The sequence below is a fragment of the Nocardia sp. MDA0666 genome, from assembly GCF_003023875.1.
Lineage (GTDB): Bacteria > Actinomycetota > Actinomycetes > Mycobacteriales > Mycobacteriaceae > Nocardia > Nocardia aobensis.
Genome location: NZ_PYHT01000001.1, coordinates 1 through 114899, shown reverse-complemented (window position 1 = coordinate 114899; position 114899 = coordinate 1). Strand labels below are relative to the sequence as shown.

The window sequence follows — 114899 nt, the reverse complement described above, 5'->3', positions numbered from 1 at the left end:
CGGGACGGGCGGAATTCGGTACCGAGTTTTCACGGTCGGCACCTAGGATATGCCCCATGGCCCTGCGATCCCCGGGTCGGGAGAGTGATCAGACGGGATAACCGGATTCCGGTGGGCGCGAGGTATTTTCGGGTTCCCGTGGTCCCTGGTCCAGCCGGAACGGCGGGTACTCGTCGCGCATCAGCGACACGTAGGCCCGGACCCGCAGCGTCCACCGGTTCATGCCGAGCACGAAGGCGAACAGGCCGTGCGGATACCGGCCGGTGAACAGCAGCGCGATCGCCGCGATGAAGACGAGGATGCCGAGCAGCGGAATCCAGATGACGGCGGTCCCTTCGTCGTCTCCGCCCCAGTACCGCGAGCTGCCCACGAACGCCCAGACGATCAGATACTGCGGGATCGCCAGCAACCACCATTTGATCAGGACCAGACCCCGGTGCAGCCGCTCGGGATAGTCGACGTCGAGGTCGGCCGGATAGCTCTCGTCGGATCGGAGGCTGAACGGGGGATATCGGTCGGTGCCCAGTGCCGAGAGCGCGTAGAACCGCACGCGCCACGACCAGCGCAGCACACCGACGTTGAAATCGAACAGCCCGCGCGGATAGCGGCCCGTGATCAGAATGGCGAAGAACGCGATGACCGTCACCACCGCATACGCGATATGCAGGAAGAACAGCACGATGTAGTGCGGGATCGCCAGAATCCATTTGACGATCCACTGCCAGCGCGACAGCGCGGGGTCCAGGTCGCCGCGCACGCGGACCGGGTAGGGAGATGCCTCGGGTTGCATGTCACGCTCCTCTCGGCGGTCGCGGCCCAGCCGAGCCGCGTCGGATATGCACGATTGTTTCGCATTCAGGCTGCGCGCAGGGGCAATTCGAGGCCGTGCGCGTCACCCCGGCCGGACATCCGCAGAGCCGGGGAATACACGGATGCGATGACGAGGTTCGGCCTCGTATGAAGATCGGAGTCAACACCTTCCTGACCGATGAGGGCATCGGTCCCCGGGTTCTCGGACCGGCGCTCGAGGAGCGCGGATTCGAATCGCTGTTCCTCGCCGAACATTCCCATATTCCGGCGAGCCGGGAAACGCCGTATCCGGGCGGCGGTGAGCTCCCGCGCGTGTACTACCGCACCTTCGATCCGTTCGTGGCGCTCGCCGCGGTGGCGGTCGTGACCGAACGCCTGGTGCTCGGCACCGGGGTCACGCTGCTGATCCAGCGCGATCCGATCCACACCGCCAAGGAGGTGGCCACCCTCGACCACCTCTCCGGCGGGCGGGTGGTCTTCGGCGTCGGCGTCGGCTGGAACCGTGAGGAGATGGCCGACCACGGCACCGACCCGCGGACACGCGGCGCCCTGCTGGACGAGCAGCTGGCCGCGATCCGGGCGATCTGGACCCAGGATCTCGCCGAATACCACGGCCGGTTCGTCGATTTCGATCCGATCTTCGCCTGGCCCAAGCCGGTGCAGCGTCCGCATCCGCCGATCTTCGTCGGCGGCGGCGAGGTCGCGGCGCGGCGTGCGGTGCGCCTCGGCATCGGGTGGGTGCCCAACGGCGTGGCCGATCCTTCGGAGGTGCCGGCTCAACTGGCCGCCGTCGGCGACAGCGATATCCCGATCGCGATCACGCCGGTCGCGCCCGATCCCGCACTGCTCGATGCCTACGCCGAGGCCGGTGTCGAGCGGGCGACGCTGGCGCTGCCGACCCTGCCGGAATCGGAATCGCTGCGCGCCCTCGATGAATTCGCGGCCGTCGCCGAGCGTTACCGCGACTGAGATGCGTTGCCGGGCAGCGTCGTGGCGGCAGAGTCACGGCGCTGCCCGCACTGCTGTGGTTGCGGGCCGAACCGACCGCGGCGGACGTGCAGCGCGTCACCGAGTTCTGTCTTCGCGCGGCCCGGCCGGGTCACTGAGATGCGCGAGCGCGGCGAGTAACCGGTGTGGTGCGAGGGTGCCCGGTCGATCGCTGACCTGCCCGTCGCCGACCTCGGCATCCGGTCCGGGGTGTCGGGGTGCGGGCCGGCCAGCCGGCAGCTGCCGTCGACCCACCAGGTGCGCACCTCCTCGGCGGCGAGGGCCTCGTAGCGGCGCAGCACGAAGCCGCCGGTCAGGTCGGGCCCGCGGAGCTCGCACAGACGCTGTGCGACCCGCCAGGCCGCCTCGGTGTCGGCGAGGTCCGGGATGTACATCGCCTCGTGCCAGTGGTGCTTCATCGATTTGGTGTAGTCGCGCACGACGGCGGGGCCGGATCCCAGATGGCTTCGTGCGCGGTCGAATTCGTCGCGTCCGACACCCCGGGTCCAGCTCGATTCGGGAGTGTGCCGGGCGAAGACGTCGTACCAGCCGGGAAATTCGTGGGCGCGCCGGTAGTGCCGGGCGTCGGTGCGCAATGTGATGCCTCGCGCGCGCAGTGCGTCGTCGAAGGCGGCGTACTGTTGGCTGCGCATCATCCAGCCCCGGCAGATCGCGGGCCCTTCACCACGCACCCGCCGCACCGCCGCGGCCGCATCGTCGCGAATGAGGGCGTCGTGATCGACCAGGTCCACCTGCATTCCGCTCGCCCGCGCGGCCTCGGCATCGGCGGCGAAGTGGGCGTCGGCCCGGCCGGGACGCAGAACGTCTGCGGGAACCAACACGATCATCGGGTCATCCTCGCGTGACAGCACACGCTCGGCCGAAAGTGGCGGCCGCGGGGACGCTCCCGTCCTGCGTGCCCATGGCGGCGGACAGCCCGCGGTCTTCCGCCACCCGGTGCTCAGACCCTCGTCTCGGCCATATCCACCTGGCGGGCGGCGTTGGCCAGCGCGGTGACGACGCAGGTGCCGATCCGGCCGGTCCGGTCGTAGAGGGTGGCGGTGCCGACCGCGATGCCGTCGGCCGACATATGGTCCTGCGCATGCAATCCCAGCTCCCGCCCGTGGGGGAGCCTGGTCAGGGTGAGGGTCACGTCGCTGTTGATGTAGCCGACGCCCTCGGTGCCCCAGTTGCAGACCAGATTCGTGGTATCGGCCAGGAACGCCGCGCGCTGGAACGGCGTGATCGGCTCGCCCTCGACCAGCGGCGGCAGATTCTGCCAGACCGATTTGCGTTCCTCGTTCTGCGCCGCGGCGAAGTCGCCGGACCAGTCGCCGTCACCGCATTTGAACAGCGGTGGCTGGCCGGTCGGCGCGTCCAGCCGCCGCTCGGGCACCGGCAGGGTCTGCTCAGCCTGCCAGATCCGGCCCGGAGGTTGCTGCGCGACGGCCAGATACATCACCGACGCCCGCACCCGCACCTCGCCCTGCTGGGTGATCCACGCATCGGCGACGCGCACCCGGGCACCGGAGCGCACCACCGCGCTGTGCACCGTGATCGGTTCGTTCCGTACCGGGCGGAACAGGTCGGCGGTGAGGCGCGCGGGTACGAAACCGGCGCCCGGGCAATGTGTTTCCAGTTCCCGCGCCAGCAGCCCGCAGATGGCGGGTCCGGCCACGTGATCGGGCGACCATTTGCTCACCGCGAAGTCGCCCGCGACGAATCCTCGTTCGTCGCGGCTGAAGAATGCCATCATCGCCTCGGCCCTTTCGTTCCCGGCCCACTCGAATTAGAACACGTTATAGGACAGCATCCGGAGGATGGCCACCGGTTCGCGCGTTGCCGCCGGTAGCCGAATGTCAGCAACTGTCGTCACCTAGGATCGGATCATGAGTCGATGGGAACCCAATGCGCGCGGTCGGCTGTCCGAGGCGGCCCTCGAGCTGTACTCCGAGCGCGGGTTCGACGAGACCACGGTGGCCGAGATCGCGGAGCGAGCGGGCCTCACCGAACGCACCTTCTTCCGGCACTTCGCCGATAAGCGGGAGGTGCTCTTCGGCGGTCAGGACCTGCTGAGCAGCGCGATCGCCGAAGCGGTGGCCGACGCTCCCGCGGATGCGGACCCGATGGCGACGGCGATCGCCGCGGTCCGGGCGGCCGGTGCGCAGATTCCCGATCTGCGGCAGTGGCAGCGGCAGCGGCGGGCCGTGATCGCGGCCAACGCCGGACTTCAGGAGCGTGAACTCCGGAAAATGGCCGTCCTGGGCGGCGAACTCGCCGACGCGCTGCGGACCGCAGGCGCCCCGGAGGCCGTCGCGACCCTCTGTGCCCGGGTCGCGGTGACCGTCTTCGGCATCGCCTTCGACCGGTGGCTCGACGGTTCCTCCACGCGCGAATTGTCACACGTTACAGCCGAGGTATACGCCGAGCTCAGGGCCGCCGTCAGCGCCGGACACGCGGTCTCGGGCGGGTGACCCGGGGTGACGGGCGGCACAGAATGTGCATAAGGTGACGGGGAACGACACGTCCAGCCCGACCGATGGAGAACGACGTTGAAGACCAGACTGGGCTGCCCCTGCGGTGAACAGATCGTCGGCACCGACGAAGACGACCTCGTCGAGAAGACGCAGAAGCATCTGGCCGAGAACCACCCCGGCCACGACTACTCGCGCGACGAAATTCTCTTCCTCGCCTACTGATCCTCCGTATCGGCGGCCGGATAGCGCATCGGCGCGTAGTTCGCCCAGCCGGTCTCCGGCCAGTTGAACCAGCCCGCCGAGGCGCCGGTCCCGCCGTCGGGATGCAGGGTCGTTCCCGTCAGATAGGCCGACAACGCCGAGGCGAGGAACACCACGCACCCCGAGACATCGCCGACCGCACCGGGCCGGCCCAGCGGAACGGCGACCCGCACGCCGCGCGGATCGGTCATCGCAGCGTCCTTGTGCGGCATCCGGCGCAGATTCGGGGTCGGCACGTAATCCGGCGCCGCATCGTCGACGCGAACGCCGTCGGGTGAGCCGAACCGCAGGCGGCGGTACCGGATGCCGGCGTTCCGATCTCGCTGGCCGCCTACAAGCGGGCCTTCGAGGCCAAGTTGCGCTGGAGGCCGGTCGCCACCCGGGCCGCGACGAGCTGGATTTCCCGCCGCGCTACCGCCTCGACGAGGACGGGCGCCTGAGCACCGACTACACGCGGGTTCCCTTGCCGCGCACCGGAACCGTGTACACCGAGGTGACGGTCCACGTGCCGGTGCCAGGGCTGCGGTCACCGTCTTCGCTGGTGATCCTCGAACTCGACGAGGTGGACGTGCGGGCACTGGTGAAGGTCACCGGAACCGACCCCGGCACGGTCCGTATCGGCGACCGCGGGCGCATGGTGCTGCGGCGGGTCGCGGTGCGCTCGGGGGTGCCGGGCTACGGGTACGCAACGCATTCGAGCCGGACTCGGAGGCGGCACCTTCGGCGCCCTCGGGCACGCGGTGGCCCTGGCACGGCGGCCGCTGTGGGACACCTGTCCGAACTATAGTTTCGTTTCGGGTGTGAGAAGGAGATCGCGATGGACCTGTCTCTCGTAGCGCCGGAACTGCGCGGACCCGCGCGCTGGTTGCCGCCGCTGACGATCGGCCGCCGCTGGGCATTACGCCTGGTGCGCCTGGCCGCCGCCCACCGGCCCGCCCGGCGAGTCGCGGGCGTGCGCATCGAGCGCCTCGCGGCCGGCCGCGTACCGTTGCGCGTTTATCGCCCCACCGGTGCCCATTCGCCGGTCGCGGTGTTATGGATACACGGCGGCGGCTACGTTCTCGGCAGCCCGGTCCAGGACGACACCTTCTGTTCGCTCACCGCCCGCGAACTCGGCGTCACGATCATCTCCGTCGACTACCGCCTCGCACCCGAACATCCCTTCCCGGCTCCCCTGCAGGACTGCTGGATCGCGTGGACGTGGTTGCAGCGCAACGCCTCCCGATTCGGAATCGACCCCACCCGGGTCGTGCTCGGCGGACAGAGCGCCGGCGGCGGCCTGGCCGCCTGCCTGTGCCAGCGCCTCGTCGCCGACAACGGCTCCCGCCCCGCCGCCCTCTGGTTGAGCGCGCCGATGCTCGACGACCGCACCGCCGCCCGCCGCGACCTGGACGCCCTGCGGCATCTCGGCTGGACCAACGACAACAACCTCTACGGCTGGAGCAGCTACCTCGCCACCCCACCCGGCGCCACCGACGTGCCCGAATTCTCCGTAGCCGCCCGCCGCGACGACCTCACCGGCACCCCGCCCACCTGGATCGGCGTCGGCACCATCGACCTGTTCCACGACGAGGACGTGGCCTACGCGGAGCGTCTTCGCGCGGCAGGCGTGGAGGTGGAGCTCGATATCGTGCCGGGCGCGCCGCACGGTTTCGACAGCTGGGCGCCGGGGGCGGGGCTTGCGCGCGAATTCCACGCACGGGCCCGCCGGTGGCTGGCTACGACGATGGGGTTGACGGTTCACGAGCGCGCGTATCCCTGATCGTCGTCTCTTCGAGTAGCTCGAGTGACGATGCTCGGCCGGGTGAACAAATCATGCAAACCTCCGCGATTTTTGCGGGATTCCGGCATTTGTGTGGAGGTTTGCACGATCAGTTCAGCCACTGGCATCCACGGCAGCGCGCGGCAGCGGCGTACCGTCCTGGGCGGCGATCTCGCATCGCAACCGGCCGCGACCTGCCGACCAGCATCCATGCCGCCGTCGTCGACTATGTTCCGGCGCAGCGGTTGTCGTGGTGAGGAGGTAGGAAGTGCCGATGGCGGACGACGACTGGGACGAAGACGAGTACGTCGAACTGCTGGCGCAGGAACGTCGGCGCTATGCATGGGTGATGGAACGATACGGCGGCCGCACGGCGGCCGAAGCCGACGCCGAAGCCTCGAGGTTCGATGCGGCACCTGTACGACCTGCACTGGATTGCGCACCCCGAGTTGACCGATCCGCCCGCCGAGTATCGAGCGGTCGACTGACACTCGAGGTTCGGTCTTGCCGCCAGGTCATTATTCCCAACCAGACGGAGCCCGGACAGGCGTGCCGAGCCGCGACGTCGGTCACAACGCAGGTGCTGTTCCATCGGGCTCCGAACCAACTCCGTGGTGTAGTTCACGAAGCTGCATTCGACAGAATCGAATACATTGCGACCCAGCACCTTTCGTGCCATCAGCTTCGGGTGTTCTTGCGGTGGGTGGCATTGAAGCGTGCTTTCTTCTGGCGGTTACCGCAGGTGTTCATATCGCACCATTTGCGGGTGCGGCTCTGGCTGGTGTCGAAGAAGGCGGCTCGGCAGGTCGGCGAAGCGCACAGGGCCAATTTTCCGTCTCGTTCGCCGGAGATGATGTCGATCGCGTCGGCGGCGATGACGCCCAGGGCGTCTTCTACGCAGGAGGGCGCGTTGAGTCGCCATCGACGTGTCCCGTCGGGTGTCAGGATTGCTGCGGCCCGGCCCTGAATGCTGCGGTCGTTGATGATTCGGACGGCCGACGCGGGGAGCGCGTCGCCGAGTGCGGCCGCTGTCGCGGCGGCGTGAATTGCTTCCCTCAGTTTCCGGGCAAGGTCGAGCTGGGCGGGGGTGCAGGAATCCACGGCCAGGCCGTTCACCTCCAGCCAATCGACGAGTCGCTGCGGTGTGGGAATGCGTTCCACAGGCTCGCCGTGCCGCTCCGACAGGGTCCCCGTGAAGCTGGTCGCCAGCACGGCGCCGAGGCGGAAATCAGGAAACCCAGCAGGCATGGAACCACCTTAGCTGGTTGCGGCCTGTCCCACGGTCGTGTTAGAACCGTCTTAGCCGGTTCACGACAGGCGGTAGCCGGTTCCGCGATGACCAGGAGGTCTCATGTCCGCACTCGGCCACCTCGATCCGATGTCCACGTCCGATTCCATCGACGTACAACCGTTCGAAGCCCGCGCAACCGACGCCGACCTCGACGACCTGCGAGCACGATTGGCCGCCGCTCGGCTACCGGAGGCCGAGACGGTCTCCGGCGCCGCGCCCGGCCCTCAGCGATGGGCACAGGGCGTTCCTCTCGCCGACCTTGTGGATGCCGTGAACTACTGGCGCACCGAGTACGACTGGCGGTCGTTCGAAGAGCGCCTCGATCGAATCGGCCAGTACCGCACCACAATCGATGGCCTGGGAATCCACTTCCTGCATCGGCGATCCGCACGGGCGGATGCCACTCCTCTGATCCTGACGCACGGCTGGCCGGGCAGCATCGCCGAATTCATCGATGTAGTAGACGAATTGGCGGATCCGAAAGACGCGGCCGCGCCGGCGTTCCACGTCGTGGTCCCGTCGCTACCGGGCTTCGGGTACAGCGATAAACCGGCCACCACCGGGTGGGGCACCGAAAAGATCGCGGCCGCATGGGTGGAACTGATGGAAAGGCTCGGCTACCGGAAGTTCCTGGCCCACGGCGGCGATTGGGGAGGCAATATCACCACGGTTCTCGGCGGCAGATTCCCGGAACACGTCCTCGGCATCCACTCGCTGTTCGCGGAAGCGCCGCCCGGGATGCCGACGGACGGTCTGACCGCGACCGAACGCCAGTGGGCCGAGGAAACCCGTCATTTCTGGCGCCACCGCGCCGCATACGCGAAACAGCAGGCCACCCGGCCGCAGACCATCGGCTACTCGCTCGTCGACTCACCGGTCGGACTCCTCGCCTGGATCCTCGACAAATTCGCCGAATGGAGCGACACCGAAGACAGCCCGTTCGAAACGATCTCCAGAGACCGCATTCTCGACGACGTCACCCTGTACTGGCTGACGCGCACCGGTGCATCCGCAGCCCGCATCTACTACGAAAGCCACAACTCGCTCGCCCCCGACCTTCGAGTCGACGTCCCCTCGGCAATCACCATGTACCCCCACGACATCGAAAAGTCCCCGCGCCCTTGGGCGGAAAAGCGGTACCGCCAGATCGTCCGATGGAACGCACCCGAATTCGGAGGACATTTCCCCTCGCTGGAAGTTCCCGAATATTTCGTCGACGACCTGCGAGAAGGTCTCGCCGCAGTACTGGCCGCCCAGCGGTGAACGTGCCCGGGCAAGACGTCGCGGCCTGCTGGGTACAGTCGGGGAGTGGGGAGTGAATGTCTGATTTGTAATAAGCACCGTGGTGTCGGCCGCCTGGTCGGTCCGGTGATCTATGCCGGCGATCTGGTGGTCGTGACACACCGTCCGCTGTCCGAGGGTGCACCGATGCCCGGGTACCTGTTCGTCGAAACCAGGCGTCACGTACCAACTTTGGCCGATATGACCGACGATGAAGGTGCCGCTGTCGGGTGGGCGGTCCGTCGGTCCGCCTACGCGCTGCGGACCGAGCTTGCTCCTGAGTTCGTATTCTCTGCGATCACCGGCCGTAGTGTCGCGCACTTTCATCAGCGTGTATTCGTTCGCCCTGAAGGTACGCCCGATGTCGTGAACTGGTTCGACAGCGACTCGTGGGACGGCGGCCCGCGCATCGGGCAATCCGCCCTGACCGTGCTGTGCGAGCGTCTTTCCGCACATTTCGTGCGGGGGGACGAGCAGAAGTAGTCTTCCGGCCCGGTGAATCAATCCTGGTGACACTGAGAGAAATCACTGCGATGGGGTCGTCCGAAAGTGTGGCCGGCTCCGCTCTCGAACCAGTACGCCGGCAATCCGGCAGCACCCGCATAGGTGCCGGTACCGTTCTCGATCGGCACTGATGAGCCACAACACCGCAGACTGGTCGGGGCGGGCCAGAGGCTGAACCCTTGACACGATGTCGGGCGTGGCGTTTGACTGGTGCGCTACCTTGTGTTACCTCGCACGATGATTCGGAGAGGTTGACGTATGCACCGCATCGGGTTGGCTTGTCTCGGGCGTCGGCGGGGATCGAGCTGCAGTGGAATCAGCGTGATGGTGGTGCTGCTCGGGCTCTGCATCGTTTCGCTGGGGGTGGCTCAGACGGCGACGGGCGAACCGGTGGCAACCGCTGCCGACACCGGGTTCGCCGCTCCCTTCTCCGGTGCCCCGGGATATGAGCAGGTGGCGCCGACGCAGATGGTGAGTGCGGATCAGTTGAATCAGCCGCTCGGGGAGGCGGCGGCGGATCGGGTCGCCGCGCAGATCGGGCTGGAACGCGCGGATGCGTTGACCGATCAGCAGTATCAGGACCTCAGCTCCGGTGGGGGAGTCGGCGGTGATCGTGACGCGGCGAATGTGATCAATGCGTGTGTCGACATTCTCGCCAATACGGTCGGCCGCCCGATCTACTCCGATGTCGCGGGGCAACGCACGCCCTCGACTCTGGGCAGTTACGGGCTGTATGTGAATCCGAGCGGCATGTTGGAGAGCCCGGCCAACGCGGATGCCCCGACGCGGCAGGTGAACACCCTGATCGCGCCCGGCGGATATGTGGGTAACTGGTTGCGGGACAACGGTGCGACTCGGAGTCTGGTCGCGCTGTATCGGTCGGCCTATACGGTGGAGGCTGCCTACGGATTTGTGGCGCAACAGATTTCGGGTGCGGCGCAGCTGGTCACGAACATCAAGGGAAATGTGAGCACCGTGGTCGGCATGTCGATGGCCCCGCCGCTGTGGATCGTGAACTTCGCGTTGATCTACATTTTGAAGCCCTCGCTGGCGGCCGCGATGCCCGCCTACTGGGCACCCATCCCCGGACCCGTGGTCGACGCTGTCAAGGCGAGTCCCACCGGGCAGGTACCGTTCGCGGAATACGCCTCCTATTTCCGGTGATTCGCGAACGCGGTTCGGCACCTGGCGATTCCCCGCGGTCCAGCCATCCCGGCCGCGGTTAGAGTCGGGGCATGAGTAGCGAACCGCTTGCACTGCCCGCGGCCGGGTGGCCGGACTGGCTCGGCGATTACGTCCGCGACCGGCTGCGGACGGCGGCGGACACGGTCGAGCAGTTGAAGGCCGCTACCCCGGGCGACACCGCGGATGTGCTCGGATTGTGGAACGACGCGGATATCGCGCTGCGCGGGGCCGATTCGGCCGCGCACCTGTTCGCCGAAGTCCACCCCGATTCCGAGGTGCGCCGGCTGGCCGAGGGACTCGTCCAAGAGGTAGACCGAGCCAGGACCGACCGAGATCTCGACCGCGACCTCTACGACATCGTCGCCGCCACCGACCCCTCGCGCCTGGACGAGGTGTCGGCGCGCATGCGCGAGCATGTGCTGCGCGACTTCCGGCGCAGCGGTGTGGACCGCGACGAGGGAACCCGGGGGCGGCTGCGGGAGATCTCCGAGCGGCTCACCGTGCTCGAACAGGAATTCGGCCGGGCCATCCGTGAAGACGTCCGCTCGATCCGGGTCGCACCCGGCACACTCGATGGACTGCCCGCGGATTTCATCACCGCCCATCCGCCCGCGGCGGACGGGCTCGTCACGGTCACCACCGACTATCCGGACTATCTGCCGCTGCGCACCTACGCCCGCGATTCCGATGCCCGCCGCGCGCTCACGGCGGAGTTCGAAAGCCGTGGGTGGCCCGCCAACGACGCTGTGCTGCACGAGATTCTGGATCTTCGGGCCGAGAAGGCCCGGCTGCTCGGCTTCGACAGCTGGCCCGATTACGACGCCGACGTGAAGATGATCGGCAGCGGCCACGCCATCGCCGAATTCATCGAGCGCATCGCGAGCGCCGCCGACGCCGCGGGCCGGCGCGACCTCGAGACGCTGCTCGCCCGCCGCCGCGAGGACGAGCCCACCGCCACCTCCATCGACCGCTCCGAAGTCGGCTACTACACCGAACTCGTGCGCCGCGAACAGTACGACGTCGACGCCCGGGAGGTGCGCCGCTACTTCGATTTCCCGCGTGTGCGGGCGGGTCTGCTCGAGGTCACCGGCCGCCTGTTCGGATTGGAGTACCGGCCCGTCGACGTACCGCGCTGGCACGAGGACGTCGCCGTCTACGACGTCTACGCCGATGGTGAACGACGCGGACGGATCTATCTGGACCTGCATCCCCGCGAGGGCAAATACAAGCACGCCGCGCAATTCGACCTCGTCGGCGGTGTCGCCGGGAAACTCCTGCCCGAGGGCGTGCTGGTATGCAACTTCTCTCGCGGACTGATGGAACACCAGCACGTCGTCACGCTGTTCCACGAATTCGGGCATCTGATCCACCACGTCGTGGGCGGGCATCAGGACTGGGCGCGCTTCTCCGGTGTCGCCACGGAATGGGACTTCGTCGAGGCCCCGTCGCAGATGCTGGAGGAATGGGCATGGGACGCAACCATTCTCGCCACCTTCGCCGTCGACGAGACCGGTGCGCCCATCCCGGCCGAACTGGTGGAGCGCATGCGGGCCGCGAAGGAATTCGGTAAGGGCATCTCGGTCCTCACACAGGTCGGCTACACCGAGATCTCCTATCTGCTGCACCAGGATCGGCCGGCCGACCACGACCCGGTGGTTATCGATGCCGTGACGCGGCACAGCGGGATAGCCGCGGTGCCGCAGACCCATTTCCAAGCGTCGTTCGGCCATCTGGCCGGCTATACCTCGGCGTATTACACCTACCTGTGGAGCCTGGTGATCGCGAAGGATCTGTTCTCCGCGTTCGACGCCGGTGATCTGTTCGAACCCGTTGTGGCGCAACGGTATCGCGACCGTATCCTCGCGCCGGGTGGTTCCCGCGACGCGGCCGATTCGGTGGCGGACTTCCTCGGCCGCCCGTTCACCTTCGACGCGTTCGCGGCCTGGCTGGATCGTGCGCCCACGCCTCATACCCCGGCGTAACCGACCGTCCAGCAAGCGCCCGGCCGCCCGACATCGGTGGCTCGGCGGCGGTCCGCCCTACTTGTGCGTCCAATCGGGTTGCAGTAGATCCGCCACCCGGGTTTCGCGGCCGAGAAGCACGACATCGCGGAATTGCAGCAGGATGGCGCCGGTCGGTGCGTGGATCGTCATCGAGTCGCCGATCCTGAGCTGCAGCAGCCGGGAGCCGTCCGGCCGGTCGACCCAGTGTGGCACGTCGTCGGCCGCGAGCCGGTCGAGCCGCACGAAATGCACGGCATGCACTTCGTCGTCGTTGGGGTAGAGAGCGCCGGGATCGTCGAGCGCGACGACGATGGGGGTGATCGCGAAACCGGACGCTGCCGGGAAGTCGTCGAGCCTGCCCAGGACACTGGTGGGCGGGGCGACCAGGCCGATTTCCTCGTGCAGTTCGCGTAATCCCGCCGCGACCGCGGTCTCGTCACCGTCGACGCGGCCCCCGGGCAACGCCCACTGTCCCGCATTGCGGCCGCGATAGGCGCGTTTGATCACGACCACGCACGGCCGGCCGTCGTGTTCCAATACACACAGCACAACGCTCGCGCGTCGCATTCCGGGCACGTCCGCGACCGTTCGAAACTCGAACTCGCGCAAGCGGGCCGCGGCGAGTTCCCGGAATTCCTGCACACTCATACCTCGATGGTGTCAGTACCGGCCCCGGCGTGATCCGCCCGCCCCGCGCGGACGGCAACCGATGCGCGCGGACTACCCGCCCGCCGACCGCGTGCCCGCACCGGAAACCGTGGTCGCCGGCGCGCGCGGTGAGGGCCGGACCGGGGCCAGGGTGACCGCACGACCCGGCGTGCCCGGCTTCGGGTTTCGGATCAGCACTGGGTGGCGGCCGATCGGGTGCTGAACCGTGGTTCGGATCGCAGCTCCACCGCGCGAGTCTGGGAACCGTTCGACGTCGAGACGACTCTCCGGACATTTCGGGCGTGGTTTGCCGGACTCACCGGCGGTCAACACTATGTTTCGGTCTTGTCGGCCTGGTTCCGGCGGGGCCGTCATTGCTGTCTGCCATCGGAACGACCTGCGCCGCACCGGCGCAGAAGGAGGATACGTGCGCATCATCACCACCGGGATCGCCACCGCGGCACTGACCGTCGCAGCCGTGGCGGGAGCCGGCGCCGCTCAGGCCGACGACGACCCGGGGTTCAACCCGCCCAAGGAGATCGTCACCGTCGACATCAATCTGCTCGGATGCTCGATCGGCGCCGGACTCGGCGCCCAATTGGTTCCCACCCTGAGCGCCGGCGGATTCGGCGGCCCGGTGGGTATCGACGCGGGATTGGCCTCGCGGCTGCGTAGCGCGGGCTGCCTGCCCTGGCGCTGACGGCGCGAATTATTCGGTTGCGCTGTCGATTTCGGTGATCGCGTGCACCGGGCAGTCCAGCAGTGCCCGGTGCCCCGCCGTAACCCCGGTCGTCGAGGGAGAAGTACTTCGAGGATGTCGCGGTGGCGGTGGCCGGGCCGCCCGAGCCGAGATGACCGCGATCCTGCGCCCGGCGCAGATCACGGCCGGGCGAAGCGCCGGCATCACGCTGGTCACGGACACGCCGGCCCGGGCGATCGGAGACAGGCGTTCCGGGCATTTCGGGCGCTGAAGGTGGAGGATGACCACCACGATGTGGCGCCGGACGGCGGCCTGTGATGAACTCGTGCCCGTATTCACAGGTTGAGCACGGTCCGGGCTGACATAGTCTGAGCAGGCGAGTTCTGTTCAGGGCAGTTTCGGCGCCGGTCGCTGTCCGGGCGATCGACGGCGAGAACGAACGGAACCGCAGTCGGCAGGGGCAGTCGAGGAGGTCGGCCGTGCACACAGCGGTGACGACGGCAATCACACGGCGTGAGTTGATGCGGCTCACGGGAATCACAGCGCATTCGGTGAGCCGGCGCGGCGGCCGATCGCTCAATGCCGACGCGGTGTCGGGATATATCGACTCCGCGGTCGGGCGCAGCGCCTTCGCCGTCGCCGACGGCATCGGCGATCATCTGCTGGCCGCGCGGGCGGCGCGCAGCGTGGCGCAGGTCGCGGCGCGGGTGGCCGTCGGTGGCAGCGCGGCCGCCGGAATCCTTGCCGCACAACAACAATTGCTGCGCGAATTCCCCGAACCCTCCGCCGACAGCGTGGTGGTCGTGGCCGTGTGCCCGACACCGGACCGCATCGACGGACCCTGTGATATCGCCTGGGTCGGCGACTGCCGGGCCTACCACTGGAACGGGCGAGTGCTGCATCAGATCACCAGCGACCACACCGTCGCCGAGATGATGAACGCCCGAGGCGTCACCGTCGCGCCCCGGATGCACCACATGGTCACGACCTCGGCGCGCACCGTGCGGCCGGATGCGGTGGGCCACGGCATCACCGGTACGGGCAACGGCCGCTGGCTGCTCAGCACGGACGGGGTGCACAAGACCCTGGCCATGACCGAGATCAAGCAGATCCTCGCCGACGCCGACTCCCCGTCGAGCGCCGCGGACGCCCTGGTCGAGGCGGCGATCACGGCCGGTGCCACCGACAACACCACCGCACTGGTCTTCGATCACGGCTGACCGGCGCGCACACCGGTCGCCGCCGTGACCAGGACCCGGCGCAGCGGCCACGGCAACTCGCGAAACAGCGCGGTCATCGCGGCGGCGGTGCCGCGCGGATCGGTGCGCCCGGACAGGTAGGCGCGCTGCAGGTCCGGTGGCAGGGCGAAGAAAGCGTCGAAGAACGCCGGAAGTTCGTGTGGCGGCAGCGCCAGCAGCGCCCGCAGTCCGGCCCTGCGCATGGCGAACACCAGCCGTGCCGAGACCGGCCAGAGACTGCGACCGGTGGCGACGGCGTCGGCCGCGGCGAGTGCGGCGCCGACGCTGTAACCGGTCGCCGGATGCAGCAGTCCGCCCGCCGCCCCGAAGACGCCGTCGCGGGCCCGGCCCCCCTCGACCGGGAAGCGCACCCGTTCGACCGGGGCGTCCGCACCGAATTCGACTCCCCGGCAGCGCAATCGGTGTTCCAGCCGGCGCCGCAACTCGTCGAGGCCGATCGCCGGCCGCCCGGCCAGGCAGGTCTCCTCGAACAGCACTCGGTCCCCGCCCAGCGGGATCGTGTACAGGAACGACGCCGGTTCGGCGGCGCCGGCACCGTTGTCGCGGGACCAGTCCATGAAGACGGCCGGTTCGCGATCACGGTGCAGCACAATGCCGTACGCGGTCTGCTCGGCTCGCCGCGCGTCGCGCGCCAGTCCGCGCGCGTCGACCACACGGCGCGCGGTCAGGATCCGGCCCGAGGCCAGCCGCACCCGCTCGCCTCGGTCGATATCCAGCACCCGGTCGGCGATCACCCGAACCCCGGACAGGTCCAGAGCGTCCTGCAGCGCGGCGGTGCCGAAAACCTGGTAGGCGCGGGCGATGTCGACCTCCCGCGTACCCCGGGCGAGCGGTCGCTCGACCGTCGCGGCCACGACCCGGGCCGGTAACCAGTCCGGCAATTCGTCGGCCCAGGTGGCGTAGGTCGCGGGCCAGCGGCGCCACGGATGCGGATCGATCGCGGTCACGGCGAGTCCGTGGACGGCCGCGCGATGCGCCAGCGCCCGCCCCGCCGGGCCGAGCCCGCAGACGATGAGATCGGCACTCATGCCGCCATTGCAGCAGATCGACCGGTCGCGGTGTGCCCGCCCGTCGCATCACGGCGGGTGTGTCGGGTCCGGTAGGGTCGACCCACGATGCCCGGGGGGAGACCACGACCGCGGAGGGCGCTGCCCCGGGACGCGGAAGGTGGCAGCAGATGACGTATCCCCCCGGACCCGGGCCGTACGGTTACGGCCCGCAACAACCCCACGAAGCGGGGTGGGGGCGCGACCCGAACCAGCCCGGATCCGGCTGGGACGGGGCGCCCGGCGGGTGGGAGACATCGGGATGGGGTCAGCAGATGCCCGCCCCGAACTGGGGGCAACCCGCTCCCGGCGGCTACCCGACACCGCCTCCGCCGAAGAACAACACCGGGCTCATCGTCGGCATCGTCTTCGGCGTCATCGCGCTGCTGGTGATCGCGGGCGGCATCGTCGTGGTCGTGACGCGCGACTCCGGCAGCGACAACCAGGCCGCCGGAACCAGCACTCCCGCGCTCGTTCCCGCCACCACCGACGCCCGGACCACCACCGCCGCACCCACCACCAGCGCGAGTCCCGGGACCTCCGGCCAGCTGAGCTATCAGGAATACGGGCACGACTGGAACTTCAAGGCCGGCGATGTGGAACTGCACGCCGACTGGGTGGAGGGGCGTGATCATCCCAGCTGCGCCGATATCGAGGTCGGCGGCAAACTCACCTCGCTGGGCTGCCAGTACGCGGCGGAGATGGTGTACAAGGCCGAGGGCGGTTCGCTGATGCTGACCCAGTTCATCGTCGGCATGTCGAGCAGTGAGAAGGCCGCGGCCGCGCCGGACGCGTACACCGACGACGACCTGAAACTGCGGCCCGGCACCTACATCTCGAACTTCGCGACCGGCAAATGGAAGGACGACGCCGAAAAGCAGTTCCTCGTCATCACGTTCGCCACCGCGACCAGCTCGGTGGACGAGAACACCGTGAAGAAGTACCTGAAGTACCGGCACGACGACATCCTCGGCGCCCTCGCCTTCCGCTGACGGGGTGTGCGGCCGCCCGGCTCAGATACCGCCGGTCGCGAGCAGGCCGCCGTCGACCCGCACCACCTCGCCGGTGATCCACGCGGCCTGATCGGAGACCAGGAATCCGACCAGCGCGGCCACATCCTCGGGCGTGCCCAGGCGCCGCAGCGGATAGGTCGCGGCCACGGCCTCCTCGTTGTCGGTGACCAACGCGTCGGCGAATTTCGTCTTGACCACGCCCGGCGCGACGGCGTTGACCCGGATCGACGGACCCAGCTGCCAGGCCAGTTCCTCGGTGAGCCGGATGAGGGCCGCCTTGGACGCGCCGTACGCGGCGATCACACCCGTCGAGCGGATGCCGGCCACACTCGCGAGGTTCACCACCGCGCCGCCGTGCTCACCCATCCACGCCCGGTAGGCCTGCTGCACATAGCCGAGCGCCGCGACCACGTTGACGTCGAAGATCTTGCGCACCGCCCCGAGGTCGGCCTCCATCAGCGATCCGTAGACCGGGTTGATGCCGGTGTTGTTGATCAGGATGTCCAGCGATCCGAATTCGGCGACCGCGGTGTCCACCTGCTCGGCGCGCGCCGCCTCGTCACCCGAATTGCCCGCCAGCGCGACGACCGTGCCCGGATGGCCCAGCGCCCGCAGCCGGTCGGCCGCCTCGGCCAGCGGTTCCGGTTTGCGGGCGGTGATCAGCACATTCGCCCCGCGCCGCAGCAGTTCCGCCGCCACCGCGTACCCGATGCCGCGACTCGCGCCGCTGACCAGCGCACCCTTACCCAACAGATCCTCACTCATGGGGCGCGACCTTACGTCAGGTTCGCGTGGGCGGCGCCGCGGACCCGGGGCTGGGTGCTGCGCAGCACCTGGAAGCCGGCGCCGGAGACCATGACCGGAATGCGCCGCGCGGCCTGCAGGTAGCGGATCCGCGCGGAGTGGGGGAGCTCCGGCCACGGCAGCGGTTCGGCGTCGTCGGGATCGGGGTGTTCGGATCCGCCGAGCAGGTCGCGCCGATCCGCGATCCGGCGTTCGTAGTCGAGCCGCGCCAGCAGCCCGATCTCGTCGTCGTCGAAGGTGACCGCGAAGGCCGGATCGAAGGCGGGCACCATGAAGCAGCCGATCGCGGCCAGATCCTCGCCGATCCCGCGGGCCTGCAGCCGATAGGTCCGGCGAGCCTGGTCGCTGAGCTCGTTCCAGTGACGCAGGGCGGCGGCGTCGGCCGGCGCCTCACCGGTGGTCATGACGGTGTGGGCGCGGGCCTGATGGTCGACCCGTTCGCTGGTTTCGTGCAGGGCCCTGCCGAGTTGTTCGCTGACCCGGTCGGTGACGTATCCGGTGAGGCTGTCGATGACGCGGTCCTGTGCGGTCAGCCGGGCCTTCATCCGCCGGCATTCGTGCAGCACCGCTTGGGCGTCGAGGAAGGTCTGCTCGGAACGGCGGTCACCGGTGCGCCCGAGCACGTCCTGCCCGACCATGATCACGATCATGAACACCAGCTGGGCGAGCGTGGACAGAAACGCCATGAAGGCGAACGGGTACGGGTCCACGCGCTGAATTCCCGCCTGCGCCAGCACAACCCACAGAATCTGCGAACCGAGCGCGAGGTAGAAGCCCCAGACGCTGCCCAGCCGCTCGGTCAGCCACACCGCGATCCGGTCGTTGGTGCTGACCGCCTGGTCGGCGGCCTGCGGCGGCGGCTGCACCCGGTGGCGTTCGATCCACGGGTGCGGTGTCGATTCGAGCAGGCTCAGGCCCCGGCTGAGCGCGCGGTCGTGGTGGTCCAGATGCGCCTGCAGATCCGCGACCTGGGCGAAGATCGCCTCGGTGTTCTCGTAGGTCTGTACCGACCGGCGGTCGGCGGCGGCGCTGAGCACCCGCTGGCCCACCAGGATCACCAGACACAGAATCAGCTGGGCGACGTTGTCGACGAACAGCAGGAACGGGAACGGATACGGGTCCACCGGGCGCAACGGCCCCCAGGTCGCCAGCGCCATCCAGGTGCTGAACCCGATGAGCACCAGATACAGCGCGGGCATCGACCCGATCCAGCGGGTGAGGGCGGCGGCCACGGCATCGTTGACACCGAGGCGTTCGTCGGCCATCGTCACCGCGCCGGTGCGCGTGTCCGGTTCGGCGCCGCCGCGCATCTCGTCGCCCCGGCTGTCGCTGCTCACCTCTACGGCCCCCTCGCCTGCGCTCGTCCGCTACCGCGCACTGTACGTGCCCGATATGGCGAGCGCGTATCCGATACGCGGGGGAGCAGGACATCCGGCGGTGAAACCTTCAGCGGTGCAAGGGTTTCGGCCGTCTGCTTCCTCAGTTCGCTCGCGCCGGCGTGTGCGACAGCAGCGTGGCGACCAGTTCGTGTGCGTAGTCCGTGGTCACCGGGCCCGCTCCGAAGAGCACGCGAATGTACATGGGCGCCAACAGATGATCGAGTACGTCGAGGGCGCTGGGCGCGCGTTCACCGCGGGCGTGGGCCCGATCGAGCATGCTCTGGATCTGGCGGCCGCGTTCGGTGAGGAACGCGTCGCGGGCGCGCAGGCCCGCATCGCCCGCACTCGACAGCGCGATCATCAGGCGCAGCACCGCGACTCCGCCGGGGCCGCTGATGTCGCGGGCCACGCCGGCGGCGTAGGCGCGCAGGTCCTCGGTGAGGTTGCCGGTGTCCGGAATCGGTGAGGTGCTGGTCAGCCAGCCGAGGGCGACCTCGGCGGTGAGCTGTTCGAGCGTGCCCCAGCGGCGGTAGATGCTCGTGTCCGCGACGCCGGCGCGCGTGGCGACCTCGGCGACGGTGAAGGCGCCGTAGCCGCGTTCGGCCACGAGTTCCATCACCGACCGGTGCACCGCCGCCGCCACGCGCGCACTGCGCCCGCCCGGACGCCGTGCCTTACCGATGTCTGCCATGCGGCGATCTTAACGCAGCGCGCACTTGCGTTTAGAATCCAGCGTGCTTATATTTTCTAACGCAGCAGTTAGCTGCGTTAGCACTTCGGCGTCGCGCCGCACGAATCCGCATGGAGTCGCCATGACCACTCCCATCGACCACATCGACGCCGCCTTGGACGCGACCGCGCGGATCGTCGCCGGTCTGCGGGACGATCTGCTCGCGAGGCCGTCGTTGTGCCCCGGCTGGGATCTGCGCTTCGAACTCAATCACCTGGTCGGCGGGATGCGCATCTTCGCCGCGGAACTCGCGGGAACCGAGGCCGAACAGGATCATCACGACGAGTGGCTCGGCCGTGATCCGCACGCGGCCTTCGCTACCGCCGCCGAACTCGATCGCGCGGCCTGGCATCGGCCGGATGCCCTGTCCGCGACGGTGCGGCTGGGATTCGGCGCGGTACCCGCGCCCCTGGCCGCACAGATCCATCGCACCGAAATCCTCGTCCACGGAATAGATCTCGCCGTCGTCGCCGGCCTGTCGGACCGCATCGACGAACGGCAGAGCGCCGAACTGCTGGCCACCATGCGGGCGATGGACTTCGACATGTTCCGCCGGCCCGGGATGTTCGCGGCGGCGGTCCCGGCCCGCGCGGACGCGCCGCCGCATCGGCAACTGCTGGCCTTCCTCGGCCGCGACGTGCCCGACGTGTCGCTCAGCGTCGCAGGAGATCGGTGATCACCTCGACCACCGTGTCCGGCGCCTCCTCGGCCATGAAATGCCCGAGCGCGAGAGTGTGATGGTCGAGATCGGTCGCCCACTCGTGCCAGACCGCGGGCGCGTCGTAACCGAGTGCGGCGCCCCAATCCTGCTGAACCACGGTGACCGGCATGGTGAGTCGCCGTCCGGCGGCGCGGTCGGCACGATCGTGGTCGAGATCGACGGTGGCCGAGGCGCGGTAGTCGGCGACGATCGAATCGACCGCGCCGGCACACGCCCGGAGATACTCCGCGCGGACGTCATCGGGAATCGCCCCGGGGTGCAGGCACCAGGCGTCGAGGAAGTGGCCGAAGAAGTCGTCGGCGCTCGCGCGGATCATGCGCTCGGGCAGCCCGGGCGGTTGGGCCATCAGATACAGGTGGAAGGCCACCGCGGCGGTGTGGCCGTGCAGGACCTCCCACATGTCCGGCGTCGGCAGCACATCCAGCACCGCGAGATGGGAGATCCGATCGGGATGGTCGAGTCCGGCGCGAACCGCGACCAGTGCGCCGCGGTCGTGCCCGGCCAGCGCGAACCTATCGAATCCGAAGTGGTCGGCCAGTGCGATCACATCCGAGGCCATCGCGCGTTTGGCATAGGTGTCCGGGCCGGCGGCAACCGGTTTGCCGCTGTCGCCGTAGCCGCGCAGATCCGGGCACAACACCGTGTGCTCGCGGGCCAGCGCCGGGGCGACGTGGCGCCACATCAGATGCGTCTGCGGGAAGCCGTGCAACAGCACGATCGGAGTTCCGGAGCCGGCGTGCGCCACTGACAACGCGACTTCCTCGGCGACCGGAACACGGTCGTAGTCGAAACCGGTGATGGTGGGTGCGGACATGCGGTGACGATCCCTTCTCTAGGCTGGTTCGGTGCGCGATCGATACTCGGCGGCGGGAATGAGCAACCGATGAGTGCGCAGCTCACCGACCCCGATGCGGCACCCTCGGCCGGAGTCCTGGGCCCGGTGCGGGCCGTCGCCGCCGACGGGACGCCGCTGCCGCTGCACGGCCCCCGCCACGCCGAGGTGCTGGCCCGCCTGATCGCCGCCGGGGGACGGGTGGTGCCGGTGCCGGCAGTGGTGGCAGACCTGTGGGAGCAGCCGCCGCCGGGAGCGGTCGCCGCCGTGCGCACGTTCGTCGCCGCACTGCGGCGCGCGCTGGAACCCGGTCGCGCACCACGCACCCCTTCCCGTGTGATCGTCACCGAGGGCACCGGATACCGGCTGATGTTGCCCCGCGACCACGTCGACGCCTGGTCCTTCGACGATCTGGTCCGCGCGGCGGCGAATCAGGCCGGGCCTCCGCGGATAGAGACGCTGGAGACGGCCCTCGCGCTCTGGCGCGGAGACGCCTACGGCGACTACCGGTGGGCGCGCGGAGAGGCCGCGAAACTCGGCGAATTGCGTTCGGCCGCAGTAGAAATGCTCGCGGAGGCGTGGATCCGGTCCGGGCGGCCGGAACAGGCCGTCGCCGAACTCGAGACGCATCTGCACGCCCATCCCGCACGCGAACGGGCCTGGCTGTTGCAGGCGCGCGGGCTGTGGCAGGCCGGGCGGCGGGAGGACGCGCTGGCGGCACTGCGGCGGGCCCGCACCCGGCTCGGCGCGGAGGCCGGATTGGATCCCAGTGCCGAACTGACCGCTCTCGAGCGCGAAATCCTCACCGCGGATACGGAATTCGGCGAGCACCGATTGTGGCGGGAGACCGTCGCCGCCTCCGGTGCCCTCGGCCCCCGCAGCCGCCTCACCTCCTCCGCCGACCTGTTGCGCGGCCTGGCCCTCACCGACGCGACCGGTCTGACGACCGCCCAGGACCGCCGGGCGCGCGCGATCGACGACCTGTCCGCGATCGACGATCCCGAACTCACGGCCACCGCGCTGACCCGCATGGAGGTCCCCGGGGTCTGGTCGGTACTCGACGACCCGGCCCGGTCGGCGCGCGTGGCCGAGGCCGCCCGCACCACCCTCGAACGCTTGGACGTCGAGGCCGCGCCCGCGCTGCGCGCCCGGCTGCTCGCGCTGTTCGCCGTCGAAACTCGCGGCCGCCGTGGCACTTCCGGTGCCGAGGCGGCGCGCGCCGCCGAACGGATCGCCCGCGACCTGGGCGATCCGTCCGTCCTCGTGCTCGCTCTCGACGCCCGATTCCTGCAGTCCTTCCACACCCCGGGCCGGTGGCCGATGCGGGCGCGGCTCGCACATGAGCTCATCACCGTGTCGAGCCGGCACGACCTGTCGACCTACCTGATCCTGGGACATCTCGTCGCGATGCAGGCCGCGGCCGCACTGGGCGACGTGGCCGCCGCCGACGAGCACGCCGCCACGGCCGACCGGCTCGCGGTGCGCTACGAGCGCGACCTGGTCGGCGTGTTCACCACCTGGTACCGCGCGCTGCGCACCGTGCTCACCGACCGGCCCGAGCCGGAGGTGGCAGATGCCTACGAACGCGCACTCGCCACCCTGCCGGGCTGCGGAATGCCCGGTGTGGCAGCCGGTCTCGCGCCGCTGACCCGCCTGTGCCTCGCGCTGCGGGCCGGCCGCGACCCGGCCGAATTCGCCGCGGTCGACTTCGGGCCGAACACCCCCTACGTCGCCGCGCTGGTCCGACCCCGGGACGCTCACGAACTGCTGCGTGCGGCGCCGGCCCCGCCGCCGGACCACCTGGCCGAATTGCGTTGGGCGCTACTCGGAATCGCCGCCGGCCGGTTCGCGGACCGGGAGACCGCGCGCCAGGTGCACCGCGCGCTGAGCCCGGCGCGGGGCGAACTGCTGGGGGCGGGAACCGGCATGCTGAGCCTCGGTCCGGCCGACGCGCTCCTGGATCGTCCGGCGCCGTAACGAAACATCCGGGGGTGCGATCCCTCGGATGTGAGTATCAACGGCCTCTCGGCCGCCCAGCAGCGCGCCGCGTTGCGCCGCCTCGTGGTGGCCTTCGGTGAACTGAACACCATCGTCGAACTCGCCGCGGCCGAGGCCTCTCCGGATCTGCGCGAACATGCCGAAATCGCGCGGGACATGCTCGGCGCCCTGGTCACGGAGGTGGCGCAGCCCTCTCGCGATCGCCGGTGCTATCTGCCATTGACAAATGGCACATAGGTAGATGATGCTCGGTAGATGGAGACGAGAAGGTCAACGGAGACCTCGCCGTCGGCCACCGCACCGGTCCCGTCGTCACCGTCGCCGCGTGCGCGGCCGGCGCTGACCGGGGGACGGTACGGGGTACGGCCGATCAACTACCTGCTGCCGGCGAATCCGCTCGGCATCGCCGCCACCCGTGGACCGGTCGCGTCGATCATGGCGCTCTGCGGACCGGTGTTGCCGGGAACCCGTGTGACACAGGTCCGTTCGGGTTCGCTGCGCGGGGAATGGGTGCACGCGGCCGCCTTCATCACCGGTCTACCCACGCGATCCCGTGCGGCACAACCGGTATCGAGTGTCCGAGAGGCGGGATAGCGATGTGGATCGTGGATGCGATGGCCGGGGCGAATGCGGCGCTGCGGTCGGTGATCGGCGGTGGTGACCGTACCTACGGAGCGAAGGCCGTCGTCACCGGCGCCGGCAGCGGCATCGGACGTGCCTTCGCGCTGGAGCTGGCCGGGCGCGGGGGAGAGGTGATCTGTGCCGATATCGACCTCGGCCGCGCCGAGGAGACGGTCGCGCTCATCGATCGGACGCACGGCCGCCGCGCGCACGCCGTCCGCTGCGATGTGGCACAGCGCGCGGAGGTGGAATCGCTGGCGCGCCACAGTGCCTCGCTTTTCCACGGGCCGCCGACACTGGTGATCAACAACGCCGGTGTCGGCATCGGCGGAAAGCCGGTGGGCGACATCGGCTTCGAGGACTGGCAGTGGGCGCTGGGCATCAACCTGTGGGGTGTGGTGCACGGATGCGAGCTGTTCGTGCCGCAGCTGCGCCGCGCCGGCCGCGGTGGCATCATCAATGTGGCCTCGGCGGCCGGATTTGCCGCCGCACCCGCGATGGCCCCCTACAACGTCTCCAAAGCGGGCGTGGTGTCGCTGTCGGAAACCCTCGCCGCCGAACTGTCGGGTACCGGCGTGGCCGTGACGGTGCTGTGCCCGACCTTCGTGCGCACCAACGTCGCCCGCGACGGACGCATCACCGCCGGATCGGCCCGGCTGGCCACCGAACTGATGCGCTGGACCGGCTTCTCGCCCGACCACGTCGCGCGCATCACCCTCGACGCCCACGAGCGCGGCCGCCTGCATGTGCTGCCGCAGCTGGACGCGGTGGTCGTCTGGCATCTCAAACGACATTTCCCGGCCACCTACACCCGGGCCCTCGGCGTGCTGAACCGGATTCTGCCGCACGACGATTCGGCTCCGGCACCGGCCCGCAGCGAGAAGACAGGAGTCTGACATGTCCTTCGACTTCGACGATATGCTGGCCAAGATCAAGTCCCGGCAGTGGGCGCTGGCCGATATCGACTGGGACGCACCGGGTGCGGAACTGATCGACCCCGACCTGCACGCCAAGCTGACGCCGTTCATGGCGGATCTGATGTGGATCGAGAACGTCGGCGCGCGCGGCTTCGCGGCGATGGCGAAGAAGGCCCCGACGCAGACGCTGCGCGAGATCTACCGGTACTTCCACGCCGAGGAGCAACGCCACGCCAACGCCGAACTGGCCCTGATGCGGCGCTGGGGCATGCTCGACGGCGACGAGATCCCCGAACCGAATATCAACGTCAAGCTGGTCATCGACTTTCTCGACAAATACGCCGACGGCATGTCGCTGTCGTTTCTGGGCACGGTGATTCCGATGCTGGAGGTGGCCCTCGACGGCGCGCTGATCAAATTCGTCACCGACGAGATCGCCGACCCGGTCGCCCAGGAGGTGTTCCGCAAGATCAACTCCGACGAATCCCGGCATCTGGCCACCGATTACGCGGTGATGGAACTGCTCGGGCACTCCACCGCCCGCAAACTGGCGATCGACCTGGTCGGCGGCTGGGCGAAGCCGTCGCTGATGATCGGTGTGCTCAGCTATGTGCCGTTGCTGAACAAGATGCGCGACAACATCGTCGCGATGGGAGTCGACGAGGACAAACTGTATGCCGCGATGCGCCGGTTCAAGGCGGTCGGGGAGCGCACGCCCGTGGTGAACCGGGTACCGATGTACCGGATCGTCAAGCTGCACAGCGACTGGGTGGTCAACCGCGACCACCCCTACCACCTGCTGGCCGACATGCTGGTGAAGGTGACCGCCCGCATCCCCGACCGGGTGCTGCCCGCGCAGCCGACCTGGTCGAAGGAACTGACCTACGAGCCGGTCGCATGACCACGGGCCGATACACCGTGTTGGACGTCGCGATCGTCGGAGCCGGATTCGCCGGGATCGGGGCGGCGATCCGGTTGCGGCAGTGCGGAATCACGAATTTCGCGCTCTTCGAACGGGACCGGCGCGTGGGCGGCACCTGGCGCGACAACACCTATCCGGGCGCGGCCTGCGACATTCCGTCGCGCCTGTACTCCTACAGTTTCGCGCCCAATCCGGATTGGTCGCAGACCTATTCCGGCAGTGCGGAAATCCTCGGCTACATCGATGCGATGGTCGAGAAGTTCGCGCTCGGCGATTCGATTCGCTTCGGGCACACCGTAACCGGACTGACCTACGACGAGGCGGCGGGGGAATGGGAGATCGTCTTCGACGCCGGCCGCGCACCGGTGCGGGCCCGCTCGGTGGTGGTCGCGTCCGGACCGCTGGCCAACGCGAGCCTGCCGGACATCCCGGGTCGCGACAGCTACGAGGGTCATATGATCCACTCCGCCCGCTGGGATCACGACTACGACTTCACCGGCAAGAAGGTAGCCGTGGTCGGCACCGGCGCCAGTGCGGTGCAGATCGTCCCGGAACTGGTCGAACGGGCCGGGTCGGTGAAGGTCTTCCAGCGCACCCCGGGCTGGGTCCTGCCGCGGATCAACCGGCACACCACCAGCCTGACCCGGCAGCTGTACCGGCACCTGCCGCTCACCGAGCGGCTCGCCCGGCAGGCCTGGTTCTGGGGGCACGAATCGGTGGCGCTGGGCGTGGTGTGGAATACGCCGCTGACCCGGATCGTGGAATCGGTGGCGCTGGCCCATCTGCACAGCCAGGTCCGTGATCCGTGGTTGCGACGGCAGCTGACGCCCGACTTCCGGGCCGGATGCAAGCGGCTGCTGATGAGCAGCGACTACTACCCGGCGTTGCAGCGCGACAACTGCACGCTGGTCACCTGGCCGATCGCGGGAATGTCGCCGGCGGGAATCCGCACCGCCGAGGGAATCGAGCACCGGTTCGACTGCATCGTGTTCGCCACCGGTTTCGAGGTGTCCAAGGCGGCTGCGCCGATCCCGATCACCGGCCGGGGCGGGCGCATGCTCGACGACGAATGGCGCAGGGGCGCATACGCGTACAAGAGTGTGACCGTCGCCGGTTATCCGAATCTGTTCTTCACCTTCGGGCCCAATTCCGGCCCCGGGCACAATTCGGCGCTGGTGTACATGGAGGCACAGATCGACTATCTGGCCGCGGCGATCGGCATGCTGCTCGAGCGGAATCTGCATTCGCTCGAGGTGCGCCGCGACCGGCAGGACCGCTACAACCACCGCCTGCAGCGCAGGCTGCGGGCGACCACCTGGAATTCCGGATGCCGCAGCTGGTATCTGACCGAGGACGGGTTCAACGCGACCATGTTCCCGGGCTTCGGCAGTCAGTTCACCGGTCAGCTCGCCACCCTCGATCCGCGCGACTATGTCCTGATCCCCGGGCGCGGTGGCGGGCGCGCGCCCGTCGCCGATCGGGCGGTGATCTCGTTGGGCTAATGTCGACACGATGCGTCGCGCCCGGGCTGCTCACAGGGCCGGGGGCGGGTGCGACGCGGGTCGGCGTCCGGCACGAGGAAAGGGTGGGCGAGAACGGGATGGCGGAGTACCGCATCGATGAACTCGCCCGCGCCGCAGGCACAACCAGCCGCAATGTGCGCGCCTACCAGGAACGTGGCCTGCTGCCCCCGCCGGTGCGCCGGATCGGGCGTGCGCTGATCTACGACGACTCCCATCTGGAGCGGTTGAAGATCATCGACGTGCTGTTGCAGCGCGGGTTCACCACCGCCCATATCGCCGATTTCATCACCGGCTGGGAAACGGGTAAGGACCTCACCGAGATCCTGGGACTGCAGCACGCGGTCACCGCCGCCTGGGGGCAACCGGACGAGACGCTTCAGGTGCCCCGCGAATTGATAGACACCTTCCTCGGTGAGGAGGCGGCCGATCCGGAGATCCTGGCACGTCTCGCCGAACTCGGGCTGGCCCGGATCGGCACGGAGACAGTCGAATTCACCGATCCGCAGCTGCTGGAGAATTTTGCCGAACTGCACGGTTACGGGTTCCGGCTGGGCCGGCTGGCCGATCTGCAGGCGGCCGTCAGCGGCCGCCTCGACGAGATCGCCCACGACATGATGGCGGCCGCCAAGGAACATATCGTCGACACGCACGGCCCCGGCTGGCTGCCCGACACCGACGACGAAATCGCCGAAACCGCCAAGATGCTCACTCATTTGCGCGGTCTCGCCGTCACGGCGGTGAACAACACCCTGGCACGGTCGCTGGACCGCGTGCTGCGGGAGGAATTGGGCGACTACCTCGCCGAGGCCGTGGATCGCCGCGCCAGGGAGAACTGACCGGCGCCTGCGCGGTCAGGACCGGCCGGGACGACGCCCGGGCACCGCCGGAACACCCGCGCCGTGCCGGATTTCCAGCCGCCGTTCCAGTCCCTCGATGATCAGGGTGAGATCGAATTCGAACTGCTCACCGACGCGCCCATCGGTTTCGCGAGCGGCGGCGACCGCACGCAGCAGCGGAAATCCCGACTCGTTGCCCAGCGTGCGCCGCACCGCGGCCGCCTGCGGGTCGATCGGCCCGCCGCCGGCGTCGAGCGCCTCGCGCGCGGCCGAATAGGCCATCGCCGCAACGAGTTTCAGCGTGCGCCCGGCTTCGCTCGCGTCCAGTCCGGCGCGGACCAGCGCGGCCATGATCCGCTCGACCAGTTCCAGCGCCGACAGGCCCGCCTTGCCGTCGAACCGGACGTAGACGATGAGCGCACCCACCTGCACCAAGGCGTCGACCACCGCGTGGCCGAACAATCGCAGCAACTCGCGCCAGTCCGCCCGCTCGGGCAGATCGACCCGGCCGAAGCCGGTGTCGAACGCGTCGAACGCGACCAGTTCGAGCAGGCCCTGGCGATCGCTGACGTGATAGTTGAGTGATTTGCGATGCACGCCGAGCGCATCGGCCACCGCCTGCATGGTCAGATTCTCCGGCTCCAGATCGCGTGCGGCGGCGAGGATGCGGCGGCGGTTCAGCCGGGGCGGGCGCCCGCGGCGACGCCCCGCAGCGATCACGGCCTCACCGGAATCTGCCATGGGTGGCCTCGACGTGGCCGCTTTTTCCCGGCCGGTGAAAATAATGTGGGAACTTTTCCGGGTCTCGGTGAGGCCGTGCGCCGGGCTAGGATCGACGATCGGTCCTCGGGCGAAGACCAGGCAGGAGTATGTGATGGCGTCGAAAGCCGCCGGGCAGCGTCGCCGGCCCACGCAGGAGCGGGCCAAGGCGACCCGGGAGCACATCCTCGACACCGCCGCCCGGCTGTTCGGCGAGCGCGGCATCGCCAATACCTCGACCAACCGGATCGCCGCCGAGGCCGGTATGAGCATCGGCACCGTGTACCGCTACTTCTCCGATCGCACCGTCATCGTCGAGGAGCTGCTCGCGCGCCTGCTCGAGAACATCGAAAAGCGCGCCACCGACAGCATTTTCGACCGCTCGGACGCCACCATGCACGAGATGACCTCGCGCCTGCTGAACTCGATCGCCGAGGAGTTGGTGGCCAACGCGCTGCTGGTCCGCGCGCTGGTCGCCGGGGTGCAGTTCTACAGCAGCGGCATTCCGGAGTTCGAGCCGCGGCTGCGCCTGCTGATCAAGGTGCTGCTGATCCAGGTGCTCGGCCCCGGTGACGATCACGAATACGACGTGATGACCTTCGTGGTGATCAACACCGGCTTCTCCGCTGTACTGCGGGCCTCGGCCATCGAATTCGACGAGCAGCAGCGCCGCGAGGCCATCGACATGACCGCGCACATGATCGGCGACTGGATCGAAGCCGAGGCCGCGCGGCGCAGCGGGGCCGGGGCCCCGGCGCCACGCCTCAGATGACGGTGCCGATATCGGTGGCGACGATGCGGTCGAGCGCGCGTTCGGCGACCGCGGCGATGGTCATCGACGGATTGCAGGCCGCGGTACTGCCAGGAATCAGGGCGCCGTCGAGCACGTAGAGACCGCGCGTGCCGTGCACCCGGCCCTCCAGGTCGCAGACCGTGCCCATCGGCGCGCCACCGAGCGGATGCCAGGTGCTCGGGGCCGCGGCATTGGTGTCGAGCACCGTGCTGCCGGGTCCCGCGATGGCATGGACGCGCGCGGCGATGCGCTGCTGCAGTGCGGCGTCGGCGTCGGCGGGCCAGTACAGTCTCGCGTCGTCGGTGGCCGCGTCGTAGGCGAGATGTCCACGGCCGTCGGTGATTCCGAAGCCGACCAGCATGGTCGAATGCGCGTCCACACCGGCCGGCGGAATCGACGCCTGGATCACGGTATTGGCGATGGCCGGATCCTCCCATTCCTTGCTGCCGTAGACCACCGGGCCGCCCTGGGCGGTGCCGAAATCGTCGGTGGCGCTGGTCCAGGTGAAGATCCGGTCGCCGTTGTTGCCCCACTGACCGCCGAGGCCGTCGGGCAGATCCGCGATCTGTCCCTTCGCGGCGGCCCGCAGCAGCAGCTTGGTGGTATTGATGCTGCCCGCGGCCATGATCAGCGCGTTCGAGGTGAGAACGAGGCGTTCGACGACCCGTCCGGCGGTATCGATCCGATCCACGCTGATCTGCCAGCGGCCGTCGGGCGTCCGCGCCACATCGGTGACCTCGTGCTGGGTTCGCACCGTGGCGCGGCCGGTCGCCTCGGCGCGGGCCAAATAGGTGACATCGACGGAATGTTTGCCGCCGTTGTTCACCCCGAGCGCGCAGTCGCCGTTGATGTAGGAGGGTTTCATCTCGCCGCGCATCTCGCGCAGCGCGAAGCTCCAGTCGATCGGCATGGGAATCTTCGACAGCTCGTAGCCGGCCGCGCCGACGTTGCGCGCGAACGCCCGGGAGGGCAGATAGGTGGGGCTGTCGATCAGCTCGTCGGGTGCGACGTCGGCGCCCAGCATTCGCGCCACCCGCGGGTAGTGCTCGCGCGCCATCAGCGCGTAGTCGAGTTCGGCGGGGAAGACCTCGGAGAAGGTCGCCTCGGTCGGCTGCAGCGTCATGCCCTGGTACACCAGCGAGCCGCCGCCGACACCCGCGGCGCAGACCGCGGTCATGTTCTCCCCGACCACGGCCTCGAGCAGGCCGGTGTACGGCTCGAGCGCCACCGGCACGCCCAGCACCTCGGGCGCGGACCGGTACCAGAGCATGCGCCGGTCGGGGCGCGTCGGGTGCGGGAAGGTGTCGGCATTCGGGCCGGTCGGCCAGCGCATACCGCGTTCGAGGACCAGGACGTCGACGCCGGCCTCGGCCAGCCGTAGCGCGCTGACGCCGCCACCGAATCCCGAGCCGATGATGACGACCCGATGATCTTCCCTGGTCAGCGGGATCGACGTCTGTCGTCTCCCGGTGGTCATCCAGGGCTGGGCGCTCGCGGTGGCCGCGGTGGCCAGTGTCAATCCGGCAGCGGTGGCGCCGAGCAGAAAGGAGCGTCGCTTCATCGGGGTCATGCACTCTCCATCAAGACCTACAGGTACGTAACATCGGTCGCGTGGTTCGCCTCGGACGCGAAAACAGGGTGCGTGCCCGGCGAGCATGACCGAAACCAACCGGACAACAGTCTCCGGTTGCTAGGGCAGTGTGTACGACCGGGCCCGTCTCGTCAACTGCAACTTGTTCCAATCGAGGTGGCGCGGGTTCGGCGTCGTGAAATCCGCACGCGCCGAAGGACACCGGGCGCGGAGGGCGGCATCCGTCCGCCGTGTCGAATCGCCGACCGCGTGCGGTAACGTCGATCAGATGACCGCGTCACCCCGGGCCAATCGAGGGCCGAAGGCCGCTGCGGCGAACCGACGGGCGTTGGTTCGCGCGGCGCGGGAGGTGTTCGCCGAGAACGGCTTCGACGCACCGCTGAATTCGATCGCCCGCGCGGCGGGAGTGGGCCCGGGCGTGCTGTACCGGCACTTCCCGACCCGCGAATCGATGATTCTGGCGGTGTTCGACGACAACGTCGTCGCGATCGAGGAGGTGGCGAATCGGCCGGGGACCACGGCGGTGGATCTGCTGGATTTCATCGTCGACCAGATCGCGGTCTCGGCCGGATTCATCGCCACGATCGATCCCACCGGCTTCGACGATCCGCGGCTGTTCGAGGTGTCGCGCCGGCTCGTCGACCTGATCGGCGCCAAACTGGCCGATACCGATCTGCGCGGCTCGCTGCGCCCGGAACTCACCGCCGAGGATGTCGTGACCGCGCTGGCCATGCTGGCGGCCGTACTGATCAAAACCGAACTTCCGGCGCGCCAGGCCACGGCGCGGCGCGCCTGGAGTCTGCTGATGCGCGGGCTCAGCCGCGAATCCGGCAACTGAGCCGCGTCGCGTGCGCCCGGGGTCAGGCGGCCAGGTCGGAGGGTTCGAAGGGCGCGAAGAAGGCGCCCATCCCGCCGGCGGCCAGCACATCGCCCAGTGCGATGAAATCGTAACTGCCACCGGAATTTCCGGCGATCGCGCGCACCTCGGCGAGATTATCGCCGGTGTCGTGGCGCAGAAGCCGGCGCCGCGCGCGGACCAGATCCTCGGCCGGCACCTGTGCTTCGACGTGGGCCAGCATCAGATGCAGGCACAGCTGCTGGGCCGGGGTCGCCGGACCGGGCGGGCGGCCCGAGGACAGTTCGGCCTCCAACTGGTCGAAGGTCTGGGCCAGGTAGAACAGGAATACCGGGCGCGGACTGTGCAGCAGGACGGCACGCACCTCGTCGCCGAGCAGTTGCGCCGCGCGGCACAGCGCCGCGGTGAGCCGCGGGGTCGGTCCGGTGCTGTCGAAGTCGCTCATCTGTTCTCTCCCAACCACTTCAGTACTGCGAGCTGCCCTGATTCGACGGCGATGATGTCGGCGCCCTCGTGCGCCATCCGCACGGCGTGTCCGGGAGCGTTGATGTGCAGTTTCCACCGAATGAGAAGTAGATTTCTGTCCGTTATTCCGAGGACTGCAACCGGGCCACGAACTCGGCCACGTCGCCGGCCGCGGGCTCGTAGCCCGGGAAGTAACAGCAGATGTCGCGGGCGTAGTCGCCGAAGCGGGCGTGGGCCTGCGCCGCGCATTCGGCGGGGGACCCGACCAGTGCGATGGTGCGGACCATCGGCTCGGTGATCAGCCCCCGCATCTCGGCGTAGCGGCCCTGCTTCGACAGGGCGTTGAGTTCGGGTTGCACCTCACCCCAGCCCTCGGCGTCGAGAACCGGGCGGTAGGCCGGGGTGGAGGCGTAGAAGGCGATGAGCCGCGCGACCGCGTCGACCGCGGCGGCCAGCTCACCGGCGGTACGGCCGAGCGCGACCATGGCCTGGGCGACCACCTCGAATTCGTCGAGTGTGCGGCCCGATTCGGCCAGCCCGCGCCGCAGCGCCGGCACCGTGCGCCGGGTGAAATGCGTGGCGCTGTTGAACGGCATGACCAGCAGTCCGTCGGCCACCTCGGCGGCGGTTCGGGTCATCACCGGTCCGAGCGCGCCCATCAGCACCGGCGGCGGGCCGAACGGATTCGGGCCGGGATCGAAGGTCGGCGGCATCAGCGTATGGGTGAAGAATTCGCCCCGGAAATCCAAGGGCGCGTGGCCTTCCCATGCCGCGAGGATGGCCTTCACCGCCGCGACCGATTCGCCGGTGCGCGCGGCCGGACGTCCCCACCGGCTGCCGTACCGCTTCTCGATGTGCACCCGGATCTGCGACCCCAGCCCCAGCCGGAACCGTCCGCCGCTGAGCGCCTGCAGATCGTAGGCGGTGTGCGCCAGGTGCAGCGGACTACGCGGCCCGGCGATGGCGACATTGGTCATCAGGTGCAGATCGGTCTCCGCGGCGGCGAGAACCAGCGGCACGAACACGTCGTGCGGGCCCTCGAAGGAGAAGATGCCGTCGGCGCCGAGCGCGGCGATCGCGCGAGCGCTGTCGCGGGCACGTAGCGGCGAACCCTCCACCTGCAGATGCACTTTCACCGGTGATCCTTCCGTTCGGTGGCATCACGCTAGCGGAAGGTGCGGCGGCTCAGGCCGGATGCGCGGCGGTGAGACGTTCGGCGCACTCCCACACATCGCGTTCGCGCGCCGGATCGTAGGACTCCGGCGACGATTCGGCGACCCGGTAGCGATCGATGTAGCTACCGGAATCGGCCGGGACGGCTCCGGTAACCACCTCGGCGAGGCGCCGGGCCGCCGTCTTCGGCGTGCTCGCCAGCGGCGTCCAGGTGAGCGCGGGCGCGAGGCGGCGGACGGCGAAGCGCTCCCACGGCCCGGCGTTGCGGGTCAATCCGGTGCCGGGGACGAAACCCGGATTGTAGGAGAGGATGTCGATTCCGGCCGGAAGCCGGCGCGCGTATTCGTGGACCAGGTAGATCATGGCCAGCTTGCTCGTCGAGTACGCGGTGCGGCCCGCGGCCGTACTCGACGGATCGGCGAAGGCGCCGGGGTGGGCCAGCACATCGGGGGAGTGCCACACCGGGCCGGGCACCATGCCCAGGTTGTGCCGCAGATCGCCGAAATGGGTGTCGCTGACGGTGATCACGATCCGCGAGGGCACCACGAAGCGGTCGCCGAGCAGGCGCAGCAGTAGATGGTTGGCCACGACGTTGACGGCGAAGGTGGCCTCGAGCCCGTCCTCGGTCGCGATGGTCGCCTCGGTGTACTGCATCCCGGCATTGCCGACGAATCCGGCCAGCGGCGGCACCTCACCGCGATCGAGCAGTTCGTGGATTCGCCGCGCCGCCGAGCGAATACCGGTCAGCGAGGCGAGATCGGCCTCCACATGCGAGGCCGCGTACCCCGCCCCGGACAGTTCCGCACACACCTGCGGTCCGGACTCGCCGCGTGCCAGTACCAGGAGTCGCGTATCCGGTGCGATGCGCAGAATCTCCCGGGCGGCGATCCGGCCGATTCCACGAGTCGCGCCGGTCATCACGAGGGTGTGCATGTCACGACGGTAACCCGCGCGCGGTCCGCACGCCCGTCGTGCGAATGGCGCAACCGTGCGGGGCGAACGGCGCAGCCGGGTCAGGCGAACGGGCTCTGCAGCGGCGGGGACGGTGGGAAGGTGACCGGCAGTGCGGCCAGTGCATGGTTGAAAGGTCCTGGGCGCCACTGCAATTCCGTTACCGGAACCGCCAGCTCGATATCGGGCAGCGCGTCCAGCAGCTGATCCACGGTGTCCTGGGCGATCAGATACGCGATCCGGCGGGCCGGGCAGGCGTGCGGCCCGGCGCCCAGCGACAGATGGGAGCGGTTGCCGTTGCGATCGCCCTCGCGCACCTGCGGATCGTTGTTGCAGGCCGCGATGCCGATCAGCACGGGCTGATTCGCCGGTAGCCACACATCGTCGATGAGCATCGGCTGGCGCGGGTAGCTCGCGCAGTAGTTCGCCAGCGGCGGGTTGTTGAACAGCACCCAGTCCAGGGCGTCGCGGGTGGTGAGGGTGCCGCCGAGCAGATTTCCGGAGAACCGCTCGTCGGTCATCATCAGCAGCAGGGCGTTGGCGACCAGATGCAGTTGCGGTTCGATACCCGCGCCGTACAGGCTCACCAGCTGATTGATCACCTCCTCGTCGTCGAGGGCGCTCTCGTGCGCGATCAGCCGGGAGGTGATGTCGTCGCCGGGGTGGGCACGCTTGCGGTCGGTATGTTCCTGCAGGGCGGCCGCCAGCATCCGGTTGCCCGCCGCCGCGTCACCGGTGACGTCGAAGATGGGTGCCAGCCCGGCCGCGACCCGCTCGGCGATATCGGGTTCGATGCCCAGCATCGTGTTCAGGCTGGTGAACGCCAGCGGGCGAATGTACTGGGTCAGCAGGTCGGCACGGCCGTCGACGGTGAACGAGTTGATCAGCGGGATCGCGACCCGCTCGACGACGGTGTGCAGCGTGTGCAGGTCGACCCCGTCGATGGCGGCGACATTGGCGGCGCGGAACCGCGCATGGTCGGGGCCGCTGCTGCGCAACGCATTCGGGCGCCAGCCGAGCATCGGCAGAATCGGGCTGTCCGCCGGTACGGTGCGCTGCCAGGCCCGCGGGTCGGCGGGGAAATGCTCGGGATCGTTGAGAATCCGCAGCGCGGCCTGATAACCGATCACCAGGGTCGCCGGCACGCCGGGAGCGAGTTCGATCGGAGCGAAGGAGCGGTGGTGGGCGCGCATCCGCTCATATCCGCCGCGCGGGTCGACGGCGAATTCCTCGGTGTAGAGGGGAACACGAGGTCCGTCCGCGGCGATCGGTGAACTGTGTGCCACGGGACACCTGTTCGACGGCGATTCCAGCGAATGCGGCGTGGTCACAGAAGACAACTCCAAACGGTCGTGGTGGACGTCGACGGCGGCAGCCGTCACCAGTCGTGATGCCAAAAGCGTTGGGCCGAACCATGATCTGAGGTCCGGGAGCCGATGGTACCTACCCGCGTGCCGGTTGCGCAGCGGAAGCCGGGCATCGGTCGCAGGTCCGATGCCCGGCGTCCGGGCCAGTGATGTGGTAGTGGCTCTGTTGTTTCGTGGCCGGTCGTCGCAGACTGACCGATATGACAACTCTGCTGATCATCGCGGTCGTAGCGGCGGTGGCGGCCGCCCTGTTCGACACCGTGGCGCCTCGCGGTGACCGTGCGGAGTTCCGGTGCGCCCTACGGCACGCCAGGCATTCGCTGACCGATTGGGGCGCCGCCCGCGAATGACCTAGTCGTCCTCGCCCGAACGGCGCCCGGGCAGGAACTCCTGTGCCTTGGTCTTCATGCCCTGAGTGACCAGATGCCAGGCGTTCGGGTCGCCGCGCAGCACGGCCTCCGCGGTCGCCTTCATCTGATCCCAGGTGGCGTGCGGTGGGATCGGCGGAACCTCCGGATCGCAGCGCACGTCCAGCAGGGTCGGGCGATCCGCGGTCAGCGCCCGTTCCCAGGCCCCGGCCAACTGCTCCGGATCGTCGACCTCGATCGCCGCGAGGCCGAAGCAGCGCGCGGCGTCCGCGTACGAAATGTCCGGAAGTGACTGCGAATCCTCGAATTTGGGTGAACCGCCCATGGACCGCAGCTCCCAGGTCACCTGGTTGAGGTCGTTGTTGTGGAAGACGCACACCACCAGTCGCTTATCGCTCCACTGTTCGGTGTAGCGGGCGATGGTGATCAATTCGGCCAAACCGTTCATCTGCATCGCGCCGTCGCCGACGAGCGCGATCACCGGGCGATCCGGGTGGGCGAACTTCGCGCCGATCGCGTACGGCACACCGGGCCCCATGGTGGCCAGTGTGCCCGACAGCGAGCCGCGCATGCTGCCGTGGAATTTCAGGCAGCGCGCGTACCAGTTGGTGGAGGAGCCGGAATCGGCGGTGACGATGGCGTTGTCCGGAATCTGCTGCGACAGTTCCCAGACCACCCGCATCGGATTGACCGGTTCGGCGGTAAGCAACGCCTGCCGCTCCACGGTCTCCCACCAGCGCGCCACATTCGACTCGATCGTCTCCCGCCAGGACCGGTCGCTCACCGGCTTCAGCAGCGGAATGATCTCGGCCAGTGTGGCTTTCGCGTCACCGACGAGATTGACCTCGGTCGGATACCGCATGCCGATCATGGTGCCGTCGATATCGATCTGCACGGCACGGGCCTGATCCAGCGGCGGCAGGAATTGGCTGTAGGGGAAGTTCGAACCGATGATGACCAGAGTGTCGCAATCACGCATCAGCTCGTAGCTGGGGCGGGTGCCGAGCAACCCGATCGGGCCCGTCACGAACGGCAGATCGTCGGGCAGCACATCCTTGCCGAGCAGCGCCTTGGCGACGCCGGCGCCGGTGATCTCGGCGAGTTCGGTCACCTCGCGCGCGGCCGAGCGGGCGCCCTGGCCGACCAGGATCGCCACTTTCGAACCGGCGCCGATCACCTCCGCGGCGCGCTCGATCTCCGCGCGCGCCGGAACGACCACCGAATGCATCTCGGCGGGCGGGCTCGACGGCACCTGCTTGAATTCGTGCTGTGGCGGCTCGTAGGTCTCCTCCTGCAGATCCGCCGGAATGATCACCGCGGTGGGTGCGCGCCGGGTCCAGGCCGTGCGGAAGGCCCGGTCGAGGGCGTTGGGCAGCTGTTCGGCGACGTTGACCTCGACCAGATATTCGGAGGCCACATCCTTGTACAGACTCTGCAGGTCGATCTCCTGCTGATAGCTGCCGCCCATCGCGCTGCGCGCGGTCTGGCCGATGATCGCCACCACCGGGACGTGGTCGAGTTTGGCGTCGTAGAGGCCGTTGAGCAGATGGATCGCACCCGGACCGGAGGTGGCCATACACACACCGACGTGCCCGCTGAATTTCGCGTAGCCGGTGGCCGAGAACGCCGCCATCTCCTCGTGCCGGGCCTGGACGAACGTCGGCCGGTCGTCGGTGCGGCCGAAAGCGGCGACGAGACCGTTGATTCCGTCTCCGGGATAGGCGAAAACCTCTTTCACGCCCCACTCGTTGAGCCGGGCCACGACGTAGTCAGCAACCTGTTGCGCCATATCTGTCCTGTCCTCTCCGTGTCGAGCCCGCGGGGATGTGCTGCGTGCCCCCTGGTCGCCGGGCGGGTACCCGCGGTTGCCGTGCTCAACCGCGGCCGGCGGGGCCGATGGTTGGTCGGTGCCGGGCCATCCGGGCGACCGAACCGGCCACCGATTCGACACAGCGCGACATCCACGCCTGCGGACTGTGCCGGTGGGCCCGGCCGTCGAAGTCACCGTGGGCGCCGAAGTCGTGGCCGTGTTCGTCGTCGAGCGGGCGCCAGAGGTTGTCCGGCCGCTCGGATTCGTCGGCGTCGGTTTGCTGCGAGTCGTAGCCGGTGCGTGCCAGATAGCGATCCAGCACCGCGGGCGCGAGCCGCTGCGCGACGACGGTGCCGACCGTGCTCGCGCCGACCCAGTACTGCTTGCGCTCGGGATGCTCGGCGGCGAAGGCGATGGTGTCGGCCACCACCTCGGGCTGGTAGATCGGTGGCACCGGCTGCGGCTTCTTCGGCAAACGTGAACGCACCCAGGAGAATTGGGGTGTGTTGACCGCGGGTGCCTGCACGATCGTCACGTGCACGCCACTGCGCTCGTGCATCAACTCCACCCGCACCGCTTCGAGAAATCCGTTGACCGCGTGCTTGGCGCCGCAGTAGGCCGATTGCAGCGGAATCGCGCGTTCGCCGAGCGCGGACCCGACCTGCACGATGGTGCCGCGATTGCGTGGGCGCATCCGGGCCAGCGCCACCATCACACCGTGCACCGACCCGAGATAGGTCACCTCCGTGACGCGGCGGAACTCCTCCGGCTCGATCTCGGTGAAGGGCGCGAAGACCGAGGTGAACGCCGAATTCACCCAGACGTCGATCGGACCCCACTGCTGCTCGACGCGGTCGGCGGCTGCCTCGACGGCGTCGTGGTCGGCGACGTCGGTCGGAATCGGCAATGCCGCACCACCGGCCTGCTCGACGTCCTTCGCGGCGGCGTCCAGTCCGGCGCGCCCGCGGGCCAGCAGCGCCACGCGCGCCCCGTCGGCGGCGAAGCGCCGTGCGGTGGCGCGCCCGATTCCGGCGCTGGCTCCGGTGACCACCACTACCGGTGACTGTGCGCTCACTCGGTCTCCTCCTCTTCGCGCGGTTGTCCGGCGCCCGAGGGCATATCGCGCGGGCGCCGTATCTGCCGCGTACCCGGGACGCGCGGCGTTATGCGGCAGGGGATCGCCTGGCATCGTGTCCGATTCGGCGGGTGTGACCTGCGGTCGGCCGGGTATTCGCGCGGTGTCCGGCCGCCCGCTGGCGAGGTGCGGCCGCACGTGATCCGGCCGACCACGACAGGGGTGCACGAATGACGATTTCGGATCGCACGGCCCGCCCGCACCGCGGCTCGAATCGAGATCGATGGCCGCTGCAGGCGCTCGAGACCGCACTGAAGGAGGCGGTCGACGGGGAGGTCCGTTTCGATTCGGGAACTCGCGCCACCTATTCCACCGACGCCTCGAACTATCGCGCGCTGCCGCTGGGCGTGGTCGTTCCGCGCACACCGGAAGCCGCCGCGGTCGCGGTCGGCATCTGCCGCGACCACGACGTCCCGTTGCTCTCGCGCGGTGGCGGCACCAGCCTCGCCGGGCAGAGTTGCAATACGGCGGTCGTCATCGACTGGACCAAATACTGCCACCGGCTGCTCGCCGTGGACGCCGAAACCCGCACGGCCGTGGTCGAACCCGGTATCGCGCTCGACCCGCTCAATCACCAGCTGAAGGCGTCCGGGCTGATGGTCGGGCCCAAGCCCTCGACCCACGTCAGCTGCACGATCGGCGGGATGATCGGCAACAACTCGTGCGGTGCCACCGCACAGGCCTACGGCAAAATGGTCGATTCGGTGCGCCGGCTCGAGATCCTCACCTACGACGGGTTGCGCGCCTGGGTGGGTGCCGAGGATCCGATCCCGGGCACGAATCCGGAGGCCGACGAACTGGTCCGCCGCCTGCGGGAGATCCGGGACCGCTATGCCGACGACATCCGCGCGGCCTATCCCGACATTCCGCGCCGCGTCTCCGGCTACAACCTCGACGCGCTGCTGCCGGAGCGGGGATTCGATATCGCGAAGTTCCTCGTCGGCAGCGAGAGCACCCTGGTGACCGTCCTGCGCGCGGAGATCGAGCTGGTGCGGGTGCCGGCCGCGAAGGCGATGGCCGTCCTCGGCTTCCCCGACGTCTATCACGCCGCCGACGCGGTCTCCCGGATCCTGCCGCACGACCCGGCCGCGCTCGAGGGCCTGGACCATCGTCTGGTCCAACTGGAGCACAGCCGGCACCTCGCGGCGAAGGCCATCTCGCAGCTGCCCGACGGGAAGGCCTGGCTGATGGTGCAATTCGACGGCGACGACCAGAAGGAGGCCGACGCGCGGGCGAAGAAGATGATCGCCGACCTCGAGCGCGCCACCGAGGCGAGTTCCACCATCCTCGACGATCCCGACCGCGAGGCCGAGGTGTGGGCCGCCCGCGAGGCCGGACTGGGCGCCACCGCCTATCCGCCCGACGGCCCGGAAACGCACGAGGGCTGGGAGGACGCCGCGGTCCCGCCCGAGCGGCTCGGCGACTACCTGCGCGACTTCGACGCGCTGCTCGACGAATTCGGCTACGAATCCAGTTCGCTCTACGGGCATTTCGGTCACGGCTGTGTGCACACCCGCATCCCGTTCGACCTGCGCACCGCCGACGGCATTGCGCACTATCGGCGCTTCGTCGAACGTGCCGCGCGCCTGGTGAGCAGCTACGGCGGGTCGCTGTCCGGGGAGCACGGCGACGGCCAGTCGCGCGCGGAACTGTTGCCGATCATGTTCGGAGACAAGGTGGTTCGCGCTTTCGGTGAGGTGAAGGCACTGTTCGACCCACGCAATCGGATGAATCCGGGCAAGGTCGTCGAGCCGCACCGGCTGGATTCGGATCTGCGTCAGGGCAGCGCCTACCGGCCGTGGGAACCGATGACGCACTTCGCCTTTCCCGACGACGACCATCGGTTCAGCGAGGCGGCCGGACGCTGTGTGGGTGTCGGCAAATGCCGCGGCGAGAGCAGCGGGGTGATGTGTCCCAGCTACCGCGCCACCCGCGAGGAGGAGCATTCCACCCGCGGCCGGGCCCGGCTGTTGTTCGAAATGCTGCAGGGTGAGGCGATCACCGACGGCTGGCGGTCCACCGAGGTCCGCGACGCGCTCGATCTGTGCCTGGCTTGCAAGGGATGTCGCAGCGACTGCCCGGTCGATGTCGACATGGCCACCTACAAGGCCGAATTCCTGTCTCACCACTACGAACACCGGGTCCGGCCGATGGCCCACTATTCGATGGGCTGGATTCCGCTGTGGGCCCGGCTGGGCACCTCGGTGGCTCCGCTCGCCAATGCGGTGACCCACACTCCCGGCCTGCGGCGCCTGGTCTCGGCGGCGGGCGGCATCGCGCGGCAACGCGAGATGCCGCGCTTCGCCCGCACTCGGTTCACCCGGGCATTCCGCCACCACACGAGCTCCACGACGGGGGAGCGCGGCACCGTGCTGTTGTGGCCCGACACCTTCACCAACAATTTCGAACCGGGCATCGCCGAAGCCGCGGTGACGGTGCTGGAGGCCGCGGGCTTCTCCGTGATCGTGCCCGAGCGCACGGTCTGCTGCGGGCTGACCTGGATTTCGACCGGGCAGCTGCCGACCGCCAAACGGGTGCTGCGCCGCACACTGCGGGTGCTGGCGCCACAGTTGCGCAACAGCACACCGATCGTCGTCCTCGAGCCCAGCTGCGCGGCCGTGTTCCGGGCCGATCTGCCCGAACTGCTCTACGGCGACCAGGATGCCGAGCGGTTGTCGAAACAGACCTACACACTGGCCGAACTGCTGGCCGAACGGGCGCCGGACTGGAACCCGCCGCACGTCGCCACCACCGCGATGGTGCAGCCGCACTGCCACCACCACGCGATCATGCACTACGACACCGATCGGGAACTGCTGTCGTCGACCGGCGCCGACGTCGAGGTCCTCGATGCCGGATGTTGCGGTCTGGCAGGCAATTTCGGCTTCGAACGCGGCCATTACGACGTCTCGGTGGCCTGCGCGGAGGACAAGCTGATGCCGGCCGTGCGCGAGCGCGATCCGGGTACCGTGGTGCTCGCCGACGGGTTCAGCTGCCGCACCCAGATCAGACAGCTGCAACCGGACGCCGATCCCCGCCACGCCGTCGAACTGCTGGCCGAGGCGCTGGCGGCGAAGGACCGGAAGTGACGGCGACCATCGACGAGGCGGTCCGGGTGGGGGTCTACCGCTTCCCGACGCCGGAGCCGGAAGCCGACGGCACCTTGCGGTGGGAGGCGACCACCGCGGTGACCGTGGAAATCGATGCGGGCGGGCAGACCGGACTGGGGTGGACCTACAGCGGCGGCGCCACCGCCGCGATCGTGCGCGAGGTGCTCGCGCCGGTCCTCGCCGGGCGTTCGCCGTTCGATATCGGCGACTGCCGGATCCGGATGCAGCGCGCCTGCCGCAATCTGGGCACCGCCGCGGTCGTGGCCCATGCGCTCAGCGCCGTCGATATCGCCCTGTGGGATCTGAAGGCGCGCCTGCTCGATGTGCCGCTGAGCCGGCTGTTCGGTGCCGTGCGACCGGCGACCCCGGTCTACGGTTCGGGGGGTTTCACCACTCTCACCGACGACGAGCTGGGCGAGCAGATCGACGGCTGGCTGTCGGCGGGATGCCGATGCGTCAAGATCAAGATCGGCGAGGACCGCGGCGAGCGGATCGATCGGGATCTCGAACGGGTGTCCTTCGCGAACGGGCTGCTCGGCGACCGCGCCCGCCTGATGGTCGATGCGAACGGCGCCTACTCCACCGCCCTGGCCCGCCGGGTCGGCACGGACCTGGACCGGCACGGTGTGATCTGGTTCGAAGAGCCCGTCACCAGTGACGATCCCCCCGGTCTGGCCCTGCTGCGCGCGGCGCTGCGCTGCGACGTGACCGCCGGCGAATACGTCTACCGCCCTTACGACGCGGCCGCGCTGATCGGCTCGGTGGACTGTCTGCAACTGGACGTGACCCGCTGCGGCGGCTACAGCGGCTTCCTGGAATGCGCCGCGCTCGCCGCCGCGCACGGCCTCGACATCTCCGCGCACTGCGCGCCCGCGCTGCACGCGCCGATCGTGTCCTCGTTCGCCCACCTGCGCCACGTGGAGTGGTTCATCGACCACAGCCGCCTGGAACCACTGCTGGTCGACGGTGTGCCCGAGGTCCGCGACGGGGCGCTCGCGACCGGCGGGGGCGCCGGGCACGGGATGCGCCTCGCCGACTCGGCCGGAAAATATTCGGTCGAGAGTGCCGGTCACCGGTGAGCTGGTGCGCGCGGGCGGCCGAATACCGGCGCGGCTGCTGGGTAACCGCCGGACATGGCAGCCATCGGATATTTTCTCGCCAGCGAACAATTCGGGCCGAAGGAACTCGTCGAACAGGCCCAGCGCGCGGAGCAGGCCGGTTTCGAGCGGCTGTGGATTTCCGATCACTTTCATCCCTGGAACGACGCCCAGGGGCACAGTCCGTTCGTCTGGGGCACGATCGGCGCGTTGTCCCAGGCCACGTCGCTACCGATCACCACGGCCGTGACCTGCCCGACGGTGCGCATCCATCCCGCGATCATCGCCCAGGCCGCGGCCACCGCGGCCGTGCAACTCGACGGCCGCTTCGTGCTCGGCGTCGGCAGCGGTGAGGCGCTCAACGAGCACATTTTCGGCGATCCGTGGCCCCCGCCGGGGGAGCGGCTGCAGATGCTGGCCGAAGCCGTGGACGTGATCCGCCGCCTGCATCGCGGTGATCTGGTGACCTACCGCGGCGAGCACTACGAGGTGCAGGAGGCGCGGATCTATACCCTGCCGGAACAGCCGGTGCCGATCTATGTGTCCGGATTCGGCCCGCAGGCAACGGAATTGGCGGCGCGCATCGGTGACGGCTACTGCACGAGCATGCCCGACGCGGAGCTGGTCGGCCTGTTCCGCGGCAGCGGCGGAGGCGCCAAACCGGTGCAGATGGGCACCAAGGTGAGCTGGGCGGCCGACGAGGAGTCCGGGGTCGACGCCGCGCATCGGCTGTGGTCCAACGAACTGCTGCCGGGCCAGCTGGGCCAGACCCTGCCGCGCCCCGCCGATTTCGAGGACGCGATGTCGTTGCTCGATCGCGAGGCCTCACGGCGGCACTTCGCCGCCGGACCGGACCCGCAGCGCCACATCGACCAGCTGCGCACCTGTGTGGAAGCCGGCGCGGACGAGGTCTACGTCGGCCAGATCGGACCGGATCTGGAGGGCTTCTTCACCGCATACGAGAAGGAAGTACTGCCGGCCCTGCGCTGAGCGGTACGCGATCACCATCGGCATCCAAGCTGATGGCCGCGGCACCTGTCGCATCCGCCGTCGCCCGAGCAGGTCGAGCGGGCCTGGGAGAAATATCCCGATGCCGCGGGCGCGCTGATCGTCAGTCCGAGCCCGTACGGCACCTGCGCCGACATCTCCGGTATCGCGGAGGTCTGTCATCGCCGCGGCAAGCCGTTGATCATCGACGAGGCGTGGGGCGCGCATCTGCCGTTCCATCCCGATCTGCCGACCTGGGCGATGGATGCCGGCGCCGATGTCTGCGTGGTCAGCGTGCACAAGATGGGCGCCGGCTTCGAACAGGGTTCGGTCTTCCACGTCCAGGGCGATCTGGTCGATGTCGACAAATTGAAGCTGTGCGCCGAACTGCTCACCACGACGAGCCCCAACGTGCTGCTCTACGCGGCCATCGACGGCCGGCGCCGCCAGATGGTCGAGCACGGTGAGAAATTGCTCACCGACGCGCTGCACACGGCCGAACGGGCGCCGCGGTCGTGGACTACCTGCGGTCCGGAGTGGAGAACGGGATGAATCTGCCCGATCCCGCCGATCCGACGTTGCGCACCCTGCGGGTGGTGGCCGAGTGACCGTCGAGAGCCGGTAAAATGGGTGGTTCTGGTGTGTCCGAGGGATGCACAATCGAACCGTTCGCCCCCTTACCGTGCTAGGAGACTGTTGTGATCACCGCGACCGACCTGGAGGTCCGGGCCGGAATCCGCACCCTGCTCACCGCGCCGGGTTCGGCGCTGCGGGTGCAGGCCGGTGATCGGATCGGTCTCGTCGGCCGCAACGGCGCGGGCAAGACCACCACGCTGCGCATCCTGGCCGGTGAAGGAGAACCCTACGCCGGCAAGGTGATTCGTTCGGGCGAAATCGGCTATCTGCCGCAGGATCCGCGTGAGGGAAATCTCGACGTGCTGGCCCGCGACCGGGTGCTCTCGGCGCGCGGGCTCGACAAGCTGATCCGCGATATGGAGAAGCAGCAGGCCCTGATGGCCGAGGTCGTCGACGACGCCGAACGCGAGAAGGCGGTGCGCAAGTACGGTCGGCTCGAGGAGCGATTCTCGGCGCTGGGCGGCTACGTCGCCGAGAGCGAGGCCGCCCGCATCTGCCACAGCCTCGGTCTGCCGGATCGGGTGCTGGGCCAGGCGCTGCGCACCCTGTCGGGCGGTCAGCGCCGCCGCATCGAGTTGGCGCGGATCCTGTTCTCCGCCTCCGACGGCTCCGGCGGCAAATCCGATACCACGCTGCTGCTCGACGAGCCGACCAACCACCTCGACGCGGACTCCATCACCTGGCTGCGCGGCTTTCTGCAGAACCACGACGGCGGCCTGATCGTCATTTCCCACGACGTCGACCTGCTCGCCGACGTGGTGAACAGGGTGTGGTTCCTCGACGCCGTGCGCGGTGAGGCCGACATCTACAACATGGGCTGGAAGAAGTATCTCGACGCCCGCGCCACCGACGAACAGCGCCGTGTCCGCGAGCGCGCCAACGCGGAGAAGAAGGCTTCCGCGCTCAAGCAGCAGGCCGCCAAACTCGGCGCGAAAGCGACGAAAGCCGCTGCGGCACACCAGATGGTCAAGCGCGCCGAGCGCATGCTCTCCGAACTCGACGACGTGCGCGTGGCCGACAAGGTGGCCCGCATCAAGTTCCCCGAACCCGCTCCCTGCGGCAAGACACCGCTGATGGCCACCAACCTCACCAAGCTCTACGGATCGCTGGAAATCTTCACCGGAGTGAACCTGGCCATCGACAAGGGCAGCCGGGTCGTGATCCTCGGCCTCAACGGCGCGGGTAAGACGACCATGCTGCGTCTGCTCGCGGGCGTCGAGCCGCTGACCGCCGGACAGATCGATCCGGGACGCGGGCTGCGCATCGGGTATTTCGCCCAGGAGCACGACACCCTCGACGACAACGCCACCGTCTGGGAGAACATCCGCCACGCGGCTCCTGACGCGGGGGAGCAGGACCTGCGCGGGTTGCTGGGTGCGTTCATGTTCACCGGCCCGCAGCTCGACCAGCCGGCCGGCACCCTGTCCGGCGGTGAGAAGACCCGGCTGGCGCTGGCCGGCCTGGTCTCCTCGGCGGCCAACGTGCTGCTGCTCGACGAGCCCACCAACAACCTCGATCCGGTCTCGCGCGAACAGGTTCTCGACGCGCTGCGCAGCTATGCGGGCGCGGTCGTTCTGGTCACCCACGACCCGGGTGCGGCCGAGGCGTTGAATCCGGAACGGGTGATCATGCTGCCCGACGGCACCGAGGATCACTGGTCGCAGGACTACCTGGAACTGATTCAGCTGGCCTGAGCGTGGCGAATGCTTCCTGCGACGCGCCGAGACACGCCGAAAGATCCTCGCAATCGGTGAGTTTCATCACAGTGAGGCGTTGATCACTGCGAGTCGAGTGTCTAGCCTGGAATGAGGCTGCACGGCGACCGGAGGAAGCCATGAGTGACAGGCCCGCACAGGGGAAGTCGATGTTGGGTAAGGGAACGCGCGTCACGGGCAAGTCGCGCGACCGGCTGCAAACCCAGCTGAAGAAGCAATACGAGGCGGGCGCCAGCATTCGTTCGCTGGCGCGGGAGACCGGCCGCTCGTACGGATTCATTCACAACGTGCTCGTGGAGTCGCATGTGCAACTCCGCAGCCGGGGTGGTGCCAACCGGCGCAAAGCGGTCAGCAAGCCCTGACCGGCCCACTCGCCAGACCGGTCGACCGGCTTCCGCGGCCGTCGGCGTCTCGTGCCGCGCTGCGCTCGGGTTCATGCCCGGTGGGCGTTGCGTTCGGCCCACCAGTTCGGCGCGTCGACGAAATGGTTGTCGTACTCGTCCTGGGTAGCGGCGAGTTCGGCGAGGGTGGCCTCGCCGGAGGCCACCCGCTCGAGCAGCCGGAAGTAGCCGAAGCGCTGCACGGCGGGGGTCAGTGCGATCAGGATCCGCGCCGGTGAACCGGGTGCGGCGCCGAAGGCGTGCGGCATGAACCGCGGCACCGTGATCGCGCCGCCCGCGGCGACGGTCGTGATCTCCTCGCCCGCGAGCACCTGCAATTCGCCCTCGGCGACGTAGAACAGCTCGTCGGACAGCGTGTGGTAGTGCGGAGTCGCGCCGTCGGCGCCGGACGCCATCGTGACCTCGAGCGTGCTGACGCTGCCGCCGGTGCGGTCGGAATCCAGCAGCAGGCGCATGGTCACCGCGTCGGTCTTGCGCACCTCGGCCTCGGCGGGCTGGATGACGGCGGCGGGAATGCGGGGTTCGGTGGTCATCGGATCTCCCAAGTAGTTCGCTATCGGATAGTTCGCTACCGAACTATATCCCGTCGAATAGTATGTGTCCATGGCTGGACGACAGACCGATGCGGTGGATGCGATCGTGGCGCAGTGGGAGCGGGAACGGCCCGACCTGGATCTCACGGCGATGGCGGTGCTCGGCCGCCTCGGCCGCCTGTACGTCCTCGCCGAACGCGAGATCGACGCGGTGTTCACCGCGCACGGGCTGCAGCGCGGCGAGTTCGATGTGCTTGCGGCACTGCGTCGTTCGGGTGAACCGTTCGAACTGACCCCGTCGGTCCTGGCCGACACGTTGATGTTGTCGCGCGCCGGAATGACCGGCCGCCTGGACCGCCTGGAATCGGCCGGACTGGTGCGACGCATCGCCGATCGCGCCGACCGCCGCGCGGTCCGGGTCGCCCTGACCGAGGCCGGCCGCGCCCGCGTCGACGAGGTCGTCACGGCACACACCGACAACGAGACGCGCCTGCTGTCCGGATTGTCGGCGCGCGACCGCGGCGAACTGGACCGGATCGCGCGCATCCTGCTGGCCGACCTCGACCGATCGTGATGCCGGTCAGCCCGACACCATCGCCTCACCGTGGACGAGGAACTGGGCGAGACTGGCGAAGATCGGCAGCCCGGTCTTGATCTCCAGGTAGGCGAACTGCCCCTGCGGGTTCACCTCCAGAAAGTAGTACTCGCCGTCGAGCCCGAGCCTGATGTCGAGCACGCCGAACACCAGTCCGAGCGCGCCCATCAGCGTGGTCAGCGACTTGCTCACCGAGGCGGGCAGTCGCTCGCGGGTGAAGGCCACCGAGGTGTCGAGGCGCGAATCCACCCATCCCGCACCGGATTGCGAGTCGATCCGCACCGCCCACTCGACGCCGTCGATCCACACCACCCGCAGATCGCACTCGGCTTCGACATAGTCCTGGAAGGTGGTCGGCGCCGAGCGGATGGTGTCGAATCGGCCGAGATCCTCGCGGCTCACGATGCGCGTTTCGGAGAATTCCGCGCGGCCGGTACCGGTCCGTTTGTAGATCACCGACCCGCCGCGGGAAACGACGAAACTGCGGGCCTCGTCGGGATCGTTGGTGATCAACGTTTCCGGGATGGCGAAACCGCTGCGCCGGGCGGTGTCGAGCTGCACGATTTTGCGGGTGGCGGTGCGGTCGGCGCCGGGATCGTTGACCCAGACCGCCGGGATCGACCACAGCAGACCCTGCAGGAACCCGTCGCATTCGGCCTGCCGGAAATCGTCGTCGCCGTCGAGGAAACCGCCGGGCACCCGGCACGGCCGGGGACGGCGCCACCAGACGGCGGTCACATCGTCGAGACCGGCGATATGCGACATCGAGCGAGCGGCGCCGGCGCGGTCGAGCCGGAAACTGCCGCATTCGCGCGGAAAATCGCGCATATCCAGACGAATCGGAGTGAGCCCGTACATATTCCGCAGCATCGAGCCCATCGCGTCGGCGTGCAGATCGTCGCTCTCGGCGACGATCAGCACGGCACCCGGCGACCGGGCACTCATCGAAACGGCCCCTCAGTCCAGGCTGTCGCAGGCGGTGCCGTCGTCGCTGCCCCCGCCGCTGCGAGTCTGGCTGTAGCTCACCGTCGCGCCGGCGGCCCCCCGGGAGGGTGCGACGTCGAGCTTGCGCGCCCACTGATCGGTCAGGCGAGCCAGCAGCTCGTCACCGACGGCAGGGCTGGGCCGGGGCGGCAGCGTCAGCGGGCGTTCGGTGAGCTGAATGCGCCGCCGCTGCGTGAAATCGGCTGTGGCGCCGGGCCGTATCCAGACGAGGACCGCGCGTTCCGCAGTGCCGGAATCCGGCGATTCGTCGCGCAGCTGGAGGACGTCGTCGCGATCGAGGGTCCAGATGCCCTCGGCGACCCGGACGCTGATGGTGTCGCGAGATTCGGCGACCAGGCGGCCGGCCAGCGGTGGCGCCGGGTGGCGGGGTTTCGGGCGCGGCCGGGTGTGTCCGGGTACCTGGCGGCCGGCATCGTTCATGGGCTGGACTCCGATCTGCTCGCGATTTGCCCCGGAAGTCGAGCGTGATCTGGATCATAGCCCGCCGCGGTGCCCGGCCGGTTCGCAACGAAAGAATTCCGGTGCAAACCCGGTGCCGGGGTCCGGGCGTGGAAAACGCTATCGCCGAAAGCGATTCGGTTGAGCTGTCAACGCCTCACAGACCGAGCACATCGGGGGATTCGGCGAGTTCCAGGAACCGCTGACTCGGGTTCGACACGAGTTTGCGCGCGTCGAGATCCATCAGCCCCAGCACGACGGAGAACTCCGCGGAGACGGTGCCGTCGAGCTTGCGGATCTGCTGGTCCATCCAGAACGCCTTGCCCTCGCCCCAGCGGCATGCGCAGGTCACGGTGATCTCGTCGCCCAGATGCAGTTCCCGCCGATACTTGACGGTCGATTCCAGGACCACCGGGCCGAGTCCGGACAGCCGCATCTTGTCCGGGACCAGTCCGGCCGCGCGCAGCACCTCCCAGCGGGCGTGCTCGGCGTACTGGTGGTACACGGCCTGGTTGAGATGGCCGTTGACGTCGAGTTCGTATCCGCGGACGGTGACGGGCACAGAAAAGGTCATACCGGGGCGAACCGCCACCCTGTTCCGGGTATTTCCGGATCGGGCGTGGGATCGGTCACCGCATCGCGGCGGCTACATCAGTCGCCGCATCAGATAGGTGTACTCGAGCGCGCTGGTTCGGGCCTGTTCCTCCCGGTCGGCGCCGGCGCCGTGGCCGCCCTCGCCCGCCTCGTAGAACAGATACGGATCGCCGAATTCGGCCAGCCGCGCGGCGAACTTGCGGGCGTGCTGTGGGCCCACCCGGTCGTCCTTGGTCGTGGTCCAGACGAAGGGTTCCGGATACTGCGCACCGCGCCGCAATTGCCCGTACGGCGAGATGGATTCGAGAAACGCGCGCTGAGCGGGATCGTCGACGCTGCCGTACTCGTCCACCCAGGAGGCGCCCGCGGCGATCTTCTCGTAGCGCATCATGTCCAGCAGTGGTATCTGGATGTCGACCGCGTTCCACATCTGCGGATGCTGGACGAATTCGACCCCCATGAGCAGCCCGCCGTTGGAGCCGCCCTGGATGCCGAGCCGCCGCGAGGTGGTCACGCCCCGCGCCACCAGATCCTTGCCGACCGCGGCGAAATCGTCGAACGCCCGCTGTCGCCGGGTGGTGCGCGCGGCCTCGTGCCAGGCGGGACCGAATTCGCCGCCGCCGCGAATGTTCGCCAGGACGAAGACGCCGCCGTGCTCGAGCCAGAGCCGGCCGAGCGTCGCCTGATACGCGGGAGTCTGCGATATCCCGAAGCCACCGTAGGCGTTCATCAGGGTGGGGTTCGAGCCGTCGAACGCCATATCGGCCGCATGCACCACAAAATACGGCACCGCGGTGCCGTCGGCCGAGGTCGCCTTCTGCTGTTCGACCACATAGCGGGACGAATCGAACTGCGGCGGTGTGCTTTTCACCTGCCGGGCCGTGCCGGTGGCGGTGTCCACGCTCCACAGTGTGGTCGGAACGAGGAACGAGGTCACCGAGAGATAGGCGTGCTCGCCCGTCGGATCGGCGGTGACGGTGTCGACGGTCGCGTTGTCCGGCAACGGCACCGGCGTCCCCGACCAGGTTCCGTCCGGGCGTGGTGTGTAGACGGTGGCGCGACCACGTACGTCGTTCAGCGACGTGACCACGGCGTGGTCGCGTGTGGTCTGCACACCGCTCAGACTCTCCGCCGGACCCGGGAGGTAGACCGGTGTCACCTGCGGACGGTCCGGATCGGTGGTCAGTCGATCGGCGTCCACCGATACCAGGGCACCTGCCGGATAGGTCGTCGCGCCGAGAACCCAGTCCTGCTGCAGCGACACCAGCAGGTGGTTGCCGACCATACCGGCGAAGTCCGATTTCGCCGGGAGCGCGGTCCGTAGCGGGCCGGTCGCGGTGAGTAGTTCGACGTCGTGTTCGAAGAAGGTCCGGCCGCGCACGACGAGATCGAGCCGCCGCCCGGCGCCGTTGTCCAGCACGACCGGCGCGGTCGACAGCTGATCGGTCCGGTCGCCCCGCGTGAGTTCGGTTGCCGCGTCGAGAGGTTGGCCGCGGCGCCACTGCCGGACGACGTACGGGTAGCCGGAGACCGTCATCTCGCCCGGCTGCCATTCCCGCGCGATCAGCACCGTGTTCTCGTCGCTGAACGTGAGGTCCACCTTGCCGCGCGGCACCGCGAACCCGTCGGGCACGAACTGCCTTGTGCTGCGGTCGAATTCGCGAACCGAGACGGCGTCCTCGCCGCCGTCGGACAGACTGATCAGGCACCGGCGATGGGTGACCGGGTCGCAGTCGGCGCCGCGCCAGACCCAGTTCCTGCCCTCGGCTCGCGACAGCTCGTCGAGGTCGAGCAGGGTGGTCCAGTTCGGTTGCGGCGCTTCGTAATCGGGATTCGTCGTTTCGCGCCAGATGCCGCGTTTGTGGTCACCGTCCTGCCAGAAGTTCTCGACGGTGCCGTCCTCGAAGCGCGGCATCGGGATCCGGTCGGACGTCTTCGCCAGCGCCGTCGCCTGCGCGAGATTGTCGGCGTAGCGCGAATCGTGTTCGAGCACATCGAGGGTCCGCCGATTCTGATCGCCGACCCACGCCTGCACGCGCGGGCTGTCGAGTTCCTCGAGCCAGAGATAGGGATCCTGCGGTGCGGCAGCACCGCCGCAGGCCGCGACCAGCACGGCGATCGACAGCACGACCACCGTATGTAGTGGGGTGCACCAAGTCCCGCCGATATGTCCGTCTCGTCGTCCCCGCCCCATGATCATCAGCACATGGTACGACGAATCCGGCACGGGGCACGGGCGCGTATCGCGGGCGGTCAGTCGCGGCGGCGGACCGACGCCTCCACGAGATCGAGTACGGCCGTGAGGTTTTCGTTCACGTGGCCGGAGGCGATGCGGGCGATGAGCCCGTCGAGCACGAGATCGAGATAGCCGAGCAGCACATCGGTGGGCACGTCGTCGCGCAGCGCGCCCGCCGCCTTGCGGCGTTCCAGCCGGGCCAGGGTGGCCGCGGTGAGTTCGGCCGAACGCTGGGTCCAGCCGGCGGCGAATTCGGGATCGGTGCGCAGACGCCGGGCGATCTCGAGGCGGGTGCCCAGCCAGTTGTACTGTGCGGGATTGTCGAGCATCTCCCGCATGACCTGCACGATGCCCTCGTTGGCCGCGACCTCGGCCATCCGTCCGGCATCCTCCTGGGCGAGGGCCAGGAACAGGGCGTCCTTGTCCCGGAAATGATGGAAGATCGCGCCGCGGGACAAGCCGATCGCCTCTTCCAGACGGCGGACGGTCGCACCCTCGTACCCGAATTCGGCGAAACACCGCCGCGCCCCGTCCAGAATCTGGCTGCGCCGGGCGGCGAGGTGATCGTCACTGACCTTGGGCATGGGCTCCTCCAGCGGGGAATGCACGGACCCCCGCGCCGGGACGATCCGGCGCGGGGGTTCTCACAGTACGAGCATGGACGCGTAGATCCTGCGGCGGCGCAACGCTGTTCGTACCGGCCCGGCGATCCGAACGGTCGCCGGGCGCGGCACGACGCCGCACCGCGTGGTGCGGGATATCAGCCGCGAATCATGTTGCGCAGCACGAACTGCAGGATGCCGCCGTTGCGGTAGTAGTCGGCTTCACCGGGGGTGTCGATGCGCACAACCGCGTCGAAGGTGACCTTCTCGCCGTTCTCCTTGGTCGCGGTGACCTTCAGGGTCTTCGGCGTGGCGCCCTCGTTGAGCTTGGTGATGCCCTCGATGTCGAACACCTCGGTGCCGTCCAGGCCCAGCGACGCGGCCGACTCACCCGCCGGGAACTGCAGCGGGATGACGCCCATGCCGATCAGGTTGGAGCGGTGGATGCGCTCGAACGACTCGGTGATGACGGCCTTGACGCCCAGCAGACGGGTGCCCTTGGCCGCCCAGTCGCGCGAGGAACCCGAGCCGTACTCCTTACCGCCCAGCACGACCAGCGGGATGCCGGCCTTCTGGTAGTTCTGCGAGGCGTCGTAGATGAACGCCTGCGGGCCACCGTCCTGGGTGAAGTCGCGGGTGTAGCCACCCGAGACGTCGTCGAGCAACTGGTTGCGCAGCCGGATGTTGGCGAACGTGCCGCGGATCATCACCTCGTGGTTGCCGCGCCGCGAGCCCAGGGAGTTGTAGTCCTTGCGCTCGACGCCGTGCGAATCGAGGTACTGCGCGGCCGGGGTGCCCGGCTTGATCGGACCGGCCGGGGAGATGTGGTCGGTGGTGACCGAATCACCCAGCAGGGCCAGCACGCGGGCGCCCTTGATGTCCTCGACCGGGGCCGGCTCGAGTTCCATCCCGTCGAAGTACGGCGCCTTGCGGACGTAGGTGGAGTTCTCGTCCCAGGCGAAGGTGTCACCGGACGGGGTGTCGAGGTTGCGCCAGCGCTCGTCGCCCTTGAAGACGTCGGCGTAGGACTTGCGGAACATGTCCTGGCTGATCGCCGACTTGATGGTGTCGTCGATCTCCTGGGCGGAGGGCCAGATGTCGCGCAGGAACACGTCGTTGCCGTCCGTGTCCTGACCCAGCGCGTCCTTCTCGAAGTCGAAGTCCATCGTGCCGGCCAGGGCGTAGGCGATGACCAGCGGCGGGGAGGCCAGGTAGTTCATCTTCACGTCGGGGGAGATGCGACCCTCGAAGTTGCGGTTGCCCGACAGCACGGCGGTGACCGACAGGTCGTTGTCGTTGACGGCCTTGGAGATCTCCTCCGGCAGCGGGCCGGTGTTGCCGATGCAGGTGGTGCAGCCGTAACCACCGAGGTAGAAGCCCAGCTTCTCCAGGTACGGCCACAGGCCGGCCTTCTCGTAGTAGTCGGAGACGACCTGCGAACCCGGGGCCATGTTGGTCTTGACCCACGGCTTGCTGGACAGGCCCTTCTCGACCGCGTTGCGGGCCAGCAGCGCCGCACCGATCATGACCGACGGGTTGGAGGTGTTGGTGCAGGAGGTGATACCCGCGACCACGACCGCGCCGTGATCGAGAACAAACTCACTGCGGTCCTCGGACACCACCTTGACCGGCTTGGACGGCCGGCCTTGCGCACCGTTGGCCGCCGAATGGGCGGGGGCGTAGCTCTCGTTGGCGGCGCCGGCCGAGACCGAGACCGGATCCGAGGCGGGGAAGGTCTCCTCGACGCCCTCGTCGAGTCCGTTGTAGTCACCGGTGACGTAGTCGGTGATGTCGGAGCGGAACGCCGCCTTCGACTCGCTGAGCAGGATGCGGTCCTGCGGGCGCTTCGGGCCGGCGATCGAGGGCACCACGGTGCTCAGGTCGAGCTCGAGGTACTCCGAGTAGGCGGGCTCGTGCGCGGCGTCGTGCCACATGCCCTGTTCCTTGGCGTAGGCCTCGACCAGGGCCAGCTGCTCGTCGGAGCGACCGGTCAGACGCAGGTAGTTGATGGTCTCCCCGTCGATCGGGAAGATCGCTGCGGTGGAACCGAATTCGGGGCTCATGTTGCCCAGGGTGGCGCGGTTGGCCAGCGGCACCTCGGCCACACCGGCGCCGTAGAACTCGACGAACTTGCCCACCACACCGTGCTTGCGCAGCATGTCGGTGACGGTGAGCACGACGTCGGTGGCGGTGACGCCCGGCTGGATCTCGCCGGTGAGCTTGAAGCCGACCACGCGCGGGATGAGCATGGAGACCGGCTGGCCCAGCATCGCGGCCTCGGCCTCGATACCGCCGACGCCCCAGCCCAGCACGCCCAGGCCGTTGACCATGGTGGTGTGCGAGTCGGTGCCGACGCAGGTGTCCGGGTAGGCCTGCCCGTTGCGGGTCATGACGGTCGGGGCCAGGTACTCGATGTTGACCTGGTGCACGATGCCGGTGCCCGGGGGGACGACCTTGAAGTCGTCGAACGCGCCCTGGCCCCAGCGCAGGAACTGGTAACGCTCGCCGTTGCGCTGGTATTCGAGGTCGACGTTGCGCTCGAGGGCGTCGGCGCGGCCGAAGACGTCGAGGATGACCGAGTGGTCGATGACCATGTCGGCGGGGGAGAGCGGGTTGACCTTGTTCGGGTCGCCGCCCAGGGCGGTGACGGCCTCACGCATGGTGGCCAGGTCGACCACACAGGGCACGCCGGTGAAGTCCTGCATGATCACGCGGGCGGGGGTGAACTGGATCTCGATACTCGGCTCCGCCGACGGATCCCAGTTGGCGATGGCGCGGATGTGGTCGGCGGTGATGTTGGCGCCGTCCTCGGTGCGGAGCAGGTTCTCCGCCAGGACCTTCAGGGCGTAGGGCAGCTTCTCGGTGCCGGGCACGGCCGAGAGGCGGAAGATCTCGTAGGAGTTGCTTCCGACCTCGAGGGTGCCCTTGGCGCCGAATGTATCGATACTTGTCATACGTTCAGCTCCACTCGTCGGTGTTCCGATCGGGGCGCGTGCGGGCCCCGTAGGGTGGCCACCGGCGGGGCTGCGCCGGCGGCTGTCGTCGAGGACGCGTTTCGGGCTGCGCGCCTCGTACTTCCGAACTCTAACAGTACGCTTGTCCTATGAAGCATGCGGGGCACGTACGGCGCGGCGTGCCGCCATCCATGATGCCCCCGTCGCGTACTGTGCTCGAAGGCCCCGCCGGAGTTGTCCCCTCCGGTGTGCCGGCCAGGTGTGTGTTGATCACGTGAAAGTGTTGGACGCCCGTCGCTGGAGTCGGCGGCTCGACAAGACCGGATGGAAGATGACCGTCTCGTATGCCTCGGTTTTCACCCCCATGGCCGCGGAGCTACCGCCGGATACCGACGTCGACGCCATCGTGCTGGATCTGGCCGACAACCACGTAGCCGCGCCCGAATCCAAGAATCAGGACAAGCTCGCCGAGATCGCTGATCAGGCTCGCGCGCACGGCATCGAGTTGAACATCGTGGTCGTGAAGGGAAATCCGGGCCGCGATTCGGATCTGCGCGACCTGGCGACCACCCTCGGCAAGAGTGAACACGGCACGGTCGTGGTGTTCAGCGACGACTGGATCGGCACCTACAGCGATTCGATCAACCGCGCGCGGCTGGAGTGGGCCGAGGACAAGGCCAAGTATCAGGGCGGGCACACCGCGACGGCCGCGCAGATCTTCGTCGATCGGCTGGAGACGCCGGAAAAGGTGTCCTGGACCGCGATCACGGGAGTTGTGCTGGCCGGCACCGTGCTGACCATCGGGGGCCTGTACTACATCAAGTCCCGGCGGGCGTCGCGGGAGCGGGCGGCGGTGGCCGCCGATGCCCCGCCGAATCCGCCGGTGCCCTCTCGCTAGCCGTCTCCGGCGGCTGTCCTCGGCGTGTCGCGAGGTGCCCCGCGGCGGTCGCCGGAAACTAGCCACCACCTCGGCGCGATGCCCGATTCGAGGGATAAGTCGCGATTCGCGGGACGAAACTGAACGACCGGTTTGGTTTGCTCCCGAAACCCCTATTCACGGTTAGTGAATTTTTAGCAAACCGGAAATTACTCCCCTGTGATTTGTCGTCCGATGTTTCCTCTGTGAAAGAAGTGTCGTACGGTTTCGAGGTGACACTCTTGGGGAAGAAGTGTCACATGGGCCTCCAGCGTCCCTCGAGGGCAGATGGACCGTTGGTGCTCGTGCGGCGACGCCTCGATCGGTCGCCCAGCGCAGTCCTGGCGAATCTGGTGCTCGCCGGGAGCCGCAGCGGGATCAGGGAGGTGTGATGCGAATATCAGCGAGGCGGTCCGGGGGTGCCGCGAAGGTCGCTGCGGGGTTGCTCTTATGTGGGTTCGCGCTGACGGTGACAGCTCCGCTGGTGGCCGCGGTGCCGCCGCCACCTCCGAATCCGAGCGACGGCGATATCGCCGCGGCGGGCGCGCAGGTCGATGCGGGGGTGAATCAGGTCAGCGGTCTGATCAATCAGGTCGCCACCGCCGACCAGCAGCTGGCCCAGCTCGATACCGAGGTCGCCGGCAAGCGGGAAGCCGTGAACAAGGCGCTGGTGGATCTGCAGAACGCCCGTGACGCCGCCGACGCGGCCGCGGCGACGGTCGCCGCCACCCAGCGTGATCTGCAGTCCGCCGGCACTCAGCTGAACCAGGCGCAGGGCAAATTCGACGAATTCGCCGTCGACGCCTACACGCACCCGGGTTCGACGTCGATGGTGAACTACCTGGCCGGCTCCGATCCGGCCTCCGCGCTCGACCGCGCCGATCTGCTCGGCATGGCGTCGAAGAACCAGCAGGCCGCCATCGACGGCCTGCGCCGCGCGCAGGTCGAACAGGCCAACAAGGATTCCGCCGCCCGCCAGGCCAAGAAGGCCGCCGACACGGCCGCGGACGAGGCCGATCAGAAGCGGCAGCAGGCGCAGGCCGCGGTCGCCGCCGCCAAGGCCGCTCTCGACGAACAGGCGCAGAAGCGCGATGCGCTGATGGCCCAGCGGGATTCGGCCCAGCAGCAACTCGACCAGGCGCGGGCCACTGTGACCGGACTGCAGGGCCAGCGCGACGCCTACCTGGCCTGGGATCGCCGGCGCCGGGCCGAAGTCGCCGCCGCCCAAGCCGCAGCGACCGCCGCCGCGGCGCGCGCCGCCGCCGATCAGGCCGCGCAGGACCGCGCCGCCGAACTCGGCGCGGGCAAGCGGCCGCACACCCAGTTGGACAACGCACCGCCGCCGCGCCGGTCGATGTCGACCCCCAGCCGGCCCAGCGGCAGCCGCTCCGAACTGATCGAGACGGTCGTCGACCGCGCGATGTCGCAACTCGGCGTCACCTACGCCTGGGGCGGCGGCGACGAGGACGGGCCCACCAAGGGCATCCACGACGGCGGCGTGGCCGATTCCTACGGCGACTACAACAAGGTGGGCTTCGACTGCTCGGGCCTGATGATCTACGCCTTCGCCGGTGTCGGCATCTCCCTGCCGCACTACAGCGGCTACCAGTACACGATGGGCACCCGGGTCAAGGTCGCCCAGCGCGAGCGCGGCGACATGCTGTTCTGGGGGTCCAACGGCAGCGAGCACGTCGCGCTGTACCTGGGCGACGGCAAGATGATCGAGGCGCCCGAATCCGGTGACGTCGTGAAGATTTCGCCGGTGCGCGAGGGCGGCATCATGCCGTACGCGATTCGCCTGATCACCTGACGCACCTCCGAATGATCTTGGCTACCATGCGAATCGGCACATATCGTGCCGGTCCGTTCGGCACGAGCCGAGAGTTCGGCAGTAGTTGGGGTATTGATGAGGCAGATCCTGTTCTCGGCGGCGATCGCACTCGCGGTCTCGATCACCGTGACGCCGTTGCTGATCAGGTTGTTCGCACGCCGGAATCTCGGCCAGCAGATCCGCGTCGAGGGACCGCAGAGTCACCAGGCCAAACGGGGTACGCCCACCATGGGCGGCATCGCCATCGTGGCGGGGTTGTGGGCCGGTTATCTGGGTTCGCACCTGATCGGCCTGCGCTACGACGCCGACGGCCCGTCGGCGTCCGGGCTACTGGTGCTCGGCATGGCCACCGCGCTGGGCTTCGTCGGCTTCCTCGACGACTTCATCAAGATCCGCAAGCATCGCAATCTGGGCCTGACCGCGACGGGCAAGTACATCGGGCAGATCGGCTCGGCCGTGATCTTCGGAATCCTGGCGCTGCGCTTTCCCGGCAGCACCGGGCTGACCCCGGCCGGCCGGCAGGTGTCGTATGTGCGGGACTGGCCCACGGTGGCCTTCCCGCTGGTGGTCTTCCTGCTGGCGGTCTGCTTCGTGGTGGTCGCCTGGTCCAACGCCGTGAACATCACCGACGGGCTGGACGGCCTGGCCGCGGGATCGATGGGTTTCGCGCTGGGCGCCTACGTCATCGTCACCTTCTGGCAGTACACCAATTCCTGTGCCGCCCACGCGCTTCCGGGCTGCTACAGCGTGCGTGACCCGCTCGACCTGGCCGTGGTGTGCGCGGCCGGCGGCGCCGCCTGCATCGGATTCCTGTGGTGGAATGCCAATCCGGCCAAGATCTTCATGGGTGATACCGGGTCGCTGGCCCTGGGCGGGCTGCTGGCCGGAATCTCGATCACCACCCGCACCGAATTGCTGATGGTGGTCGTGGGCGCGTTGTTCTTCGCCGAAATTCTGTCCGTGGCGTTGCAGATCGCGGTATTCCGCACCACCCGCAACCGGTTGTTCAAGATGGCGCCGTTCCATCACCATTTCGAACTCGGCGGCTGGCCCGAAACCACGGTGATCATCAGATTCTGGCTGCTCGCGGGTATCGCGGCCGCGGTGGGGCTGGCGCTGTTCTACGCCGAATATCTGGCCGCGGTGGGCTGATCCCGCCGCGGCCACCCGCCGCGACACGGCAATTCGGAATCAGCGCATTCCGGACACCGTCGAGTGCCTTCCGATCCGCCCGGAAGGCCTGGCCCGCGACATTGTGCGAGCCCAGTTGCGGCAATCTTGCTCGATACCTGGAATAGTTGGGGCGGCACGCATGGAGACCGAAGCGAAAGCGGGGAGTTTGGTGACTTCGACGGACGATGTGAGCGCTGGGAGTGCGGTGAAGCAGGCGGAGGCCGCCTCGGGCACTTTGGAGCGTGACGTCGCGACCCTGGAGAAGGCGATCTACGAAGTCAAACGGGTCATCGTCGGTCAGGACCGGTTGGTCGAGCGGCTGCTCGTCGGCGTTCTGGCTCGCGGGCACGTGCTGCTCGAGGGTGTGCCCGGTATCGCCAAGACGCTGGCGGTGGAGACCTTCGCGAAGGTGGTCGGCGGCAGTTTCTCGCGCGTGCAGTTCACCCCCGACCTGGTGCCCACCGACCTGATCGGTACCCGCATCTACCGGCAGGGCCGCGAGGAATTCGATACCGAACTCGGCCCGGTCGTCGCCAACTTCGTCCTCGCCGACGAGATCAACCGCGCGCCCGCGAAGGTGCAGTCGGCACTGCTCGAGGTCATGGCCGAGCGGCACGTGTCGATCGGCGGCAAGACCTACCCGATGCCCGATCCGTTTCTGGTCATGGCGACCCAGAACCCGATCGAGAGCGAGGGCGTGTACCCGCTGCCCGAGGCGCAGCGCGACCGCTTCCTGTTCAAGGTCGTCGTCGACTATCCGACGGTCGAGGAGGAGCGCGAGATCATCTACCGGATGGGTGTGACCCCGCCGGAGCCCAAGCGGATCCTCGAGCCGGCCGAACTGATCCGGCTGCAGAAACTGGCCGCCAACACCTTCGTCCACCACGCGCTGGTCGACTACGTCGTGCGCGTCATCGCCGCGACCCGCAAGCCGGCCGAATTCGGGCTGGACGACGTCGCGGGCTGGATCGCCTACGGCGCCTCGCCGCGTGCCAGCCTCGGCATCATCGCCGCCGCCCGCGCGGTCGCGCTGATCCGCGGCCGTGATTACGTGGTGCCGCAAGACGTCGTCGAGGTGGTTCCGGATGTGCTGCGCCATCGTCTCGTGCTGTCCTACGACGCCCTCGCCGACGAGGTCAGCCCCGACGACGTGATCCGCCGGGTGCTGCAGACCGTCGGCCTGCCGCAGGTCGCCACCCAGGCCAACGCACCCGCCCAGGGCGGTCCCGCGCCGATGCCGGCTCCGGGCCCGCAGGCTGCCGCGCCGCAGCCCATCGCCCCGCATCCGGCCGGTCAGCCGCAGAACGGTCAGGGCGCCGGGCAGCCGCAGCGCCAGTGAGCGGGGCATCGGATTCGGTTGCGCCAGTGACGAACTCAGCTCACGTCCCCGCTCACCCCGACAGCGCCCCGCCGTCGTTCCGGTCCGGAGATCTGCGCGATCCGCGATTGTCGGCGGCGCTGAAAACTCTGGAACTGACGGTGCGCCGCCGCCTCGACGGCGTGCTGCACGGCGATCATCTCGGCCTGATCCCCGGCCCCGGGTCCGAACCCGGGGACGCGCGGATGTATCAGCCGGGTGACGATGTGCGCCAGATGGATTGGTCGGTCACCGCCCGCACCACTCATCCGCACGTGCGGCAGATGATCGCCGACCGGGAACTCGAGACCTGGCTGGTGGTCGACCTGTCGGCCAGTCTGGACTTCGGCACCGCGCTGTGCCAGAAGCGTGATCTGGTGGTCGCGGCGGCTGCCGCGGTGACGCATCTGACCAGCGGCGGCGGCAACCGGGTCGGCGCGGTCGTCGCCAACGGCGAACGGCTGTACCGGATTCCGGCCCGCACCGGCCGGGTGCACGCCCAGTCCCTGCTGCGCAGCATCGCGACCACCCCCCATGCGAGCGACGGCGTACGCGGCGATCTGCGCGGCGCCATCGAATCGCTGCGCCGGCCGCAACGCAAACGCGGTCTGGCCGTTGTCATTTCGGACTTCCTCGGCGAGATCGACTGGCAGCGTTCGCTGCGCGCGATCTCCGGCCGTCACGATCTGCTCGGTGTGGAGATCCTCGATCCGCTGGATCTGGATCTGCCCGATGTCGGTGACGTGGTGCTCCACGATCCCGAAACCGGCCGCACCCGCGAATTCACCGTCACTCCCACCCTGCGCGCCGATTTCGGCCGTGCTGCCCAGCAGCATCGCGAACAGGTCGAGGCGGCGTTGCGCAGTTGCGGCGCGCCCGTGATGACGCTGCGCACCGATCGTGACTGGATCGCCGACGTGGTCCGTTTCGTGTCCACTCGGCGCCACACCTTCGGCGCCCCGACCGGGCGGGTGCCCCGACAGTGAGTATTTCGCATTTCACGTCCGCGATCTGGCTGGCATTCCTCATCGTCGTCGCCGCGATCGCGCTGCTCTACGTGCTGGTCCAGCGGCGGCGCAAACGGCACATGCTGCGGTTCTCCAACATGGAGACCCTCGAAAGAGTGGCGCCCAAGCGTCCCAGCAACTGGCGGCACGCGCCGGTGGCGCTGATGCTGGTGGGCCTGGCTCTGCTGACGGTCGCCGCGGCGGGTCCGCAGGCGGCGGAGAAGGTACCGCGCAACCGGGCCACGGTCATGCTGGTGATCGACGTGTCGTTGTCGATGGAGGCCACCGATGTGCCGCCGTCCCGGATCCAGGTCGCGAAGAAGGCCGCGACCGATTTCGTGGACGGTCTCACCCCGGGCATCAACCTGGGCTTGGTGACCTTCGCCGGCACCGCATCGGTGCAGGTCTCACCGACGACCAACCGGGAGGCGATGAAGGCGGCGATCAACAATATGAAGCTCGCCGAACGCACCGCCACCGGTGAGGGCATCTTCAGCGCCCTGCAGGCCATCGACACGCTCGCCTCGGTGCTGGGCGGGGCGCAGACGCCGCCCCCGGCACGCATCGTGCTGATGTCCGACGGCAAGCAGACCGTGCCCGACGACAAGGACGTCGACAATCCCCGCCACGGCTTCGTCGCGGCGCGGGTCGCCAAGCAGAAGAGCATCCCGGTGTCGACCATCTCCTTCGGCACCACCTGGGGTTCGGTCGAGATTCCGGATCAGGACGGCAAGGGGTCGCAGCGCGTCCGGGTTCCGGTCGACGACGACTCCTTGCGCGAGATTGCCAAGATCTCCGGCGGCGACTTCTACACCGCTTCCACGCTGGAAGAACTCAGCGCCGTCTACGACACCCTGGACAAGCAGATCGGCTACGAGATGCAGATGGGTGATGCCAGCCGGCCGTGGCTGCTCCTGGGTCTGCTGCTGACCGCTGCGGGTGTGGTGAGCGGTTTGGTCTATCGTCAACGCCTGCCATAACGGGTACCGCGCAACCCGGCCACGACAGTCGAACTCGAACAGATAGGTTGACATTCATGTCGAACTTCACTTCCCGATCGGTCCTGGTGACCGGTGGCAACCGCGGTATCGGTCTCGCGGTGGCCCAGCGGCTGGCCGCCGACGGGCACAAGGTTGCCGTCACCCATCGTGGATCGGGCGCGCCGGAAGGTCTTCTGGGCGTGAAATGCGATGTGACGGACGCGGATTCGATCGATGCGGCCTTCAGTGAGATCGAGGCCAAGCACGGCCCGGTCGAGGTGCTGGTGGCCAACGCCGGCATCGTCGACAACACCCTGCTCATGCGGATGAGCGAGGAGCAGTTCACCCGCGTCATCGACGCCAACCTCACCGGCGCGTGGCGCTGCGCCAAGCGCGCCAACCGGGCGATGCTGCGGGCCCGCTTCGGCCGCATCATCTTCCTCGGCTCGGTCGTGGGGCAGATGGGTGGCCCCGGCCAGGTGAACTATGCGGCGGCCAAGGCCGGTCTGGTCGGTATGGCCCGCGCGATCACCCGCGAGATCGGCTCACGCAACATCACCGCCAACGTGGTGGCGCCCGGCTTCATCGACACCGATATGACCCGGGAAGAGATGACCGAGGACATGCGCGAGATGGCGCTGAAGGTCATTCCCGCGGCCCGCATCGGCCAGCCGGAAGAGGTCGCCGCGGCGATCAGCTTCCTGGCCTCCGATGACGCGTCCTACATCAGCGGTGCGATCCTGCCCGTCGACGGCGGCATGGGCATGGGCCACTGAGCAACCGGCTACCGAGCCCCCGCCGACTTCCCATCCGAGTTTCCCGAGGAGAATTCACCACCCATGAGCGGAATCCTGGACGGTAAAACCGTCCTGATCACCGGCATCATCACCGATTCGTCGATCGCCTTCCACGCCGCCAAGGTGGCGCAGGAGCAGGGCGCGAAGGTGATCATCACCGGTATCCCCGAGCGGCTGCGCCTGATCGACCGCATCGCCAAGCGCCTGCCGCAGGAAATCGCACCCGCGATCGGCCTCGACGTCACCAACGAGGACGACCTCGCCGGTCTCGCCGACAAGGTGCGCGAACTCGCACCCGAGGGCATCGATGGCGTGCTGCACTCCATCGCCTTCGCACCGCGCACCCTGATGGGCCCCGACGCGCTGCCGTTCCTCGACGGCCCGGGCGCCGACGCCGCCAAGGCCTTCGAGATCTCCGCGTGGAGCTACGCCTCGCTGGCGCGCGCGGTGCTGCCCGCGATGAACGAGGGTGGCTCGATCGTGGGCATGGACTTCGATCCGCGCACCGCGATGCCCTTCTACAACTGGATGGGTGTGGCCAAGGCCGCGCTGGAGTCGGTGAACCGCTATGTGGCGCGAGAGGTGGGCGAGGCCAAGCGGGTTCGCTCCAACCTGGTCGCCGCGGGCCCGATCAAGACCCTCGCCGCGAAGGCGATCGCCGGGACCGCCACCGACGACGCCAAGCAGCTGAACATGCTCAACACCTACTGGGACGGCGCCTCGCCGATCGGCTGGGACGTCGACGACCCGACCGTGGTCGCCAAGTCGATCGTCACCCTGCTGTCGGACTGGCTGCCCGGCACCACCGGTTCGATCATCTACGTCGACGGCGGTGCCAGCCACAACACCTGGTTCCCGGAGAACTGGTCGGCCAACTGAGAGCCCGGAGGTAATCAGTCGTGACCGGGACCGTCGACGCACTGCTCCTGCTGTCTTTCGGCGGTCCCGAACGCCCCGAGGACGTGATGCCGTTCCTGGAGAACGTCACCCGGGGCCGGGGTGTGCCACGCGAACGCCTCGACGAGGTGGCCCAGCACTATCTGCACTTCGGTGGCGTCTCGCCGATCAATGCGCTCAACCGTGAACTGATCGCCGCGATCGAGGCCGAATTCGCCGCGCGTGCAGTGGATCTGCCGGTGTACTTCGGTAATCGCAACTGGCATCCGATGATCGAGGAAACGGTCGCCACCATGCGCGCAGACGGCATCGGCCACGCCCTGGTGTTCCCGACCTCGGCGTGGGGCGGATATTCGGGGTGCCGCCAGTACGACGAGGACATCGAGCGTGCCCGCGCCGCGGTCGAGGGTGCGCCGGAACTGACCAAACTGCGGCAGTACTTCGATCATCCGCTGCTGATCGACTCCTTCGCCGATGCCGTGCGCGCGGCGGTGCGCGAACTTCCGGCCGACTCGCGCGACCGCGCCCGGCTGGTGTTCACCGCCCATTCCATTCCGGTCGCCGCCGACGTCGCGGCCGGACCGCCCGCCGACGGCGGTCACCTCTACAGCCGCCAGGTTGCCGAGGCTGCCCGATTGTGTGCCGCGGCAACGGGTTTCGACGATTTCGACCTGGTGTGGCAGTCGCGTTCGGGACCGCCGCAGGTGCCGTGGCTGGATCCCGACATCGTCGACCATCTGGAAGCGTTGTCCGGCAAGGGCGTCGAGGCCGTCGTGGTCTGCCCGGTCGGCTTCGTGTCCGATCACCTCGAGGTCGTCTGGGACTTGGACAACGAGGCCGCCGAGAAGGCCGCCGAACTGGGTATGGCCTTCGCCCGCGCCGCCACTCCCGGCCCGGATCCGCGCTTCGCCCGGATGGTTGCCGAACTGGTCGGCGAGCATCTCGACGGGAACGAACCCCGGCGCTCGGGCACGGTTCCGGGATACGGTTGCACCCGCAACGGGGCGATCTGCGCACCCGGATGCTGCGAACCGGTGCGCCGCCGAAAGTAACCGCCGCCGAGCGGGTATGCCCCCGATATGAACGGTAGGGTGTGCGCGGGCCGGAGTCCCGCGGTGTCGTGCTCGGTGGCGAGGACCCCTGTGCGAAAGGTGGCGGTGGGGCGATGACGCGATTCTTCCTCTTCGGTCTGCTCACGGTGGCGGTGGTCGTCCTGGGCGTCATCGCGGCGATCGGTTCGTGGGCCTGGTGGATCCTCGCCGTCGGCGCGGGATTGCTCGTTCTCGTCGGCGCCTACGATCTGGTGCAGCGCCGGCATTCAATCCTGCGCAACTATCCGTTGCTGGGGCATATGCGCTATCTGCTGGAAAGTATCCGGCCCGAACTGCAGCAGTATTTCATCGAGCGGAATTTCGACGGCCGCCCCTTCGACCGTGACGTGCGGACGATGATCTACGAGCGCGCCAAGGGGATCCACGGCGAACTGTCCTATGGAACCGAGCGCGATATCGAGGCGGTCGGCTACGAATTCCTCGTCCATTCGGTGGCCGCGCTCCCGGAACCCGAGCAGCCCCCGCGCGTGCTGGTCGGCGGCCCGGACTGCCGGCAGCCCTATGCCATGTCGCTGCTGAACGTCTCGGCGATGAGTTTCGGCGCACTGTCGGGGAATGCGCTGCGCGCGTTGAACATCGGCGCCGCCCGTGGCGGTTTCGCGCACGACACCGGGGAGGGCGGGCTGACGCCGTTCCATCTGGAGGGCGGTGCGGATCTGGTGTGGGAGATCGGTTCGGCCTACTTCGGCACCCGCACCCGCGACGGTCATTTCGATCCGGAACAGTTCGCCGAGAAGGCCGGCTACGACCAGGTGAAGGCGATCTCGGTGAAGTTGAGTCAGGGCGCGAAACCCGGACTCGGCGGAGTTCTGCCGGCCGCGAAGGTGAGCGAGGAGATCGCCCGCTATCGCGGGGTGCCCGCACACGAGAAATGCGTCAGCCCGCCGTCGCATTCGGAATTCCACACCCCGCGCGAATTGATCCGCTTCATCGTCCGCCTGCGCGAGTTGTCCGGCGGCAAGCCCATCGGGTTCAAATTGTGCGTCGGGTCCCGCACGGACGTCCTGGCGATCTGCAAGGCGATGATCGCCGAGGGGACCGCACCCGATTTCATCGTCGTCGACGGCGCCGAGGGCGGTACGGCGGCCGCACCGCTGGAATACGAGGACCACGTGGGCCTCCCGCTGACCGACGGGCTGATGACGGTGCACAACGCACTCGTCGGAACGGGACTGCGGGATCGGATCCGATTGGGAGCCAGCGGAAAGGTGGCCACCGGCACCGATATCGTCAAGCGATTGGTGCAGGGCGCGGACTTCACCAATGCCGCCCGGGCGATGATGATGGCGGTCGGATGCATCCAGTCCCAGCGCTGTCACACCAATCAGTGCCCGGTCGGCGTCGCGACCCAGGATCCGCGGCGTGCCCGCGCCCTCGACGTTGCCGACAAGGCCGAGCGGGTGCAGCGGTATCAGGAGGCCACGGTGCGCCAGGCGATGCAGATGATGGCCTCGATGGGCGTGCACGACCCCGCCGAACTCGATACCCACATGCTGCGGAAGAAGGTGGCGGCCAACGAGATCCGGTCGTACGCCGAACTCTACGAATGGCTCGCGCCCGGGGAGTTGCTCGTCCATCCGCCGGCGAGCTGGCGCGCCGACTGGGAGGCCGCCGATCCGGATTCGTTCCGCCCGGTCGCGCCCGCCCAGCCGGTCCGGGTGCGATGACTCCGACCGCGGTGATCAGAAGTCGAGTGCGGGCACCCGCGCATACACACCGGGGAATCCGGGTTCGGCCGCACCCTTACCCCACGAGGTGATGCCGGCGACCTTGCCGTCCACCAACAGTGGTCCCCCGCTGTCGAATTCAGCGGTGTCGGCGGCGGGGGAGCCCGCGCACACGGCCTCGGCCGGATCGAATTCGGCGGCGTAGGCGCCCGCGCAGGCAGCGTCGGACACCAGCGGCACCGTCGCCGCCCGCAGCACGGTGTTGGACTGGTCGTCCTCGGAGGTGGCGCCCCAGCCGACCACCGTCGCCGTATCCCCGTGGGGCGCCCCCACAGCCACGGTCGGCACGGCGACCGGTGCGCTCAGGACCAGCACGGCGACAGCGTGGTGATAGCTCAGATCGGTGCCGAACAGCGACACCCGGAAATCCGGGTCGATGCGGACGTCGGCGATTCCGACGGTGACCCCGCCGTGCCCGGCGACATCGGTGCGGCCGAAGGTCACCGTCGTTCCCGGCAGTGTGCGGGCCAAGGCCCCGCAATGGGCGGCCGTGAGTACCCGGTCGGGGGCGATCAGGGCGCCGGCGCAGAACTGCCCGCCGGGCCGCGTCGCGTAGACCGGCGTGCCGATGGCCGCCAGCCACGGATAGTCGGCGGCGTCGACCGGGGCACCGCCGACCACGGCGTGCGCCCCGGCCGGCGGAACCAGGGCGCAGGCGAGCGCGGCGGCGACGGCGCCCGCCGCCCGGCGCGGAGAAATCTTCATGACGACCTCGATGCTGTATGACGTGCCCGCCGAAAGTTCTACCGTACGACTATGACGAGGTGGAGCGAATTCGCCGGTGCCGCCCCGGGTATCGCCGGGATCTCTCTGCGCCGTCACGCGGCGGCCGGCGATCCGGTGGTGCGCAAGCATTGATCCCGCCGGCCGGTCGCCGACGTTTCGCGCGGTAACTGGCTGCGATCAGCTAATTCACCGCTATTGTGCGGAGGTGGACATCGCGCTGGAGTGGGACCAGCATCCGGGAACGGGTTTGCGGCTGGCCGCCGAATTGGCGGGCCGCACCGGGTTGCCCCTGCTCGAAGATATCTCCGTCGCCGACGGCACCGCCGATCTGCTAGGCGTGATCGCGGCCCGCGGCGGCGGTGAGCTGCTGGGCTGGGCGGAATTGCGCGATGCCGGCCTGGGTGAGGCGTGGGTGCAGGCGGTGTCCGCGCAGCGCCTCGTGCACTCGCTGTACCTGGGCCGTGCCGACGAGTCCGAACCGCAGGCGGACGAAACCGAGATGGTCTGCCGGCTGACCGCCGAGGCCGTGCGCCGGGCCACCGCCGCCGGATACCGGGTGTTGCGCTGGCAGGGCACCGATATCGGGCCGTCCGGCCGGGCCGCGGTCGAACTGGGTGCGCGGCGGGTCGACGAATACGCGCGGCTGTGGGAGCTGGACCTCACCTGGCCTCCCGTCCCGGACACCAGCGCGCCGCTGCAGCGGCTGGTGCACACCCTCGCCGAATCGGCCGACCCGCCGGGCCGGGTGCTGCTCACCACCGTGCTCTCGGCCCGGTCGGCGACGGAACCGATCACCACGATCACGACCTTCGCCGGTGGCGCCGAGGCCTACATCAGCGCCGAGGAGGGTTTCGCCCATCGCGAGGCCGACGCCGATCTGCTGACCGCCGCCTTCGGTGCGGTGGTAGCCGAACTGCGCGCCGTGATGCCCGACATCACCATGCTGCGGGTGTTCGAATTCGACGACGAGGCCCTGCGCGCGGCACTGGCCCGGATCGGCATGCGAGTGTGCGGGCGCTACAACGACTACGAACTGAATCTGCCCGAGCCGCCTACGGGCGAGGCCGCGACCTAGCGCGGGCCGGCCGCCGCGTTCACCGCGGACAGGCGGGCGGCGCGCAGGGCGTTCCACAGCGGTCGCAGCAGCGTCTCCTGGGCCTGCACGGCGCTGGCCGAACTGGGGGAGGAGGGGGCCGTCTGCTGGGCCACGGTGAGGATCGCGGCCACATGGTCGGCCGAATCGAGGATGCGGCGGGCCCGCAGCGGCGCCGAGTCGGGATAGATGTGGCGCGAGCAGGCGGCCAGTTCGGCCTCGATCAACTCTCGCGGATCGTCGTCACCGCCGACCGCGGTGGTGTGTAACCGCATCAGGGCCTCCGCGGCCTCGCGAACCGCCTCCCGCATCGCGTACTCGGCCTCGCCGAGCGCCATATCCGGTGCGGGCACCGGAACCGGGGTGTGGAATACGGTCCACTGCAGCGATTCCTCGTCGGTCCACTGCGGCACCAGCGCCACGCCCTCGCCGCCGGGTACGCCGGCGATCACGCCCTCCTCGGCATCCATTGCCGCCGTGGCGAATTCGGTGCCCACCGGCAATCCGCGCGCATCGCCCGGCACCGGCAGCACCAGCCGCATCTGCGCCCCCGGCTCGGCCATCGCCTCGCGAATGACCTTGAGCAGGACCATGATTCCGGTGCCGGCCTCCAGCGGCTCGGCCGAGGGCCACGGCAGTCCCGTCCGTCCGCCGGTCAGCGGGTCACCGGCGGCGACACTGTGCTGCGGCGACCAGGCACGCAACGCGTCCAGCACGTCGTCGGGCGCGCTGCGGCCCGCCAGCCACGAGCCCGCCCACACCGTCAGCGTGGCACTGGGAGAACACATGGTTCGAGGATAGTGGTGCCGCGGCGATCCCGTGGGCACTGGTGCAGCTATCGTGCGCGCGGGGGTTGCCGCGGCACCACCCCTCAATCCCGCGAAAAGGCTGCGGCGGCGGCCATTTCGAGGTCGAGATACGGTTTACCACTGACATCCTCGACGACCTGGTGCATGATTCCGCCGGTGAACGGGAAGGGCGCCCGGTAACGCGGGGATACCGACTGGCCGCCGTCCCGACCGACCCGGACACCCTCGCCGACGCCGGAGAACACGGTCGGCTGGGTCCGCATATCGTCGAGCGAACCCACCGGATTCTCGTCGATGTAGAGGACCGCCTCTCCGGTCGGGGTGAACTTGTCCGGCCGCGTGCCTTTCCGTTCGTAACGCATGCCCAGGATGTGGTCGCCCAGCGGGACCGGGCGGTCGGAGACCATCACCTGTTCCTCCTCGCCGAGGAAGTTGTAGACGTAATACAGGTGGCCGTCCTGCAAGAACAGCGTGTGCCCGCCGAGTCGCCCGCCGTGGGCGAACAGCACGCCCTCGGCGTCGGGACTCGTGATCGTCGTCTCGGCGAGCAGTGCGAAGGACCGGCCGCGGATCTCCAGTGCGGCGCCCGGCCCCACCTCGGCGATGCCGGGGTAGTAGACGGCGGTGTCGCGGGACTTGGCGTATGTCGGCCGGTCGCGCAGCATCACCGAGACGATGTCGAGGTCATAGAGCGGCAGCCCGTTGTACTTCTCGGCCTCGGCGAACCACAGCGCCTTCAATTCCTCCAGCTTCTCGGGCCGATCGGCGGCCAGGTCGTGCATCTGGCTGCGGTCTTCCTCGATGTGGAACAGCTCCCACCGATCGCTGTCGAAATGCCCCCAGCCCGACGGGCACGCCGCGTGCACGGTGTCGGCGAACCAGCCCCGGTGCCAGATGCCGCGGGTGCCCAGCATCGAATAGAACTGCGTGTGCTTGCCGGTGTCGGCGTCCGGGTCGTCGAGCAGGGCCCGGAAGCTGACGCCTTCCAGTGGGCGCTGCGCCACGTTCTTCACCGTCTCCGGGGGCGTGATGCCGAGCAGCTCGTAGATCGTCGGGGTGACATCACAGACGTTGAGGTACTGGTGGCGCAGTTCGCCGCGGGCGGCGATCCCGGCGGGCCACGAGAGCAGACAGGCGTCGGCGATGCCGCCCTCGTGCGATGCGTAGCGTTTGTACAGCTTGTACGGGGTGTTGAACGCCATCGCCCACCCGATGCTGTAGTGGTTGTAGGTGGTCGGCGATCCCAGCTCGTCGAGTTTCGCCAGGCTGTCCTCGATCGTGTCGATATAGCCGTTGAAGAATTTCATCTCGTTGGCCGAGCCGTTCGGACCGCCCTCACCGCTGGCGCCGTTGTCGGATAAGGTGACGATGATCGTATTGTCCAGCTGCCCGCTCTCCTCCAGATAATCGAGGAGCCGCCCGATCTGCGCATCGGTATAGGACAGGAAACCGGCGAATACCTCCGCCTGGCGTCGGAACAGCCGTTTCTCGTCCTCGGACAGCGAATCCCACGCCCGCACGGTGTCCTGCAGCGGCCAGGGCTCGCCGTTGGTTCCGGTGGCGTCCGCGTACGGGTTCATCGGAGACAGTTCGGTGTCCTCCGGGATCAGCCCCATGCGCTTCTGGTTCTCCAGCACGATCTCGCGATACTTCTCATATCCCATATCGAATCGGCCGCGGTATTTGTCCGCCCATTCGCGCGGGACATGATGCGGCGCGTGACCGCATCCCGGGCACAGGTACATGAACCACGGTTTGTCCGGGGCGATGACTTTCGCGTCGCGGATGAACTCGATCGACTTGTCCGCCAAGTCTTTCGACAGGTGATATCCGTCCTCCGGCGAGTACGGCGGTGTGATCGGATGGTTGTCGTAGACGAGGTTGGGATACCACTGGTCGGCTTCGCCGCCGAGGAATCCGTAGAACCGTTCGAATCCGCGCCCCAGCGGCCAATGACGTTTCGACGCCGCCAGATTGTTCTCCTCCAGCGGCGTCATATGCCATTTGCCGACGGCGTAGGTGTTCCATCCGCGTTCGGTGAGAACCTCCGAACACAGGGCGGTGTCGTCGGGAATCCGGCCGCTCATACTCGGGAAGCCGTCGGTGAACTCTTCGATGGTCGCCATTCCGACGGACGTCGGATTCCGCCCGGTGAGCAGGGAGGCGCGAGTCGGGGAACACAGCGCGGTCGTGTGGAACTGGGTGAATTGGATTCCGCGGTCGGCGATTCGCTGCATATTCGGCATCTCGACCAGCCCGCCGTAGCAGTCCCAAGTGGCGATTCCGATGTCGTCCCACACCAGATACAGCACATTGGGTGCGCCGCGTGGTGCGGTCGGTTCCGTGAACGGCTTCCAGTCGGCGACGGAATCACGGATGTCGAGCGCGATATGTCCTTCGAATTTCTCGGCCACCATCCACCTCCGGGCGGAGAGTCGTCGGATCGTCGTCGATCCGGTGGGGCCGCCCCCGCACATGTCCATCCGTGGTCGTCGGGTGCGGCCTCGATGCCTGCTGAATACTCTCGAGTTCGCACGAACCGTTGCCGGCACGAACCGCCGAGAGTCGATAGGGACTGCCGTGCGACGGCCACTCGTCCGGTTCGCGAACCGCTTCCGGATACTGGCTGGTCACACCCTGTGCGCCCATAAATGGTACCGGGCGGAGGGGTTCGGAGGTGTGTTAGTGGAGAAAGAGGCGGTATACCGGCGCCCGCCCCGATCAGGCGTGGTGGACGGTCCGGCCACCAGTGGCCGGTTCTTTCGCCGTGGGTCGAACGCGGCTATTGCCGGTAGGTGGACAGGAAGCGGCCGATGCGCTCGATGATGGATTCCAGTTCGTCGGCGTGCGGCAGGGTCGTGATCCGGAAATGGTCGGGGGTGGGCCAGTTGAAACCGGTGCCCTGCACGATGTGCAGCTTTTCCTGCAGGAGAAGGTCCAGGACGAATTGTTCGTCGTCGTGAATGGCGTAGACGCGGGGATCGATGCGCGGAAACGCGTACAGGGCGCCCTTGGGTTTCACGCAGGTGATGCCCGGGATCGCGGTGAGCGCCTCCCACGCGCGGTCGCGCTGTTCGCGCAGGCGCCCGTTCGGCAGCGTCAGGTCGTAGATGCTCTGATGCCCGCCCAATGCGGCCTGAATCGCTTGCTGCCCCGGCACATTCGCGCACAGCCGCAGTCCCGCGAGCATGGTGAGACCCTCGAGGTAGCTCTCCGCATGGCCAGTGGGGCCGGAAACGACCAGCCAGCCGGAGCGCAGACCGGCGCAACGATAGGACTTGGACAATCCCGAGAAGGTCAGGCACAGCAGGTCGGGGGCCAGCGCGGCGATCGAGGTGTGGGTGAGTCCGTCGTAGTAGATCTTGTCGTAGATTTCGTCGGCGAAGACGACCAGGTTGTGACGGCGAGCGATGTCGAGGATCGGCCGCAGTACCTCGGGCGGGTAGACGGCGCCGGTGGGGTTGTTCGGGTTGATGAGCACGAGGGCGCGGGTGCGGTCGGTGATCTTGGCGGCGATATCGGCCGGGTCCGGATACCAGTCGGCGCCCTCGTCGCAGATGTAGTGCACCGCCCGGCCGCCGTTGAGGGTCGTCGCAGCCGTCCAGAGCGGGAAATCCGGTGCGGGAACGAGAACTTCGTCACCGGTCTCCAGGAGCGCGGTGAGTGCCATCATGATCAGTTCGGAGACGCCGTTACCGAGAAAGACGTCCTCGACGTCGATGTCGGTGACCCCGAGGGTCTGATAGTACTGGACCACCGCGCGCCGCGCCGGCAACAGGCCTTTCGAGGACGAGTAGCCGCTCGAGACCGGCAGCGTCCGGACGATGTCCTGCAGGATCTCCGCGGGGGCCTCGAAGCCGAACGGCAGTGGATTGCCGGTGTTGAGTTTGACGACGTGATGGCCCTCGGCTTCCAGTCGCGCGGCCTGTTCGGCGACCGGGCCGCGGATCTCGTACGAGACCCCCATGAGTTTGCTGGACTGGTTGACCTGCATGAACATCCCCTTCCGGCGTGTAGGCCGCCTACTGTACTTGGTTATTCCAAGTTTGCGCTTGGAATTTCCAAGTACTGGGATAGGGTGGGGATGTGCCACGCCGAACCTATGATCACTACTGTCCGGTCAGCCGCGCGCTCGAAGTCGTCGGCGACCGCTGGAATCTGCTGGTGGTTCGCGAATTGTGCTCGGGGCCACGGCGATACAGCGATCTGTTTGCCGACCTTCCGGGCATCAGCACCGATATCCTGGCGGCCCGGCTGAAGGATCTGGAACGCGACGGCATCCTCACCCACCGCAGGGTGGGGTCGCGTTCGGCGGCCGCCGTCTACGAGCTCACACCTACAGGCGCGGCGCTTCGGCCTGTGCTGCAGGCACTCTCGGAATGGGGGGCGCCGCTACTGGGGCAGCGTCGCGCGACCGACGCGGTGCGCGCGCACTGGTTCGCGCTGCCGCTGGGACGCGCGATCGCCGACGTCGTGCCCGCGGGGACGGTGACCGTGTACATCGGCGACACAACATTGCACTACGTCATCGGCGCGGCGGGCATCAGTCATCACGAGGGCCCCGCGCCTGCCGCCGACCACGAATTCCGGCTGGAGATGGCGGAGGCGACCGAGATCGCCACCGGCGCACGACATCTCGCCGATGTCGTGAGGGAGCCGGGGCGCGGGGGCCGCTCGTAAGGCTGGGTGACTACCTATCGATCGAGTTCGGCGGTGACGAGGACCTGAACGGCCTTCTTGTCGACCTTGCCGAGTCCCGTCAACGGGAGCGCATCGACCACGACGACGTGTTTCGGAGCTTGGACCGAACCCTTGCGGCGCTTGACATCCTGCTGGATGTCGTCGATCGCCGCGGCCACCGCGTCGGGATCGGCGGCGGTGGCCGGATCGAAGACGACCGCGGCCGTCACGGCCTCGCCCCAGCGCGGATCGGCGACGCCGACGACGGCAACGCCCTGGACGCGGGCGTCGGCGGCGATGACATCCTCCACTTCCCGGGGAAAGACGTTGAAGCCGCCGGTGACGATCATGTCCTTGCTGCGCCCGACGATATGCCAGAAGCCGTCGGGATCCTCGCGCGCGAGATCTCCGGTGTGCAGCCAGCCGTCGCGGAAGGTCTCCGCGGTGACCTCCGGCAGGTTCAGGTAACCGCCGGCCAGCAGTGGCCCGGATACGCAGATCTCGCCGACCTCGCCCGGCGCCACCCGCTGCCCGTCCGTCCCGATCAGCCCGGTGCGCAGCGCCGCCGACGGCCGGCCGCACGAGGTCAGCCGCGCCTCGTCGTGCTCGTCCTTGCCCAGATAGCTGATCACCATCGGCGCCTCGGACTGGCCGTAGTACTGGGCGAAGATGGGGCCGAACCGGGCGATCGCCTGCGTCAGGCGTTTCGGATCGATCGAGGAGGCGCCGTAGTAGATCGTTTCCAGCGACGACAGATCGCGCGAATCGATATCGGGATGGTCGAGCAGCGCATACAGCATCGACGGCACCAGCATGGTCGCGGAGATGCGGTGTTCCTCGATGGCGCGCAGCACCTCACCGGCGTCGAATCGCGGAAGTACCACGCATTGCCCGCCCTGCAGCACCACCGGCAGGAAGAACGCGGCACCCGCATGCGACAGCGGTGTGCAGATCAGGAACCGCGGGCGCTGCGGCCATTCCCATTCCGAGAGCTGGATCTGGGTCATGGTCGCCATGGTGCCGGCGGTGCCGATGACGCCCTTGGGCTTTCCGGTGGTGCCGCCGGTGTAGCTGATCGAGACGACGAAATCCGGTGGGATATCGACCGCTTCGATCGGTTCCGGAGTGAATTCCGCTGCGGCGGAGATCAAGTCGACGCCGATGTCGGCCAGTTCCTCCGGGACCGGGCCGAGGACGAGGATCCGCTTCAGCTCGGGCACCCGGTCGGCGAGTTCGCGCGCCCGCCGCACGAACGCGGGCTGCGGATCGATGACCAGATTCGTGATGCCGGCATCGGTCAGCACGTGCACATGGTCGTCGAGGCCGCCCATCGGATGCAGTGCGGTGCGCCGATGTCCGGCGATCTGGCCGGCGCCGAGGATGAACAGCACCTCGGGGCGGTTGAGGGCGAGCAGTGCGCTCGGAGTGCCGAGCCCGACCTCGTGGGCGGCGAACGCGGCGATGTAACGGCTGATGGCGTCGATGACGTCGGCGCCGGTGAGGACGGTGTCGCCGAGGGTCATGACCGGCTCGCGCCGATGACGCCGCAGCCCGGCGAGCAGGGCGTGTCCGTTGTGGGTCGGCAGCCGCAGCAGGGTCGCGGGATCGATTGTGCTGGTTTCTGTTTCGGGCATGTCTGTGCTCCTGGAGGGGAAGTCGTCCGGGGTCAGGAGGTCTTGTGCGGTACCGCGGTCACCAGGCCGCCGTCCACGACGAACTCCGAGCCCGTCGCGTACGAGGATTCGTCGCTCGCCAGGAACAGCACGAAGGTCGCCACCTCTTCGGGCTGAGCCGGACGGCCCAGCGGAATCGTCACCAGATCGTCGGGGATGGCGGCGGTCATGGGGGTGCGGATCAGCCCGGGATGCAGCGAATTCACGCGAATGTTGTGCTGCGCCAGCTCCAATGCGGCCGACTTCGCCAGGCCGCGTACACCCCATTTGGAGGCGACGTAGCCGTGGGCCCACGGCGCGCCCCGCAGTCCCTCGATGGAGGAGACGTTGACGATGGATCCGCCGCCGGCGGCGATCATCGGATCGACCGCGGCCTGCATGCCGAGAAACGTTCCGGTCAGGTTGACGTCGAGGATGCGGCGCCACTGTTCCAGTTCGAACTTGCGCAGCGAATTGCCGTTGACGATGCCCGCGTTGTTGACCAGCACGTCGAGTTTGCCGAATTCGCCGACCGCCGTGGACACCGCCGCCGCCCAGTCCTCGGGCGCGGTCACGTCGAGGTGCACGAAACGCGCGGCGTCACCGAGTTCGCCGGCCAGAGCCTTACCTTCGTCGTCGAGGATGTCACCGATCACGACCTTGGCGCCTTCGGCGACGAGCAGCCGCGCATGGGCCGCACCCATACCTCGCGAGCCCCCGCTGATGAGTGCAATTTTGCCGTCTACACGTCCCATGCCGGTGACGCTACCATGCAAACTGGAACATGTTCTAGACACTGTTCCAGAGCTCCGACCGCTGTTCGCGCGGGTGATCTGTTGTCGGTCGGCGAGAGGTCGTAGTACTGTCCAGACACTTGTCCGACTGCGGCTTGTCGATCACCCGCCGGTACGGCGGCGACGCCGACCGCCTGCGGTGCCGCGGCGACCCGAGGAGAAACGAATGCCCATCCGCGTCGTGCATATCGGCACCGGCAATGTCGGCCGGCTCGCACTGGCCGGTTTGATCGAGGACCCGCGCTTCGCACTGGTCGGTGTGTGCGTCTCGACGAAGGAGAAGATCGGCAAGGACGCCGGCGAACTGGCCGGCCTGGACGCCACCACCGGCATCCGCGCGACCGGTGACCTGGCGGAGTTGCTCGCCCTGCGCCCGGACTGCGCGGTCTACTGCGCGATGGGCGATACCCGGCTGCTCGAAGCGCTGGAGGACTGCCGCCGCATCCTGGCCGCCGGCGTCGATCTCGTCGGATCCGCCCCCGGACTCCTGCAATATCCGTGGAAGGTGTTGCCGGACAAGTTCTTCGCCACCATCGAGGCGGCCGCGCGCGAGGGTGATGCGAGCATCTTCATCACCGGCATCGATCCCGGTTTCGCCAACGATCTGATTCCGCTCACCTTCGCCGGCACCTGCCGCAATATCGAGCAGGTGCGGTGTTCGGAGATCGCCGACTACGCCACCTACGACGGCGCGACGGTCATGTTCGACGTGATGGGATTCGGCAAACCCCTCGACGAGGTGCCGATGCTGCTGCAGCCCGGGGTGCTCGGCATGGCCTGGGGCACGACGATCCGGCAACTCGAGGCGGGGCTGGGCATCACCGTCGACGAGATCACCGAATCCTACGAACGGGAGCCCGCGCCGGAAAGCTTCGACATCGCGGCCGGGCATGTGCCCGAAGGGTCGGTCGCGGCACTGCGCTTCGAGATTCGCGGGATGGTGAAGGGCCGCCCGGTCATCGTCATCGAACACACCACCCGGTTGCGGGGCGACCTGCGCCCCGATTGGCCGCAGCCGGCCCAGCCCGGCGGGTCCTATCGGGTCGAGATCGTCGGCGAACCCTCCTATACCGTCGACATCTGTCCCACCAGCCGCCACGGCGACCACAATCACGCGGCGATTGTGGCCGCCGCGGGCCGGATCGTCAATGCCATCCCCGCGGTGGTCGGCGCCCCCGCCGGCATCCGCACCGCCCTCGACCTGCCGCTGATCGCGGGAAGCGTTGTGGCCGAATGACTTCGGGGCCGATACTCGTCACCGGTGCGTTCGGGCTGGTCGGCACCGCGCTGGTGCGCACCTTCGCCGCACGCGGGTCCCGCGTGGTCGCCACCGACCTCGACATCCCGGCCAACCGCCGCGCCGCGCGGGAGTTCACCGGTGCCGGCGTGGAGGTGCGGTGGGCGGATCTGACTGTGCCGCAACAGGTTCGCGAGCTCGCGCGATCGGTGCGCCCGAGCGCGATCGTCCACCTCGCCGCGATCATCCCGCCGGTCTGTTACCAGCGCCGCGGCCTCGCTCGCTCCGTCAACGTGGAGGCCACCGCCACGCTGCTCGACGCCGCGGCCGAGCTCGCCGCGCCGCCACGGTTCGTGCTCGCGTCGAGTATCGCGGTCTACGGCGCCCGCAATCCGCATCGGTCCGGCGGACCGCTCATGCCGCATACCCCGGTGCGGCCGACGGATCTGTACGGCGCGCACAAGGCGGAGGCCGAACAGCTGGTGCGGGCGTCGCGACTGGAGTGGGTGATCCTGCGGCTCGGCGGCGTACTCACCGTCGAGCCGATGCTCGGCCTGGACGCGGACATGCTCACCTTCGAGGCGGCGCTGCCGGCCGACGGGCGAATCAATACGGTCGACGTGCGCGATGTGGCCGCCGCGTTCACGGCCGCGACCGTCACACCGTCCGTGGGTGAGGTCTTCCTCATCGGCGGCGACGCGTCACATCGGCTGCGCCAGAGCGATATCGGTGCCTCGATCGCCGCCGCCTCCGGGTTGCCGGAGGCCATCCCGCGCGGGCTGGACGGGGACCCGGACAGCGATGCGGACTGGTTCGCCACCGACTGGATGGATACCCGGCGCGCCCAGGAAGTGCTGCACTTCCAGCATCACTCCTTACCGGAAATGCTCGCCGAAATCCGTTCCAGGACAGGAAAATGGCGGTTCATCGCCCGCCCGGTCGGTCCGGTGATGCGCTGGTATCTCAGGCGGCTGTCGCCGTACCGCGACGGCTCGCGGACATTCGCCGACCCGTGGGGCGCGATCCGCGCACGACTGGGCGATCCGGAACCGGATCGCTGATCACCGAGGCTCCGGACGCGGAACCTGTCCGGAGCCGGGCGGATGTCATCGATAGATGATCCGCGTCGCGACATGTTCGACCGAGCAGGTGCCGCTGTGCAGTGAGTAGCCCATGCTCGCGGTCAGCACTGTCCCCAGATAGACGGCCTCCAGTGCCTTCATGCGCTCCGGATCGACGTCGGAGCCGGTCGCCGCGCGAATGCGACGCCGGATTTCCGGTGCGATCAGGGTCCGGGTACTCGCGACGTCGAACGGGCTGTGCGGTGTTGTCGCCATAGCGTGTCGTTTCTTTCCCTCCGGTACGGAGGAAGTGGCTGAGATCCTCGGCGCCACGGAGGTGGACACCTGTCTGGACAATATTACACTTTGACGGGTACCGCAAAGTCCGACCGCCCCGTCACCGTGCGGCGGGGCCCGTCAATTCCGTGAGTGAACGATGACCGACGAAGAACAGGCAATCATCGATTTCGCCGTACTGTGGCTGCCCTACGGCGGGCCACCCGACGAGGAGATCCTCGTCCGTTTCGGCATGAGCGAGCAGCGTTTCCGCGCCCGGCTCGCCGACATCGTCGCCGATCGCGGCACGAGTGTGGATCGCGCGTGGCGACAGCGAGCGGCCGTGCTGCTGCAGTCGTATCTCGGCGGCGCACCGCAACTCGACCTCTCCCGAACCCGCCCGCGGCCACGGGACGGCGCGGACGGCCCGGCCACCGGATACCCCGCCGCGCGGACGTGACTGTGCGCGAATCGGTTTCGACGGCGCTGGGGCTGCGTGATGGTGTGCGCAGCGCAAACCCGCTCGTCGTGGGGGATCTACGTGTCGTCGTCCCAGAGGGCGCGCAGCGCCGTGTCGGCGACCTGCCGCAACTCGTCGCGGCTGCGCCCGGCCGCGGCCTGGACGGCGATGCCGTCGGAGATGGTGTGGACGAGTGCGGCCAAGGTGGCGGGATTGTGATGGGAGGGCAGGTCACTGGCCTGCTCGAGCCGTCGGCGTAGGGCCGCCTCGCCGGCTTTGCGTACCGTGACGGCGTCCTGGTGTGCGGTGTGCGCGTCGGACCCGCAGGCTTGAACGGTCTTGACGCACAAGCAACCACGGGGCGTGCTGTCGCCTGCTGTCAGGTCGACGGCTCCGTGGATCAGTCGCTCCACGACCTCGCGGCCGGTCGGCGCGTTGAGCGCGGCGGCCGCGTAGGCGCCGGGGCCGTCGAGGTAGCGGGCGAGGACCTTGCCGAACAGTTCCTCCTTGTTGCCGAAGGCGGCATAGAGGCTGGGCTTGTTGATGCCCATCGCCGTGGTCAGGTCGGCCAGTGAGGTGGCTTCGAAGCCGTTGCGCCAGAACGCCTCTACTGCGCGGTCGAGTGCGGTGTCTGTGTCGAACGAGCGTGGGCGTCCGCCGGGCATGCGATCCTCCGGTGTCCTCTCCCTCTTTTTTACCTATCGGTACATTACCTCTTGCGTGCGGGTGTGGCGGCCTCTAATTTCTTACCGAAAGGTACATAACTAGAGGGTGGAATCCATGATCCGAGTCGGAGTTGTCGGGGCCAGCGGTTGGGCGGGTAACTCACACCTGCCAGCGCTCACAGCGCTCGAGGAGTTCGAGGTGACCGCGGTGGCGACCACCAGCCAGGTCAGCGCGGACCGGGCGGCGGCCGCTCACGGCGTACGGCTCGCCTTCGCCGACGCGGGCGAACTCGTCGCGCACCCCGAGGTCGACATGGTCGTCGTCTCGGTGAAGGCATCCGCACACGCCGCCGTGATCAGGGCAGCGCTCGCCGCCGGTAAGCACGTCGTGTCCGAGTGGCCGCTGGGCATCGACGCCGACGAAGCGGGCGAGCTGACCGAGGCCGCCACCGACGCCGGCGTCGTCCACGCGGTCGTCCTGCAGGGCCACCATTCCCCGAGTGCCCGCTTCGTCGCCGACCTGTTGGCCGCCGACCGGATCGGTGCGCTCGAATCGGTCGCCCTGGTGGCGGAGGGCGCCCCCTGGGGCGGCAATCGAATATGGCCGAACCTCGTGTTCGGGCTCGATCCTTCGGAGGGCACCGACATCCTCACCATCATGGCCGGTCACTTCCTGGCCACAGTCGAATGTGTCGCGGGCCCACTGACCGAAGTCTCCGCACGGCTGCCCCGCACGCACGACCGCGTGCTCATCGCCGGGACGGAGCAGACGGTGCCCAACGCCACGCCCAGCCACGTGCTGCTGCACGGACTGCTGGCCGGCGGCGCCACCGCATCGGTCGCCGTGCACGGCGGCAACGGACCCGCCCGGTACGGCTTCCGCCTCGAGCTCGTCGGCAGCGACGCAACGTTGACCGCCACACCGACCCAGCCCGGGACATTCATCCACTGGGGCGACTGGGACATCCGGATCGGCGACGAGATCCTGCCTGTTCCCGACACCTATTGCACCGTCCCGGCAAGCATCCGGTCCGGCCCGCCGGCCAATGTCGCAGCGCTCTACCAGGAGGTCGCTCGAGCCATCACCGACGCCAGACAACCACATCCCAGCTTCGAGACCGCCCTGCGGCACCACCGGCTCCTCGCTGCCATCGAACAGTCGGCAGCCGATGGAATCGTCCGGCGCATCTCGTAGCCGGAAATGGGTTTCGAGTGAACCTCGGGCGGGCGAATCTTGCAGCGGCGGATCGGTGGAGGAACAGCAACAGCCACAACCGTTTCGCGTTGCCCTGAGAATTGCGCTCGGGGTACGGCGACCCCGTGTGCGGTCGGCCTTGGAACCATCAAACTCCGGTAGTGATCCTCAGCAGCACCACGCCGTGGGCGGGAATGTCCGGCGCGACTATGCGGCCGTCGGTCATCGTCGTCGTTGCAGCCCAGATGTCGTGCACGGTGTACGACCGTGCCTGTGCGAGACCGGCTTCGGGGGCGCTGGTCGCGAGGGTGAGCGGCTGGTCGCCGGGGTTGAGCAGGGCCACGGCGACCGAACCGTCGGACAGGGGTTTGGTGAGGATCCGGCGTTCGCGGGGGAGCGGCACCGCGGGGGCCACCCGGGGGTCCTGGTCGATGGCGATGACACCGGCGTCGGTGAGCAGGGCGCGGGTGGGCTCGCTCATCGTGCGGAGATCGTTTCCCGCGATGAGCGGTGCGGACAGCATCGCCCACAGCGACAGATGTGCCTGCTCCTCGGCCGGCGAGAGGGTGCGTGGATTTCGCAGCAGCGCCAGCGTTTCCGGGGAGATCCCCAAACGGCGGGCCAGATAGGCGGTCTCGTCGGCACTGAGTGCCGGCCGCCGCACGGCGGTTCCGGGCAGGCCGTCCAGATGAGCGCCGAGGAATTGCGCCATCGACTGTCCGACGACCAGCATGTCCGGGTCGGGCCAGTATCCGGGGCGGCTGGGCCGGGCGCGGAGCGCGGCGTCTGCCTCGTCGGCGACACCGCGGACCGATGTGGTGTCGAATCCGCCGATGTCGGGTTCGGGAAAGATGTTGCGCCACATCGGGATCAGATCGTCGGAGCTGCGGGCCGAATCGGCGACGGCCGACCAGTCGTACTCGACGCCGGCGCGGGCGTCGGCGGAGCTGTTCGGATTGATCATGTAGACGATGCCGCGTCCGGTCGATCGCAGCGCGTCACGCATCCGGGCGAAATCACGAACCTGCTCGTCGTGATTCGCGTCGGTCCGGCACCAGTCGTATTTGAGCAGGTCGACACCCCAGTCGGCGAATCGCCGCGCATCCTGCAGTTCGTGGCCGCGGCTCGCGGTCGCCGGGGTCTGCCCGCAGATCCCGTTGAAGGGACTGGAATACAGACCCAGATACATGCCGTGTTCGTGGGCGTAGGCGGCCACCGCGGCGATACCGTGCGGGAACCGGACCGGATCCGCGACGAGATCGCCCGACGAATTCCGTTGTGGGGCAGCCCAGCCCGCGTCGAGGCCGACGTATCGATAGCCGGCATCGCGCATCCCGTCCGAGACCATCGCGTCGATCGTCTCGCGCACCGACTGCTCGGTCAGCGCTATTCCGGAATCCCAGGAATTCCACCCCATCGGGGCGGTCGCTCGCACGGCTGCCGGTTCGAACACCGGCGGACGCACCACGCTCCCGGTCGCCGCCGCGGCCACCGCGACGACACCCGCCACGAGCACCGCGAGCCGGATCGCGCCGGCGCGTCTCACCCGAGATACTGCGCGTACCAGTCGGTGACGCGCTGCCAGGCGGCGGCGGCCGCGGCGGGCTGGTAGTTCGGGCCGGTGTCGTTGAAGAACGCGTGATTGGCATCGTCGGCGACGAAGATCTCGTGCGGCACGCCGGCTCGGTTCAACGCCGCCTCGGCCGCGGGGCGCGTGGCGTCGACGCGCTTGTCGAGCGCGCCGTACACGGCCAGGACCGCACTCGCGGTGGTGATCTCACCGCCCTCGGGGTACGGGCCGTAGAACGGCGTGGCCGCGGCCAGCTCGCGGGTACCGTGGGTGAGCAGCAGCCAGGTGAGACCGCCGCCGAAACAGAAACCCGTGGCGCCCAGCTTCTTTCCCGGCACCCGGCGCCCCAGTTCCGCCACACCGGACTGCAGATCGGCGAGGAGACGATCCTGCGGCGCCTTGCCCAGAGCCGCGGTGGCGGCGGCCGGGTCGGTGAAGGTGGCGGTACCGCCTTCCTCGGAGAGCAGATCCACCGCGAGTGCGGAATAGCCGATGCCGGCGAAACGTCCGGTGACGGAACGGATGTGATCGTTGAGGCCCTTGTTCTCGTGGATTACCAGGACTGCGCCCCGAGGTTGCGCCGCGGCGGCCCAGGCGGCCTGCAGGGTGCGGCCGTCGGGTCCGGGGAAGGTGATCGCGCTCGGCTGGACCGCGGTCGCGGTGCCCGGCGGTGGCGCGGACCTCGCCGGCGCGGTCGGTTTCGTGGTCCCCGCCGAGGTGCCGGACCGCTGGGCGCAGGCGGTCAGCAGCGCCACCGCGGCCGGGGTGCCGAGCCCGAGCAGGCTCAACCGTCGCAGCGCCTCGCGGCGGCTGAGCAGGCCCTCGGCATGGTCGGTGCCGATCTCCTCTGCGATGTAGCGCTGCAGCGGCGTCATACCGGCCAGCGTAACCACGGCACCTGTGAATCGGCGGAGCTACGGCGAACCGGCGTCCTCACTCCGGTTCGGTGACGAAATCGATGAGCTGTTCCACCGCGCCCAGCAGCGGCGCTTCCAGATCGCGGAAGCTGTCGACGGCGTTGTAGACCCGCCGCCAGCCCTCCGACGGGGCGCCCCAGCCGAGACGGCGGCAGACGCCGGTCTTCCAGTCCTCGCCGCGCGGCACCTGCGGCCAAGCCTCGATGCCGACGGCCTGCGGTCGCACCGCCTGCCAGATATCGATGTAGGGATGACCGGTCACCAGGACGTGTGGGCCCAGTCCTGTGGTCAGATTCGTCTCCTTGGAGCCGGTGACCAGGTGATCGACCAGCACTCCGACCCGGCGGCCGGGTTCCGGGCCGAAGTCGGTCAGGCGCGCGGCCAGATGGTCGAGGCCTTCCAGATGCTCCACGACCACGCCCTCCACACGGAGATCGTGTCCCCAGACGCGTTCCACCAGCGCCGCGTCGTGCACGCCCTCGACCCAAATCCGGCTGGCGCGCGCGACGCGGGCGCGCAGCCCCTCCACGCGGGTGGACCCCGACGCGGACCGGGTGGGTGCGGCCGGCGCGGTCGCCTTCGGCCGCACCAGCGTCACCGGCTGCCCGTCGATCAGGAACGCCGCCTCACGCAAGGCGAACAGCCGGACCCGGCCGCCGCGGTCCTCGAGTTTGACGAAGTCGCCGTCGTAGGTGCGCTCGAAACCGACCACGGCGCCGCAGAATCCACTGGCCGCGTCCTCGGCGACGAGGTCGCGTTCGGCCACCACCTGCGGTACCGCGCGCTTGCGGGTTCGAGCGTGTCCGGAATAGATGTCACCGTAGTCGCGCGCACTCACCCGGCCGAAACTACCTGTTCCCCTTGCCGTTCGGCGGGAGGTGAGGCCCCGACCGGCGGTGTGGTCCGGCCGACGAAGGCTCGCGGCCACCGGATCTGGACCGATGACCGGCGTGTTTCCGCTCGACTCGTCCCGGTAAAGGCGCGGAAAAACGGACAGGCACGGTACGGTTGACTCGTGGCCGCAATCGTATGGCTGGTCGCGGGAATTCTGCTCGCCGCAGCCGAGATGCTCACCGGTGACTTCACGCTGCTCATGTTGGGCGGCGCGGCGTTGATCACCGCGGGGGTTGCCGGGATCGCGCAGACGTCGGTGGTGATCGACGCCGTGGTGTTCGCGATCTCCGCCATCGGGCTGCTGTTCGTCGTTCGCCCGATGTTGTTGCGCCGCTTCGCAACTCCACCGCCCACACCGACCAATGTCGATGCGTTGCCGGGGAAGACGGCGAAGGTGCTGGAGGCGGTGAACGAGAACAGCGGTCAGGTGAAGATCGGTGGCGAAGTGTGGAGCGCACGCCCGTTCGACCCGGCCGATGAATATGCCGAGGGTGAGACCGTCTACGTCATGAAGATCGACGGCGCGCACGCCGTCGTCTGGAAGGGGCCGTAATGGCTGTACTGATCGTCGCGATCGTCATCGTGGTGCTGGTCGCGGTGGTGGTCTTCAAGTCGATCGCGCTGGTACCGCAGGCCGAGGCCGCGGTGATCGAGCGGCTGGGCAGATATTCGCGCACCGTATCGGGCCAGTTGACATTCCTGGTCCCGTTCGCCGACCGGATCCGCGCGAAGGTCGACCTGCGCGAACGGGTCGTGTCGTTCCCGCCGCAGCCGGTGATCACCCAGGACAACCTCACCGTGCAGATCGACTCGGTGGTGTATTTCCAGGTCACCAGCCCGCAGGCCGCGGTCTACGAGATCAGCAACTACATCGCCGCGGTCGAGCAGCTGACCATCACCACCCTGCGCAACGTGGTCGGCGGCATGACCCTGGAGGAGACGCTGACATCCCGGGACCAGATCAACTCGCAGCTGCGCGGCGTGCTCGACGAGGCGACCGGCCGCTGGGGCCTGCGGGTGGCGCGAGTGGAGTTGAAGGCCATCGATCCGCCGCCGTCGATCCAGGAATCGATGGAGAAGCAGATGAAGGCCGACCGTGAGAAGCGCGCGATGATCCTCACCGCGGAAGGTAACCGCGAGGCGCAGATCAAGACGGCCGAGGGTGCCAAGCAGTCCCAGATCCTCGCGGCCGAAGGTTCCAAGCAGTCGGCCATCTTGTCCGCCGAAGGTGAACGGCAGAGCCGGATCCTGCGCGCCCAGGGTGAACGCGCGGCCGCCTACCTGCAGGCTCAGGGCCAGGCGAAGGCGATCGAAAAGGTCTTCGCCGCCATCAAATCCGGCAAACCGACCCCGGAGCTGCTCGCCTACCAGTACATGCAGACGCTGCCGCTGGTGGCGAAGGGCGACGCCAACAAGGTGTGGATGGTGCCCAGCGACTTCGGCAAGGCGCTGGAAGGGTTCGCGCGCAACTTCGGCACCCAGGGCGAGGACGGCGTCTTCCGCTACGAGCCCAGCGACGACGGCGCCGCGGGCACACCCGACGACGACGCCGACGAAGTCGCCGACTGGTTCGACATCAAGACCGATCCGGCCGCCGAGCGGGCGGTGCGCGCGGCCGAGGCCGCGGCGGCAACACCGGTCGATTCGCCGCTGATCGCGCCCAACCAGCCGCGGCATCTGCCGCCGCAGAGCGCCCCCATTCCGCCGTCGCCGCCCGCGCAGCAGCAGCAACCGGCGCCGCGCCCCGGCGATGCGGGCGGCCGGCCGTGGCAGCCGCCGGAGTATCCGGGACGTTGACGGGGTAAACGTATTTCAGCGATGATCCGAATGCCGGTCCGCGAATCATGCGGACCGGCATTCGAATGTCGGTGCAGGGCACGCGGACTCGGGGGTGGGCATGGCGACACGGCGGGCGGTGCTGCGTGCCGCGGCGTTGGCGCCGATGCTCACCGCATGCGCCCCCGGAGTGCTGTTCGGCCACCCCGCCTCGGTGCGAATCGCTGTGCCCTGGAGTGGATCCGAGCTCGCCGCGTTCCGCCGGGTGCTCGACGATGCGGGGCTGGGTGCCACGGTCGCGGTGTTGCCGCTCGGCGACGACATCGATACGGCCTTGCAGGCGCGCGGCCGCTCCGCCCCCGATCTGGTGATGTTGCCCGAGGTCGGACGGATCGGTGAGCTGGCGGGCGGGGTGTTGCGCGCACTGCCGCCCACGCTGTGGGACGACGCGGCGGGACCGCGCTATCCGGATCGGTGGCGCTCGCTGCTGTGGAAAGACGGTGCGCTCTACGGCATTCCGTTCAAGGCGGCCGACAAATCGCTGGTGTGGTACGACCGCTACGCCTTCGGCGGCGACCGGCCGCGCGACGACCCGCGCGACTGGACCGTCTCGCAGTGGCCGCAGCGTATCGCGGAGGCGACCGCCCGCCGCCCACTGGCGCTGGGCGGCGCCGACGGCTGGGTGCTGGCCGACTTGTTCGGCAACATCCTCTACGGCGAATCCGCCTGGGACTACGAGGATTTGGCCGCCGCCGGCGAGCCGGACCGTCCCCGAGAATGGGACCGCGACGCGGTGCGGGCGACCCTGTACCGGCTGGGCACCATATGGGCGCCGCGCGGCACCTTCCCGGGCGGTATCGCCGCCACCCTGACCCGGCAATTTCCGGAATCGGTGCGCGAGGTGTTCGAACGGCGCACCGCCGCGATGGTGGTGGCCCCGGATTTCGCGGAACCCATCGTGCGCAGCTGCCTGCGCCGGGCCGGCCGGCCCGCGGACGCCGTGGGCGTCATGCCCTTTCCGGCGGTGGCGCCCGGGGGTCCGCGCCCGGCCATCGGCGGCGGCGACGTGATCGTCGCGACCGCCGCCGGGGCCCACGATGCGGTGCCGGTGCTCGGCGCACTCACCGCGCCGGGCGCCGTCTCGGCCTGGATCGGCGACTACGGCGGCTTCCTGGCACCGAGTCCGCGCACCGTCCCGGACCACGCGCCGATGCTGGATCCGGTTGCGGGTCAGTTGCATTCGTGGTCCGCGTTCGATTTCGCCGATCTCATCGGTGCCGCCGGGCGGCGCGACGGCCTGTGGCGGGTGCTGACCGACCTGCTCGTCACCGTCGGCGACGGCCACGCCGACCGACTCGACGCGGCGGTCGATCACGCGGTGCGCGCACTCGACGAGTTCGAACGGAGAGCGCGATGACGGCCGGGCACATCCACGCGCACGGACTGGATCTGGAGCCGGCGCTCACACGCATCGCCGGTCCGGTGATCCCGGGACGCCACCCTCGGCGGTGGTCGATGTGGCCCGCGCAGCTGCCGGCACTGGTGCTGATCCTGCTGCTGCTGGTCGGGCCGGCCGCCACCACGGTGTGGACCGCGGTTCGCGCACAGTGGGCGATGGTCGGCTGGTGTGCGCTGCTGATGGTACTGGTCGCGGCGGGCACGCTGCTGTGGCGCCGGGACGACGCGGTGCGCGCGCTCGCGGCGGCGGCGGTGCGGGGTCGCTGGACATTGTTGCGCAATCGATTGTGGCCGACCGTGTTTCGCCGCGAGGCGCCGGACGGCGCGAGCCTCGTCGTACGGATTCGCTGGCGTTCGCTGTGGTGGCCCGTTGTGGTGGTCGCGCTCGTGGTGACGATCCGGGGGATCGGCGTCGAACTGGGACCCGGTGGGCGCGGCGCCTATGTCCGGACGCTCGTGTGGGTGCTGTGCGCGCCGGCCGTGCTGGTCCTGGCGTTGGAACTGGCCTGGCGTGGCCGCCGGGGCTGGTGGCCGTGGCCACCGCTGATCCTGCCGTTCGGCGTTTCCGCGTTCGTCGCCGGACTGGCGCTGCGCCTGCTGGCCGAGAATCCCGACTACCGGATGCCGGTCGCGGGCGTGGCCGGCCAGCGCGTGTGGCTGATGGCCCTGCTGATCGCGGCTTTCGCCTGGTGCTGGCTGGGTGCGCTGTTCGCACTGTTCCGCGCCGCGATCGCCGCCATCGAGGCCGATCCGGTGCGGCGCGGCTACCTCGAGGACGCGCGCGGCGCGGGCCGGACCCGGGCCCGGCTGTTCGAACTGGTACGCCCGGTCTTCCTGATCCTCGGCCTCGTCGTCGCCGTCGCCGCGGCGCGGATCTTCGACATCATCCTGATCGCGGTGCCGGGATCGCTGCAGTATTCGCTGGACTCGGCGACCGTGCACTGGTGGCGGCTGGTCTCGGATCCCGATGCCGACCCCGGTGTGGCCGCGGCCTATTCGCTGCCGCTGGCGGTGCTGATCGGCTCGGCGGCGTGGATTCTGCAGACCGACGTGCGCCGCCACCGCGTCGGCTGGATGCGCCGCCCGAGCGCCGATCCGGTCCGCACGCGACGCACCGCGCACGGCGTCCTTCGGCTCGTGGCGGTCTCGTCGCTGTCGCTGGGGCCGTTGCTGGCGTTGGTGGTGTTCAGCTGGGTGGGCGCCGACGGGCCCGCCCTCGCCGGCGCCGGATCGGTGTGGCAGCACCGAGAGTTGTTGCATGCCATGGCCAATACGGGCTGGGTGGCGGTGTGGGCCACCGTTCTCGTCATCGGTGCGGCGTTCCCGGTCGCCCATCAGCTCGCCGCGCTGCCCGCCGACGCGCTGCGTTCGCGGATCGCGGTGGTGGTGCTGGTGGTGTTCACCGTGCTGCCCGCGCAGCTCTACGTCGGGCCGATCCGGCGCGTCATCGAGCGGATGGGATTGACCGGGACGTCGTTCTCCTCGCTGATCGTGGTGCACGCCGCGATCGGATTGCCCATCGCGATCCTGATTCTGCGCGGAGCGCTGCTCGCGCCCTCGGACGGTCCGGCCGCCGACGCCCTGCACGGTCTGGCCAAACCGTGGGCCGTGCTGGGTCGCGTGGTGTCGACCGCGTGGCCCGCCGTCGGCGCGGTGGCGGTGCTCGAACTGATTCAGGTGTGGAACGACTTTTTCATCGGATTGATGGTCAGCGGCGCCGACGTCAGCCCGTGGTCGCTGCTGCTGTGGGGCGACGCACGGCAATTCCAGGAGAACGCCGCCCACCTCGCGGCCGGGGCGCTGCTGTCGACGGTCCCGCCGGTACTGCTGTTACTGATGACCTGGCGCCGCTTCCTGGTTCCGGGATTGACGGGCGGGATCGTGCGATGAGTGGCAGCCACTCGCACCGGCCCGAGCACGACATCGCGTCGCAGCTCATCGCCACACCGAAATCCTCTGTCTGGCAAGGCTTTCTGGGCGCGGCGTGGGTGATGTCGTCGTCGCTGCTGCTGGAGGTTGTGGCGAAGCTGCTGGAGGGTTCGGTCGGGCAGAGCCGGGTGCTGAACTCGCTGGCGGGGGTGCTGCGCTGGGTGGCGGTCGCGGTCGTGGCGGCCGCCGCGCTGTACGTGCTGTGGCGCAAGACGATGGATATGCGCGAGGGCGCGCGTGTCCGGCGGGAACTGGATCTCACCGCGGACCTGGTGCAGCCGCCACCCGTGGTCGAGCGGACCGTCGCGGCGCTGCCCGCGCTCGCGCCGGCCCGGACGCAGCCGCTGGACGCGACCGATGCGGTCGTCGCCGCCGTCCTGCGGGCACTGCCGTTCACCGACTACGAGGCCGCCGCGCTCTATGACACGGTGACCGCGATGCTCGACTCCGCGACGGTCCTGCCGGGGGAGCAGGCGGTGGTTCAGCGTTCCACCGGCGAGGTTCTGATCCGGCTCGCCGCCCACGGCGTGATCGTCCACGACGGACACGACCGATTCGCCGTCGCGAAACCCACGACATCGCCGGATCGCGCCGTCGTCCGCCGCACACCGCAGTGGCGGGCCACGTGGCCGGCGCTGATCCGGCACTACTCCGACCGGGCGACGCGCTGGGCGGTGGCCCTGGATTCGGATCGGCTCGGCGCCGGAGCGCATCGGTGGTTCACGGGCACGGCGGACCGGCTGGCCGAGCTGGTGCGCGCATGCGCCGACTGCGATCACGGCGTCGAACTCGACATTCCGGCCCTGGCCCGGATCGCCGACGCGCTCGACCTCTGGTACGCGCGGATCGGGGCCCCTTCCGATGGTCCCGCGGCGCGGGCGATGCTGGCGTTGAGCGGCCCGGCGCATCCGCAGATCCGTGAACTGGCATCGATCCGCTGCGATCTCGCGCTCGATACCGCGACACGCCGGGGATGGCCGCGTCCGCTCCGGAAGCGGCGCCGCAGCCGTCCACGCCGGAGTACGGGCCTGGACGCGCGGCGCGCGCATGCCGAGGCGATGCGGGATTTCGACCGTTTGCCGGGTGGCGAGTACCCACTGCCCGACATCGTGGCCGGTTTCGAGCGTGCGTGGTGGCTGCTGCCGCGGCGCGACATCGCCGCCGAGGTCTGTGCGCTGAACGACCTGGCCATCGCACATATGCACGAAGGCCGCCTGGACGCCGCCCGCGACCGTCTCGAGCTGGCCGAAACCCTGACCCGCGGCGGGCGCAACCCGTCCGGCCGGGCGCACACGTTCGAAACGCTGGGGCTGCTGTGGTGGATGCGCGGTGAGCCCCGGCGCGCGATGCGCTGGTGGCTGCTGGCGCTGACCGTGTACCGCGATCTCGGGCACGAACTGGGAATCTGCCGGTGCCTGCAGCATCTGGGCAGTGCGGTGGCGGTGGTGCCCGAATACGGCGGTCTGCTGCTCGCGGGGCCGCTGAACACGGGCGAGATCCTGCGCCAGGCCTCGGGCTGGCTGGCCTATGCCGAGCGGCGCCGTCCCGGCGGGGTGAGCCGGACTCCTGCCCTGGCATCCCGTTACGGTCGGCGTGTCGCGCAAGCACTGGAGAACGCCCAGCTCACGTCGCTGGAGACGGTGGACCGGTGGCCAGTCACCGTGTCCGAGCATTAGCCCTCCGACCGGCACCTTTGGGTGTCTGCAGGTGATTCGAGTGGGTGAAATGACCGATTTCGGGCGTTGTCGTGCGACGGGGATCACTATATCTCAGTGATCTCGACCACATAACGTTTATATAACTACAGTTATGTAACGCGCGTTTATCGCACCATGCGCTGCGTAAACGTGAATATCCTCCACGGTGGGTTGAGACAGTTCGGTTGTTATCGCAACGTGATCTATCGAGATTTCTCCGTTACGGTCGTTTGCAGCTCGGAATTCCGGGCTGACGCTCGAATCGCTGAACACCGGCAACCCTGTCCCGCGGTTCGAGTTCGACCCCGACATACCTGGGGACAGGGACCCGTAATCGTCACCATCGGGCCGGCTGGGCGCAGGCAGGGAAAACCACATGTCTCGTAACCGTAAGTTCAGCACTCGCGCACTCGGCTTCGCCGCCGTCGCCGGCGCCATCGTCGCCGTCCCCTTCGGCTTGACCGCTACCGCGTCTGCCGACGGCGGCCACGACTGGGATGCGGTGGCGCAGTGCGAGGCCAGCGGCAACTGGGGCGCCGACACCGGAAACGGTTTCTACGGCGGCCTGCAGTTCACCCAGAGCACCTGGAACGCCAACGGCGGCAGTGGCAACCCGGCCAACGCCAGCCGCTCCGAGCAGATCCGCGTCGCGGAGAACGTGCTCGCCAGCCAGGGCCCCGGCGCCTGGCCGGTGTGTGGCGCCAACCTGTAAGGTTCGCCTCCGCCCGCGGTTCGTCCGCATACACAGCGTGCAGACAGGCCCCTCCCGGATCTACCCGGAAGGGGCCTGTCGCGTTGTATCCGCCGGTCAGGCGCTGATCGCGGCTCCGGCCGCGAACCGGCTCTCCACCGGCGCGAGTCCGTAGTGCCCGCGCAGGGTGTCGGCGGTGTATTCGGTGCGGAACAGGCCCCGTTCCTGCAGGATCGGCACCACCCGGTCGACGAAATCGGTGAGTCCGCCGGGCAGATACGGCGGCATGATGTTGAATCCGTCCGCCGCGCCCGCCTCGAACCAGGTCTGCAGTTCGTCGGCGATCTGCTCCGGCGTGCCGGCGAAGCTGCGATGTCCGCGCCCGCCGCCGAGCTTGCCGATCAGCTGGCGCACGGTCAGCTGCTCCTGCGTGGCCAGCTCCTTGACCAGCGTGAACCGGGACTTGTTGCCCTCGATCTCGCTTTCCACCGGCAGCGGCGGCAGCGGCGCGTCCAGCGGATGGTCGGTCAGATCGATCCCCAGCTGCGTGGACAGCTGGCGCAACGCGTAGTCGGGGGAGATGAGATCGGTGAACTCCTGCTCCAGTGCCAGCGCTTCGGCGGGCGTATCGGCGATGTAGGGCACCAGACCGGGAAGCACCTTCAGCTCGTCGGCACCGCGGCCGTACTTCGGCAGCCGTGATTTCAGATCGCGATAGAAGCGCTGCCCCTCCTCCAGGGTGCGCTGCGCGGTGAACACCGCCTCGGCGTAGCGGGCGGCGAATTCCTTGCCGCTCTCGGAGGATCCGGCCTGCACCAGCAGTGGCCGGCCCTGCGGTCCGCGCGGGGAGTTCAACGGGCCGCGCACCCGGAACCGGTCGCTGTCGTAGTCGATGGTGTGCACCTTGTCCGGGGCGGCGAAGACACCGGCCTCGGGGTCGAGCACGATGGCCGAGGACTCCCAGCTGTCCCACAATCGCACAGCGACATCGACGAATTCGGTGGCGCGCTCATATCGCCGAGCATGTTCGGGAATGGCGTCGTAGCCGAAATTGTAGGCCTCGTCGACGCTGCCGGACGTGACGATGTTCCATCCGGCACGCCCGCCGCTGATGTGGTCGAGCGAGGCGAATTTGCGGGCCAGATTGAACGGTTCGTTATAGGTCGTCGAGGCCGTCGCGATGAGACCGATATGTTCGGTCGCCGCGGCGATGGCCGACAGCAATGTCACCGGTTCGAACACCGCGAGCGTATTGCGCTGAATGCGCGGGCCCACCGCCAGACCGTCGGCGAAGAAGACCGAATCCAGTTTGCCGCGCTCGGCGATGCGGCCCAATTCCTGGAAATGCTTCACGTCGAGCACGCGCCGTTCCTCGGTGCGCGGGTGGCGCCAGGCCGCCTCGTGATGACCGACGCCCATCAGAAAGGCGTTGAGATGAAAGGTTTTCGGTGATGGCGACATAGAGCGTCGTCGTCCCTTCGGTGTAGTGCTTCAGCGATCGGATTGCGGACGCCAGCGGGTGAGGCGGCGTTCGATCGCGACGAGTACGGCGTTGTAGACCAGGCCGACGATCGCGATGGCGACGATCCCGACATACATGTCGGGGATCTGGAAATTCTGCTGTGCGGCGGTGATGAGATAGCCGAGTCCCGCTCGCGCACCGGACATCTCGGTGGCGATCAGGACCAGGATCGAGGCCGAGGCCGCCATCCGGATGCCGGTGAAGATGGTCGGGACCGCGGCGGGCAGGATCACCTTCTGGAACAGCCGCAGCGGCGAGAAACCCAGCGACACAGCCGATTTGATCAACAGCGGGTCGACCGATCGAACACCGCTGATGGTGTTCAGCAGGATCGGGAAGAAGCCGGCGTAGACCACGATCGCGACTTTGGAGGTCTCGCCGATGCCGAGGATCAGGATGAACACCGGCAACAGCGCCAGCGCCGCGGTGTTGCGGAACAGTTCGAGCAGCGGGTTCACGAAGTCGGCCACCGGCTTGTACCACGCGATGGCGACGCCGGCCGGAACGGCGCACGCCACCGCTATCGCGAAGCCGACCAGAGATCGGCCCAGACTGGCGGAGGTGTTGTCCCACAGCTGGCCGTTGCGGATCAGCTCGTCTCCGCGCTGCACGACGGTGGAGAACGGCGGCAGAAAGATCTGATCGACCAGGCCGAAGCGGGGCGCGAGCTCCCAGAAGGCCAGGAACAGGCCGATGACCAGGACGGGCTTGAACAGCCGCCAGCCCCAGCGACCGGCCAGGGCGGCCAGCTGCCGCCCTGTGCCGGCGGTGGAGCGAGCGGGAGCCTCGGCCGTACTCACAGTCGGGACGGAGGACTTCTTCGACACCAGCACCGGTTCGGCGGTGGCGGGCAAGGTGGTGGACATGGTGTTACCTCCTGTCGGTGGCCGCGAGGTCGGCCTGCTCGAGACCCTGTGCGCGGGCCACCTCGTCGTGCAGCAGCGACCAGATCCGATGCCGGACTTCGCTGAAGTGTTCGCTGGAGCGGATGTCGGCGTCCGGGTCGGTGTCGCGGTCGAGATCGATATCGACCACCGCCTTGACCCGTCCCGGCCGCGAGGTGAGCACGGCCACCCGCTGTCCCAGATAGACGGCTTCGTTGATGTCGTGGGTGATGAACAGGATGGTCTTGCCGGTGGTGCGCCAGATGCGCAGCAGTTCGTCCTGCAGCGATTCGCGGGTCTGGGCGTCGAGCGCGGCGAACGGCTCGTCCATCAGCAACACCTCGGGATCGAAGGCGAGGCTGCGGGCGATGGCCACACGCTGTTTCATGCCGCCGGACAACTCGTGCGGGTAACGGTCGCCGAAGCCGGTCAGGCCGACCAGCTCCAGGTACTCGTCGGCGATCCGGCGGCGCTCGCGCCGGCGGATGCGCTTGGCCTCCAAGCCGAATTCGATATTGCCGCGCGCGGTGCGCCACGGCAGCAGCGCGTACTGCTGGAAAACGATCCCCCGGTCGAGTCCGGGACCGGTGACCGGCCGGCCGTCGAGCAGGATCTGGCCGTGGGTCGGCCGGGTCAGCCCGCCCAGCAGGTCCAGCAGGGTCGACTTACCCGAACCGCTCGGCCCGACCAGCACGAGGAATTCACCGTCGCGCACGTCCACGGTGATGTTCTCCAGCGCGGTGAACGGAGTTCCGGCGCCGCGCGCGGGAAACTCCTTGCGTACCCCGTCGAGCGCGAGTTTGATTGCCGTGACGCTCATTTGGCGGCCGCCACCTCTCCGGTCGGCCCGCTTTCGGCGGGATACTTGCCGTTGGCGTAGGGGTTGAACTTGTTGGTGTAGAGATCCTTGGCCGCGAACTTCCCGGCCGGCAGCTCACCGTTGCGGACCAGCCAGTCGATCCAGATCTGCAGCTCTCGCTCCTGGATCACCGCGCCGGGCACCGGAATGCCGGACGACTTGTAGGAGTCGAGCAGTTTGGTGTTCTCGTTGCGGCCGCGCTTGTGGATGATGTCGGCCAGTCGCGCCACCGCCTGATCGTGCGGCGTGATCTGCAGCCAGCGGGTCGCGCGGGCCGTGCCCTGGACGAAGTCGGCCACCGCGTCCTGATGATCGGCGATGTAGTCGTTGCGGAAAACGTAGGTGCCGTAGTCGAATTCGCCGAACAGGCCCTTGTCGGTGTAGAGCGGGTGGATGCCGCCGTGCGCGAGCGCGATGTCCTGCAGCGGACCGCCCAGTGCCGCCACGTCGATCTGCCCCTTCCGCAGCCCGTCTTCGGTATTCACCGGGGGAAGGACCACGAGCTGCACCTGCTTGATCTCATCGTCGGTGAGACCCTGATCGTGCAACCACTGCCGGGTGATGAATTCGTGATGGGCGCCGAGAGTGTTGACGCCGACCTTCTTCCCGATCAGGTCCTTGGCGGTCTTGATGCCCGAATCGTCGCGGACGTAGTAGCCGGTGAAGCTCTGCCCGTCGGCGCCGTAGGAGCTGAGCACCGAGGTGACCGGTGCGCCGCCGGCGATGAGCTTGACGACCGCGCCGTTGAACGCGCTGCCGAATTCGATCTGCTTGGTGGTGGCGGCCTGGATATTGGCCGGCCCGCTGGTGGTGTCGCCCTCCCACTTCAGCTCGATCTTGGAGAAGTAGCCGAGGTCGGCGGCCAGTTCATAGGGCGTGACCGTGCCAGCCTGGCCCTGGTAGCGAAGGATGGTCTTACCGTCGGCGGTGGTACCGGCGCCGGAACTCGAGCAGCCCGCGGCGAGCGCGGCGAGTACGGGCAGGGCGAGGACGGCGGCGAGGGCGCGCACCACCCGGGGTCGTCTGAACGACATGATCGGTTCTTTCACTGGATGCGTCTGCGGCCACGCGCACATCGGGGGCGGTGACCGGTAGATCGGCGAAACGAATTGCCTGGCAGGGGCTTTCGGCGACGGCAATGGCGCCCGTGCTCAGTCGCGACAGATCCCGTGCGGGACGCGCATGAGATCCACCGTGCGGCGGCGCGTCAAGAGTCGGGAGACGTTCATCGGGTGCCTTCTCGAAAAGTGCTCGGACCGGCGATACGGATCACAGCAACCTGCGTTGATCACATGGTGCGGCTGTCCGTGCTGGTGAGCAACGGTGTTTTCACAGTGTGGAAATCAGCGTGAGGATAATTCCGCAGCCGAAATGCGGGGCGTGCGAAGGGCTTACGAGGATGTGTCCGCGGCGTCGGGTTCGGCGTGCAGCAGCGGGCCGATCCGGTTCGCGATATGGCGCATCGGGGGCAGGATCGAGCGCATCAGGTCGGTGTCGAGGCGTGCGGACCGGGCCTGCACACAGAGCGCGCCGCGTACCTGCCGGCCGCGGCCGACGATCGGCACCGCGACCGAACGGATCGGATCGTCGCTGTCGATCACCTCGACCGCGAATCCGGCGCGGCGGACCCGGTCGAGATCGGCCGAGGCCGGCGGATCGGACTCGTGCCGGCCGGCGTAGGTCTCGATCAGGCGGTCGCCGGGGGAGAACGCCAGCAGTGCGTGCCCAGCGGCGCTGGATCGCAACGGGCGTCGGGGCCGCGGAATCTGGTTGGGGCAGAACGAGACCGGGGGCCGCGCCTGGAAGACGGTCAGCGCGTCGCGCGAGTCGGGCACGCTGAGACTGACCGAAATGCGGATATTGGCCGCCAGCGCGTAGAGGTGCGGCGCTGCCGAATCGAGGCCGAGTCGCGTCAGCGCCGGCCGCGCCAGCGACGCGAGCCCGTGCCCGATGCGGTAGCGGTCGTTGGCATGGTCCTGTTCCAGCAGTCGCCCGCGGACGAGGGCCTGCAGCAGCCGGTGCGTGGTGCTGACGGGCAGACCCGTCTGCTGTGCCAGTTCGCTGACCGACAGCTCGGGGTCGTCGCCGTCGAAGCAGTTCAGGACCGCGATCGCACGATCGACGGCGCGAGCGCCCGAACGCGGTTCATCGGTGGCGGCCATACATCCTCCTGCCGGGACCGAAAGTGATACAGGCACTCTGGTCCGGACGGGGACACGACACAATGATTGTGCGCAGCGAGAGCCGATCACTGGTCGGGCCGCCCTATTACGGCGGTCGATACTCCCGGTCGCTCATCATTACCGAGCGAGGACGAGCTTTATCTCGTTCCGGTACCGGAGACGATGTCGGCCGAGCAGGAATTCCGTTCCCGCGCGGCGGGGGTGGTCATCGTCAGCCTTCCAATTCGCGGGACAAACCGGCGGTGATCATGCTGAGAACCTGCCCCGCAACCGCGAGGTCGGCCGCCGGGACCGAACCGTAGACGCGGCCGAGCACCGCGCTCGTCCGGGAGCGGATGTCCGCGACGAGGCGAGCACCCGACTCGGTGACCACGAGTTCACCACCCGGCGCCTCGCGCATCAGATCACGCTTGGTGAGCCGCGTCGCGGCGGTCGCGACCACAGTGGGCGCCCAGGTCGTCTTCGCGGCGAGGGTGGCGATATGCCGCTCTCGATCGACGGTGCCGCCGGCTGCCGCGGCCTGGCTGAGAGTGATCCACTGCGCCTCGTCGACGCCGGTACCGGCGAGGACTCGATGCAGAAGCGCGTTGTGATGCTTTTCGGCCTGGCCGATGACCGACGGATCGAGGGTGACGGGGGACATGGCGGACTCCTGACTGCGGGACAGTGCGCCAATTCTGACACTGAGTTCCATACGAGCGCAAGTGTCGTTCGAATCTCAGTTTCTTACGTGCCTCGGAACCGGGTTCGGATAGCATCTCGGCATGCCCGATCCCGCATCCGACCGCACGCTGCCGCTGCGTGAGCGCAAACGGCTGCGCACCCGCCGCGCGCTGGCCGACGCTGCCCTGCGGCTGTTCACCGCACGTGGATTCGACGCGACGACGCTCGACGAACTCGTGGACGAGGCCGAGGTGTCGCGCAGCACCTTCTTCCGCACCTATCCGGCCAAGGAGGCGGCCGCCATCGAGGCGGAGGCCGAATTGTGGTCCGCATATCTCGCCGGGCTGGCGGATCGTCCGCTGACCGGAGTGGTGCTGGACGGTTTGCGAGAGACGCTGACCGCGGCCGTCGCCGAGCTGGAACCGGAGTGGGATCGCCGGTATGTCGCGACGCGCCGGCTCATCCGCACCACACCGGCGCTACTGGCCTACGTCGAGTACCACCGCCACGGCGTGAAGGCCGATGCGGTCACGATCCTCGCCGACCGCCTGGAACTGCCCGCGGACGATCTGCGACTGCACGTCCTGGCCGAACTGGTGACCTCGGCGTGGAGTGTGGCCGGCCGGGAATGGGTCCGCGCCGACGGCCGCGGCGGCCGGGACGCGCTGACGGACCGAGTGCGCGAGGCCTTCGAGGCGGTTCCGGCCGGTCTGGCACTGCGCGCGCGCTGAGCGGCCGCGGCGCTCGCGCGTCAGTGCGGTGCCGGCTCCTCGGCCGCCTCGGTGGCGACGGCCGCGAATTGCTCTGCGCCCCAGCGGGCGTCGACGATCAGCCCGATCACGCCGATGGTGATGCACGCCCCCGACAGCACCAGCAGACCCGGGTTCGTCCGGCCGGTCAGCGCGTCTCCGAGGACGACGACGCCGATGGTGCCGGGAATGATGCCCACGAAGGTGGCCAGCAGATAGGGCATCATCCGCACCGAGGACAGTCCGGCGCAGTAATTGATCACCGAGAACGGCACCGGCGCGATCAATCGCAGCGAGCCGACCGCGAGCCAGCCGCGCCGGGCCAGCCGCCGATCCACCGCCCGCACCGCCGGATGGGTCAACCGCGCGGCGACCTGATCCCGGTCCAGCGCCCGGACCAGCAGCAGAGCCAGCACGGCGCTGACCGTCGTCGCGGCGACCGCGAGGGTGATGCCGAGAATCGGCCCGAACAACAGTCCGGCGCTCAGTGTGAACACGGTGCGCGGAAACGGCGCCACCGTCACGAGCGCGTGGACGAGAAAGAACAGCAGCGGAAAGACCGGGCCGACCGAATCGGCCCAATCCCGAATCTGTTGCGGGGCCGGATGCGGGGCCAGCAGGGCGACCGCGATCAGGGCGGTTGCCAGGATCGCCAGCATCACGAGCCGTCGATTGCGCAGTAGTCGCAACGCCACATCCGTCGTCCTCGGCACCGCGACAGGTTACCGGTCGGTATGGCGAGGCTGTGCGAAGAGTATGCGAACACCGGGCTAGCATCGAATGAAGGTTGATGAATGATCGTTAACCGAACTGGTCGTCGACCTGCCGATATCGCACGCCCGTCGCACTGTGAAGGGGTCACACAGGCGGTTGCGAAGGCGCTGCGAAGAGTTGGGTCCCAGCGTAGGTATCCGGTACGAGTGAAGTATCGGAGTCGAGTGGAAGAGGTACAGCAGCGATGCCGATTGGTTCAGATCCGGGTGCGGACACCGTGCCCGGATACGCCGCATGGCGCAAGGGCGTGGCCGGAGTACTGGCCAAATCCCGCAAGGTCGAGGCATCCGAACTCGGTGACGAGCCGGAGCGCCTGCTCGAGGTCACCAATTACGACGGAGTGACCGTCGCGCCGCTGTACACCCGTCGCGACGAACTGCCCGAACAACCACTGCCGGGACGATTCCCGTTCGTGCGCGGTAACGAGGGCACCCGGGACGTGCACCGCGGCTGGCATGTCAGCGCCCGCATCGGCGGAACGGATCCGGCCGCCGTCAACGAGGAGATCCTCGCGGCCCTGGAGAACGGCGTCAGCTCCGTCTGGCTCGGCGTGGGCGAGAACGGCGTCCCGGTGCCGGGACTGGCGGACACGCTGCGCGGCCTGCTGTTCGAGCTGGCTCCGCTGAGCCTGCGGGCGGGTGCGGACACTCCGGCCGCCGCCGCCCAGGTGCTGGCCCTGCTCGACGGCTACGAGGTGGCCGACCGCTCCGATATCCACGTCTTCCTCGGCGCGGCGCCGCTGACCAGCCGCTTCGCCGGACTGGCCGACACCGATCTCGACGCCGCGGTCGAGCTGGCACGCACCGCCGCCGGCCGCACCGAGACCGTCCGGGCGATCACGGTGTCCGGCACCGTCTTCCACAACGCGGGCGCGTCCGACGCCCAGGAGATCGGCGCGGCCGTCGCCGCTGGCCTGGACTATCTGCGCGCACTCACCGACGCCGGCCTCGATATCGCCGACGCGCTGGATCAGGTGAGTTTCCAGCTGGCGGCGACCGACGATCAGTTCGAGACGATCGCGAAATTTCGTGCCGCCCGGCGGCTGTGGGCGCGGGTGGCGCACGAGGCGGGAGCGCCGGACTTCGGCAACGCGCCACAGCACGCCGTCACCTCGGAGGCGATGCTGAGCCAGCGCGATCCGTGGGTGAACATGCTGCGCACCACCCTGGCCGCTTTCGGCGCGGGCGTGGGCGGCGCGGACCTGGTCACCGTACTGCCGTTCGACGCGGCCCTGCCGGCCGGGGAACTCGGTGTGTCGCAAGCGTTCTCGGAACGCATGGCACGCAACACCCAGCTGCTGTTGCTCGAGGAGTCGCATCTCGGACATGTGCAGGACCCGGGCGCGGGTTCCTGGCATGTGGAGAGTCTCACCGCCGATGTGGCCGGTGCGGCGTGGGCGTTCATGCAGGAGCTCGAACGCGCCGGCGGATATCTCGCCGCCCTGGAGTCCGGCCTGCTGGCCGAGCGCATCGCCGACACCCGGACCCGCCGCGAATCCGATATCGCCCACCGCCGCACCGCGGTCACCGGTGTCAACGAATTCCCGAACCTCGCCGAGGAACCGCTGTCCGAGGCCGCGCGTGACACGAACGGGGTGGCCCGCTACGGCGCGGCCTTCGAGGCGCTGCGCAACCGTTCCGACGCCTACCTCGCCGCCCACGGCCGCCGGCCGCGTGCGCTGCTGGTGCCGCTGGGCCCGGTCGCCGAGCACAACGTGCGCGTGACCTTCACCGCGAACGTGCTGGCCTCGGGCGGCATCGAAACGGTGAACCCGGGAGCGCTGGAGACGTCCGCGATCGGCTCGGCCGCAACGGAATCCGGAGCGACGATGGCGGTGCTGTGCGGCAGCGACGCCCGCTACGGCACCGAGGCCGCGCCCGCCGTGCAGCAGCTGCGCGACGCCGGCGTGACGACGGTACTGCTGGCCGGACCGGAGAAGGCGGTGGCCGAGGTGAGCGGCACGCAGCGGCCGGACGGATTCCTCACGGCCCGCATGGACGCGGTGGCGACCCTGTCCGGCCTGCTGGAGAAGCTGGGAGCGTAATGACTACTCGAGATGTGAACCATGTGATCGGCAGTTTCGCCGAGGTGCCGCTGGGCGAACCGGCGGTCGGGCGGACCGGCGGCGGCGACGTCGAGGCGTTCGTCGCCGAATCGGCCGCCGCCAACGGCTACGCGCCCGAACAACTCGTCTGGGCCACCCCCGAAGGTATCGACGTCGCGCCGGTGTACACCAAGGCCGACCGCGATGCCGTTGTGGCCGAAGGCTATCCGCTCGACAGCGTGCCCGGTGTGGCGCCGTTCGTGCGCGGACCGTACCCGACCATGTACGTGAATCAGCCGTGGACCATCCGCCAGTACGCGGGTTTCTCCACCGCCGCCGATTCCAACGCCTTCTACCGCCGCAACCTGGCAGCGGGCCAGAAGGGTCTGTCGGTCGCCTTCGACCTGGCCACCCATCGCGGCTACGACTCCGATCACCCCCGGGTGACCGGTGACGTCGGTATGGCCGGCGTCGCCATCGACTCCATCCTGGACATGCGGGAACTGTTCGATCAGATTCCGCTGGATCAGGTGTCGGTGTCGATGACCATGAACGGCGCGGTGCTGCCGATCCTGGCGCTGTACGTCGTCGCCGCCGAGGAGCAGGGCGTCAAGCCCGAACAGCTGGCCGGAACCATTCAGAACGACATTCTGAAGGAGTTCATGGTCCGCAACACCTACATCTATCCGCCCAAGCCCTCGATGCGGATCATCTCCGACATCTTCGCCTACACCTCCGCGAAGATGCCGAAGTTCAACTCGATCTCCATCTCCGGCTACCACATCCAGGAAGCCGGAGCCACCGCCGACCTGGAGCTGGCCTACACCCTGGCCGACGGCGTCGAATACATTCGCGCCGGCCTGGACGCGGGTATGGAGATCGATCAGTTCGCGCCGCGGCTGTCGTTCTTCTGGGCCATCGGCATGAACTTCTTCATGGAGGTCGCCAAGCTGCGCGCGGGCCGGCTGCTGTGGAGCGAGCTGGTGTCGAAGTTCGAACCCAAGAGCCAGAAGTCGCTGTCACTGCGCACCCACTCGCAGACCTCGGGCTGGTCGCTGACCGCGCAGGACGTGTTCAACAACGTCGCGCGCACCTGTGTCGAGGCGATGGCCGCGACCCAGGGACACACCCAGTCGCTGCACACCAACGCCCTCGACGAGGCGCTGGCGCTGCCCACCGACTTCTCCGCCCGCATCGCCCGCAACACCCAGCTGCTGCTGCAGCAGGAATCGGGCACCACGCGCCCGATCGACCCGTGGGGCGGCTCCTACTACGTGGAGTGGCTGACCCATCAGCTGGCCGAGCGGGCACGGGCCCACATCGCCGAGGTCGAGGCGCACGGCGGTATGGCGCAGGCGATTTCGGAGGGCATCCCGAAGCTGCGCATCGAGGAGGCCGCGGCCCGTACCCAGGCACGCATCGACACCGGCGCGCAGCCGGTGATCGGCGTCAACAAGTACCAGGTGACCGAGGACCAGGAGATCGAGGTCCTCAAGGTCGAGAACTCGCGCGTGCGCGCCGAGCAGAACGAGAAGCTGCGCCGCCTGCGCGCCGAGCGCGACGGTGCCGAGGTCGAGCGAGCGCTGGCCGAATTGACCAGGGCCGCAGCATCTTCCGACGGCGGGATGGCCAACAACCTGCTCGCCCTGGCCATCGACGCCGCCCGCGCCAAGGCCACCGTCGGCGAGATCTCCGACGCGCTGGAGAAGGTGTACGGTCGCCACCAGGCCGAGATCCGCACACTGTCGGGCGTCTACCGAGAGGAGGCCGGCAAGGTGACCAACATCAGCAGGGCCATCGAGCTGGTCGAGGAATTCGCCGAGGCCGAGGGCCGCCGCCCCCGCATCCTCGTCGCCAAGATGGGCCAGGACGGGCACGACCGCGGTCAGAAGGTGATCGCGACCGCCTTTGCCGACCTCGGCATGGACGTCGATGTGGGCCCGCTGTTCCAGACCCCGGAAGAGGTGGCCCAGCAGGCGGCCGACAACGACGTGCACATCGTCGGTGTCTCCTCGCTGGCGGCCGGTCACCTCACGCTGGTGCCCGCCCTGCGGCAGGCGCTGGCCGATGTCGGACGCCCCGACATCATGGTCATCGTCGGCGGCGTGATCCCGCCTGGTGATTTCGACGAGCTGTATGCCGCCGGCGCCGCGGCGATCTTCCCGCCGGGCACCGTGATCGCCGATGCCGCGATCGGGCTGCTGCAGAAGCTGGCGGCCGAACTCGGCCACGAGATCGGCGGACAAGCCGAGGCGGAATGAGCGACGCCGAGCGGACTCCGGCGGGCGATGCGCCCGCCGGGGCCGGGCTGCCCGCCAACGCGGAGTTGCCCGGAACCCAGGCCCTGTCCACCGCCCGTGGCCTGCCCCCGGCGCTGCGCGTGGACGGACCGCAGTCGCAGGGCGGCGGCCGGCGCCGGACCATCGATGTGGCGGAGCTGGCAGGTGCGATCCGCGACAATCAGCGCGCCGCGCTCGCCCGCGCGATCACCCTGGTCGAATCCACCCGCGCCGATCACCGCGAGGCGGCGCAGCGCCTGCTGCTCGAGCTGACGGCCGAAGGTGGCGCCGTCGAATCCAATCGCGTCGGTATCACCGGCGTTCCGGGCGTGGGCAAGTCGACGTTCATCGACGCGCTCGGGATGTATCTGATCGGCCAGGGACATCGGGTCGCGGTGCTGGCGGTGGATCCGTCCTCGACCCGCACCGGTGGATCGATTCTCGGGGACAAGACGCGCATGGCGCGGCTGTCGGTCGAGCGTGAGGCGTTCATCCGCCCGTCGCCGACCGCGGGCACACTGGGCGGTGTCGCCAAGGCGACCCGGGAAACCATCGTGCTGCTCGAGGCCGCCGGTTACGACGTGATCCTGGTGGAGACGGTGGGTGTGGGCCAGTCCGAGGTGACCGTCGCCAATATGGTCGACGTGTTCTGCTTCCTCACCCTGGCCCGCACCGGAGATCAGTTGCAGGGCATCAAGAAGGGTGTCCTGGAGCTGGCCGACCTGGTCGCGGTCAACAAGGCCGACGGCCGCCACGAGGTGGAGGCGCGGGCGGCCGCGCGCGAACTGCAGGGCGCGATGCGGCTGATCCATCCGCGCGAATCCCTGTGGCGCCCACCGGTTCTCACCATGAGCGGGCTGAACGGCACCGGTCTGGACACCTTCTGGGATACGGTTCTCGAACACCGGCGGGTGCTCACCGAGGCGGGCGAGTTCGCGGAGAAGCGCCGGCGCCAGCAGGTCGACTGGACCTGGACCATGGTGCACGATCAGCTGCTGCGCCGGCTGGCAGACAGTCCCGGCGTGAAAGCGATTCGCGCGCAGGTGGAAAAGCAGATCCGCGACGGCTCGCTGACCCCGGCCCTGGCGGCCGAGGAACTGCTGCGCGCCTTCGACGAGAAATAGCGGCTGTCCGGGCGACGAGTATTCGTCCCCGGACAGCTCACTTCACCAGGAACAGTCGCGCCGCGTTGCCGTAGCAGACCGCGCGCAACCAGTCCGCACCCAGATCGAGTCGTTCGAGCGCTTCCAGCGCGTGAACGTAAGGGTACGGGATGTTCGGGAAGTCGCTGCCGAACAGAATGCGCTCGCCCAGGTCCGCCAAGCGGGCGTACTCGGTGCGCGGGAACGGGTTTCGTTCCTCGATGAAATCGGTGAACGACATGGTGGTGTCGAGGTGCACGTTGTCGTAGCGTTCGGCGAGGTCGAGAAACGGCGAGTATTCCGGGACACCCATGTGGGCGACGATCAGGGTCAGTCGCGGAAATCGGTGCAGCAGTGCCGCGATCGGCTCCGGACCGGTGAAAGTCCCCGGCGCCGGGCCCGAACCGCAGTGGATCAGCACCGGAATCCCGGCCTCGGACAGCAGCCCCCACACCTCGGTCAGCAACGGATCGCCGGGATGGTAGTCACCGACCTGGATATGTGATTTGAAGATCCGCGCTCCGGATTCGACCGCCGCGCTCACATAGCTTCCGGCACCGTGTTCGGGATAGAACGTGTGCAAGCAGTCCGGGGTGCGCGCCGCGAAGTCGGCGGCCCATTCGTTCAGCCACGCCGCCATATCGGGTTTGTGGGGATACACCAGCGAGGTGAAGGCCCGCACTCCGAAGCCGCGCAGCGTATCCAGGCGCTCCTGCTCGTCGTCTCGATAGGCGATCGGCCAGGGCCGCCCGATCAGCGGGCCCGCGGAGTCGAAATACGCCCACACCTTGCGCAGTACCCGGTCCGGCATGAAATGGGTGTGCACGTCGATGATTCCGGGCAGCTCCGCCCTGCTCAGGAATCGCGCGACCGCCGCCCGGTCCCCGTGGTCGACCGTCACCGAACCTCCTGTGCCACCGGCGGATACAGCGTCGCCGCGAAATCACCGATCCGCGCGATCATGCGATCGAAGAAGGCGGCCGGATCGGTGCCGACCGCGATATCGGCATTGGGCGCGCGGCCCCACATCCCCGCCCAATCGGCGACCGTGCTGCCGCGCGTGAGGGTGCCGGCCAGCTCGACATCCACGGTGGCCGGGCGCAGCACCGCCAGGGTCGGTTCGAGCGCGACCGCCGCGGCGAACGGATCGTGCATATGCGCCAGGTACCCCTGATCGTAATGCTGGTGGAACTCGAAGTAGAACCGGACCGCGTCGATCAGGAATCGCACGATCGGATTGGTGGCCTCGGACCGGAGCCCGGGCGGATCGCCGGGTGCCGGCATCGCGGCGCCGGCGCAGTGCGCCCGTTCGGCGATCCGTCGCAGATGTTCCGGGAACATCTCGATCGACTCGGTGATGTCGAGCGCGCAGACGATCGGTCGCCGATCCTGCGGCGTGGAGGAGAACGCGTCGAAGACCACTTTGGCGGCCTCCGGGTCGACATGCACATTCCACTCGTTGGTGGGGGTGGTGTTACCGGGATGCCGGAACGCGCCACCCATGATCACCAGCCGCCGAAGCAGGTGCGGCAGTTGGGGTTCCAGTTCCAGCGCCAGGGCCAGATTCGTCAACGGTCCCGTGCACAGGCCCAGGACCGCGCCGGGATGCGCCCGGACGGTGTCGACCCACAGCTGCGCCGCCGAACGATCCGACAGCGGGCGCGGCGAGGGCGGTAATTCGGCATAGCCGATCCCGTGCGGGCCGTGGGTGTCCTCGGTGGTTTGCAGCGGAATCGCCAGTGGCTGCGCCGCCCCGAGCGCCACCTCGATGGCCGGCGCCCGGCACAGATCCAGCAGAGCCAGATTGTTCGCCGCGACCTGCGCTGTGGGCACATTGCCTCCGGTCGAGGCGATTCCGGCGATCTCCAGTTGCGGATCCGCCAGCAGATACAGCAGTGCCAGCGCATCGTCGATGCCGGTGTCCACGTCCACCATGATCGTCTGCCGCACGGTGCGAGAGTAACGGCCCGCCGCCGACTCGCCCCGTCCGGCCTGTCGGCGCGCGAAACGATGCGGTCGAGGGTAGTTTCGACATGTCATTTTCTCGTGTTGTGGTCCGTGCGGTTTCTCGCAGCGGCCTGGGGGTGTTTCGCCGGTGAGATTCGCGGACCGTTTCAACCATGTCATCTCGCAGTGGGAGCAGGTGCACGGTACCCGGATGACCAATCGCGCGTTGGCTTTTCGCGTGACTCAGGCCGGGCATCCGGTATCGGCGACCTATCTGTCCCAGCTGCGCTCGGGCAACCGGGACAACCCGTCGCAAGCGCTGGTCGAAACCGTGGCCAGGGTGCTGGCGGTGGAATCGACCCGGTTCAACGACGGCGGGCCGGGCGATCCGGCCCCCGGGGACGACCTGGTGTCGTCGACGGTGGACGATCCGGCGTTGCGGCGGCTGCTCACCACCGCGGCCGGACTGTCCGCCTCCTCGATCGAGCTGCTCTCGGACGTGGCGGCCAAGCTGCGGCTCGCCGAGGGATTGGCGCCGGGCACGACGGCCCAGCTGTAACCCGCGCCTACCGGCCGCTCACGGCGCTGGAGGCCGCGTACGTGGGAAGTTCGTACTCGTCGGTCTTGCCGAAGAACAGCTTCATCATCACCGGCCGCATCGGCTTCGACATCATGATCCGGTTGGCGGTCCGGCGCAGCGATGTGCCGAAGTCGCTGGGGGACAGCATCATCTCGATGCCGCCGCCGGGAAGTTCCTTCGCCTTGTCGAGAAACGGCGTGACCTTCTCCTCGTACCGACGCAGCGCCGCCGGCACATCGCCGGGATCGGCCGCGAGCTCACCGGCGAGGATGTAGGCGCCGACGAGCGCCATGGCGGTGCCCATGCCGGTCATCGGGGAGCCGCAGTATCCGGCGTCGCCGACCAGGGTCACGCGGCCGGCCGCCAGGGTGGGCATGTCGATGCGCGCGAGTTCGTCGAAGTAGAAGTCGTCGGCCTCGGTCATGGCCGCCAGGATCGTCGGTGCGTGCCAGTGCGGCTGGGAGCCGATCTTCTCGTGGATCAGCCGCTGCTGAGCGGCGGTATCGCGGCGCAGCGCCGGGTCGGGCTCGCCGAGCAGGGTGAGAATCGCCTTGGCGGTGGCGGGATCGCGGTCGGGCCGCAAGCCGACCGCGGCGGACGGGACCAGCTGCATGGCGAACCAGCCGGGCGTGACCCCCTCCGGGGTGGGCATCGTGAAGAACGAGGCGTAGCCACCGAGGAACGTGCTGAACTGCTCCTCCGGGCCGAAGGCCAGTCGCCGGGTCGCCGAATGCACGCCGTCGGCGCCGATGACGAGATCGAAGCGCCCACTGCGTCCCGAGGCGAACTCGACCGTCACGCCGGTGCCGTCCTGGGTCAGCGATTCGATCCAGTCGCCGTAGCGGTAGTCCAGTTCGCCGCCGGCAGCGGCGACCGCGTCGAGCAGGACCTGGTTCAGGTCGCCCCGGGTGATCTCGATTTCGGCCACCGGGCCCTTGCCCTCGAAGTGTTCCATCGACATGTTCGCGTAGTTGCGGCCCTTGTGATCGATGTAGGAGATGCCGAGTTCTTCGAGCTGGTACTCGGCGATGCCCGGCATCAGGCCCATGCGCTCGGCCACTTCGCGGCTGGGGCCACGCAGATCGACCGCCTGGCCGCCCGGGCGGGCAGCGGTGGCACGCTCGACGACGGTGACCGCGACGCCGGCTCGAAGCAGTTGCAGCGCAACGGCATTGCCGGCGATGCCGCCGCCGGAGACCAGGATGTTCAGGGGGCGGGAGACGGTGTTCATGGTGGCGGTTCCTATCGGTTGGTCCGAACGTCTTAGACAAATGTGCCACATGGCTGGCACGTTTGTCTAGTACAAATGTCTAAGACGTTGTAACCTGGGCTTATGGGTAATCGAGAGGATCTGTTGGCGGGTGCGAGGAAGGCGATTCTGGAGCGAGGTCTCGCCAAGGTGACCGCACGCGATATCGCCGGTGCCGCCGGGGTCAGCCTGGCCGCCATCGGCTATCACTTCGGTACGAAGGATCGGTTGGTCGCCGAGGCCATCGCGGAGGTGACCGGTGACGAGATCGGCCGGGGGATGGAGGAGGCCATCCGCGACGCGGGGGAGGGGCGCACCCTGGCGCAATCGCTGGAGGCCACCTGGAACGGCATGATGGACGTCATCCAGAACCATCCCGACGAGCTGATTCTCAGCTTCGAGAACGGAGTGCGGGTGGCGCGCTCACCGGAATCCCAGGAGTACTTCTCCCATGCCACCGAGGAGGTCTACGCGGGGCTCGTCGAGCCGCTGCGTGCGGTGCATCCCGAGTTGTCGGCCGGCGATGCCCGCGCGGTCGCCAAACTATATTTCGCGCTGTTCCAGGGTATTGCGCTGCAGTGGCTGATCGCTCCTGCCGGTGATCAGCTGACCGGTGACGACGTCGTCCGTGCGGTACGAGCGATGAGCCGGGAGTAGCGGGTGCGGCTGCTATTCGGCGACCGCGTGATGCGATCGGTAACGCCGGCGCCTGCCCAGCCGGACGAAGCCGATCCACGACACCACCACCAGCGCCATGACCAGGACACGCACCAGGTCCAAGGCACTGCTCGGATAGAGAACCCCGGTGATGTAGTGGGCGATGAAGCCGGTCGACGGTAGGCCGGCTTCGCCCCCGCGTTCCCTGGCCCACGTCTCCAGATAGGTCAGGGGGCAGTCGACGCCGACGAGGACCGTGCTGAAACCCCAGGCCACCGCGGCGATATGGGCCCAGATCGTCCACCGCCACCGCCACGCGACGAAACCGCCGACGACGAGGTAGGCGATGAACAGGAAATGCACACCCGCGGTGACATCTGCCAGCAGCCGGTACATCACGTAATCCAGACTAAAGCGATCGTCGACCACGTGCGCGGAATTTCGTCTCCTGCCACGGTGTAGCCGGGGTGAACGTCGTTGCCTCCCATGGCCTTCCGATCGCAGGCGGTGTTCGACATCTGAAAGATACCGGTACGCACATATGCGCATTTAACAATCTGTTGGCGGACATGGCTTGGTGCCGGCAACCAGGAGGGGAGCGGCACCACCTGACAGTCAGGACGGAGAGATCAATGCCCCGGCGTCCGCGAAGGGGAGTAGTCCAGCGGCGTGTTGGGGAGGAGACGGCGGTGGTACCTGTTGTCGCACTGAGAGATTCGAGTGCCTTACGAAATCGGAAGCCACCTCGGAGATTGGGCGGGCCGAGGTTCAATACTGATACGGAGATATGCGCATCTAAACATGTGTACCGATCCAACGTGTGATCAATCGACTCCAAAAACACCCGTTCAAAGAAAGCCGCGACGCGGCTGGGAATCACCAGTTGGACGGCTCGTAGTCCTTGAGGAAGCAGCCGAAGAGGTCGACGCCGTCTTCACCGCGCACGATCGGGTCGTAGACGCGGGCGGCGCCGTCGACGAGGTCGAGGGGAGCGTGGAAGCCCTCCTCGGCGAGGCGGACCTTGGTGTAGTGCGGGCGCTCGTCGGTGATCCAGCCGGTGTCGACGGCGGTCATGAGGATGCGGTCGGTCTCGAACATCTCGCCGGCGCTGGTGCGGGTGAGCATGTTGAGCGCGGCCTTGGCCATATTGGTGTGCGGGTGGCCGGGGCCCTTGTACCCGCGGCTGAAGACGCCTTCCATGGCGGAGACGTTGACGACGTATTTGCGGCGGGCCGGTGATGCGGCGAGCGCGGGCCGCAGCCGGGAGATCAGCAGGAACGGCGCGGTCGAGTTGCACAGCTGCACTTCGAGCAGTTCAGTGGCGTCGACCTCGGCGACGGTCTGTACCCAGCTGTTGGTGTGGGCGAGATCGGGTACGAGCCCACCGGCGTCGATCGCCACGCCGCGCGAAATGCGTTCGGGGGTGGCGGATCCCGCGACCAGGGCGAGATCGGTGACCTCGGCGGCGGACAGGGTGGTCGGTACCGGCGCGGAGTGCAGGGAGGCGGTCAGCGCGTTCGGGTGAGCCTGGGTGGTGTGGCCGAAGGTGATGGTGTCGGGCAGCTCACCCGCGGGAAGTGGCGCGGATTCGGCCTCGACGAGCGCGGCGTAGGCGCCGGCCGAGCGCCGGACGGTCTGGGCCGCGTTGTTGATGATGATGTCCAGTGATCCCTGGGCGGCGACGTCGTCGGCAAGGGCGACGACCTGGGCCGGATCGCGCAGGTCGATGCCGACGATGCGCAGCCGGTGCAGCCATTCGGCGCTGTCGGGCTGGGCGGTGAAGCGGCGGATCGCGTCGTTGGGGAAGCGGGTCGTGACGGTGGTGTGGGCGCCGTCGCGCAGCAGCCGCAGGGCGATGTACATGCCGATCTTGGCGCGGCCGCCGGTGAGCAGCGCGCGGCGGCCGGACAGATCGGTGCGGGCGTCGCGTTTGGCGTGATTACGGGCGGCGCAGTCGGGGCACAGCTGGTGGTAGAAGCGGTCGACGCGGGTGTAGCGCTGTTTGCAGATGTAGCAGGGCCGTGCGCGCAGCAGGGTGCCCGCGGCGTCGCCGTCGACGGAGGTGGACAACGGGATGCCGGCCGTCTCGTCGTCGATGCGGTGGGGGGAGCCGGTGGCGGTCGCGGCAACCACCGCCCGGTCGGCTTCGGCGACGGCGGCGCGGGCCTGATCGCGGCGGCGGCGCTTCAGTTTCTTGAACATGTGCCCGACCGCACGCTGCACCGCGACGGAGTCGGGGTGCTTGTCGTCGAGCAGTGCGGCCTGGTCGAGGACGCGCAGGCAGATCGCCAGTTCCTCGGCATCGATGGTGTCCGGCAGGGACGTGGTGGGCGCGGTCGTCGTGGTGTGCTCAGCCATCGTGCTGCCGGATGATCCTTCGTCTGCGGGGGTGTGCCGCCACCTATTGTCGCATCGCGGCTAGTGGAAGCTGCCGGGGCTCCTCAGCGCGGGGTGTAGTGGATGGGCCGGTGGTCGGTGTGCTGGTCGTCGATGAAGTTGGCGATGGCTTCCACGACCAGCAGCGGCTCGGTCAGCGGCAGCCAGGGGTCGGCGGGCAGTTCGCGCAGCCAGAGGCGGTCGACGTCGCGGCGGATGTGGGTCCGCAGGCTGGGCAGGGCGGCGGTGTCGGCGCGGTCGAGGATGAGCTGGATCGGTACGGCGGTGTGTTGCGGGCGTGGGTGGCGCAGGTGGTGGACGAGGTTGGCGGACACGATCCGGGCGCCGGCGAGCAGGTCGGTGGGCCAGGTGCCGGCCTGGGGGAGGACGCGGGCGCGCAGGCGGGGCCAGTGCAGGAGGCGGCGGCCGAGGACCAGCCAGCTCAGGCGCGGCAGCCGCCACCAGGGGCTGCGGGGGCAGCGGAGGTCACGCAGCGCGAGGGCCAGATGGTCGAGGTGGGGTGCCGACAGTGCGGTAGCGGAGGCGATGCGGGTGTTGGCGCGCGGGTCGCCGAGGGCGTACCAGATCTGGATCGCGCCCCAGCCGTGGCCGGCGAGGTGGACGGGTGTGCGGGGGCTGACGGCGTCGAGGACGGCGAACAGGTCGTCGGCGAGGTGGGGCAGGCGGTAGCGGTGGGTGCGGGTGGGTGCGCTGGAGCGGCCGTGTCCGCGGACGTCGTAGGTGACGACGTGGAAGCTGTCGGCGAGTCCGGTGGCGACGCGGTTCCAGATGCGGTGGGTGTCGGTGATGCCGGGAATGAGGACGATCGTGTCGGCCTCCGGATGGCCGTATTCGTAGACGGCGAGGTCGCCGCCGGGGGCGGTGACGGTGCGGTGGCTGTCGCTTATACACATTTCCGAGCCCACGAGACCG

105 protein-coding genes and 2 pseudogenes are annotated in these 114899 nt (G+C 68.6%); 57 read left to right on the top strand and 50 right to left on the bottom strand.

All coding sequences use genetic code 11. From position 1 onward, the window contains the following. Window positions 1-88 precede the first annotated feature (88 nt). Window positions 89-790 (bottom strand): DUF4389 domain-containing protein, encoded by a 702-nt coding sequence (locus C8258_RS00540; protein ID WP_106953381.1) that lies wholly within the window; start codon window positions 788-790, stop codon window positions 89-91. A 167-nt stretch (window positions 791-957) separates the two neighbouring features. Here C8258_RS00540 and C8258_RS00535 point away from each other — a divergent pair, with 167 nt between their 5' ends. After that, window positions 958-1779, top strand: a complete 822-nt coding sequence (locus C8258_RS00535) for an LLM class F420-dependent oxidoreductase (RefSeq protein WP_106953380.1) — start codon at window positions 958-960, stop codon at window positions 1777-1779. Here C8258_RS00535 and C8258_RS00530 read toward each other — a convergent pair. After that, complete coding sequence (locus C8258_RS00530; protein ID WP_158271184.1) at window positions 1767-2645, bottom strand: ATP-grasp domain-containing protein; 879 nt, start codon at window positions 2643-2645, stop codon at window positions 1767-1769. The genes C8258_RS00535 and C8258_RS00530 overlap by 13 nt on opposite strands. Window positions 2646-2758: 113 nt before the next feature. Continuing rightward, complete coding sequence (locus C8258_RS00525; protein WP_106953379.1) at window positions 2759-3553, bottom strand: acyl-CoA thioesterase domain-containing protein; 795 nt, start codon at window positions 3551-3553, stop codon at window positions 2759-2761. A 133-nt stretch (window positions 3554-3686) separates the two neighbouring features. Here C8258_RS00525 and C8258_RS00520 point away from each other — a divergent pair, with 133 nt between their 5' ends. Together C8258_RS00520 and C8258_RS00515 are read left to right on the top strand one after the other, a co-directional pair. Beyond that, window positions 3687-4271 carry a TetR/AcrR family transcriptional regulator gene (locus C8258_RS00520; protein ID WP_106953378.1) on the top strand — a complete coding sequence of 195 codons (585 nt, stop codon included), beginning with the start codon at window positions 3687-3689 and terminating at the stop codon, window positions 4269-4271. 78 nt (window positions 4272-4349) lie between these two features. Continuing rightward, window positions 4350-4496 (top strand): DUF1059 domain-containing protein, encoded by a 147-nt coding sequence (locus tag C8258_RS00515; RefSeq protein ID WP_063820473.1) that lies wholly within the window; start codon window positions 4350-4352, stop codon window positions 4494-4496. Here the strand turns inward: C8258_RS00515 and C8258_RS00510 are convergent. Then, a complete protein-coding gene (locus tag C8258_RS00510) occupies window positions 4490-4771 on the bottom strand; it encodes an SDR family oxidoreductase (protein WP_233224797.1) in 282 nt (93 codons plus the stop codon). The two genes, C8258_RS00515 and C8258_RS00510, sit on opposite strands and share 7 nt — an antisense overlap. Window positions 4772-4819: 48 nt before the next feature. On the opposite strand from C8258_RS00510, the pseudogene C8258_RS00505 reads away from it, so the two are divergent. After that, window positions 4820-5322 (top strand): annotated as a pseudogene (locus tag C8258_RS00505) (Zn-ribbon domain-containing OB-fold protein); the annotation flags it as partial. Window positions 5323-5352: 30 nt separating this feature from the next. Continuing rightward, on the top strand, window positions 5353-6297 hold the full coding sequence (locus C8258_RS00500) for an alpha/beta hydrolase (RefSeq protein ID WP_106953377.1): 945 nt from the start codon (window positions 5353-5355) through the stop codon (window positions 6295-6297). Between the two features lie 678 nt (window positions 6298-6975). Here the strand turns inward: C8258_RS00500 and C8258_RS00490 are convergent. Continuing rightward, complete coding sequence (locus tag C8258_RS00490; RefSeq protein WP_106953376.1) at window positions 6976-7545, bottom strand: ABATE domain-containing protein; 570 nt, start codon at window positions 7543-7545, stop codon at window positions 6976-6978. A 103-nt stretch (window positions 7546-7648) separates the two neighbouring features. On the opposite strand from C8258_RS00490, the gene C8258_RS00485 reads away from it, so the two are divergent. The 4 genes from C8258_RS00485 (at window position 7649) to C8258_RS00470 (ending at window position 12540) form a co-directional block, all read left to right on the top strand. Continuing rightward, window positions 7649-8851 carry an epoxide hydrolase family protein gene (locus C8258_RS00485; RefSeq protein ID WP_199195521.1) on the top strand — a complete coding sequence of 401 codons (1203 nt, stop codon included), beginning with the start codon at window positions 7649-7651 and terminating at the stop codon, window positions 8849-8851. A 45-nt stretch (window positions 8852-8896) separates the two neighbouring features. Next, a complete protein-coding gene (locus C8258_RS00480; RefSeq protein WP_199195520.1) occupies window positions 8897-9352 on the top strand; it encodes an HIT family protein in 456 nt (151 codons plus the stop codon). A 345-nt stretch (window positions 9353-9697) separates the two neighbouring features. Continuing rightward, window positions 9698-10537 (top strand): hypothetical protein, encoded by an 840-nt coding sequence (locus tag C8258_RS00475; protein WP_233224860.1) that lies wholly within the window; start codon window positions 9698-9700, stop codon window positions 10535-10537. 71 nt (window positions 10538-10608) lie between these two features. After that, a complete protein-coding gene (locus C8258_RS00470) occupies window positions 10609-12540 on the top strand; it encodes a M3 family metallopeptidase (RefSeq protein WP_106953374.1) in 1932 nt (643 codons plus the stop codon). 57 nt (window positions 12541-12597) lie between these two features. On the opposite strand, the gene C8258_RS00465 is transcribed toward C8258_RS00470, so the two are convergent. Beyond that, window positions 12598-13209: a CoA pyrophosphatase gene (locus C8258_RS00465; RefSeq protein WP_106953373.1), complete on the bottom strand. Its 612-nt coding sequence runs from the start codon at window positions 13207-13209 to the stop codon at window positions 12598-12600. A 427-nt stretch (window positions 13210-13636) separates the two neighbouring features. Between C8258_RS00465 and C8258_RS00460 the strand changes: the two genes are divergently transcribed. Then, window positions 13637-13909, top strand: a complete 273-nt coding sequence (locus C8258_RS00460) for a hypothetical protein (RefSeq protein WP_106953372.1) — start codon at window positions 13637-13639, stop codon at window positions 13907-13909. 479 nt (window positions 13910-14388) lie between these two features. Continuing rightward, window positions 14389-15129, top strand: coding sequence for a PP2C family serine/threonine-protein phosphatase (locus tag C8258_RS00455; protein ID WP_051025388.1), 741 nt, complete (start codon window positions 14389-14391; stop codon window positions 15127-15129). On the opposite strand, the gene C8258_RS00450 is transcribed toward C8258_RS00455, so the two are convergent. Next, the gene (locus C8258_RS00450; protein ID WP_106953371.1) at window positions 15120-16196 is read right to left on the bottom strand and encodes a lycopene cyclase family protein; all 1077 of its coding nucleotides are present in this window, start codon (window positions 16194-16196) and stop codon (window positions 15120-15122) included. The genes C8258_RS00455 and C8258_RS00450 overlap by 10 nt on opposite strands. A gap of 149 nt (window positions 16197-16345) precedes the next feature. Here C8258_RS00450 and C8258_RS00445 point away from each other — a divergent pair, with 149 nt between their 5' ends. Next, window positions 16346-17206, top strand: coding sequence for a hypothetical protein (locus C8258_RS00445; RefSeq protein ID WP_146161125.1), 861 nt, complete (start codon window positions 16346-16348; stop codon window positions 17204-17206). A gap of 21 nt (window positions 17207-17227) precedes the next feature. On the opposite strand, the gene C8258_RS00440 is transcribed toward C8258_RS00445, so the two are convergent. The 3 genes from C8258_RS00440 to C8258_RS00430 all read right to left on the bottom strand — a co-directional run bounded on the left by C8258_RS00440 (window position 17228) and on the right by C8258_RS00430 (window position 20101). Next, window positions 17228-17992, bottom strand: a complete 765-nt coding sequence (locus C8258_RS00440; RefSeq protein WP_039778156.1) for an SDR family oxidoreductase — start codon at window positions 17990-17992, stop codon at window positions 17228-17230. Between the two features lie 11 nt (window positions 17993-18003). Next, the gene (locus C8258_RS00435) at window positions 18004-19368 is read right to left on the bottom strand and encodes a DUF1003 domain-containing protein (protein WP_106953369.1); all 1365 of its coding nucleotides are present in this window, start codon (window positions 19366-19368) and stop codon (window positions 18004-18006) included. A gap of 142 nt (window positions 19369-19510) precedes the next feature. Continuing rightward, window positions 19511-20101: a TetR/AcrR family transcriptional regulator gene (locus tag C8258_RS00430; protein ID WP_106953368.1), complete on the bottom strand. Its 591-nt coding sequence runs from the start codon at window positions 20099-20101 to the stop codon at window positions 19511-19513. 121 nt (window positions 20102-20222) lie between these two features. On the opposite strand from C8258_RS00430, the gene C8258_RS00425 reads away from it, so the two are divergent. After that, entirely contained in the window at window positions 20223-20816 is a 594-nt protein-coding gene (locus C8258_RS00425; protein ID WP_106953367.1) for a TIGR03086 family metal-binding protein, read from the top strand. Here C8258_RS00425 and C8258_RS00420 read toward each other — a convergent pair. After that, window positions 20794-21675 carry an alpha/beta fold hydrolase gene (locus C8258_RS00420; RefSeq protein ID WP_106953366.1) on the bottom strand — a complete coding sequence of 294 codons (882 nt, stop codon included), beginning with the start codon at window positions 21673-21675 and terminating at the stop codon, window positions 20794-20796. The genes C8258_RS00425 and C8258_RS00420 overlap by 23 nt on opposite strands. 69 nt (window positions 21676-21744) lie before the next feature. Between C8258_RS00420 and C8258_RS00415 the strand changes: the two genes are divergently transcribed. The 6 genes from C8258_RS00415 (at window position 21745) to C8258_RS00390 (ending at window position 28510) form a co-directional block, all read left to right on the top strand. After that, on the top strand, window positions 21745-23670 hold the full coding sequence (locus C8258_RS00415) for a BTAD domain-containing putative transcriptional regulator (RefSeq protein WP_106953365.1): 1926 nt from the start codon (window positions 21745-21747) through the stop codon (window positions 23668-23670). Window positions 23671-23700: 30 nt separating this feature from the next. Next, window positions 23701-23928, top strand: a complete 228-nt coding sequence (locus C8258_RS00410) for a hypothetical protein (RefSeq protein ID WP_039778153.1) — start codon at window positions 23701-23703, stop codon at window positions 23926-23928. Window positions 23929-24305: 377 nt separating this feature from the next. After that, a complete protein-coding gene (locus C8258_RS00405; RefSeq protein ID WP_106953965.1) occupies window positions 24306-25208 on the top strand; it encodes an SDR family oxidoreductase in 903 nt (300 codons plus the stop codon). Window position 25209: 1 nt separating this feature from the next. Beyond that, the gene (locus C8258_RS00400) at window positions 25210-26130 is read left to right on the top strand and encodes a reductase (protein ID WP_106953364.1); all 921 of its coding nucleotides are present in this window, start codon (window positions 25210-25212) and stop codon (window positions 26128-26130) included. Further along, complete coding sequence (locus tag C8258_RS00395) at window positions 26127-27653, top strand: NAD(P)/FAD-dependent oxidoreductase (protein ID WP_106953363.1); 1527 nt, start codon at window positions 26127-26129, stop codon at window positions 27651-27653. Before C8258_RS00400 ends, C8258_RS00395 begins: the two co-directional genes overlap by 4 nt. Window positions 27654-27736: 83 nt before the next feature. Beyond that, window positions 27737-28510 carry a MerR family transcriptional regulator gene (locus C8258_RS00390; RefSeq protein WP_369974685.1) on the top strand — a complete coding sequence of 258 codons (774 nt, stop codon included), beginning with the start codon at window positions 27737-27739 and terminating at the stop codon, window positions 28508-28510. 15 nt (window positions 28511-28525) lie between these two features. On the opposite strand, the gene C8258_RS00385 is transcribed toward C8258_RS00390, so the two are convergent. Further along, window positions 28526-29251, bottom strand: coding sequence for a TetR/AcrR family transcriptional regulator C-terminal domain-containing protein (locus tag C8258_RS00385; RefSeq protein ID WP_158271183.1), 726 nt, complete (start codon window positions 29249-29251; stop codon window positions 28526-28528). Window positions 29252-29384: 133 nt separating this feature from the next. Here C8258_RS00385 and C8258_RS00380 point away from each other — a divergent pair, with 133 nt between their 5' ends. Then, window positions 29385-30041, top strand: a complete 657-nt coding sequence (locus C8258_RS00380; RefSeq protein ID WP_106953361.1) for a TetR/AcrR family transcriptional regulator — start codon at window positions 29385-29387, stop codon at window positions 30039-30041. Here C8258_RS00380 and C8258_RS00375 read toward each other — a convergent pair. Beyond that, on the bottom strand, window positions 30034-31632 hold the full coding sequence (locus C8258_RS00375; protein WP_106953360.1) for a GMC oxidoreductase: 1599 nt from the start codon (window positions 31630-31632) through the stop codon (window positions 30034-30036). The genes C8258_RS00380 and C8258_RS00375 overlap by 8 nt on opposite strands. Before the next feature lie 289 nt (window positions 31633-31921). Here C8258_RS00375 and C8258_RS00370 point away from each other — a divergent pair, with 289 nt between their 5' ends. Further along, window positions 31922-32491 carry a helix-turn-helix domain-containing protein gene (locus tag C8258_RS00370; protein WP_106953963.1) on the top strand — a complete coding sequence of 190 codons (570 nt, stop codon included), beginning with the start codon at window positions 31922-31924 and terminating at the stop codon, window positions 32489-32491. 22 nt (window positions 32492-32513) lie between these two features. On the opposite strand, the gene C8258_RS00365 is transcribed toward C8258_RS00370, so the two are convergent. From C8258_RS00365 to C8258_RS00350, 4 genes are all read right to left on the bottom strand, one after another. Beyond that, a complete protein-coding gene (locus C8258_RS00365; RefSeq protein ID WP_106953359.1) occupies window positions 32514-32954 on the bottom strand; it encodes a hypothetical protein in 441 nt (146 codons plus the stop codon). 142 nt (window positions 32955-33096) lie between these two features. Then, on the bottom strand, window positions 33097-34110 hold the full coding sequence (locus tag C8258_RS00360; protein WP_106953358.1) for a TIGR03617 family F420-dependent LLM class oxidoreductase: 1014 nt from the start codon (window positions 34108-34110) through the stop codon (window positions 33097-33099). Between the two features lie 49 nt (window positions 34111-34159). Continuing rightward, window positions 34160-35080, bottom strand: a complete 921-nt coding sequence (locus C8258_RS00355) for an SDR family NAD(P)-dependent oxidoreductase (RefSeq protein ID WP_106953357.1) — start codon at window positions 35078-35080, stop codon at window positions 34160-34162. Window positions 35081-35160: 80 nt separating this feature from the next. Next, window positions 35161-36384: a cytochrome P450 gene (locus C8258_RS00350; protein WP_369974684.1), complete on the bottom strand. Its 1224-nt coding sequence runs from the start codon at window positions 36382-36384 to the stop codon at window positions 35161-35163. A gap of 281 nt (window positions 36385-36665) precedes the next feature. On the opposite strand from C8258_RS00350, the gene C8258_RS32420 reads away from it, so the two are divergent. Then, the gene (locus C8258_RS32420) at window positions 36666-36815 is read left to right on the top strand and encodes a hypothetical protein (RefSeq protein ID WP_157121512.1); all 150 of its coding nucleotides are present in this window, start codon (window positions 36666-36668) and stop codon (window positions 36813-36815) included. A 1-nt stretch (window position 36816) separates the two neighbouring features. Here the strand turns inward: C8258_RS32420 and C8258_RS00345 are convergent, their stop codons facing one another. Beyond that, window positions 36817-38622, bottom strand: coding sequence for a thiamine pyrophosphate-requiring protein (locus C8258_RS00345; protein ID WP_106953356.1), 1806 nt, complete (start codon window positions 38620-38622; stop codon window positions 36817-36819). 85 nt (window positions 38623-38707) lie between these two features. Continuing rightward, window positions 38708-39718, bottom strand: coding sequence for an SDR family oxidoreductase (locus C8258_RS00340; protein ID WP_233224796.1), 1011 nt, complete (start codon window positions 39716-39718; stop codon window positions 38708-38710). Between the two features lie 230 nt (window positions 39719-39948). Between C8258_RS00340 and C8258_RS00335 the strand changes: the two genes are divergently transcribed. The 6 genes and pseudogenes from C8258_RS00335 to C8258_RS00305 all read left to right on the top strand — a co-directional run bounded on the left by C8258_RS00335 (window position 39949) and on the right by C8258_RS00305 (window position 47685). Next, window positions 39949-42867 carry an FAD-binding and (Fe-S)-binding domain-containing protein gene (locus C8258_RS00335; RefSeq protein ID WP_106953354.1) on the top strand — a complete coding sequence of 973 codons (2919 nt, stop codon included), beginning with the start codon at window positions 39949-39951 and terminating at the stop codon, window positions 42865-42867. Beyond that, window positions 42864-43967: an enolase C-terminal domain-like protein gene (locus C8258_RS00330; RefSeq protein ID WP_106953353.1), complete on the top strand. Its 1104-nt coding sequence runs from the start codon at window positions 42864-42866 to the stop codon at window positions 43965-43967. Before C8258_RS00335 ends, C8258_RS00330 begins: the two co-directional genes overlap by 4 nt. 54 nt (window positions 43968-44021) lie before the next feature. Then, window positions 44022-44975, top strand: coding sequence for a TIGR03557 family F420-dependent LLM class oxidoreductase (locus tag C8258_RS00325; protein WP_106953352.1), 954 nt, complete (start codon window positions 44022-44024; stop codon window positions 44973-44975). Between the two features lie 39 nt (window positions 44976-45014). Further along, window positions 45015-45476: pseudogene (locus C8258_RS00320) on the top strand (ornithine decarboxylase); the annotation flags it as partial. 194 nt (window positions 45477-45670) lie between these two features. Beyond that, window positions 45671-47302, top strand: coding sequence for an ABC-F family ATP-binding cassette domain-containing protein (locus C8258_RS00310; RefSeq protein WP_036502358.1), 1632 nt, complete (start codon window positions 45671-45673; stop codon window positions 47300-47302). Window positions 47303-47442: 140 nt separating this feature from the next. Next, a complete protein-coding gene (locus C8258_RS00305; protein ID WP_051024681.1) occupies window positions 47443-47685 on the top strand; it encodes a helix-turn-helix domain-containing protein in 243 nt (80 codons plus the stop codon). A gap of 71 nt (window positions 47686-47756) precedes the next feature. Here C8258_RS00305 and C8258_RS00300 read toward each other — a convergent pair whose 3' ends face one another. Then, window positions 47757-48170 carry a cupin domain-containing protein gene (locus C8258_RS00300; RefSeq protein ID WP_369974697.1) on the bottom strand — a complete coding sequence of 138 codons (414 nt, stop codon included), beginning with the start codon at window positions 48168-48170 and terminating at the stop codon, window positions 47757-47759. A 157-nt stretch (window positions 48171-48327) separates the two neighbouring features. Between C8258_RS00300 and C8258_RS00295 the strand changes: the two genes are divergently transcribed. Next, window positions 48328-48831, top strand: a complete 504-nt coding sequence (locus C8258_RS00295; RefSeq protein WP_174372308.1) for a MarR family winged helix-turn-helix transcriptional regulator — start codon at window positions 48328-48330, stop codon at window positions 48829-48831. 6 nt (window positions 48832-48837) lie between these two features. On the opposite strand, the gene C8258_RS00290 is transcribed toward C8258_RS00295, so the two are convergent. The 6 genes from C8258_RS00290 to acnA form a co-directional block, all read right to left on the bottom strand. Next, a complete protein-coding gene (locus C8258_RS00290; protein ID WP_106953350.1) occupies window positions 48838-49797 on the bottom strand; it encodes a hypothetical protein in 960 nt (319 codons plus the stop codon). 12 nt (window positions 49798-49809) lie between these two features. Beyond that, window positions 49810-50277, bottom strand: a complete 468-nt coding sequence (locus tag C8258_RS00285) for a hypothetical protein (RefSeq protein WP_199195518.1) — start codon at window positions 50275-50277, stop codon at window positions 49810-49812. A 175-nt stretch (window positions 50278-50452) separates the two neighbouring features. Further along, the gene (locus tag C8258_RS00280; protein ID WP_106953349.1) at window positions 50453-50869 is read right to left on the bottom strand and encodes a thioesterase family protein; all 417 of its coding nucleotides are present in this window, start codon (window positions 50867-50869) and stop codon (window positions 50453-50455) included. A 72-nt stretch (window positions 50870-50941) separates the two neighbouring features. After that, complete coding sequence (locus tag C8258_RS00275; RefSeq protein ID WP_233224795.1) at window positions 50942-53089, bottom strand: prolyl oligopeptidase family protein; 2148 nt, start codon at window positions 53087-53089, stop codon at window positions 50942-50944. 53 nt (window positions 53090-53142) lie between these two features. Next, window positions 53143-53709, bottom strand: a complete 567-nt coding sequence (locus C8258_RS00270) for a TetR/AcrR family transcriptional regulator (RefSeq protein ID WP_036502387.1) — start codon at window positions 53707-53709, stop codon at window positions 53143-53145. 176 nt (window positions 53710-53885) lie between these two features. Continuing rightward, window positions 53886-56681 carry an aconitate hydratase AcnA gene (gene acnA, locus C8258_RS00265; RefSeq protein WP_106953348.1) on the bottom strand — a complete coding sequence of 932 codons (2796 nt, stop codon included), beginning with the start codon at window positions 56679-56681 and terminating at the stop codon, window positions 53886-53888. 274 nt (window positions 56682-56955) lie between these two features. Between acnA and C8258_RS00260 the strand changes: the two genes are divergently transcribed. The 10 genes from C8258_RS00260 to C8258_RS00215 all read left to right on the top strand — a co-directional run bounded on the left by C8258_RS00260 (window position 56956) and on the right by C8258_RS00215 (window position 68418). Next, window positions 56956-57579, top strand: a complete 624-nt coding sequence (locus C8258_RS00260; RefSeq protein WP_233224794.1) for a DUF6676 family protein — start codon at window positions 56956-56958, stop codon at window positions 57577-57579. 409 nt (window positions 57580-57988) lie between these two features. Next, window positions 57989-59407 (top strand): NlpC/P60 family protein, encoded by a 1419-nt coding sequence (locus C8258_RS00255; RefSeq protein WP_106953347.1) that lies wholly within the window; start codon window positions 57989-57991, stop codon window positions 59405-59407. Between the two features lie 96 nt (window positions 59408-59503). After that, the gene (gene mraY, locus C8258_RS00250; protein ID WP_106953346.1) at window positions 59504-60580 is read left to right on the top strand and encodes a phospho-N-acetylmuramoyl-pentapeptide-transferase; all 1077 of its coding nucleotides are present in this window, start codon (window positions 59504-59506) and stop codon (window positions 60578-60580) included. Between the two features lie 190 nt (window positions 60581-60770). Beyond that, on the top strand, window positions 60771-61940 hold the full coding sequence (locus tag C8258_RS00245; protein WP_051024680.1) for an AAA family ATPase: 1170 nt from the start codon (window positions 60771-60773) through the stop codon (window positions 61938-61940). Between the two features lie 26 nt (window positions 61941-61966). After that, a complete protein-coding gene (locus tag C8258_RS00240; protein WP_036502331.1) occupies window positions 61967-62944 on the top strand; it encodes a DUF58 domain-containing protein in 978 nt (325 codons plus the stop codon). Further along, on the top strand, window positions 62941-63945 hold the full coding sequence (locus tag C8258_RS00235; protein WP_036502329.1) for a VWA domain-containing protein: 1005 nt from the start codon (window positions 62941-62943) through the stop codon (window positions 63943-63945). The genes C8258_RS00240 and C8258_RS00235 overlap by 4 nt, the downstream gene beginning before the upstream one ends. Before the next feature lie 56 nt (window positions 63946-64001). Beyond that, window positions 64002-64721, top strand: a complete 720-nt coding sequence (gene fabG1, locus C8258_RS00230) for a 3-oxoacyl-ACP reductase FabG1 (protein ID WP_106953345.1) — start codon at window positions 64002-64004, stop codon at window positions 64719-64721. A 63-nt stretch (window positions 64722-64784) separates the two neighbouring features. Beyond that, window positions 64785-65621: an NADH-dependent enoyl-ACP reductase InhA gene (gene inhA, locus C8258_RS00225; RefSeq protein WP_036502325.1), complete on the top strand. Its 837-nt coding sequence runs from the start codon at window positions 64785-64787 to the stop codon at window positions 65619-65621. A gap of 20 nt (window positions 65622-65641) precedes the next feature. After that, window positions 65642-66691 (top strand): ferrochelatase, encoded by a 1050-nt coding sequence (locus C8258_RS00220; RefSeq protein ID WP_106953344.1) that lies wholly within the window; start codon window positions 65642-65644, stop codon window positions 66689-66691. 113 nt (window positions 66692-66804) lie between these two features. Beyond that, window positions 66805-68418 carry an FMN-binding glutamate synthase family protein gene (locus C8258_RS00215; RefSeq protein ID WP_106953343.1) on the top strand — a complete coding sequence of 538 codons (1614 nt, stop codon included), beginning with the start codon at window positions 66805-66807 and terminating at the stop codon, window positions 68416-68418. A 15-nt stretch (window positions 68419-68433) separates the two neighbouring features. On the opposite strand, the gene C8258_RS00210 is transcribed toward C8258_RS00215, so the two are convergent. Continuing rightward, window positions 68434-69183, bottom strand: a complete 750-nt coding sequence (locus C8258_RS00210; RefSeq protein ID WP_106953342.1) for a trypsin-like serine protease — start codon at window positions 69181-69183, stop codon at window positions 68434-68436. 226 nt (window positions 69184-69409) lie between these two features. On the opposite strand from C8258_RS00210, the gene C8258_RS00205 reads away from it, so the two are divergent. Continuing rightward, window positions 69410-70279, top strand: a complete 870-nt coding sequence (locus tag C8258_RS00205) for a hypothetical protein (protein WP_106953341.1) — start codon at window positions 69410-69412, stop codon at window positions 70277-70279. Here C8258_RS00205 and C8258_RS00200 read toward each other — a convergent pair. The 3 genes from C8258_RS00200 to C8258_RS00190 all read right to left on the bottom strand — a co-directional run bounded on the left by C8258_RS00200 (window position 70276) and on the right by C8258_RS00190 (window position 75100). After that, window positions 70276-71085 (bottom strand): hypothetical protein, encoded by an 810-nt coding sequence (locus C8258_RS00200; protein ID WP_063014828.1) that lies wholly within the window; start codon window positions 71083-71085, stop codon window positions 70276-70278. The genes C8258_RS00205 and C8258_RS00200 overlap by 4 nt on opposite strands. A gap of 83 nt (window positions 71086-71168) precedes the next feature. Then, entirely contained in the window at window positions 71169-73523 is a 2355-nt protein-coding gene (locus tag C8258_RS00195) for an arylsulfatase (protein WP_106953340.1), read from the bottom strand. Window positions 73524-73888: 365 nt separating this feature from the next. After that, window positions 73889-75100 carry a pyridoxal phosphate-dependent aminotransferase gene (locus C8258_RS00190; protein ID WP_106953958.1) on the bottom strand — a complete coding sequence of 404 codons (1212 nt, stop codon included), beginning with the start codon at window positions 75098-75100 and terminating at the stop codon, window positions 73889-73891. A gap of 92 nt (window positions 75101-75192) precedes the next feature. Here C8258_RS00190 and C8258_RS00185 point away from each other — a divergent pair, with 92 nt between their 5' ends. Next, a complete protein-coding gene (locus C8258_RS00185) occupies window positions 75193-75786 on the top strand; it encodes a helix-turn-helix domain-containing protein (RefSeq protein WP_106953339.1) in 594 nt (197 codons plus the stop codon). Between the two features lie 14 nt (window positions 75787-75800). Here C8258_RS00185 and fadD8 read toward each other — a convergent pair whose 3' ends face one another. Together fadD8 and C8258_RS00175 are read right to left on the bottom strand one after the other, a co-directional pair. Continuing rightward, window positions 75801-77420 (bottom strand): fatty-acid--CoA ligase FadD8, encoded by a 1620-nt coding sequence (fadD8, locus tag C8258_RS00180; RefSeq protein ID WP_106953338.1) that lies wholly within the window; start codon window positions 77418-77420, stop codon window positions 75801-75803. A gap of 32 nt (window positions 77421-77452) precedes the next feature. Beyond that, the gene (locus C8258_RS00175) at window positions 77453-78193 is read right to left on the bottom strand and encodes a glucose 1-dehydrogenase (RefSeq protein WP_106953337.1); all 741 of its coding nucleotides are present in this window, start codon (window positions 78191-78193) and stop codon (window positions 77453-77455) included. 205 nt (window positions 78194-78398) lie between these two features. On the opposite strand from C8258_RS00175, the gene C8258_RS00170 reads away from it, so the two are divergent. Beyond that, the gene (locus tag C8258_RS00170) at window positions 78399-79469 is read left to right on the top strand and encodes a diacylglycerol kinase (protein ID WP_106953336.1); all 1071 of its coding nucleotides are present in this window, start codon (window positions 78399-78401) and stop codon (window positions 79467-79469) included. Then, a complete protein-coding gene (locus C8258_RS00165) occupies window positions 79466-80530 on the top strand; it encodes an NAD(P)-dependent oxidoreductase (protein WP_106953335.1) in 1065 nt (354 codons plus the stop codon). The genes C8258_RS00170 and C8258_RS00165 overlap by 4 nt, the downstream gene beginning before the upstream one ends. 45 nt (window positions 80531-80575) lie before the next feature. Here C8258_RS00165 and C8258_RS00160 read toward each other — a convergent pair whose 3' ends face one another. Continuing rightward, window positions 80576-80806: a hypothetical protein gene (locus tag C8258_RS00160; RefSeq protein WP_063014844.1), complete on the bottom strand. Its 231-nt coding sequence runs from the start codon at window positions 80804-80806 to the stop codon at window positions 80576-80578. Window positions 80807-80966: 160 nt separating this feature from the next. On the opposite strand from C8258_RS00160, the gene C8258_RS00155 reads away from it, so the two are divergent. After that, on the top strand, window positions 80967-81266 hold the full coding sequence (locus C8258_RS00155) for a DUF3263 domain-containing protein (protein ID WP_106953334.1): 300 nt from the start codon (window positions 80967-80969) through the stop codon (window positions 81264-81266). Between the two features lie 77 nt (window positions 81267-81343). On the opposite strand, the gene C8258_RS00150 is transcribed toward C8258_RS00155, so the two are convergent. Beyond that, the gene (locus C8258_RS00150) at window positions 81344-81931 is read right to left on the bottom strand and encodes a TetR/AcrR family transcriptional regulator (protein WP_106953333.1); all 588 of its coding nucleotides are present in this window, start codon (window positions 81929-81931) and stop codon (window positions 81344-81346) included. 115 nt (window positions 81932-82046) lie between these two features. Between C8258_RS00150 and C8258_RS00145 the strand changes: the two genes are divergently transcribed. Continuing rightward, window positions 82047-83126 (top strand): Gfo/Idh/MocA family protein, encoded by a 1080-nt coding sequence (locus tag C8258_RS00145; RefSeq protein ID WP_106953957.1) that lies wholly within the window; start codon window positions 82047-82049, stop codon window positions 83124-83126. A 148-nt stretch (window positions 83127-83274) separates the two neighbouring features. On the opposite strand, the gene C8258_RS00140 is transcribed toward C8258_RS00145, so the two are convergent. Genes C8258_RS00140 through C8258_RS00130 form a run of 3 tightly spaced genes read right to left on the bottom strand, consistent with a single transcriptional unit; the run spans window position 83275 to window position 86451 of the window. Next, window positions 83275-84672, bottom strand: a complete 1398-nt coding sequence (locus C8258_RS00140; protein ID WP_106953332.1) for a glycoside hydrolase family 27 protein — start codon at window positions 84670-84672, stop codon at window positions 83275-83277. After that, window positions 84669-85571, bottom strand: coding sequence for a dienelactone hydrolase family protein (locus C8258_RS00135; RefSeq protein WP_106953331.1), 903 nt, complete (start codon window positions 85569-85571; stop codon window positions 84669-84671). Before C8258_RS00135 ends, C8258_RS00140 begins: the two co-directional genes overlap by 4 nt. A 58-nt stretch (window positions 85572-85629) precedes the next feature. Continuing rightward, window positions 85630-86451: a DUF3097 domain-containing protein gene (locus C8258_RS00130; protein WP_106953330.1), complete on the bottom strand. Its 822-nt coding sequence runs from the start codon at window positions 86449-86451 to the stop codon at window positions 85630-85632. A gap of 177 nt (window positions 86452-86628) precedes the next feature. On the opposite strand from C8258_RS00130, the gene C8258_RS00125 reads away from it, so the two are divergent. The 6 genes from C8258_RS00125 (at window position 86629) to C8258_RS00100 (ending at window position 94079) form a co-directional block, all read left to right on the top strand. Next, window positions 86629-87060, top strand: coding sequence for an NfeD family protein (locus tag C8258_RS00125; RefSeq protein WP_036502267.1), 432 nt, complete (start codon window positions 86629-86631; stop codon window positions 87058-87060). After that, window positions 87060-88304, top strand: a complete 1245-nt coding sequence (locus tag C8258_RS00120; protein WP_063013769.1) for an SPFH domain-containing protein — start codon at window positions 87060-87062, stop codon at window positions 88302-88304. Before C8258_RS00125 ends, C8258_RS00120 begins: the two co-directional genes overlap by 1 nt. A 100-nt stretch (window positions 88305-88404) precedes the next feature. Continuing rightward, the gene (locus C8258_RS00115; RefSeq protein WP_106953329.1) at window positions 88405-89700 is read left to right on the top strand and encodes an ABC transporter substrate-binding protein; all 1296 of its coding nucleotides are present in this window, start codon (window positions 88405-88407) and stop codon (window positions 89698-89700) included. After that, window positions 89697-91631 carry a hypothetical protein gene (locus C8258_RS00110; protein ID WP_106953328.1) on the top strand — a complete coding sequence of 645 codons (1935 nt, stop codon included), beginning with the start codon at window positions 89697-89699 and terminating at the stop codon, window positions 91629-91631. Before C8258_RS00115 ends, C8258_RS00110 begins: the two co-directional genes overlap by 4 nt. Next, the gene (locus C8258_RS00105; protein WP_106953327.1) at window positions 91628-93346 is read left to right on the top strand and encodes a hypothetical protein; all 1719 of its coding nucleotides are present in this window, start codon (window positions 91628-91630) and stop codon (window positions 93344-93346) included. Before C8258_RS00110 ends, C8258_RS00105 begins: the two co-directional genes overlap by 4 nt. 397 nt (window positions 93347-93743) lie before the next feature. Beyond that, complete coding sequence (locus tag C8258_RS00100) at window positions 93744-94079, top strand: transglycosylase family protein (RefSeq protein ID WP_036501092.1); 336 nt, start codon at window positions 93744-93746, stop codon at window positions 94077-94079. Window positions 94080-94175: 96 nt separating this feature from the next. Here C8258_RS00100 and C8258_RS00095 read toward each other — a convergent pair whose 3' ends face one another. From C8258_RS00095 to C8258_RS00070, 6 genes are all read right to left on the bottom strand, one after another. Further along, a complete protein-coding gene (locus C8258_RS00095; protein WP_106953326.1) occupies window positions 94176-95519 on the bottom strand; it encodes an LLM class flavin-dependent oxidoreductase in 1344 nt (447 codons plus the stop codon). A gap of 30 nt (window positions 95520-95549) precedes the next feature. Beyond that, a complete protein-coding gene (locus C8258_RS00090) occupies window positions 95550-96446 on the bottom strand; it encodes an ABC transporter permease (RefSeq protein ID WP_106953325.1) in 897 nt (298 codons plus the stop codon). Window positions 96447-96450: 4 nt separating this feature from the next. Beyond that, window positions 96451-97284 carry an ABC transporter ATP-binding protein gene (locus tag C8258_RS00085; protein WP_063063220.1) on the bottom strand — a complete coding sequence of 278 codons (834 nt, stop codon included), beginning with the start codon at window positions 97282-97284 and terminating at the stop codon, window positions 96451-96453. Continuing rightward, window positions 97281-98357 carry an ABC transporter substrate-binding protein gene (locus C8258_RS00080; RefSeq protein ID WP_106953956.1) on the bottom strand — a complete coding sequence of 359 codons (1077 nt, stop codon included), beginning with the start codon at window positions 98355-98357 and terminating at the stop codon, window positions 97281-97283. Before C8258_RS00080 ends, C8258_RS00085 begins: the two co-directional genes overlap by 4 nt. 357 nt (window positions 98358-98714) lie before the next feature. Then, on the bottom strand, window positions 98715-99485 hold the full coding sequence (locus C8258_RS00075) for an IclR family transcriptional regulator (RefSeq protein WP_106953324.1): 771 nt from the start codon (window positions 99483-99485) through the stop codon (window positions 98715-98717). Between the two features lie 232 nt (window positions 99486-99717). After that, a complete protein-coding gene (locus tag C8258_RS00070) occupies window positions 99718-100149 on the bottom strand; it encodes a hypothetical protein (protein ID WP_146161124.1) in 432 nt (143 codons plus the stop codon). Between the two features lie 121 nt (window positions 100150-100270). On the opposite strand from C8258_RS00070, the gene C8258_RS00065 reads away from it, so the two are divergent. Next, a complete protein-coding gene (locus C8258_RS00065; RefSeq protein ID WP_106953322.1) occupies window positions 100271-100900 on the top strand; it encodes a TetR family transcriptional regulator in 630 nt (209 codons plus the stop codon). A gap of 20 nt (window positions 100901-100920) precedes the next feature. Here C8258_RS00065 and C8258_RS00060 read toward each other — a convergent pair whose 3' ends face one another. Further along, window positions 100921-101577, bottom strand: coding sequence for a TVP38/TMEM64 family protein (locus tag C8258_RS00060; RefSeq protein WP_106953321.1), 657 nt, complete (start codon window positions 101575-101577; stop codon window positions 100921-100923). Between the two features lie 299 nt (window positions 101578-101876). Here C8258_RS00060 and C8258_RS00055 point away from each other — a divergent pair, with 299 nt between their 5' ends. From C8258_RS00055 to meaB, 3 genes are read left to right on the top strand one after another with little or no spacing between them, the layout of a single operon-like run. Further along, window positions 101877-103736 carry a methylmalonyl-CoA mutase family protein gene (locus C8258_RS00055; RefSeq protein ID WP_106953320.1) on the top strand — a complete coding sequence of 620 codons (1860 nt, stop codon included), beginning with the start codon at window positions 101877-101879 and terminating at the stop codon, window positions 103734-103736. After that, window positions 103736-105997 carry a methylmalonyl-CoA mutase gene (scpA, locus tag C8258_RS00050; protein ID WP_106953319.1) on the top strand — a complete coding sequence of 754 codons (2262 nt, stop codon included), beginning with the start codon at window positions 103736-103738 and terminating at the stop codon, window positions 105995-105997. Before C8258_RS00055 ends, scpA begins: the two co-directional genes overlap by 1 nt. Then, a complete protein-coding gene (meaB, locus tag C8258_RS00045; protein ID WP_106953318.1) occupies window positions 105994-107139 on the top strand; it encodes a methylmalonyl Co-A mutase-associated GTPase MeaB in 1146 nt (381 codons plus the stop codon). Before scpA ends, meaB begins: the two co-directional genes overlap by 4 nt. Window positions 107140-107176: 37 nt before the next feature. Here the strand turns inward: meaB and C8258_RS00040 are convergent, their stop codons facing one another. After that, window positions 107177-108058 carry an amidohydrolase family protein gene (locus tag C8258_RS00040; protein WP_106953317.1) on the bottom strand — a complete coding sequence of 294 codons (882 nt, stop codon included), beginning with the start codon at window positions 108056-108058 and terminating at the stop codon, window positions 107177-107179. Further along, the gene (locus C8258_RS00035; protein ID WP_304598366.1) at window positions 108055-109107 is read right to left on the bottom strand and encodes a nucleoside hydrolase; all 1053 of its coding nucleotides are present in this window, start codon (window positions 109105-109107) and stop codon (window positions 108055-108057) included. Before C8258_RS00035 ends, C8258_RS00040 begins: the two co-directional genes overlap by 4 nt. Window positions 109108-109252: 145 nt before the next feature. Between C8258_RS00035 and C8258_RS00030 the strand changes: the two genes are divergently transcribed. Continuing rightward, on the top strand, window positions 109253-109663 hold the full coding sequence (locus C8258_RS00030; protein ID WP_106953315.1) for a hypothetical protein: 411 nt from the start codon (window positions 109253-109255) through the stop codon (window positions 109661-109663). A gap of 7 nt (window positions 109664-109670) precedes the next feature. Here the strand turns inward: C8258_RS00030 and C8258_RS00025 are convergent, their stop codons facing one another. After that, window positions 109671-110966, bottom strand: coding sequence for an FAD-dependent monooxygenase (locus C8258_RS00025; RefSeq protein ID WP_233224858.1), 1296 nt, complete (start codon window positions 110964-110966; stop codon window positions 109671-109673). A 51-nt stretch (window positions 110967-111017) separates the two neighbouring features. Between C8258_RS00025 and C8258_RS00020 the strand changes: the two genes are divergently transcribed. Next, complete coding sequence (locus C8258_RS00020; RefSeq protein WP_106953313.1) at window positions 111018-111590, top strand: TetR/AcrR family transcriptional regulator; 573 nt, start codon at window positions 111018-111020, stop codon at window positions 111588-111590. A gap of 12 nt (window positions 111591-111602) precedes the next feature. Here the strand turns inward: C8258_RS00020 and C8258_RS00015 are convergent, their stop codons facing one another. The 3 genes from C8258_RS00015 to C8258_RS00005 all read right to left on the bottom strand — a co-directional run. Beyond that, window positions 111603-111986, bottom strand: a complete 384-nt coding sequence (locus C8258_RS00015) for a DUF2784 domain-containing protein (protein ID WP_106953312.1) — start codon at window positions 111984-111986, stop codon at window positions 111603-111605. Between the two features lie 480 nt (window positions 111987-112466). Continuing rightward, window positions 112467-113948, bottom strand: coding sequence for an SDR family NAD(P)-dependent oxidoreductase (locus tag C8258_RS00010; RefSeq protein WP_106953311.1), 1482 nt, complete (start codon window positions 113946-113948; stop codon window positions 112467-112469). A gap of 83 nt (window positions 113949-114031) precedes the next feature. Beyond that, window positions 114032-114899 (bottom strand): alpha/beta fold hydrolase (locus tag C8258_RS00005; RefSeq protein WP_369974683.1); only part of this gene is annotated, 868 nt, incomplete at its 5' end.

Bases quoted from the DNA above. Each gene is read 5' to 3' on its own strand.
- C8258_RS00025 (WP_233224858.1), bottom strand. From the start codon at position 110,966: ATGTGGCACATTTGTCTAAGACGTTCGGACCAACCGATAGGAACCGCC.
- fabG1 (WP_106953345.1), top strand. From the start codon at position 64,002: ATGTCGAACTTCACTTCCCGATCGGTCCTGGTGACCGGTGGCAACCGC.
- meaB (WP_106953318.1), top strand. From the start codon at position 105,994: ATGAGCGACGCCGAGCGGACTCCGGCGGGCGATGCGCCCGCCGGGGCC.
- C8258_RS00530 (WP_158271184.1), bottom strand. From the start codon at position 2,645: ATGATCGTGTTGGTTCCCGCAGACGTTCTGCGTCCCGGCCGGGCCGAC.
- C8258_RS00295 (WP_174372308.1), top strand. From the start codon at position 48,328: ATGGCTGGACGACAGACCGATGCGGTGGATGCGATCGTGGCGCAGTGG.
- C8258_RS00370 (WP_106953963.1), top strand. From the start codon at position 31,922: ATGACCGCGTCACCCCGGGCCAATCGAGGGCCGAAGGCCGCTGCGGCG.
- C8258_RS00215 (WP_106953343.1), top strand. From the start codon at position 66,805: ATGACGCGATTCTTCCTCTTCGGTCTGCTCACGGTGGCGGTGGTCGTC.
- scpA (WP_106953319.1), top strand. From the start codon at position 103,736: ATGACTACTCGAGATGTGAACCATGTGATCGGCAGTTTCGCCGAGGTG.
- C8258_RS00335 (WP_106953354.1), top strand. From the start codon at position 39,949: ATGACGATTTCGGATCGCACGGCCCGCCCGCACCGCGGCTCGAATCGA.
- C8258_RS00355 (WP_106953357.1), bottom strand. From the start codon at position 35,080: ATGCACACCCTCGTGATGACCGGCGCGACTCGTGGAATCGGCCGGATC.
- C8258_RS00010 (WP_106953311.1), bottom strand. From the start codon at position 113,948: ATGGCTGAGCACACCACGACGACCGCGCCCACCACGTCCCTGCCGGAC.
- C8258_RS00150 (WP_106953333.1), bottom strand. From the start codon at position 81,931: ATGCCCGGCGGACGCCCACGCTCGTTCGACACAGACACCGCACTCGAC.
- C8258_RS00470 (WP_106953374.1), top strand. From the start codon at position 10,609: ATGAGTAGCGAACCGCTTGCACTGCCCGCGGCCGGGTGGCCGGACTGG.
- C8258_RS00120 (WP_063013769.1), top strand. From the start codon at position 87,060: ATGGCTGTACTGATCGTCGCGATCGTCATCGTGGTGCTGGTCGCGGTG.
- C8258_RS00135 (WP_106953331.1), bottom strand. From the start codon at position 85,571: ATGACGCCGCTGCAGCGCTACATCGCAGAGGAGATCGGCACCGACCAT.
- C8258_RS00290 (WP_106953350.1), bottom strand. From the start codon at position 49,797: ATGAGTGCCCGGTCGCCGGGTGCCGTGCTGATCGTCGCCGAGAGCGAC.
- C8258_RS00535 (WP_106953380.1), top strand. From the start codon at position 958: ATGAAGATCGGAGTCAACACCTTCCTGACCGATGAGGGCATCGGTCCC.
- C8258_RS00465 (WP_106953373.1), bottom strand. From the start codon at position 13,209: ATGAGTGTGCAGGAATTCCGGGAACTCGCCGCGGCCCGCTTGCGCGAG.
- C8258_RS00165 (WP_106953335.1), top strand. From the start codon at position 79,466: ATGACTTCGGGGCCGATACTCGTCACCGGTGCGTTCGGGCTGGTCGGC.
- C8258_RS00060 (WP_106953321.1), bottom strand. From the start codon at position 101,577: ATGCTGGCGATCCTGGCAACCGCCCTGATCGCGGTCGCCCTGCTGGCC.
- C8258_RS00110 (WP_106953328.1), top strand. From the start codon at position 89,697: ATGACGGCCGGGCACATCCACGCGCACGGACTGGATCTGGAGCCGGCG.
- C8258_RS00485 (WP_199195521.1), top strand. From the start codon at position 7,649: ATGTCCGCACTCGGCCACCTCGATCCGATGTCCACGTCCGATTCCATC.
- C8258_RS00525 (WP_106953379.1), bottom strand. From the start codon at position 3,553: ATGATGGCATTCTTCAGCCGCGACGAACGAGGATTCGTCGCGGGCGAC.
- C8258_RS00080 (WP_106953956.1), bottom strand. From the start codon at position 98,357: ATGTCGTTCAGACGACCCCGGGTGGTGCGCGCCCTCGCCGCCGTCCTC.
- C8258_RS00520 (WP_106953378.1), top strand. From the start codon at position 3,687: ATGAGTCGATGGGAACCCAATGCGCGCGGTCGGCTGTCCGAGGCGGCC.
- mraY (WP_106953346.1), top strand. From the start codon at position 59,504: ATGAGGCAGATCCTGTTCTCGGCGGCGATCGCACTCGCGGTCTCGATC.
- C8258_RS00070 (WP_146161124.1), bottom strand. From the start codon at position 100,149: ATGTCCCCCGTCACCCTCGATCCGTCGGTCATCGGCCAGGCCGAAAAG.
- C8258_RS00380 (WP_106953361.1), top strand. From the start codon at position 29,385: ATGGCGTCGAAAGCCGCCGGGCAGCGTCGCCGGCCCACGCAGGAGCGG.
- C8258_RS00325 (WP_106953352.1), top strand. From the start codon at position 44,022: ATGGCAGCCATCGGATATTTTCTCGCCAGCGAACAATTCGGGCCGAAG.
- C8258_RS00280 (WP_106953349.1), bottom strand. From the start codon at position 50,869: ATGACCTTTTCTGTGCCCGTCACCGTCCGCGGATACGAACTCGACGTC.
- C8258_RS00075 (WP_106953324.1), bottom strand. From the start codon at position 99,485: ATGGCCGCCACCGATGAACCGCGTTCGGGCGCTCGCGCCGTCGATCGT.
- inhA (WP_036502325.1), top strand. From the start codon at position 64,785: ATGAGCGGAATCCTGGACGGTAAAACCGTCCTGATCACCGGCATCATC.
- fadD8 (WP_106953338.1), bottom strand. From the start codon at position 77,420: ATGCCCGAAACAGAAACCAGCACAATCGATCCCGCGACCCTGCTGCGG.
- C8258_RS00420 (WP_106953366.1), bottom strand. From the start codon at position 21,675: ATGTCCGCACCCACCATCACCGGTTTCGACTACGACCGTGTTCCGGTC.
- C8258_RS00425 (WP_106953367.1), top strand. From the start codon at position 20,223: ATGACCACTCCCATCGACCACATCGACGCCGCCTTGGACGCGACCGCG.
- C8258_RS00105 (WP_106953327.1), top strand. From the start codon at position 91,628: ATGAGTGGCAGCCACTCGCACCGGCCCGAGCACGACATCGCGTCGCAG.
- C8258_RS00270 (WP_036502387.1), bottom strand. From the start codon at position 53,709: ATGCCCAAGGTCAGTGACGATCACCTCGCCGCCCGGCGCAGCCAGATT.
- acnA (WP_106953348.1), bottom strand. From the start codon at position 56,681: ATGACAAGTATCGATACATTCGGCGCCAAGGGCACCCTCGAGGTCGGA.
- C8258_RS00395 (WP_106953363.1), top strand. From the start codon at position 26,127: ATGACCACGGGCCGATACACCGTGTTGGACGTCGCGATCGTCGGAGCC.
- C8258_RS00175 (WP_106953337.1), bottom strand. From the start codon at position 78,193: ATGGGACGTGTAGACGGCAAAATTGCACTCATCAGCGGGGGCTCGCGA.
- C8258_RS00210 (WP_106953342.1), bottom strand. From the start codon at position 69,183: ATGAAGATTTCTCCGCGCCGGGCGGCGGGCGCCGTCGCCGCCGCGCTC.
- C8258_RS00275 (WP_233224795.1), bottom strand. From the start codon at position 53,089: ATGATCATGGGGCGGGGACGACGAGACGGACATATCGGCGGGACTTGG.
- C8258_RS00145 (WP_106953957.1), top strand. From the start codon at position 82,047: ATGATCCGAGTCGGAGTTGTCGGGGCCAGCGGTTGGGCGGGTAACTCA.
- C8258_RS00500 (WP_106953377.1), top strand. From the start codon at position 5,353: ATGGACCTGTCTCTCGTAGCGCCGGAACTGCGCGGACCCGCGCGCTGG.
- C8258_RS00540 (WP_106953381.1), bottom strand. From the start codon at position 790: ATGCAACCCGAGGCATCTCCCTACCCGGTCCGCGTGCGCGGCGACCTG.
- C8258_RS00305 (WP_051024681.1), top strand. From the start codon at position 47,443: ATGAGTGACAGGCCCGCACAGGGGAAGTCGATGTTGGGTAAGGGAACG.
- C8258_RS00200 (WP_063014828.1), bottom strand. From the start codon at position 71,085: ATGTGTTCTCCCAGTGCCACGCTGACGGTGTGGGCGGGCTCGTGGCTG.
- C8258_RS00430 (WP_106953368.1), bottom strand. From the start codon at position 20,101: ATGGCAGACATCGGTAAGGCACGGCGTCCGGGCGGGCGCAGTGCGCGC.
- C8258_RS32420 (WP_157121512.1), top strand. From the start codon at position 36,666: ATGACAACTCTGCTGATCATCGCGGTCGTAGCGGCGGTGGCGGCCGCC.
- C8258_RS00440 (WP_039778156.1), bottom strand. From the start codon at position 17,992: ATGAGTGAGGATCTGTTGGGTAAGGGTGCGCTGGTCAGCGGCGCGAGT.
- C8258_RS00115 (WP_106953329.1), top strand. From the start codon at position 88,405: ATGGCGACACGGCGGGCGGTGCTGCGTGCCGCGGCGTTGGCGCCGATG.
- C8258_RS00375 (WP_106953360.1), bottom strand. From the start codon at position 31,632: ATGACCCCGATGAAGCGACGCTCCTTTCTGCTCGGCGCCACCGCTGCC.
- C8258_RS00475 (WP_233224860.1), top strand. From the start codon at position 9,698: ATGGTGGTGCTGCTCGGGCTCTGCATCGTTTCGCTGGGGGTGGCTCAG.
- C8258_RS00015 (WP_106953312.1), bottom strand. From the start codon at position 111,986: ATGTACCGGCTGCTGGCAGATGTCACCGCGGGTGTGCATTTCCTGTTC.
- C8258_RS00400 (WP_106953364.1), top strand. From the start codon at position 25,210: ATGTCCTTCGACTTCGACGATATGCTGGCCAAGATCAAGTCCCGGCAG.
- C8258_RS00090 (WP_106953325.1), bottom strand. From the start codon at position 96,446: ATGTCCACCACCTTGCCCGCCACCGCCGAACCGGTGCTGGTGTCGAAG.
- C8258_RS00195 (WP_106953340.1), bottom strand. From the start codon at position 73,523: ATGGTGGCCGAGAAATTCGAAGGACATATCGCGCTCGACATCCGTGAT.
- C8258_RS00100 (WP_036501092.1), top strand. From the start codon at position 93,744: ATGTCTCGTAACCGTAAGTTCAGCACTCGCGCACTCGGCTTCGCCGCC.
- C8258_RS00055 (WP_106953320.1), top strand. From the start codon at position 101,877: ATGCCGATTGGTTCAGATCCGGGTGCGGACACCGTGCCCGGATACGCC.
- C8258_RS00095 (WP_106953326.1), bottom strand. From the start codon at position 95,519: ATGTCGCCATCACCGAAAACCTTTCATCTCAACGCCTTTCTGATGGGC.
- C8258_RS00065 (WP_106953322.1), top strand. From the start codon at position 100,271: ATGCCCGATCCCGCATCCGACCGCACGCTGCCGCTGCGTGAGCGCAAA.
- C8258_RS00085 (WP_063063220.1), bottom strand. From the start codon at position 97,284: ATGAGCGTCACGGCAATCAAACTCGCGCTCGACGGGGTACGCAAGGAG.
- C8258_RS00415 (WP_106953365.1), top strand. From the start codon at position 21,745: ATGAGTGCGCAGCTCACCGACCCCGATGCGGCACCCTCGGCCGGAGTC.
- C8258_RS00445 (WP_146161125.1), top strand. From the start codon at position 16,346: ATGACGTATCCCCCCGGACCCGGGCCGTACGGTTACGGCCCGCAACAA.
- C8258_RS00285 (WP_199195518.1), bottom strand. From the start codon at position 50,277: ATGAACGATGCCGGCCGCCAGGTACCCGGACACACCCGGCCGCGCCCG.
- C8258_RS00160 (WP_063014844.1), bottom strand. From the start codon at position 80,806: ATGGCGACAACACCGCACAGCCCGTTCGACGTCGCGAGTACCCGGACC.
- C8258_RS00405 (WP_106953965.1), top strand. From the start codon at position 24,306: ATGGCCGGGGCGAATGCGGCGCTGCGGTCGGTGATCGGCGGTGGTGAC.
- C8258_RS00255 (WP_106953347.1), top strand. From the start codon at position 57,989: ATGCGAATATCAGCGAGGCGGTCCGGGGGTGCCGCGAAGGTCGCTGCG.
- C8258_RS00365 (WP_106953359.1), bottom strand. From the start codon at position 32,954: ATGAGCGACTTCGACAGCACCGGACCGACCCCGCGGCTCACCGCGGCG.
- C8258_RS00020 (WP_106953313.1), top strand. From the start codon at position 111,018: ATGGGTAATCGAGAGGATCTGTTGGCGGGTGCGAGGAAGGCGATTCTG.
- C8258_RS00450 (WP_106953371.1), bottom strand. From the start codon at position 16,196: ATGAGTGCCGATCTCATCGTCTGCGGGCTCGGCCCGGCGGGGCGGGCG.
- C8258_RS00170 (WP_106953336.1), top strand. From the start codon at position 78,399: ATGCCCATCCGCGTCGTGCATATCGGCACCGGCAATGTCGGCCGGCTC.
- C8258_RS00385 (WP_158271183.1), bottom strand. From the start codon at position 29,251: ATGGCAGATTCCGGTGAGGCCGTGATCGCTGCGGGGCGTCGCCGCGGG.
- C8258_RS00345 (WP_106953356.1), bottom strand. From the start codon at position 38,622: ATGGCGCAACAGGTTGCTGACTACGTCGTGGCCCGGCTCAACGAGTGG.
- C8258_RS00490 (WP_106953376.1), bottom strand. From the start codon at position 7,545: ATGCCTGCTGGGTTTCCTGATTTCCGCCTCGGCGCCGTGCTGGCGACC.
- C8258_RS00190 (WP_106953958.1), bottom strand. From the start codon at position 75,100: ATGCAGGTCAACCAGTCCAGCAAACTCATGGGGGTCTCGTACGAGATC.
- C8258_RS00155 (WP_106953334.1), top strand. From the start codon at position 80,967: ATGACCGACGAAGAACAGGCAATCATCGATTTCGCCGTACTGTGGCTG.